The 112,468-nt window shown below is 68.9% G+C and carries 101 protein-coding genes, 1 tRNA gene and 1 pseudogene (1 of these 103 cut by a window edge); 48 read left to right on the plus strand and 55 right to left on the minus strand.

The genetic code is table 11. The features are described 5' to 3' along the window. Positions 1–122: 122 nt before the first annotated feature. The 4 genes from ACE3T2_RS13345 to ACE3T2_RS13360 all read right to left on the minus strand — a co-directional run bounded on the left by ACE3T2_RS13345 (position 123) and on the right by ACE3T2_RS13360 (position 5,659). Entirely contained in the window at positions 123–1,328 is a 1,206-nt protein-coding gene (locus ACE3T2_RS13345; RefSeq protein WP_374658128.1) for a TonB-dependent receptor, read from the minus strand. A gap of 176 nt (positions 1,329–1,504) precedes the next feature. Then, complete coding sequence (locus ACE3T2_RS13350; RefSeq protein ID WP_374658130.1) at positions 1,505–2,503, minus strand: helix-turn-helix transcriptional regulator; 999 nt, start codon at positions 2,501–2,503, stop codon at positions 1,505–1,507. Positions 2,504–2,626: 123 nt separating this feature from the next. Then, positions 2,627–4,075 (minus strand): alpha-L-fucosidase, encoded by a 1,449-nt coding sequence (locus ACE3T2_RS13355; protein WP_374658132.1) that lies wholly within the window; start codon positions 4,073–4,075, stop codon positions 2,627–2,629. Between the two features lie 96 nt (positions 4,076–4,171). Beyond that, complete coding sequence (locus ACE3T2_RS13360) at positions 4,172–5,659, minus strand: flavin-containing monooxygenase (RefSeq protein ID WP_374658134.1); 1,488 nt, start codon at positions 5,657–5,659, stop codon at positions 4,172–4,174. A 130-nt stretch (positions 5,660–5,789) separates the two neighbouring features. Here ACE3T2_RS13360 and ACE3T2_RS13365 point away from each other — a divergent pair, with 130 nt between their 5' ends. Then, positions 5,790–7,049 carry an NAD(P)/FAD-dependent oxidoreductase gene (locus ACE3T2_RS13365; protein WP_374658136.1) on the plus strand — a complete coding sequence of 420 codons (1,260 nt, stop codon included), beginning with the start codon at positions 5,790–5,792 and terminating at the stop codon, positions 7,047–7,049. On the opposite strand, the gene ACE3T2_RS13370 is transcribed toward ACE3T2_RS13365, so the two are convergent. From ACE3T2_RS13370 to ACE3T2_RS13380, 3 genes are all read right to left on the minus strand, one after another. Next, entirely contained in the window at positions 7,046–8,449 is a 1,404-nt protein-coding gene (locus ACE3T2_RS13370) for an efflux transporter outer membrane subunit (RefSeq protein WP_374658138.1), read from the minus strand. The two genes, ACE3T2_RS13365 and ACE3T2_RS13370, sit on opposite strands and share 4 nt — an antisense overlap. Then, positions 8,446–11,619 carry an efflux RND transporter permease subunit gene (locus ACE3T2_RS13375; protein ID WP_374658140.1) on the minus strand — a complete coding sequence of 1,058 codons (3,174 nt, stop codon included), beginning with the start codon at positions 11,617–11,619 and terminating at the stop codon, positions 8,446–8,448. Before ACE3T2_RS13375 ends, ACE3T2_RS13370 begins: the two co-directional genes overlap by 4 nt. A gap of 174 nt (positions 11,620–11,793) precedes the next feature. After that, positions 11,794–12,981, minus strand: coding sequence for an efflux RND transporter periplasmic adaptor subunit (locus tag ACE3T2_RS13380; RefSeq protein ID WP_374658142.1), 1,188 nt, complete (start codon positions 12,979–12,981; stop codon positions 11,794–11,796). A gap of 150 nt (positions 12,982–13,131) precedes the next feature. On the opposite strand from ACE3T2_RS13380, the gene ACE3T2_RS13385 reads away from it, so the two are divergent. Further along, positions 13,132–13,740, plus strand: a complete 609-nt coding sequence (locus ACE3T2_RS13385; RefSeq protein WP_374658144.1) for a TetR/AcrR family transcriptional regulator — start codon at positions 13,132–13,134, stop codon at positions 13,738–13,740. 60 nt (positions 13,741–13,800) lie between these two features. Here the strand turns inward: ACE3T2_RS13385 and ACE3T2_RS13390 are convergent, their stop codons facing one another. Then, positions 13,801–14,043: a hypothetical protein gene (locus tag ACE3T2_RS13390; protein ID WP_374658146.1), complete on the minus strand. Its 243-nt coding sequence runs from the start codon at positions 14,041–14,043 to the stop codon at positions 13,801–13,803. A 331-nt stretch (positions 14,044–14,374) separates the two neighbouring features. Between ACE3T2_RS13390 and ppc the strand changes: the two genes are divergently transcribed. The 7 genes from ppc (at position 14,375) to kdpC (ending at position 22,677) form a co-directional block, all read left to right on the plus strand. Next, positions 14,375–17,077 (plus strand): phosphoenolpyruvate carboxylase, encoded by a 2,703-nt coding sequence (gene ppc / locus ACE3T2_RS13395; protein ID WP_374658148.1) that lies wholly within the window; start codon positions 14,375–14,377, stop codon positions 17,075–17,077. 74 nt (positions 17,078–17,151) lie between these two features. Then, positions 17,152–17,505 (plus strand): DUF1428 domain-containing protein, encoded by a 354-nt coding sequence (locus ACE3T2_RS13400; RefSeq protein ID WP_374658150.1) that lies wholly within the window; start codon positions 17,152–17,154, stop codon positions 17,503–17,505. Positions 17,506–17,566: 61 nt separating this feature from the next. Next, the gene (locus ACE3T2_RS13405; protein ID WP_374658152.1) at positions 17,567–17,914 is read left to right on the plus strand and encodes a PRC-barrel domain-containing protein; all 348 of its coding nucleotides are present in this window, start codon (positions 17,567–17,569) and stop codon (positions 17,912–17,914) included. Positions 17,915–18,081: 167 nt separating this feature from the next. After that, positions 18,082–18,189, plus strand: a complete 108-nt coding sequence (locus ACE3T2_RS13410; RefSeq protein WP_374658154.1) for a potassium-transporting ATPase subunit F — start codon at positions 18,082–18,084, stop codon at positions 18,187–18,189. A 12-nt stretch (positions 18,190–18,201) separates the two neighbouring features. After that, a complete protein-coding gene (gene kdpA / locus ACE3T2_RS13415) occupies positions 18,202–19,908 on the plus strand; it encodes a potassium-transporting ATPase subunit KdpA (RefSeq protein ID WP_374658156.1) in 1,707 nt (568 codons plus the stop codon). An 18-nt stretch (positions 19,909–19,926) separates the two neighbouring features. Then, the gene (kdpB, locus tag ACE3T2_RS13420) at positions 19,927–21,996 is read left to right on the plus strand and encodes a potassium-transporting ATPase subunit KdpB (RefSeq protein WP_374658158.1); all 2,070 of its coding nucleotides are present in this window, start codon (positions 19,927–19,929) and stop codon (positions 21,994–21,996) included. Between the two features lie 93 nt (positions 21,997–22,089). Next, complete coding sequence (gene kdpC / locus ACE3T2_RS13425) at positions 22,090–22,677, plus strand: potassium-transporting ATPase subunit KdpC (RefSeq protein ID WP_374658160.1); 588 nt, start codon at positions 22,090–22,092, stop codon at positions 22,675–22,677. On the opposite strand, the gene ACE3T2_RS13430 is transcribed toward kdpC, so the two are convergent. Then, on the minus strand, positions 22,672–22,986 hold the full coding sequence (locus ACE3T2_RS13430) for a DUF6506 family protein (protein WP_374658162.1): 315 nt from the start codon (positions 22,984–22,986) through the stop codon (positions 22,672–22,674). The two genes, kdpC and ACE3T2_RS13430, sit on opposite strands and share 6 nt — an antisense overlap. 105 nt (positions 22,987–23,091) lie before the next feature. Here ACE3T2_RS13430 and ACE3T2_RS13435 point away from each other — a divergent pair, with 105 nt between their 5' ends. From ACE3T2_RS13435 to ACE3T2_RS13445, 3 genes are all read left to right on the plus strand, one after another. Next, on the plus strand, positions 23,092–23,985 hold the full coding sequence (locus ACE3T2_RS13435; RefSeq protein WP_374658164.1) for a LysR family transcriptional regulator: 894 nt from the start codon (positions 23,092–23,094) through the stop codon (positions 23,983–23,985). Beyond that, positions 23,982–26,657: a DUF4118 domain-containing protein gene (locus ACE3T2_RS13440; protein WP_374658166.1), complete on the plus strand. Its 2,676-nt coding sequence runs from the start codon at positions 23,982–23,984 to the stop codon at positions 26,655–26,657. The genes ACE3T2_RS13435 and ACE3T2_RS13440 overlap by 4 nt, the downstream gene beginning before the upstream one ends. A gap of 81 nt (positions 26,658–26,738) precedes the next feature. Next, entirely contained in the window at positions 26,739–27,422 is a 684-nt protein-coding gene (locus ACE3T2_RS13445) for a response regulator (protein ID WP_374658168.1), read from the plus strand. Here ACE3T2_RS13445 and ACE3T2_RS13450 read toward each other — a convergent pair. Then, positions 27,404–27,745 (minus strand): hypothetical protein, encoded by a 342-nt coding sequence (locus ACE3T2_RS13450; RefSeq protein WP_374658170.1) that lies wholly within the window; start codon positions 27,743–27,745, stop codon positions 27,404–27,406. The genes ACE3T2_RS13445 and ACE3T2_RS13450 overlap by 19 nt on opposite strands. Positions 27,746–28,009: 264 nt before the next feature. Here ACE3T2_RS13450 and ACE3T2_RS13455 point away from each other — a divergent pair, with 264 nt between their 5' ends. The 4 genes from ACE3T2_RS13455 to ACE3T2_RS13470 are packed head-to-tail and all read left to right on the plus strand — an operon-like array spanning position 28,010 to position 31,503. Beyond that, complete coding sequence (locus ACE3T2_RS13455; RefSeq protein ID WP_374658172.1) at positions 28,010–29,131, plus strand: ABC transporter permease; 1,122 nt, start codon at positions 28,010–28,012, stop codon at positions 29,129–29,131. 1 nt (position 29,132) lies between these two features. Beyond that, the gene (locus ACE3T2_RS13460) at positions 29,133–29,945 is read left to right on the plus strand and encodes an ABC transporter ATP-binding protein (protein WP_374658174.1); all 813 of its coding nucleotides are present in this window, start codon (positions 29,133–29,135) and stop codon (positions 29,943–29,945) included. After that, a complete protein-coding gene (locus tag ACE3T2_RS13465; protein ID WP_374658176.1) occupies positions 29,945–30,883 on the plus strand; it encodes an MlaD family protein in 939 nt (312 codons plus the stop codon). The genes ACE3T2_RS13460 and ACE3T2_RS13465 overlap by 1 nt, the downstream gene beginning before the upstream one ends. Then, positions 30,880–31,503: an ABC-type transport auxiliary lipoprotein family protein gene (locus ACE3T2_RS13470; protein ID WP_374658178.1), complete on the plus strand. Its 624-nt coding sequence runs from the start codon at positions 30,880–30,882 to the stop codon at positions 31,501–31,503. Before ACE3T2_RS13465 ends, ACE3T2_RS13470 begins: the two co-directional genes overlap by 4 nt. On the opposite strand, the gene folD is transcribed toward ACE3T2_RS13470, so the two are convergent. Continuing rightward, entirely contained in the window at positions 31,504–32,397 is an 894-nt protein-coding gene (gene folD, locus ACE3T2_RS13475) for a bifunctional methylenetetrahydrofolate dehydrogenase/methenyltetrahydrofolate cyclohydrolase FolD (protein ID WP_374658180.1), read from the minus strand. It abuts the gene before it with no gap. 74 nt (positions 32,398–32,471) lie between these two features. Here folD and ACE3T2_RS13480 point away from each other — a divergent pair, with 74 nt between their 5' ends. Further along, on the plus strand, positions 32,472–32,909 hold the full coding sequence (locus ACE3T2_RS13480) for a low affinity iron permease family protein (protein ID WP_374658182.1): 438 nt from the start codon (positions 32,472–32,474) through the stop codon (positions 32,907–32,909). On the opposite strand, the gene ACE3T2_RS13485 is transcribed toward ACE3T2_RS13480, so the two are convergent. From ACE3T2_RS13485 to ACE3T2_RS13495, 3 genes are all read right to left on the minus strand, one after another. Then, positions 32,906–33,355: an NUDIX domain-containing protein gene (locus tag ACE3T2_RS13485; RefSeq protein ID WP_374658184.1), complete on the minus strand. Its 450-nt coding sequence runs from the start codon at positions 33,353–33,355 to the stop codon at positions 32,906–32,908. The genes ACE3T2_RS13480 and ACE3T2_RS13485 overlap by 4 nt on opposite strands. A 4-nt stretch (positions 33,356–33,359) precedes the next feature. Beyond that, positions 33,360–34,262 carry a S1/P1 Nuclease gene (locus tag ACE3T2_RS13490; RefSeq protein WP_374658186.1) on the minus strand — a complete coding sequence of 301 codons (903 nt, stop codon included), beginning with the start codon at positions 34,260–34,262 and terminating at the stop codon, positions 33,360–33,362. A gap of 109 nt (positions 34,263–34,371) precedes the next feature. Further along, positions 34,372–34,953 (minus strand): glutathione S-transferase family protein, encoded by a 582-nt coding sequence (locus tag ACE3T2_RS13495; RefSeq protein ID WP_374658188.1) that lies wholly within the window; start codon positions 34,951–34,953, stop codon positions 34,372–34,374. A gap of 169 nt (positions 34,954–35,122) precedes the next feature. On the opposite strand from ACE3T2_RS13495, the gene ACE3T2_RS13500 reads away from it, so the two are divergent. From ACE3T2_RS13500 to ACE3T2_RS13510, 3 genes are all read left to right on the plus strand, one after another. Continuing rightward, positions 35,123–35,608, plus strand: a complete 486-nt coding sequence (locus ACE3T2_RS13500) for a 3D domain-containing protein (protein WP_374658190.1) — start codon at positions 35,123–35,125, stop codon at positions 35,606–35,608. An 86-nt stretch (positions 35,609–35,694) separates the two neighbouring features. Then, the gene (locus tag ACE3T2_RS13505) at positions 35,695–36,207 is read left to right on the plus strand and encodes an AAA family ATPase (protein WP_374658192.1); all 513 of its coding nucleotides are present in this window, start codon (positions 35,695–35,697) and stop codon (positions 36,205–36,207) included. A 113-nt stretch (positions 36,208–36,320) separates the two neighbouring features. Further along, a complete protein-coding gene (locus ACE3T2_RS13510) occupies positions 36,321–37,712 on the plus strand; it encodes a sensor histidine kinase (protein ID WP_374658194.1) in 1,392 nt (463 codons plus the stop codon). A gap of 37 nt (positions 37,713–37,749) precedes the next feature. Here the strand turns inward: ACE3T2_RS13510 and ACE3T2_RS13515 are convergent. The 7 genes and pseudogenes from ACE3T2_RS13515 to cobA all read right to left on the minus strand — a co-directional run. Continuing rightward, positions 37,750–37,851, minus strand: a pseudogene (locus ACE3T2_RS13515) (PEPxxWA-CTERM sorting domain-containing protein); the annotation flags it as partial. A gap of 568 nt (positions 37,852–38,419) precedes the next feature. Then, on the minus strand, positions 38,420–39,241 hold the full coding sequence (locus ACE3T2_RS13520; protein ID WP_374658196.1) for a ferredoxin--NADP reductase: 822 nt from the start codon (positions 39,239–39,241) through the stop codon (positions 38,420–38,422). A gap of 45 nt (positions 39,242–39,286) precedes the next feature. Further along, entirely contained in the window at positions 39,287–40,024 is a 738-nt protein-coding gene (locus ACE3T2_RS13525) for a phosphoadenylyl-sulfate reductase (protein WP_374658198.1), read from the minus strand. 6 nt (positions 40,025–40,030) lie between these two features. After that, positions 40,031–40,528 carry a DUF934 domain-containing protein gene (locus ACE3T2_RS13530; RefSeq protein WP_374658200.1) on the minus strand — a complete coding sequence of 166 codons (498 nt, stop codon included), beginning with the start codon at positions 40,526–40,528 and terminating at the stop codon, positions 40,031–40,033. After that, complete coding sequence (locus ACE3T2_RS13535; RefSeq protein WP_374658202.1) at positions 40,512–42,167, minus strand: nitrite/sulfite reductase; 1,656 nt, start codon at positions 42,165–42,167, stop codon at positions 40,512–40,514. The genes ACE3T2_RS13530 and ACE3T2_RS13535 overlap by 17 nt, the downstream gene beginning before the upstream one ends. Before the next feature lie 14 nt (positions 42,168–42,181). After that, positions 42,182–42,538, minus strand: coding sequence for a DUF2849 domain-containing protein (locus ACE3T2_RS13540; RefSeq protein WP_374658204.1), 357 nt, complete (start codon positions 42,536–42,538; stop codon positions 42,182–42,184). Further along, entirely contained in the window at positions 42,535–43,380 is an 846-nt protein-coding gene (cobA, locus tag ACE3T2_RS13545) for a uroporphyrinogen-III C-methyltransferase (protein WP_374658206.1), read from the minus strand. The genes ACE3T2_RS13540 and cobA overlap by 4 nt, the downstream gene beginning before the upstream one ends. Before the next feature lie 177 nt (positions 43,381–43,557). On the opposite strand from cobA, the gene gcvA reads away from it, so the two are divergent. Beyond that, positions 43,558–44,514, plus strand: a complete 957-nt coding sequence (gene gcvA, locus ACE3T2_RS13550) for a transcriptional regulator GcvA (protein WP_374658208.1) — start codon at positions 43,558–43,560, stop codon at positions 44,512–44,514. 12 nt (positions 44,515–44,526) lie between these two features. Next, positions 44,527–44,859: a chorismate mutase gene (locus ACE3T2_RS13555; RefSeq protein WP_374658210.1), complete on the plus strand. Its 333-nt coding sequence runs from the start codon at positions 44,527–44,529 to the stop codon at positions 44,857–44,859. Here ACE3T2_RS13555 and ACE3T2_RS13560 read toward each other — a convergent pair. Continuing rightward, the gene (locus ACE3T2_RS13560) at positions 44,832–45,182 is read right to left on the minus strand and encodes an Hpt domain-containing protein (RefSeq protein WP_374658212.1); all 351 of its coding nucleotides are present in this window, start codon (positions 45,180–45,182) and stop codon (positions 44,832–44,834) included. The genes ACE3T2_RS13555 and ACE3T2_RS13560 overlap by 28 nt on opposite strands. Positions 45,183–45,275: 93 nt before the next feature. Here ACE3T2_RS13560 and ACE3T2_RS13565 point away from each other — a divergent pair. The 8 genes from ACE3T2_RS13565 (at position 45,276) to ACE3T2_RS13600 (ending at position 53,033) form a co-directional block, all read left to right on the plus strand. Continuing rightward, positions 45,276–45,351 (plus strand) — tRNA-Lys (locus ACE3T2_RS13565). 232 nt (positions 45,352–45,583) lie between these two features. Next, complete coding sequence (locus ACE3T2_RS13570; protein ID WP_374658214.1) at positions 45,584–46,579, plus strand: NAD(P)H-dependent flavin oxidoreductase; 996 nt, start codon at positions 45,584–45,586, stop codon at positions 46,577–46,579. Between the two features lie 96 nt (positions 46,580–46,675). Then, positions 46,676–47,347, plus strand: coding sequence for a trans-aconitate 2-methyltransferase (locus ACE3T2_RS13575; protein WP_374658216.1), 672 nt, complete (start codon positions 46,676–46,678; stop codon positions 47,345–47,347). Further along, on the plus strand, positions 47,344–47,871 hold the full coding sequence (locus ACE3T2_RS13580) for an RNA polymerase sigma factor (protein ID WP_374658218.1): 528 nt from the start codon (positions 47,344–47,346) through the stop codon (positions 47,869–47,871). Before ACE3T2_RS13575 ends, ACE3T2_RS13580 begins: the two co-directional genes overlap by 4 nt. Before the next feature lie 97 nt (positions 47,872–47,968). Then, positions 47,969–48,919, plus strand: coding sequence for a FecR domain-containing protein (locus ACE3T2_RS13585; protein WP_374658220.1), 951 nt, complete (start codon positions 47,969–47,971; stop codon positions 48,917–48,919). Positions 48,920–48,950: 31 nt separating this feature from the next. Beyond that, positions 48,951–51,335 carry a TonB-dependent receptor domain-containing protein gene (locus tag ACE3T2_RS13590; RefSeq protein WP_374658222.1) on the plus strand — a complete coding sequence of 795 codons (2,385 nt, stop codon included), beginning with the start codon at positions 48,951–48,953 and terminating at the stop codon, positions 51,333–51,335. Between the two features lie 92 nt (positions 51,336–51,427). Further along, the gene (locus ACE3T2_RS13595) at positions 51,428–52,246 is read left to right on the plus strand and encodes a glycosyltransferase family 2 protein (protein ID WP_374658224.1); all 819 of its coding nucleotides are present in this window, start codon (positions 51,428–51,430) and stop codon (positions 52,244–52,246) included. Between the two features lie 4 nt (positions 52,247–52,250). Further along, positions 52,251–53,033 carry a polysaccharide deacetylase gene (locus tag ACE3T2_RS13600; RefSeq protein WP_374658226.1) on the plus strand — a complete coding sequence of 261 codons (783 nt, stop codon included), beginning with the start codon at positions 52,251–52,253 and terminating at the stop codon, positions 53,031–53,033. A gap of 11 nt (positions 53,034–53,044) precedes the next feature. On the opposite strand, the gene ACE3T2_RS13605 is transcribed toward ACE3T2_RS13600, so the two are convergent. Next, on the minus strand, positions 53,045–55,321 hold the full coding sequence (locus tag ACE3T2_RS13605) for an NADP-dependent malic enzyme (RefSeq protein WP_374658228.1): 2,277 nt from the start codon (positions 55,319–55,321) through the stop codon (positions 53,045–53,047). 135 nt (positions 55,322–55,456) lie between these two features. Further along, entirely contained in the window at positions 55,457–56,536 is a 1,080-nt protein-coding gene (locus ACE3T2_RS13610) for an HPP family protein (RefSeq protein ID WP_374658230.1), read from the minus strand. Positions 56,537–56,686: 150 nt separating this feature from the next. On the opposite strand from ACE3T2_RS13610, the gene ACE3T2_RS13615 reads away from it, so the two are divergent. After that, positions 56,687–57,028 carry a PilZ domain-containing protein gene (locus ACE3T2_RS13615; RefSeq protein ID WP_374658232.1) on the plus strand — a complete coding sequence of 114 codons (342 nt, stop codon included), beginning with the start codon at positions 56,687–56,689 and terminating at the stop codon, positions 57,026–57,028. Here ACE3T2_RS13615 and ACE3T2_RS13620 read toward each other — a convergent pair. Further along, positions 57,025–57,285, minus strand: coding sequence for a DUF1272 domain-containing protein (locus tag ACE3T2_RS13620; protein ID WP_374658234.1), 261 nt, complete (start codon positions 57,283–57,285; stop codon positions 57,025–57,027). The genes ACE3T2_RS13615 and ACE3T2_RS13620 overlap by 4 nt on opposite strands. A 170-nt stretch (positions 57,286–57,455) precedes the next feature. Here ACE3T2_RS13620 and ACE3T2_RS13625 point away from each other — a divergent pair, with 170 nt between their 5' ends. Next, positions 57,456–58,130, plus strand: a complete 675-nt coding sequence (locus tag ACE3T2_RS13625) for a PEPxxWA-CTERM sorting domain-containing protein (RefSeq protein ID WP_374658236.1) — start codon at positions 57,456–57,458, stop codon at positions 58,128–58,130. A 60-nt stretch (positions 58,131–58,190) separates the two neighbouring features. Here the strand turns inward: ACE3T2_RS13625 and ACE3T2_RS13630 are convergent, their stop codons facing one another. The 3 genes from ACE3T2_RS13630 to ACE3T2_RS13640 all read right to left on the minus strand — a co-directional run bounded on the left by ACE3T2_RS13630 (position 58,191) and on the right by ACE3T2_RS13640 (position 61,677). Continuing rightward, positions 58,191–58,391 (minus strand): hypothetical protein, encoded by a 201-nt coding sequence (locus ACE3T2_RS13630; RefSeq protein WP_374658238.1) that lies wholly within the window; start codon positions 58,389–58,391, stop codon positions 58,191–58,193. Between the two features lie 98 nt (positions 58,392–58,489). Then, a complete protein-coding gene (locus ACE3T2_RS13635; RefSeq protein WP_374658240.1) occupies positions 58,490–61,009 on the minus strand; it encodes an ABC transporter permease in 2,520 nt (839 codons plus the stop codon). Continuing rightward, complete coding sequence (locus tag ACE3T2_RS13640) at positions 61,009–61,677, minus strand: ABC transporter ATP-binding protein (RefSeq protein ID WP_374658242.1); 669 nt, start codon at positions 61,675–61,677, stop codon at positions 61,009–61,011. Before ACE3T2_RS13640 ends, ACE3T2_RS13635 begins: the two co-directional genes overlap by 1 nt. 54 nt (positions 61,678–61,731) lie before the next feature. On the opposite strand from ACE3T2_RS13640, the gene ACE3T2_RS13645 reads away from it, so the two are divergent. Next, complete coding sequence (locus ACE3T2_RS13645; protein ID WP_374658244.1) at positions 61,732–62,370, plus strand: arylesterase; 639 nt, start codon at positions 61,732–61,734, stop codon at positions 62,368–62,370. 7 nt (positions 62,371–62,377) lie between these two features. Here ACE3T2_RS13645 and ACE3T2_RS13650 read toward each other — a convergent pair whose 3' ends face one another. Genes ACE3T2_RS13650 through ACE3T2_RS13660 form a run of 3 tightly spaced genes read right to left on the minus strand, consistent with a single transcriptional unit; the run spans position 62,378 to position 64,110 of the window. Continuing rightward, positions 62,378–63,190, minus strand: coding sequence for a GIN domain-containing protein (locus tag ACE3T2_RS13650; RefSeq protein WP_374658246.1), 813 nt, complete (start codon positions 63,188–63,190; stop codon positions 62,378–62,380). 15 nt (positions 63,191–63,205) lie between these two features. Then, positions 63,206–63,787: a DUF1700 domain-containing protein gene (locus tag ACE3T2_RS13655; protein ID WP_374658248.1), complete on the minus strand. Its 582-nt coding sequence runs from the start codon at positions 63,785–63,787 to the stop codon at positions 63,206–63,208. Then, the gene (locus ACE3T2_RS13660; RefSeq protein WP_374658250.1) at positions 63,784–64,110 is read right to left on the minus strand and encodes a PadR family transcriptional regulator; all 327 of its coding nucleotides are present in this window, start codon (positions 64,108–64,110) and stop codon (positions 63,784–63,786) included. Before ACE3T2_RS13660 ends, ACE3T2_RS13655 begins: the two co-directional genes overlap by 4 nt. Positions 64,111–64,267: 157 nt before the next feature. Between ACE3T2_RS13660 and ACE3T2_RS13665 the strand changes: the two genes are divergently transcribed. After that, entirely contained in the window at positions 64,268–65,080 is an 813-nt protein-coding gene (locus tag ACE3T2_RS13665; RefSeq protein WP_374658252.1) for a peptidylprolyl isomerase, read from the plus strand. A gap of 89 nt (positions 65,081–65,169) precedes the next feature. Continuing rightward, positions 65,170–65,802 (plus strand): LysE family translocator, encoded by a 633-nt coding sequence (locus tag ACE3T2_RS13670; RefSeq protein WP_374658254.1) that lies wholly within the window; start codon positions 65,170–65,172, stop codon positions 65,800–65,802. A gap of 4 nt (positions 65,803–65,806) precedes the next feature. Here ACE3T2_RS13670 and ACE3T2_RS13675 read toward each other — a convergent pair whose 3' ends face one another. Both ACE3T2_RS13675 and ACE3T2_RS13680 read right to left on the minus strand, forming a co-directional pair. Further along, positions 65,807–66,358 (minus strand): MFS transporter, encoded by a 552-nt coding sequence (locus tag ACE3T2_RS13675; protein ID WP_374658256.1) that lies wholly within the window; start codon positions 66,356–66,358, stop codon positions 65,807–65,809. Further along, a complete protein-coding gene (locus ACE3T2_RS13680; RefSeq protein ID WP_374658258.1) occupies positions 66,328–67,032 on the minus strand; it encodes an MFS transporter in 705 nt (234 codons plus the stop codon). Before ACE3T2_RS13680 ends, ACE3T2_RS13675 begins: the two co-directional genes overlap by 31 nt. 111 nt (positions 67,033–67,143) lie before the next feature. Here ACE3T2_RS13680 and ACE3T2_RS13685 point away from each other — a divergent pair, with 111 nt between their 5' ends. Then, positions 67,144–67,737, plus strand: a complete 594-nt coding sequence (locus ACE3T2_RS13685; RefSeq protein ID WP_374658260.1) for a TetR/AcrR family transcriptional regulator — start codon at positions 67,144–67,146, stop codon at positions 67,735–67,737. On the opposite strand, the gene ACE3T2_RS13690 is transcribed toward ACE3T2_RS13685, so the two are convergent. After that, complete coding sequence (locus ACE3T2_RS13690) at positions 67,734–69,833, minus strand: winged helix-turn-helix domain-containing protein (RefSeq protein ID WP_374658262.1); 2,100 nt, start codon at positions 69,831–69,833, stop codon at positions 67,734–67,736. The genes ACE3T2_RS13685 and ACE3T2_RS13690 overlap by 4 nt on opposite strands. 104 nt (positions 69,834–69,937) lie before the next feature. Between ACE3T2_RS13690 and ACE3T2_RS13695 the strand changes: the two genes are divergently transcribed. Next, positions 69,938–71,839: a TonB-dependent receptor domain-containing protein gene (locus tag ACE3T2_RS13695; RefSeq protein WP_374658264.1), complete on the plus strand. Its 1,902-nt coding sequence runs from the start codon at positions 69,938–69,940 to the stop codon at positions 71,837–71,839. Here the strand turns inward: ACE3T2_RS13695 and ACE3T2_RS13700 are convergent. After that, the gene (locus ACE3T2_RS13700) at positions 71,823–73,469 is read right to left on the minus strand and encodes an amidohydrolase (protein ID WP_374658266.1); all 1,647 of its coding nucleotides are present in this window, start codon (positions 73,467–73,469) and stop codon (positions 71,823–71,825) included. The two genes, ACE3T2_RS13695 and ACE3T2_RS13700, sit on opposite strands and share 17 nt — an antisense overlap. Positions 73,470–73,585: 116 nt before the next feature. On the opposite strand from ACE3T2_RS13700, the gene ACE3T2_RS13705 reads away from it, so the two are divergent. Genes ACE3T2_RS13705 through ACE3T2_RS13715 form a run of 3 tightly spaced genes read left to right on the plus strand, consistent with a single transcriptional unit; the run spans position 73,586 to position 77,029 of the window. Continuing rightward, positions 73,586–75,304, plus strand: a complete 1,719-nt coding sequence (locus tag ACE3T2_RS13705; RefSeq protein WP_374658268.1) for a hypothetical protein — start codon at positions 73,586–73,588, stop codon at positions 75,302–75,304. Between the two features lie 58 nt (positions 75,305–75,362). Continuing rightward, on the plus strand, positions 75,363–76,007 hold the full coding sequence (locus ACE3T2_RS13710; RefSeq protein WP_374658270.1) for a DUF47 domain-containing protein: 645 nt from the start codon (positions 75,363–75,365) through the stop codon (positions 76,005–76,007). Positions 76,008–76,012: 5 nt separating this feature from the next. Beyond that, on the plus strand, positions 76,013–77,029 hold the full coding sequence (locus tag ACE3T2_RS13715) for an anion permease (protein WP_374658272.1): 1,017 nt from the start codon (positions 76,013–76,015) through the stop codon (positions 77,027–77,029). 10 nt (positions 77,030–77,039) lie between these two features. On the opposite strand, the gene ACE3T2_RS13720 is transcribed toward ACE3T2_RS13715, so the two are convergent. The 5 genes from ACE3T2_RS13720 to ACE3T2_RS13740 all read right to left on the minus strand — a co-directional run bounded on the left by ACE3T2_RS13720 (position 77,040) and on the right by ACE3T2_RS13740 (position 86,942). Beyond that, entirely contained in the window at positions 77,040–78,161 is a 1,122-nt protein-coding gene (locus tag ACE3T2_RS13720; RefSeq protein WP_374658274.1) for a dipeptidase, read from the minus strand. Continuing rightward, positions 78,158–79,447: an amidohydrolase family protein gene (locus tag ACE3T2_RS13725; RefSeq protein ID WP_374658276.1), complete on the minus strand. Its 1,290-nt coding sequence runs from the start codon at positions 79,445–79,447 to the stop codon at positions 78,158–78,160. The genes ACE3T2_RS13720 and ACE3T2_RS13725 overlap by 4 nt, the downstream gene beginning before the upstream one ends. An 87-nt stretch (positions 79,448–79,534) precedes the next feature. Beyond that, entirely contained in the window at positions 79,535–80,986 is a 1,452-nt protein-coding gene (locus tag ACE3T2_RS13730; RefSeq protein WP_374658278.1) for a glutamate synthase subunit beta, read from the minus strand. Positions 80,987–81,010: 24 nt separating this feature from the next. Then, on the minus strand, positions 81,011–85,654 hold the full coding sequence (gene gltB, locus ACE3T2_RS13735) for a glutamate synthase large subunit (protein WP_374658280.1): 4,644 nt from the start codon (positions 85,652–85,654) through the stop codon (positions 81,011–81,013). A gap of 142 nt (positions 85,655–85,796) precedes the next feature. Further along, positions 85,797–86,942 carry an L-lactate dehydrogenase gene (locus ACE3T2_RS13740; protein WP_374658282.1) on the minus strand — a complete coding sequence of 382 codons (1,146 nt, stop codon included), beginning with the start codon at positions 86,940–86,942 and terminating at the stop codon, positions 85,797–85,799. 67 nt (positions 86,943–87,009) lie between these two features. On the opposite strand from ACE3T2_RS13740, the gene ACE3T2_RS13745 reads away from it, so the two are divergent. Continuing rightward, positions 87,010–87,381, plus strand: coding sequence for a DUF423 domain-containing protein (locus ACE3T2_RS13745; RefSeq protein ID WP_374658284.1), 372 nt, complete (start codon positions 87,010–87,012; stop codon positions 87,379–87,381). Here the strand turns inward: ACE3T2_RS13745 and ACE3T2_RS13750 are convergent. After that, positions 87,372–88,577: a multidrug effflux MFS transporter gene (locus ACE3T2_RS13750; RefSeq protein WP_374658286.1), complete on the minus strand. Its 1,206-nt coding sequence runs from the start codon at positions 88,575–88,577 to the stop codon at positions 87,372–87,374. The genes ACE3T2_RS13745 and ACE3T2_RS13750 overlap by 10 nt on opposite strands. Positions 88,578–88,680: 103 nt before the next feature. Between ACE3T2_RS13750 and ACE3T2_RS13755 the strand changes: the two genes are divergently transcribed. From ACE3T2_RS13755 to ACE3T2_RS13765, 3 genes are read left to right on the plus strand one after another with little or no spacing between them, the layout of a single operon-like run. Then, positions 88,681–89,661: an alpha/beta fold hydrolase gene (locus tag ACE3T2_RS13755; RefSeq protein ID WP_374658288.1), complete on the plus strand. Its 981-nt coding sequence runs from the start codon at positions 88,681–88,683 to the stop codon at positions 89,659–89,661. A 10-nt stretch (positions 89,662–89,671) separates the two neighbouring features. Then, on the plus strand, positions 89,672–90,664 hold the full coding sequence (gene pip / locus ACE3T2_RS13760) for a prolyl aminopeptidase (RefSeq protein ID WP_374658290.1): 993 nt from the start codon (positions 89,672–89,674) through the stop codon (positions 90,662–90,664). Between the two features lie 5 nt (positions 90,665–90,669). Further along, entirely contained in the window at positions 90,670–91,209 is a 540-nt protein-coding gene (locus ACE3T2_RS13765; RefSeq protein ID WP_374658292.1) for an AAA family ATPase, read from the plus strand. A gap of 6 nt (positions 91,210–91,215) precedes the next feature. Here the strand turns inward: ACE3T2_RS13765 and rodA are convergent, their stop codons facing one another. The 6 genes from rodA to ACE3T2_RS13795 all read right to left on the minus strand — a co-directional run bounded on the left by rodA (position 91,216) and on the right by ACE3T2_RS13795 (position 98,829). Beyond that, entirely contained in the window at positions 91,216–92,370 is a 1,155-nt protein-coding gene (gene rodA, locus ACE3T2_RS13770) for a rod shape-determining protein RodA (protein WP_374658293.1), read from the minus strand. Continuing rightward, entirely contained in the window at positions 92,367–94,382 is a 2,016-nt protein-coding gene (gene mrdA, locus ACE3T2_RS13775) for a penicillin-binding protein 2 (RefSeq protein WP_374658294.1), read from the minus strand. The genes rodA and mrdA overlap by 4 nt, the downstream gene beginning before the upstream one ends. Before the next feature lie 12 nt (positions 94,383–94,394). Continuing rightward, positions 94,395–94,904, minus strand: coding sequence for a hypothetical protein (locus ACE3T2_RS13780; RefSeq protein WP_374658295.1), 510 nt, complete (start codon positions 94,902–94,904; stop codon positions 94,395–94,397). Next, on the minus strand, positions 94,905–96,071 hold the full coding sequence (gene mreC, locus ACE3T2_RS13785) for a rod shape-determining protein MreC (RefSeq protein ID WP_374658297.1): 1,167 nt from the start codon (positions 96,069–96,071) through the stop codon (positions 94,905–94,907). It lies immediately after the preceding gene. A 63-nt stretch (positions 96,072–96,134) separates the two neighbouring features. After that, complete coding sequence (locus ACE3T2_RS13790; protein WP_374658299.1) at positions 96,135–97,178, minus strand: rod shape-determining protein; 1,044 nt, start codon at positions 97,176–97,178, stop codon at positions 96,135–96,137. Positions 97,179–97,410: 232 nt separating this feature from the next. Beyond that, positions 97,411–98,829, minus strand: coding sequence for a sensor histidine kinase (locus ACE3T2_RS13795; protein WP_374658301.1), 1,419 nt, complete (start codon positions 98,827–98,829; stop codon positions 97,411–97,413). 171 nt (positions 98,830–99,000) lie between these two features. Here ACE3T2_RS13795 and ACE3T2_RS13800 point away from each other — a divergent pair, with 171 nt between their 5' ends. From ACE3T2_RS13800 to ACE3T2_RS13810, 3 genes are all read left to right on the plus strand, one after another. Further along, on the plus strand, positions 99,001–100,524 hold the full coding sequence (locus ACE3T2_RS13800) for an ABC-F family ATP-binding cassette domain-containing protein (protein WP_374658304.1): 1,524 nt from the start codon (positions 99,001–99,003) through the stop codon (positions 100,522–100,524). 224 nt (positions 100,525–100,748) lie between these two features. Further along, the gene (locus ACE3T2_RS13805; RefSeq protein WP_374658306.1) at positions 100,749–102,632 is read left to right on the plus strand and encodes a methyl-accepting chemotaxis protein; all 1,884 of its coding nucleotides are present in this window, start codon (positions 100,749–100,751) and stop codon (positions 102,630–102,632) included. 113 nt (positions 102,633–102,745) lie between these two features. Further along, positions 102,746–103,099, plus strand: a complete 354-nt coding sequence (locus tag ACE3T2_RS13810) for a hypothetical protein (RefSeq protein WP_374658308.1) — start codon at positions 102,746–102,748, stop codon at positions 103,097–103,099. 6 nt (positions 103,100–103,105) lie between these two features. Here ACE3T2_RS13810 and modA read toward each other — a convergent pair whose 3' ends face one another. The 8 genes from modA to ACE3T2_RS13850 all read right to left on the minus strand — a co-directional run bounded on the left by modA (position 103,106) and on the right by ACE3T2_RS13850 (position 111,490). Further along, complete coding sequence (gene modA / locus ACE3T2_RS13815) at positions 103,106–103,867, minus strand: molybdate ABC transporter substrate-binding protein (protein WP_374658310.1); 762 nt, start codon at positions 103,865–103,867, stop codon at positions 103,106–103,108. Between the two features lie 14 nt (positions 103,868–103,881). Then, positions 103,882–104,382: a molybdopterin-dependent oxidoreductase gene (locus ACE3T2_RS13820; protein ID WP_374658312.1), complete on the minus strand. Its 501-nt coding sequence runs from the start codon at positions 104,380–104,382 to the stop codon at positions 103,882–103,884. Between the two features lie 8 nt (positions 104,383–104,390). After that, a complete protein-coding gene (locus ACE3T2_RS13825) occupies positions 104,391–105,179 on the minus strand; it encodes a TOBE domain-containing protein (protein ID WP_374658314.1) in 789 nt (262 codons plus the stop codon). Between the two features lie 4 nt (positions 105,180–105,183). Beyond that, entirely contained in the window at positions 105,184–107,211 is a 2,028-nt protein-coding gene (locus ACE3T2_RS13830; RefSeq protein WP_374658315.1) for a TonB-dependent receptor plug domain-containing protein, read from the minus strand. A gap of 73 nt (positions 107,212–107,284) precedes the next feature. Then, positions 107,285–108,163, minus strand: coding sequence for an EamA/RhaT family transporter (locus ACE3T2_RS13835; RefSeq protein WP_374658317.1), 879 nt, complete (start codon positions 108,161–108,163; stop codon positions 107,285–107,287). Between the two features lie 36 nt (positions 108,164–108,199). Then, a complete protein-coding gene (locus ACE3T2_RS13840) occupies positions 108,200–109,777 on the minus strand; it encodes a 2-isopropylmalate synthase (RefSeq protein ID WP_374658319.1) in 1,578 nt (525 codons plus the stop codon). Positions 109,778–110,097: 320 nt separating this feature from the next. Further along, on the minus strand, positions 110,098–110,829 hold the full coding sequence (locus ACE3T2_RS13845) for a TVP38/TMEM64 family protein (protein ID WP_374658321.1): 732 nt from the start codon (positions 110,827–110,829) through the stop codon (positions 110,098–110,100). 37 nt (positions 110,830–110,866) lie between these two features. Further along, complete coding sequence (locus ACE3T2_RS13850; protein WP_374658323.1) at positions 110,867–111,490, minus strand: hypothetical protein; 624 nt, start codon at positions 111,488–111,490, stop codon at positions 110,867–110,869. Positions 111,491–111,576: 86 nt separating this feature from the next. On the opposite strand from ACE3T2_RS13850, the gene ACE3T2_RS13855 reads away from it, so the two are divergent. Then, positions 111,577–112,468, plus strand: partial view of a TetR family transcriptional regulator gene (locus tag ACE3T2_RS13855; protein WP_374658325.1) — the 5' portion only. The gene runs 392 nt beyond the window's last position; the window shows 892 of its 1,284 coding nt (coding positions 1–892); the start codon lies at positions 111,577–111,579; its stop codon lies off the right edge, out of view.

The following is a 112,468-nucleotide window of genomic DNA, read 5'->3' on the forward strand; positions in this document are numbered from 1 at the left end:
TTGGGGAAGTGCGGCCGTAGCCGCTCCATCTGCTCGTCCGTCAGCCAATACAGGTCGCTCATATCCAATCTCCTTGCAGAGCCTGAATCAGATCGAGCGCATCACATCAATGGGTCCTGAGCCTAGGGATTGTCCTTCGGCGCGCCGAAGTCGGCCGAATTGACGCCCATGGCGGCGTCGAAGCCCGGCACCGGCACGGTGTTCAGGTAGTAGATGTCCTTCTTGTCGGTATAGGCGCCGACGACCCAGCTCAGCGGTCCGTCGCCTTGCGAGGCCAGGCGGATTTCCTGGGCGAAGAAGGTGCTTTCGGTGGTGTCGACCAGCGGGCTCGGCTTCACCGGGAACAGGGCCAGCAGCCCGTCCAGCGAGCGCTTGTTGACCGTCTTGCGGTCGAAGTACGAGGTCGACGAGACCAGGTTCGCAAAGCCCAGGTCGTAGTTCATGGTCAGGTTGTAGATGTCGAGGTCATCGACATAGCCATCGGACGAGACGTAGTCGCGGCCAAGGCCAGGCACGCGCTCGAGGTCCTCGGGACGGCCGCCGTCCTTGTAGTGGTGCTTGAAGTAGGTCAGGTCGGCGGTGAAGTCCTCGGTGACCTGGAAGCGAGCTTCGATCCGGCCGCCGACGGCCAGGCCGTCATTGACGTCCTTCTCGCCGGTCGCGACGTTGTCGATGTAGCCCGGGGTCTTGGTGTAGTAGCCCGAGGCTCGGACGGCGACGCGGTCGGTCACGACCGGCACGTTGACCAGACCCTTCAGCGAATAGCCGTTGCCGCCTTCGCTGACGGTCGAGACGCCGGCGTCGATCTTGCCTTCGAAGGTGTTCAGCTGCGGGCGATGAGTGATCATCCGCACGGTGCCGGTCATCGAGCCGGCGCCGTACAGCGTGCCCTGCGGGCCGCGCAGGACTTCGACGCGCTCCAGGTCGAACAGCGCCAGTTCCGGGTTCAGGGCGCCCATCGAGATCGGGATTTCGTCGATGTAGATGCCGACGGTTTCCTGATTCTGGGTGTCGTTGTCGTTGCCCCCGCCGTTGGTGATCCCGCGGATCGACAGGCGCGTGCGGCCCGGTCCGTTCTGGTAGGCGGTAAGGCTGGGCACCGAGCCCAGCAGGTTGGTGTAGCTTTCGGCGCCGAGCTTCTGCATCGCCTGCTCGCCGACGACGTTGATGCTCATCGGAACGTCCATGACGGACTCGGTGCGCTTACGGGCGGTGACGACCAGTTCGTCGACGACGCTTTCCTGCGCGAAGGACGGCGCGGCGGTCAGAGCCGTCGCCGAAATCAGAACCGACGCGGCCAGCAGGCGCGTCTTGTTGCTCATAGCCATGGATATGTCCCCTCCCGGTGGCGCACGCCCCGCGCTCCAGACGCAAGGCGTGAGATTCGTGAGCCGGAACATAGGGGCGCGGCGCGCGCCAGAATGATGCGCCAAGCACTCATTCTGATGCGCCATGCAGCCAGTCGAGTTCCGTCACAACCTGAAATACGCGCCGGCGCGCGGCGCTACCGGCGAAGATAGGCCTTGGGCAGGCTGTTGAAGCGTCGGCGGAAGGCGGCGGTGAAGTTCGTCGCGTGCTCGTAGCCCACCGATTCGGCGACCTCGGCGATGGTCATTGAGCCGTCGCGCAGCAGCTCCAGCGCCCGTTCCATGCGGCGCGCTTGGCAGAAGTCGAAGACGGTCGAGCCGAACATCTCCTTGAAGCCGACCTGGAGCTTGGTGCGGTTGACGCCGACGCGGCGGGCCAAAAGCTCGATACTGGGCGGGTCGGCGAACTCCTCGACCAGGATTTCGCGCGCCTCGTACAGGCTGTCGCGCTCGCTGCGACGAAGGGGCGGAGCGACCTGCACCCCGCGATCGTCGCCATCCACTGCGTCGACCAGGAGGCAAAGCATCTCCATGACCTTGGCCTCGAGGTAACGCTGGCGCAGAGCGCCCTTGAACGAGGCGCCGACGATGTCGCGCACCGCGCCCTGCATCCCCTGGTTCAGGCGCATCCCGATATGATGGAACCCCTGCCCCGGCCGGTCGAGGTCGCGCAACAGCCGTGGCAGCTCGCCGGTCTCCAGGCCCATGATCCGCGCGAGGTTGCCGGCGTGAAAATGCAGGGTCAGCGAGGCCAGTCGCTCGCGGCCATGGATATGCAGGTCGTAGTCACGGCCGGCCGGCAGGCTCAGAACCGAGGCGTAACCCTTCTCGACCCGCACCGCATTGGGGCCGGCGTCATGCAGGCCGATGCCGCCGGCGACCACGAAGCGCAGCGAAACGAGGTCCTCCGGCACCCGGATCGGCAGGGTGTAGTGTTCGTCGTAGCTGCTGTCGGCCACGCAGACGAGAAGGTGGTCGTAGAGGCGCACGACGTCCCAATAGCCGGCTCCATGCTGCACCGGCAGGCGCGCGGACGCGGGCTCGCGCCGCGGCGCGCGCGGCGGGCCGGCCACATGGCCGTTGAACCCGTCATAGATGTCGCGAACATCGGCACGCGACGACAGAAGGTCGTTCATCCACACCCCGAGGCCGAACTCAGCGTCGGCTCAGGCGGAACCTGTCGCAGCGACACGCAATTGTCACGAAGCCGACGCCGGGCCGGCGCGGATTTCCGCACCCCTGTCACATAGGAAGCGCGCTTAGCCCGCCCCCTCGACCACGACGACGGGGGCGAAGGTTCCTTCCTGCGGCGCGGCGAATCCCAGACGCGCGCCGTCACCCATCGGCTGAAGTTCCACCGGCGCGCCATCGGCGAGGCGCCGGGCGCGCCCTTCCAGGCGCACGCCCGGCAGATCGAAGGCCGTCCCCGGGCTCCCCAGCGGGATGACATAAAGGTCGCCCGCCTTGGCCGTGAAGCGGACCGCCGTCCCGTCCGCCGCCACAGCGTCGGACCTTCGCCAGGGCCGCGCGCCATAGATCGCCGCGCCGTTGGCCCTCAGCCAGGCGCCCATCTGCGCCAGCCGCCGCAGCTGCGGCTCGGGGACCTGGGCGTCGCCGCCGCGCGGGCCGATATTGAGCAGCAGGTTGCCGCCCTTGGAGACGCAGTCGATCAGTTCGCCCAACAGGTGTTCGGCGCTTTCATAGTCGGCCTCGGTGTCGTTGCGGTTGAAGCCAAAGGAATGGCTCATGCCGCGCGTCGCCTCCCATTTGCGGTCCTGAACGCTGTCGAAGCGGACATATTCGGGCGTCCGAAAGTCGCAATGCGGCACCGGCGGCGGCACCACGCCGTCCGCGCCGCCGCTGTGGGCGGCCTTCTTCTCTATTTGGGCGTCCAGGATCCGGCGGGGCAGCTTATACCGAAGCAGCCTGGCGGAGAGGGTCGGGGTCTTCCAGCGATCGTTGACGACGCCGTCGGGAATGGCTGCGTAGTAGTCGGCGAACAGCGAGAACAGCTCGCGCTCGCTTCCCGGCCACGAGATGTCGTTCCACAGCACAGCCGGCTCGTAGCGCTCGATCAGCTCGCGCGCTTGGGCGGCCGCATAGGCAGGATAGCCGCCACCGGGGACCGAGCCGACGAAATCCATCAATGTGCGCAACGGCTCGGGATTGAAGCTCCAGTCGATGCCGCCGGAATAATAGACGCCGAACCGCAGCCCCTGTCGGCGGACCGCGGCGGCCAGTTCGCCGACCACGTCGCGCTGGGTAGCCCAGCCCTCGCGATGCGGGTTGGCGACCTTGGACGGCCACAGGCAGTAGCCATCATGGTGCTTGGTCACCAGCACCACGTACCGGGCGCCCGACGCGGCGATCGCCTCGGCCCAGGCGTCGGGGTCCCATTGGGCGAGGCCCGCCAGGAACGGCTCGCGGAAATCCGCGTAGGGCGCGCCGCCATAGGTCTCCTGATGGAACTTCGCCGAGGGCGTGTCTGGGGACTTGATCGCGTTCTCGTACCACTCCGTATAGGGCGAAAGCGCCACCGCGCGCCGGTAGTCGGTCTTGAAGATATCGGAGATCTTGCCGACGCGGGGCGCGAAGGCCGGGATCGAGAACAGCCCCCAATGGATGAAGACGCCGAATTTGGCGTCGTCGTACCAGGCCGGCAGGGTCCGCCCAATGAACGCGGCGGCGTCCGCCTCCGATCGCGCCATGGCGCCCTCCCCTCCGCTAAAGACGGAACGCCCGCCGGTGACCAGCGGCGCCGCGCCATCAGACGAGCAACGGCGGAGCTTGGCAACCCTGGCGGATCAGGCCGCCAGGTCTCGGGACGCCGCCACCGGCTCGGGCTTGGAGAACTGCATCACGCCGTCTTCCACCGAGCCGAAACGCAACGCCATCATGTCGAGGGCGTAGTTCTGATGCAGCTTCCAGGGCTTCTTCGTTCCCTGCTTGGGGAATTGCGCGATGCCGCGCTGGACGTAGCCGGACGAGAAGTCGAGCCAGGGCGCAGTCTCCACGGTCGGGTCGGCCCTGGGCGTGGCGATCGGGCGGCCGGTGCGCTCCATGTGATTCAGCAGGCGGCAGACATACTCGCACGTCAGGTCGCACTTCAGCGTCCAGGAGGCGTTGGTGTAACCGAAGGCCGAGGCCAGGTTCGGCACGCCGCTGTACATCATCCCCTTGTAGCTCATCGTGTCGGCCATATTCACCCGCTGGCCGTCGACCAGGACCTCGAGCCCGCTGAGCAATTGCATCTTCAGCCCCGTGGCGGTGACGACGACATCCGCCGCCAGTTCCTGGCCGGACTTCAGCTTCACGCCGGTCTCGGTGAACGTCTCGATGTGGTCGGTGACGACGGAAGCCGAACCCTGCTTGATCGCGTCGAACAGGTCGGCGTCCGGCACCAGGCACAACCGCTGGTCCCAGGGATTGTAGCGCGGCGTGAAATGGGTCGCGACGTCGTAGTCCGGGCCCAGGTGCTCGCGCACCATTCCGATGATCCGCTCCTTGGTCTTCTGGGGCTTCTTGCGCGCCAGGTTGAAGAACAGCATGCCGAACAACACGTTGCGCCAGCGGGTTATCCCATAGGCGAGCTTGGCCGGCAGCTTGGCCCGGAGCCAGTTGGCGGCGGCGTCCTCGGCCGGCCGCGAGACGACATAGGTCGGCGAACGCTGCAGCATGGTCACGTGGCCGGCGGTCTTGGCCATTTCGGGAACCAGGGTCACGGCTGTCGCCCCGCTGCCGATCACCACGACCTTCTTGCCCGAATAATCAAGGTCTTCCGGCCACTTCTGCGGATGAACGATGCGGCCCGTGAACCGATCGGTTCCGGCGAACTCCGGCGTATAGCCCTCGGCGTAATCGTAATAGCCGCTGCACATGAAAAGGAAATTGCAGGTCAGGCGCACGACCTGCCGGTCGGGGCCGACCTCGGCGTCGACGGTCCAGCGGGCGTCGGCGGAGGACCACGAGGCCCGCTTCACTTGGTGGCCGAAGCGGATATGCCGGTCGATGCCATTCTCCACCGCAGTGTCGCGAACGTATTTAAGGATCGAAGGGCCGTCGGCGATCGCCTTGGCCTCGCGCCACGGCTTGAAGGCGTAGCCGAGCGTATACATGTCGCTGTCCGAGCGGATACCGGGATAGCGGAACAGGTCCCAGGTGCCGCCGATCGCATCGCGGCCTTCCAGGATCGCATAGGTCTTGCGCGGACAGTCGGCCTGTAGGTGGTAGGCCGCGCCGATCCCCGACAGGCCAGCCCCCACGATCAGAACGTCGAAATGTTCGGTGGCCAAGTTTCCATCCTCAAAGGCGTAAAACAATTGGCACGCATGATGCGCCGTTCGCTGTCTTTCGCCAACAGCGCCTTGCCATGACCACGATTGCTCCCTCCAGATGGAGCCGGTGTGAGCGGGAGACGCAGGCGTGACAGAGTCCAGGCATCCCCGCGTCGTCATCGTCGGCGGCGGGTTCGGCGGCCTGGAAGCGGCCCGGACCCTGACCAAGGCGCCGGTGGAGATCACTCTGATCGACCAGCGCAATTATCATCTGTTCCAACCCTTGCTGTACCAAGTGGCGACGGCGGCCTTGTCGCCGTCGGAGATCGCCTGGCCGCTGCGCCACGTTCTGACCCGACAGGCGAACGTGCGGGTGGTGATGACCCGGGCGCAAACTGTGGACCTGGAAACACGCCGGGTCGTCACAGCCGACGGCGACTTTCCCTACGACTATCTGATCATCGCCACCGGTGCGGCCCATTCCTATTTCGGCAAGCCTCAATGGGAGGACGCCGCGCCGGGCCTGAAGAGCCTGGAGGACGCGACCGAATTGCGCCGCCGGGTGCTGTCGGCCTTCGAGCGGGCGGAGACGGCGCCGCCCTCGGAGCGCCCTGCCCTGTTGACATTCGTGATCGTCGGAGGCGGCGCGACCGGCGTCGAGATGGCCGGCGCCGTCGCTGAACTGGCCCGCGACGCGCTCAGCCGCGACTTCCGCCAGATCAACCCAGGCCAGGCCCGCGTGCTGCTGGTCGAAGCTGGCCCACGGGTGCTGCCAGTGCTGGCCGAGGATCTGTCAGCCTATGCCGCCAAGGCATTGAATGACATCGGTGTCGAGGTTCTGACCGGAACCATGGTCACCAGCCTGGACGATCAGGGGGTCGATCTCGGCGTGACCCGCGTTCCGTCGCGCACCGTGATCTGGGCAGCGGGGGTGGCGGCCTCGCCATTGGCGGCGAACCTGGCCGGCGAGCATGACCGCGCCGGACGGGCCAAGGTCGCGCCCGACCTCTCGCTGCCCGGCCACCCCGAGGTGTTCGTGGTCGGCGACGCCGCCGCCATCGCCGTCGACGGCAAGCCGGTTCCGGGCATCGCGCCGGCCGCCAAGCAGGCCGGCAAGCATGCCGCTCGTCAAATCGCCGCGCGCCTGGCCGGCGCCGCGGGCGCCGAGCCCTTCCGCTACGCTCACGCCGGCGACCTAGCTACCATCGGCCGCCACGCCGCGGTGGTGCAGATCGGCAAGACTCGGCTGACCGGCTTCATCGGCTGGGCGTTCTGGGGCGTAGCCCACGTCTACTTCCTGATCGGCCTGCGTAACCGCATCGCGGTGGCGTTCGACTGGCTGTGGAGCTGGCTGACCCGCCAGAGGAACATTCGGCTGATCGTCCAGCATCGCGGGCAGGATAACTAGCCGCCCGCCGGCCATCCGCCGCCAAGTGCTTTGTAGACAGCCGCCACGTCGGTGTTGACGCCGGTCTCGGCCACGCTGACCGCGTCCTCGGCCGCCAGCAAGGTGCGTTCGGCGTCGAGCAGCACCAGAAAGTCGACGACGCCCTCGCGGTATCGCAGCCGCGCCAGTTCCGCCGCCCGTCGCGAGGCCGCCGCCTGATCGTTCAGGCTGCGCAGCTGAGCCTGACGCTGGGCGTAGCGGACCAAGGCGTTCTCGACGTCCTCCAGCGCCCGCAATACGGTCTGGTCATAGACCGCCAGGCTGGCGTCGTTGCGGGCTTGGGCGGCCTTCAGCCGCGCTCGCGCGCCGCCGATGTCCAGGCCTGGCCAACTGACCGTAGGGCTCACCGACCACGCGTTGCTCGCCGCCTCGCCCAGCGACGAGAGATCCCCCGCCAGGAAGCCTATGAAGCCGTTGACCCGTACTCGCGGGAAGAGATCGGCCGTCGCCACCCCGACCTTGGCGGTCTGGGCCGCCAGCCGCCGCTCGGCGGCCTGCACGTCCGGCCGCCGTCGCAGCAGATCGGCCGCCTCGCCGATCGGGAGGGCCTTGGCGAACGGCGCGGTGCGCGCGCGCTGCGCCGCCAACAGATCGTCCAGGGCGCCCGGCCGCTCGCCGACCAGCACCGCCAGCCGATAGCCCGCGGCCCGCTCGGCGGCGACGAAGGTCGGGATAGTCGCCTCGGTGGCCTTCAACCGCGCCTTGGCGCTTTCGATGTCGATGGGATCGGCCCCGCCGACATCGAACCGCGCCTGGGTGATGCGCACCGTTTCACGTTGGGTCTCCAGATTGCGGCGGGCTACGTCCAGCCGCGCCTGGGCGCCCCTCAGTTCGAAGTAGTTGCGAGCGACCTCGGCGGCGACGGTGACCTGAGCATCGCGGAGGTCGGCGCGAGCGGCGCCGACCTCCGCCCCAGCCGCCTCGCCTCCTCGACGAACCCGGCCGAAGAGATCGAGCTCCCAGGCGGCGTCGAAGCCGGCGCTGTAGGTCTCGCTCTCGACGCGGGCGCCGCCTGAACCGGGTTGTTGCTGCTTGGCCTGGGTCGAGGCGCCGGCGGCCGTGACGCGCGGCAGTTGATCGAGCCGCGCATCGGTTAAGATGGCGCGGGCCTCCGCCACACGCGCCAGCGCGATCTTCAGGTCAAGATTGGATGAAAGCGACCGCGCAACCAGCTGATCCATAACGGGATCCTCAAATTGCCGCCACCAGTCCGCCTCCGGGCCGGCGGCGGCGAAGACGGCGGGATCGGCGTTGTGGAAAACGGCCGGCGGGGTCTGCGGCGTCTTGTAGTCCGGTCCCACTGCGCAGGCGCTAAGCGCGAGCGCGAAGAGGGCCGGAACGGTCAGTCTTAGGACGTTCAAGAGCGGGCCTCCTCGATGGCGCTCTGGCTTGCCGCCGCCCGGGTGCGGCCCGTGAAGCGGCGGATCAGCAGGTAGAAGACCGGCGTCAGCAGCAGACCGAAGAAGGTCACGCCCAGCATGCCGGCGAACACGGCCACTCCCATTGCGTGACGCATCTCGGCGCCGGCGCCATGGGCGAACACCAGGGGCGCGACCCCCATGATGAAGGCCAGCGAGGTCATCAGGATCGGACGCAGCCGCAGGCGGCAGGCCTCCAGCACCGCATGCCAGGTCGAGTCGCCGTGGGCCTCACGGTCGCGCGCAAATTCGACGATCAGGATGGCGTTCTTACAGGCCAGGCCCACCAGCACGATCAGCCCGATCTGGGTGAAGATGTTGTTGTCCCCTCCGGTGACGAACACCCCGAACAGGGCCGACAGCAGGGTCATGGGCACGATCAGGATAACCACCAGGGGCAGGCTCCAGCTCTCGTACTGGGCGGCCAGCACCAGGAAGGCCAGCAGCACACAGAGCGGGAAGACCAGGACCGCGGTGTTGCCCGCTAGGATCTGCTGGTAGGTCAGGTCGGTCCACTCATAGCCCATGCCGTTGGGAAGCTGGGCCTTGACCAGGTCCTCCATCGCCTTCTCGGCCTGGCCGGTGGAGAAGCCTGGCGCGGGGCCGCCGTTGATCTCCGCCGAGAGATAGCCGTTGTAGTGGGCCACCCGGTCTGGACCGGTTGTCTGCTTCAGGGTCACGAAAGCCCCAAGCGGCACCATCTGGCCGGCGGCGTTGCGGGTCTGCAGGCGCAGGACGTCGTCGGGCTCCAGCCGATGATCCTGCTCGGCCTGGACGTCGACCTCGTAGGTTCGGCCGAACCGGTTGAAGTCGTTCACATAGACCGAGCCAAGATAGACCTGCATGGTCTCGAACAGGTCCGTGAGCGACACCCCCTGAGCGCGGGCCTTTTCGCGGTCGATGTCGGCGTCGACCTGAGGCACGCTGATCTGGAAGCTGGAGAACGAGCCGGTCAGGGACGGCTCCTTGCTGGCCTTGGCCACCATGGCCTGGGTCTGGTTGTAGAGTTCCTCGGCGCCCAGGCCTGCCCGGTCCTCGATCTGGATCTTGAACCCGCCGATCTGGCCCATGCCCATGATCGGCGGCGGGGGGAAGACCGCCACGGAGCCGTCCTCGATGGCCGCGAACTTGGCGTTGAGGTGCTGGGCCAGGGCGTTGGCCGAGAGATCCTTGGACTTGCGCTTGTCGAAGGGGTCGAGGGTGATGAACACCGCCCCGGCGTTGGGGCTGTTGACCAAGCCGTTGATGGAGAGGCCCGGGAAGGCCACGGCGCTCTCCACTCCCGGGGTCTTCAGGGCGATGTCGCTGATCTGGCGGATCACCGCCTCGGTGCGGTCCAGCGAAGCCGCGTCGGGCAGTTGCGCGGCGGCCACCAGGTACTGCTTGTCCTGGGCGGGGATGAAGCCCGTGGGGGTGCGAATGAAGCCGATCACCGTCAGCGCGATCAGCACGCCATAGACCGCCATGGCCACGGTCGACTTGCCGAGGATCTTCGACACCCCACGGACGTAGCCCTCCGACGAGCGGGCGAAGAAGCGGTTGAACGGCGTGAACAGCCAGCCCAGCGCCCGATCGATAAGTTTCTGGAACCGGTCCTTCTCCGCCCCGTGGGGCTTCAGCAGGACGGCGGCCAGCGCCGGAGACAGTGTCAGCGAGTTGAAGGCCGAGATGATGGTGGAGATGGCGATGGTCAGGGCGAACTGCCGGTAGAACTGGCCGGTCAGGCCGCTGATGAAGGCAGTGGGCACGAAGACCGCGCAGAGCACCAAGGCCGTTGAGACGATGGGTCCCGTCACCTCCGTCATGGCCTTGCGAGCGGCCTCGAGCGGGGGCAGGCCCGCCTCGATGTTCCGCTCCACGTTTTCCACAACCACGATGGCGTCGTCGACCACCACCCCGATGGCCAGAACCAGGCCGAAGAGCGTCAAAGTGTTGAGGCCGAAGCCCAGCATCAGCATCACGGCGAAGGTGCCGATCAGCGACACCGGCACGGCGATCAGCGGGATCACCGAGGCGCGCCAGCTCTGCAGGAACAGCACAACCACGATGACCACCAGCAGGATGGCCTCCACCAGGGTGTGGGTCACCGCGTCGATGGAGCCGCGGACGAACACCGTGGGGTCGTAGACGATCCGGTACTCGACCCCTTGCGGGAAGTCCTTGGAGAGCTCCGCCATGGTGGCGCGAACGTTCTGCGAGATGTTGAGAGCGTTGGCGCCGGGCCGGGCGTAGATCGGCAGGGCGACAGCTTGCTGGTTGTCGAGCAGCGAGCGTAGCGCATAGCTGGAGGAGCCCAGCTCCACCCGGGCCACGTCGCCCAGGCGGGTGATCTCGCCGCCCTCCCCGGTCTTGATGATGATGTTGCGGAAGTCGTCCTCGTCGGTCAGGCGGCCCTGGGCGTTGATGGCCAGCTGGAAATCGGCCCGGCCGGGCGCCGGCGGAGCGCCGAGCTGGCCAGCGGCCACCTGGACATTCTGCTCGCGGATCGCCCGCAGCACATCGCCGGCGGTGAGCGAGCGGGACGCCACCTTCTCCGGATCCAGCCAGACGCGCATGGCGTAGGGCCCCGAGCCAAACATCGGCACGTCCCCCACCCCGTCGATCCGGGCCAGGTTGTCCTTGATCCGAAGCTGCGCGTAGTTCGACAGGTAGAGCATGTCGTAACGCTTGTCGGGAGAGATCAGGTGCACGACCATGGTCAGGTCGGGCGTGGCCTTGTTGGTCACCACCCCGGCCCGCTGCACCTCGGCCGGCAGCTTGGGCAGCACCTGGGCCACGCGGTTCTGGACCTGGACCTGAGCCTTGTCGATGTCGGTTCCCAGCTTGAAGGTGATCGTCAGGGTCATGACCCCGTCGGCCGTCGACTGGGACGACTGGTAGAGCATTCCCTCCACCCCGTTCAGAGCCTGTTCCAGCGGCGAAGCCACGGTCTCGGCGATGACGGTCGGGTTGGCGCCTGGGAAAGCGGCGCGCACCACCACAGTCGGCGGCACGACCTCGGGGTATTCGCTGATCGGCAAGCGCGGCAGGGCGATAAGGCCCGCCACGAAGATGATGATGGACAGGACCGCGGCGAACCGCGGCCGGTCCACGAAGAACCGTGAGACGTTCATGAGTGGGTTCCTTGGCGGCTCTGCGACCGCTGCATTGGGCGTGCGCCATCGCCAGCTTCCCCGGCGGGGGAAGCCGCAGGCCACGGAGGCCTGCCCCTCTCGCCGCCGCGAGAGATGGCTTCGAAGCCGGCGCGAGCGGGCGGAACCCGCGCCGGGGAAAGTCGCCGCCGCCGGCTATTCGACGCGGGTCGACGTGGTGATCGCGGCGGTCTGGAGTTGCGGGACCTCGACCTGAGCCAGAGCGTGGGTCGGCAGCTTGAAGGCGATCCGGGTCGGGGCGACGGTCTGACCGGGTTTCACCTTCTGGCCGCCGCCGACGATCACCACTTCGCCGGGCTTCAGGCCGGTGCGGACGATGCGCAGGTCGCCGACCTTCGGCCCCAGGGTGACGGTCCGATACTGGGCGACGTTCTTGGGGTCCACCACCAGTACGAAACGCTTGCCGAGATCGGCGCCGATCGCCCGGTCCGGGATCAGCCCGACGGTCTGGGCGTCCTCGCTGACCAGGCGGATCCGAGCGAACAGGCCCGCGGTGAAACGGCCGTCCGGGTTGGTGAACAGCGCCCGGCCGTTGATGGTGCCGGATCCGGCGTCCATGGCGTTGTCAACGAAGACCAGCTTGCCTTCGTGGGGATAGCCGTCCTCGGTCATGAGGCCCATGAAGACCGGCGAGGGCCGACCGCGGGCGCCCTGCGCATACTTCAAGAAGGTTTGTTCGTCGGTGTTGAAAGAGGCGTAGACCGGATTTTCACTCACCACCGTAGTCAGGAGGTCGGCGCTGGTGACCAGGTTGCCCGCCGTGACGATGGCCCGCGACACCCGCCCGTCGATCGGCGAGGTCACGCGGGTGAACTCCAGGTTCAACTTGGCGGCGCTGAGGGCGGCGGAGGCGGCTTCGAGCACGGCGTGGGCCGCCTTTTCTTCCGAGATCAAGCGCTCGTACTCGCTGCGCGCCAGGGCGTTCTGCTCGACCAGCCGCTCGCCGCGCTGGCGGTTGGCGATGGCCAGCTCGAGCTTGGCGCGGCCGGAATCGGTTTCGGCGGCCAAGCGGTTCACCTCGGCTTGGAACGGCCGCGGATCGATCTGGAACAGCACCTGCCCCTTGTTGACGCGGGCGCCCTCTTGGAAGCGGGCGCTGTCGACATAGCCGCTGACGCGCGACTTGATCTGCACCTGCTCCACCGGCTCCAGCCGTCCGGTGAATTCATCCCATTGACGCAGGGATTTGAAGACGGCCGGCGCGGCGGAAACCTGCGGCGGCGGCGGATCGTTGGAGGCTTGCTGGGCCTGTGCGCCGCAGCCGGCGACGGCGAGCGCCAGGGCCATGACGGAGCCGATGGAGATGAAGGACTTCACGGACATGGGATGCATCCGGCCAAACTGTCGCGGCGGCCCGCGCTTGACGCGTCGGGCGGTCGATGATTTAGGGAGAATGTGACGATACCGGTCGGTATCAACGTGAGGCATAGATACCGACCGGTCACTCTCGCGTCAATGCAAGGAAAAATGAAAATGTCGGGGAGAGAAACTGCGCCGGAGGCCGTTGCGGAAACGCCACGCCGTCCGGCCCGCGACCGGATCTTCGAAACCGCGCGCGACATGTTCTATCGTCGCGGCATCCGCGCGGTCGGCGTCGAGTCGATCGCGGCCGAGGCCGGCGCGACCAAGATGAGCCTCTATCGGAACTTCCCGTCCAAGGACGAACTGGTGGCCGAGGTGCTGCGCGAGCAGTCGCGCGAGGGCTGGGAATGGTGGGACGAGGTGATCGCCCAGTTCGACACCCCGCGCGCCAAGCTGGAAGGTCTGTTCGAGGCGTTCGCCCGGAAGTCTGAAGACATGGAGGAGTACGGCTGCGCGCTTTGCAACGCCGCGGTCGAACTGCATGAGCCCGACCACCCCGCTTTCCTGGTGGCCAAGGAGCACAAGCTGGAGACCCGCCGTCGCCTGATCGAGCTGGCCCGGGAGGCCGGCGCCAAGGACGACGACTTGGGCGACGGGCTGCTGTTGCTTCTGGAGGGCTCGTACATGGCCCGCGTCACCCTGGCCAACGAGGGTCCGGCGCGCATGCTGCCGCGGGCCGCCCGCGCGCTGATCCGCGAGCACCTGGACCACGGGGGCTGAACGGAAAAGGCCCGCTCGCAAGCGAGCGGGCCTCCCGGCGCAGACGGCTGTCGGGGGTCTTTAAGCCGCCCACGCCTGAAGGCGACGCCGCGAGCGGATCATCGCCCCGGCGCCGCAAAAGCCGACGATCATCATCGCCCACGACGCCAGCTCGGCGGGGCCGTCATCGGACGCGGTCGCCGCGGCCATCGGTTCACCACCGCTTGCGATCGCAGCCCGGCCGGTCGCGGCCGAGCCGTTCGTCATGACACTGAACGCCAGAACCGCGCCGAAGAAGACTGTGGATAGTCTAGCCTTGCTCATCTGGACCTCCTCGCCTTCCAACTCGATGCGAGGCCAGTAGCCTTAACGGCCGGCCGATCCAAACTCCGCAGATCAATCTTTTCTCTAGTTTACATTCCGACACCTACCTCTCGCCCGCTGGTTGTCTTTCCCGGGGCGAATCTTTTCCGAATGTCACATGGAGGGGGCAATCGTCACCGCCGCTGACGTCTGGCCTCCAACCCACGACTGGGCCGCACAAAAAACGATCACCGGTACGCCAGCACGCAAACTGACCGGCGACGGCGCGCGTGAGTGGCTGTAGAGAACCCCCCGCGTCGAGGATGACGTGACGACAAGCGGAAAAGCGCGCGTGGCGGACAGAGCGGAAAAGTCGCCGCCCTCGGAACTGAGGGCCAGGGTTCGGTTGCTGGGACGGGTGCTTGGGGATGTGATCAAATCCCAGGATGGCGAAGCCCTGTTCGATCGCATCGAAGACATCCGCAAGACCTCCGTGGCGTTCCATCGCGACGGCGGCGCGTCCAATGCTGCGCTGCTAGAGGAACGGCTGCGCAGCCTGGACCTAGCCGAAACGGTCCGCTTCGCGCACTCGTTCGCCTGCTTCCTGCAGATCACCAACATCGCCGAGGACTACGTCCAGCGCCTCAAGGCCGCGCCGGACGACGCGCGCCCCGACACCCTGGCCGGCAGCGTCCGCGCCCTGGCCGCCGAGGGCGTCGACCGCGACGCCGTGGCGAAGATGTTGCAACGCGCGGCCATCGCCCCCGTGATCACCGCCCACCCGACCGAGGTGCGCCGCAAGAGCGTGCTGGACCGCGCCGGCGCCATCGCCGCGGCCCTCTCGGCCTGGGAATCGGCGCTGAGTGAAGCGGCTCGCGAAGACCGGGAGGTCGAGCTGCTGCGTGAGGTCGCCATCTTCTGGCGCACCCGGCTGCTACGCGGCGTACGGCTGGGCGTCGTCGATGAAATCGAGACCGCCGTCTCCTACTTCGAGCGTAGCTTCCTCTCGGAGCTTCCTAAGCTTTATGCGCGCTGGTCGCGACAGCTGGGCGCCAATCTGCCCAGCTTCCTGCGCATCGGTTCGTGGGTCGGCGGCGATCGCGACGGCAACCCGTTCGTCACCGACGTCGTCCAGCGACAGGCGTTCGCGCGCCAGTCTCAGGCCGCGTTGCAGAACTATCTCGACCGCATTCATGCGCTCGGCGCGGAGCTCTCGATCTCCAGCAGCCTGGCCTCGGTCAGCCCGCAGCTCCAGGCCCTGGCCGACCACGGCGGCGACGCGTCGGCCCAACGTCTGGACGAGCCTTATCGCCGGGCCCTTCGCGGCGTCTACGCCCGCCTGGCCGCCACCTATCCGCTGTTGACCGGCGAAGCCCCGCCGCGCCCCTCGCCGCTCACCGCCGAGCCCTACCCCGACGCCCTGGCGCTGAAGGCTGACCTGCAGGTGATCCTCGACTCGCTGATCGAGAACCACGGCGAGACCTTCCGCGTCGGCGCCCTGCCCGAACTGATCCGTGCGGTGGACTGCTTCGAGTTCCACCTGGCCACGCTGGACCTGCGCCAGAATTCGGCCGTCCACGCCCGCACCATCGCCGAACTGATGGCCGCGGCCGGGGTCTGCTGGGACTACCAGGCGCTGGACGAGGCGGCCCGCTGCGAGCTGCTGCTCTCCGAACTGGCCCACGGCCGGCTGCTCTATTCGCCCTATGCCGAGTACAGCGAAGAAACCCGGCGCGAGTACGCGGTCCTGGCCCAGGCCGCCCGATCACGCGCGCTCTACGGGCCGCACGCCATTCGCGCCTACATCGTCTCGAACACCACCTCGGTCTCGGACCTGCTCGAGGTCTACATCCTGTTGAAGGAAGTGGGGCTGTTTCACCCGGGCGAGACGCCGCGCACCGAGGTGTTCGCCGAGCCGCTGTTCGAGACCATCGGCGATCTGCGCGCCGCGCCCGACACCATGCGGGCCTATCTTTCGCTGCCGCTGGTCCGCGCCCTGCTGGATGAAGGCCGGCTGCAGGAGGTGATGATCGGCTATTCCGACTCCAACAAGGACGGCAGCTACCTGACCTCGACCTGGGAGTTGCACCAGGCGAGCCGCGCCCTGCTGGCGGCCACCGACGAGATGGGCCTGCGCCTGCAGCTGTTCCACGGCCGGGGCGGCACCGTCGGCCGGGGCGGCGGCTCCAGCTACGACGCGCTGCTGGCCCAGCCGGAAGGCACGGTTCGCGGGCGCATCCGCATCACCGAACAGGGCGAGGTCGTCGCCAACAAGTACGCCGACCCGCAACTGGCCGACCAGAGCCTGGAGACCATCACCGCCGGCGTCGTGCTTGCCTCCCTGCGCAAGCCGTCGGCGGAACGGCTGGGCGAGAAGCACGCGCCGATCCTCGACAAGCTCTCCCAGGCCTCGATGGAGGCCTATCGCAGTCTGGTCTACGAAACTCCTGGTTTCGTAGACTATTTCTACGCCGCGACCCCGCTCACCGAAATCGTCGAGCTGAACATCGGCAGCCGCCCGGCCTCGCGCCAGCCGACCCGCAGCATCGAGGGCCTGCGGGCGATCCCGTGGGTGTTCTCCTGGTCGCAGTCGCGGACCATGCTGCCCGGTTGGTACGGCTTCGGCTCGGCGGTCGCCGCCTCAGGCGCTTCGCTCAGCGAACTGAACGAGCTGCACGAAGCCTGGCCTTTCTTCGCCACCACGCTCTCGAACATGGAAATGGTGCTGGCCAAGAGCGACATGCACATCGCCCGCCGCTACGCCGGCCTGGTCGAGGACAAGGCGCTGGCCAGTTCGATCTTCGAGCGCATCGAGGCAGAGTGGACGCGCACGGTTGAAGCGCTGCTGGCGATCAGCGGCCAGACCGCCCTGCTGGACCGCAATCCGGAGCTGTCCGAGGCGCTGCGCACCCGCCTGCCCTACATCGATCCGCTGAACCACCTCCAGATCGAGCTGATCCGTCGCCGTCGGGCGGGAGACGCGGCCGAGGCGGTGCGCGAGGGCATCCACCTGACGATCAACGGCGTGGCTGCGGGCTTGCGTAACAGCGGCTGACTAAATTTCGGCCTCGCTGTCGGATCGGAACGGCTTCTGACGTCCTTTGGGTCTGATCACCGAAGGAGGATGCGATGGCGTATGTCGACGGCTTTGTCCTGGCCGTGCCGAAAGACCGGCTGGAGGACTACAAGGCCATGGCCCGTCTGGGCGGCACGGTCTGGAAGGAGCACGGGGCGCTGGCCTATGTCGAGACCATCGGCGAGGACACGCCCTATGGTGAGCTGACCTCGTTTCCGCGCGCCGTCCAGGCCAAGGACGACGAGATCGTGATCTTCTCGTGGATCGTCTACCCGTCGCGGGAACGTCGTGACGAGATCAACGCCAAGGTCATGGCCGACCCGCGCCTGGACAGCGACCCGTCGAACATGCCGTTCGACGCCAAGCGCATGATCTTCGGCGGCTTCGAGACGTTTCTCGAACTCTGAGGCCTGCCTGCGGATCGAACGGCCAAGCTGGGCGTTCCACCGCGGCAAGCGGGAGGAACCCATGAGTCTCGACAGCCTGATGATCCGCAGCGCCAACCTGCTGGGCGCGCCTTTGAAGGACGCCGCCGGCAAGAAGATCGGCGTCATCCGCGAGGTGTTCTTCGAGCGCGACACCGGCCAGGCGCGGTTCGTGGTGCTGGAGTTCGGGGGCCTGTTCGGGTCGAGCGGCAAGTTCCACCCGATCCCTTGGCGCGCCCTGCGTTACGACGAAGCCTCCGACAGCTACCAGACGGACCTGGCCAAGGACCTGCTGAAGAACAGTCCGGCCTACGACCGCGACCAGCTCTCCGACACCGCCTATAGCTGGAGCGAGCAGGCCGAGCGCTACTTCCGCACCGACCCGGTCTGATCTTTACGACTCCCTTATGCGCCGCCCCCCAGTCCCGTCTCGAAACCTGACGGCGTGCGGCGCGATCCTCCAGACCTGACCGCACAGGATCTGGAGAATAAACTTGGCGGACCTGATCTTCCTCGCGTTGGGGGCGGGCGCGTTCGCGCTCTTCGCCGCCTTCGCGCATGCCCTGCGGCGGATCTGACATGGCTGTCGATCTGCTCTGGGCCGCCGGCGCCATCGCCATAGGCGCCTACATGCTGGCCGCGCTGCTGCGGCCGGACCGCTTCTGACGGAACCTTCAAATGACTTGGCAAGGATGGGCGGAGATCGCCCTGACGCTGGCCGCAGCCGTCGCGCTCGGCTGGCCGCTTGGCGTCTACATGTCCCGCGTCTGGAACGGGGAGCGGACCTGGCTGGATCCGGTCATGCGCCCGCTCGAGCGGGGCTTCTACGCCGCCTGTGGGGTCGATCCGAACCGCAGCCAGGGCTGGTTCTCCTACGCGGCCGCCCTGCTGGCCTTCAACGCCACGGGTTTTTTGCTGGTCTACGCGATCCTGCGCCTGCAGGGCGGCCTGCCGCTGAACCCGCAGGGTTTCGACGGAGTCTCGCCGCACCTGGCCTTCAACACCGCGGTCAGCTTCGTCACCAATACGAACTGGCAGTCCTACGGCGGCGAAACGACCATGTCGCAGTTCAGCCAGATGGCCGCCCTGACGGTGCAGAACTTCGTCTCGGCCGCCACCGGCGCAGCGGTGGCGGCAGCCCTGGCCCGCGCCTTCCTCGCCCATCGCGGCGATGGCGTCGGCAACTTTTGGGCCGATCTGGTGCGCACCACCCTCTATGTGCTGCTGCCCTGCGCCCTGGTCCTCGCCGTGACTCTGGTCGCGCTGGGCGTGCCTCAGACCCTGGTCGCCTCGGCCCAGGCCACCACGCTCGAGGGCGGGGAGCAGAAGATCTCGCTCTTCGCCGTAGCCAGCCAGTTGGCCATCAAGCAGCTCGGCATCAACGGCGGCGGGATTTTCAACGTCAATTCGGCCCACCCGCTGGAGAACCCGACCCCGCTGACCAACTTCCTGACCGCGGTGTCGATCAACGTGCTCGGCTGGGCCGCCTTCTTCGCCTTCGGCCGCACGGCCAAGGCCGGCAAGGACGTCCGCGCCCTGGTGCTGGCGGCCGCGGTGCTGCTTAGCGCGGGCGCCGCAGGGATCTATGCGGCCGAGACGCAAAGCCCGCCGGCCCTGGTCGCGGCCCACGTCGACGCCAGCCAGAACATGGAGGGCAAGGAGGTCCGCTTCGGCGCGGCCGCCTCCGCCGCCTGGACGGCCCAGACCACCGGCGCCTCCAACGGCTCGGTCAACAGCATGATCGGCAGCTACATGCCGCTCGGCGGCGGGATCGCGATGTTCCTGATGATGCTGGGCGAGATCCTGCCGGGCGGCATCGGCTCGGGCGTCGCGGTCATGGTGGTCATGGCCCTGCTGGCGGTGTTCGTCGCCGGCCTGATGGTCGGGCGCACGCCCGAGTACCTGGGCAAGAAGGTCGAGGCCAAGGAGATCAAGCTGGCCATGCTGGCCCTGCTGGTCATCCCGTTCTCGATGCTGGGCTTCTCGGGCGTGGCAGCCGTCTTCCCGGAGGCGCTGAAGGGCCTGCTCAACCGCGGCCCGCACGGCCTGTCCGAGATCCTCTACGCCTACGTCTCTACCACCGCCAACAACGGCTCGGCCTTCGCCGGCCTGACCGCCAACGCCCCCTGGTGGAATACGACGCTGGGCCTGGCCATGCTGATGGGCCGGTTCGTCCCGATCGTCGCGGTCCTGGCCATCGCCGGCGGCCTGGTCGGCAAACCCAAGCTTGCCCCGACGGTCGGCGCCATGCCCACCCATACCGGCCAGTTCGTCGCCCTGCTGATCGGCATCATCCTCATCCTGGGCGGCCTGCAGTTCTTCCCGGCCCTCGCCCTCGGCCCGATCGTCGAGCATTTCCAGATGCTCGCCGGCGTCAGCCGCTAATCGCTCAAGGCGTCTGAAATGACCGCTTCCTATGCTCCGCAAGGCGAAGGCCGCCGCAAGGCCTCGACCCTGGCGACCAGCCTCTCCCCCGCCATGCTCGGCCGCGCCGCCCGCGATGCGATGGTCAAGCTCGACCCGCGCAAGCTGACCGGCAACCCGGTGATCTTCGCCACCTGGATCGTCGCCCTGCTGGCGACCGTCTCGGCCGGCGCCGAGATCGCCCGCGGCGGCGACTTCGGCTTCGAGGTTCAGATCGCCCTATGGCTATGGGCGACCGTGCTCTTCGCCAACCTGGCCGAGAGCGTCGCCGAGGGCCGCGGCAAGGCGGCCGCAGACTCCCTGCGCGCCGCCCGCGTGACCACCAAGGCCAAGCTGATCATCGACCCCGCGACCGGCACGATCCTCCCCACCCCGGCCCATAAGCTCGGTGTCGGCGAGGTGGTGCTGGTCGAAGCCGGCGACGTGATCCCCGCCGACGGCGAGATCATAGAAGGCGTCGCCTCGGTCAACGAGGCCGCCATCACCGGCGAATCCGCCCCGGTGATCCGCGAGAGCGGCGGCGACCGCTCGGCCGTCACCGGCGGCACCACCGTCGTCTCCGACTGGATCAAGGTGCGCATCACGTCCGAGGCCGGCCAGACCTTCCTCGACCGGATGATCGCCATGGTCGAGGGCGCCGACCGCCGCAAGACGCCCAACGAGATCGCGCTCGCCGTCCTGCTGGCTGGCCTGACGCTGGTGTTCCTGATCGCCGTCGTCACCCTGCTGGGCCTGGGCAAGTACTCCGGCGTCGCGCTGCCGCCGATGGTGCTGGGGGCCCTCTTCATCACCCTGATCCCGACGACTATCGGCGGCCTGCTCTCGGCCGTCGGCATCGCCGGCATGGACCGCCTGCTGAAGGTCAACGTGCTGGCGACTTCGGGCCGGGCCGTGGAGGCCGCCGGCGACGTCGACACCCTGCTGCTCGACAAGACCGGCACCATCACCTTCGGCAACCGCATGGCCACCGAGGTCATCGCCGCCCCCGGCGTGCGCGAGGACGCGGCCCTGCGCGCCACCCTCATGGCTTCGCTGGGCGACGAGACGCCGGAAGGCCGCTCCATCGTCGACCTGATCCGCGCGCAGGGCGTCGAGGCCGAAGCCCCCGAGGGCGGGGTCATCATCCCGTTCAGCGCTGTGACCCGCCAGTCCGGGCTGGACGTCGGCGGCCGCTCGTGGCGCAAGGGCGCGGTCGACGCGATGATCCGCAGCCTGGACCTGGCCCCGCACCAGGTCCCGCCCGAGTTGACCGCGGCCGTCGACCGCATCGCCCGCTCGGGCGGCACGCCGCTGGCGGTCAGCGAGGACGGCGCCCTGGTCGGCGTCATCCACCTGAAGGACGTCGTGAAGCCCAATGTGAAGGAGCGGTTCGCCGACCTGCGCCGCATGGGTCTGCGCACGGTGATGATCACCGGCGACAACCCGGTCACCGCCGCGGCCATCGCCTCCGAGGCTGGGGTCGACGACTTTCTCGCCGAGGCCACCCCCGAGGACAAGCTGCGGCTGATCCGCGAGGAACAGGCCAAGGGCCGGCTGGTGGCCATGTGCGGCGACGGCGCCAACGACGCGCCCGCCCTCGCCCAATCCGACGTCGGCGTGGCCATGCAGACCGGCGCCCAGGCCGCCCGCGAGGCCGGCAACATGGTCGACCTGGACTCAGACCCGACCAAGGTCATCGAGATCGTCGAGGTCGGGAAGCAGATGCTGATCACCCGCGGCGCCCTGACCACCTTTTCGATCGCCAACGACGTGGCCAAATACTTCGCGATCATACCGGCCATGTTCGTCGCCGGCCTGCCCGCCCTCGGCGCGCTGAACGTCATGGGCCTCTCCAGCCCGGAGAGCGCCATCCTGTCGGCGGTGATCTTCAACGCCCTGATCATCGTGGCGCTCATCCCGCTGGCCTTGCGGGGCGTCCGCTACCAGGCCATCGGCGCCGGCAAGCTGCTGTCGCGCAACCTGCTGATCTACGGCCTGGGCGGCCTGGTCGCGCCGTTCGTGGGCATCAAGCTGATCGACCTCGCGATCTCCGGCCTGGGGCTCGCCTGATGCTGCTGCGTGAAGCCCTCGTCTCGCTCGGCCTCGTCGCCATCCTCTTCGCCTGCGCCTTCCTTGGCCAGGCCATCTAGGACCTCGAAAGCCATGCTTTCTCTCATCCGCCCCGCCGTCGTCTCGATGGCCCTGTTCACCCTCCTGCTGGGGCTGGCCTATCCCCTCGGCGTCACCGGCGTCGCGCAGGCGGCCTTCTCCCGTCAGGCGGACGGCAGTCTCGTCGCCCAGAATGGCAAGGTGGTTGGGTCGCAGTTGGTCGGCCAGGCCTTCGCCCGCCCCCAATATCTCCACCCGCGCCCCTCGGCGGCCGGGGCGAACGGTTACGACGCCTCGGCCTCCTCCGGCTCGAACCTCGGCCCCCTCAACGAGGATTTGGCCAAGCGGGTCAAGGAGAGCGCCGACGCCCTCCGCGCAGAGGGCGTCGGCGGAACCATCCCCGCCGATGCGGTGACCGCTTCCGGTTCCGGCCTCGACCCGCACATCTCGCCGCAATACGCCGACCTCCAGGCGGAGCGTATCGCCAAGGCCCGCGGCGTCGATCCGGGCCAGATCCGGGCCCTGATCGCCGCCCATGTCGAGGGCCGCACCTTCGGCGTCCTCGGCCAGCCGCGGGTCAACGTGCTGATGACCAACCTGGCGCTCGACGCGCGCTATCCGCTGGCCAAGGCCGGCTCATGACACGGGCGCCGGACTGAACAGCGCATGCATCTGATCGAGGCATTCGGGCCCATAGCCGACGGCGCCGACCGGCACGGCGCCGTCGATCGCCTCGATGACGCGCGCCGTCCAGGTCGGCCCGAAGCCGCCACACAGCTCGATGAGCTGCACGCCCTCGGCGACCAGGCCTCGCGCCGCCTCGACGACATGTTCGGGCTGCCCGACGCCGCAAGTGATCATAAGGAAGTCGGGGCTTTCCATCCGCATGACGTTCTGGCGTCCGCAGAGGCCTGCGCCAACCACGATGAAGCCGAACCGGGAAAGGGCCATGGGAATTCTCCTGTCACGCCCCCGAGGGATCGGAAGCATCCTGGAGTGCTTGTCCCGCACAATTTCAGTCCCATCCAACACCATATTGGAATAGATTGCGTCCCAATGGGTCTCAATCTGTCGCTGCAGCAGCTCCGCTACTTCACGGCCGTCGCCCGGCGCCAGCATATCGGCGCGGCCGCGCGCGACCTGAACATGACGCAGTCGCCGCTCAGCCGGCAGATCGCCGCCATCGAGGCCGAGCTCGGCTCACCCCTCTTCCTGCGCGTCGGCCGGCGCGTGCGCCTGCTGCCGGCCGGCCAGGCCCTGCTGGAGGAGGCCGAGCGCCTGTTAAGCGCCTTCGAGCGCTTCGAGGGCAAGGCCCGCGCCATCGCGTCCGGTGACGGCGGCGTGCTGCGCATCGGCTATGTCGCCGCGGCCCTGCACGCCGCGCCCCTGCCCGAGGCCCTGGCCCACATCGCCGCGGCCGCGCCTGATCTTGAGATCCGCCTGAGGCCCATGCGCTCCCACGAGCAGTTCCAGGCGCTGGAGGCGGCCGCGATCGACGTCGCGATCGCCCATGGCCCGCCGCCCGAGGGCCTGGCCCATGGCCATCGCTTCCATGTCGAGCCCTTCCGCCTGATCGGGCCGGCCGTGTGGCTGGAGGTCGCGGCCGAGCGATGGGACAGCCTGTCGGAGCGGCCGTTCATCGGCCTGCCTGCCGACGCCTTTCCGCTGGCCCGCGCCGTCCTGGCTGCGGGATGCGAGCGCGCAGGCTTCCGCATGCAGGTGCGGCACGAGGCCGAGGACGTGCTCGCTGCCTTGGCCATGGCCCGCGCGGGCCTCGGCCTCGCCATCGTCCAGGAAAGCCTGGCCGGCGGCGTCGCGTCCGTGGCCCTGCCGGCCAGCTTCGAGCCGCGCGTCGAGCTTTGGGCCGCCGCACGCCAGGACGGCGGCGCGGCGGGCCGGCGCCTGCTGAACGCGCTGATCGCGCCGACGGACAAGGACGCCGCGCCATGAACCCCGACGAACCGCGCCGTCCCGATCCAGACGCCCTGCTCGCGGCCACCCAGTCCGGTCGCGGCCGGCTGAAGGTGTTCCTCGGCATGTCGCCGGGGGTAGGCAAGACGTTCGAGATGCTCCGCGCCGCTCGCCGCCGCAAGGCGGAGGGCGGCGACGTCGTGGTCGGCGTGGTCGAGACCCATGGCCGGCGCGAAACCCAGGCCTTGCTGCGCGGGCTGGAGGTCATGGCTCGCAAGCCCATCGACTATCGCGACCGCACGCTGCTGGAATTCGACCTCGACACAGCCCTCGCGCGCAGGCCCGCCCTGCTGCTGGTCGACGAATACGCCCATTCCAACGCCCCGGGCTCGCGCCACTCCAAGCGCTGGCAAGACGTCGAGGAGTTGCTGGCGGCGGGGATCGACGTCTGGACCACCCTCAACGTCCAGCATCTGGAGAGCCTGCGCGAGGTGGTCTGGAAGATCACCGGCGTGCGCCAGCGCGAGACCGTGCCCGACAGCGCCCTCTCCCGCGCCGACGAAATCGAGCTTATCGACATCACCCCCTCCGAGCTGCGCGAGCGCATGGCCGAGGGCAAGGTCTATGTCGGGGACACCGCGCGCCTCGCCGCCGAGCGCTTCTTCAAGCCCGAGAACCTGACCGCCTTGCGTGAGCTGGCGCTGCGCCGCGCCGCCCAGACCGTGGACGACCAGTTGATGGGAGCCATGAAGCGCGCCGGCGTCGAGGGCCCCTGGGCGGCGGGCGAGCGGATTCTGGTGCTGGTGGCGCCCGACGCCTCGGCCGGCGCCCTGGTGCGGACCGGGCGACGGCTGTCGGACATGATGATGGACGCGCCATGGACCGTCGCCCATGTCGAGCGTCCGAACGCCCCGGCCGCGCCCGCGGCGGGCCAGGCGCGGCTGAACGAGGCGCTGAAACTGGCGGAACAGCTCGGCGGCGCCACGGTGGTGCTGACCGGCGACGATCTGGTCGAAAGCGTGCTCGACTTCGCCCGCCGCAACAATGTCACCCAGATCGTGGTCGGCAAGTCGGCCAGGCCTCGGCGGAACCCCTTGCGCCGCTCTCTCATCCGCGCGCTCCTGGACGAAGCCCGAGGGGCGGCGCTGCATGTGGTGACCGAGGAAGCCGAGGCCGATCCCCCCGCGCCGAGACGCCGGGCTTCGCTCGCGTCGTGGCCCTGGACCGGCCACCTGGGCGCGATCGGCCTGGTGGTCGTCGCCGCCCTGCTCGCCAACTTCACCTTCAGCATCGCCGAGACCGCGAACCTGGCGATGATCTTCATGCTGAGCGTGCTGGTCAGCGGCCTTGCCTTCGGCCTCTGGCCCGCGCTCACCGCTGCGGCGCTCAGCGCCTTCATCTACAACTTCTTCTTCCTGGAGCCGCGCCTGACGGTGCGCATCGGTCATCCGGCCGACGTGCTGACCTTCGCGGTCTTCTTCGCTGTCGCCGTCACCACCGGCTGGCTTACCGGCCGCATCCGCGATCAGTCGCGGGCGGTCTCGCAGCGAGCCTCGGCGGTCTCGGCCCTGCTGGCCGCGAGCCGCCGGCTCTCCTCCGCCGCCAAGCAGGATACGGCCGCCCAGGCCCTGGCCGAACAACTCGCCGCCGCAACCAACGGCGCGGCCGTGGTGCTGACGCCCGAGCGAGAGGACATCGTGCTGACCGCCGCCTCCCCGCCCCTGGAGGCGCTGGCCGCGGCCGACATCGCCGCCGCCCGCTGGGCCTGGGAGCGCGGCGAGCCGGCCGGAGCCGGCACCGGCACCCTGCCCAACGCCGCCTGGACTTTCCGGCCGCTGCAAGGGGTGAAGGCTCGCGCCGGCGTCGCCGGGGTCGAGCCCAAGGCCCTGGCCGTCGAGGATTCCGAGCGCTTCGTCGCCGCCCTGCTCGACCAGGGCGCCTTGGCGCTGGAGCGCGCGGAGTTCGCCGCCCAAGCCGCCGACGCCGAGGCTTTGCGTCGCACAGACCGCCTGCGCGGCGCCCTGCTCAACTCGGTCAGCCACGACCTGCGCACGCCGCTGTCGACGGTGCTCGGCTCGGTCACCACCCTGATCGACTACGGCAAGTCTCTGAAGCCGGCCGTTCAGCGCGACCTGCTGCAGTCCATCCGTGAGGAGGCCGAGCGGCTGAACCGCTACGTCGGCGACCTGTTGGACATGACCCGCATCGAGGGCGGCGCCCTGGTCACCCGGCGCGAATGGGTCGATATCCGCGACGTGCTGCGCGCGGCGGTCGAACGCGTGAAGCGCCGGCTGGACAGCCGCACCGTGACACGCGACTTCCCGGCCCAGCTGTCCATGGTCAAGGCCGATCCCTCGCTGCTGGAGCAGGCTCTGGTGAACATCCTCGAGAACGCGGTCGCCTACAGCCCCGACGGCACGGCCATCGAAGTCGCCGCCTATGAGGATCGCGGCAACGTGGTGATTTCCATCGAAGACGAGGGCCGCGGCATCCCCACCGAGGAGTTGGAGCGCGTGTTCGAGAAGTTTCGGCGGATGGAGGAAGCCACCGACCGCGGCAAGGGAGCCGGCCTGGGCCTGGCAATCTCCAAGGGCTTCGTCGAGGCCATGGGCGGGCGCATCGCCGCCGCTAGCCCGATCCACGACGGTCGCGGCACCCGTATCCTGATCAGCCTGCCCAAGGAAACGCCCATGCCTGGACACATGCTGTGACCCTGCTTCGCCAAGGCTTCGCAGGGCGGGCGCTGCTTGCTGGAGGACTTGTCCTCCCAGCTCCGCCAGGAGCGTAGGAGGATGAGCAAGCCCCGTATCCTGGTCATCGACGACGAGCCGCAGATCCACCGGTTCCTGCAACCGGCGCTGGAGGCGGCGGGCTACGAGCCAATCCGCGCCGAGACCGCCGCCGATGGCCTGAAGGAGATCGCTCGCAGGGCGCCCGACGCCGTAGTGCTCGACCTCGGCCTGCCCGACTTCGACGGCAAGGAGGCCATCGCCAAGGCGCGCGCCTTCTACGATGGGCCGATCATCGTGCTGTCGGCGCGCGACAAGGAGACCGAGAAGATCGACACCCTCGACCTCGGCGCCGACGATTACGTTGAAAAGCCGTTCGGGGTCGGCGAACTGCTCGCGCGGCTGCGCGTGGCGCTGCGCCACACGCTGCGCACGCGCGGCGCAGAGCCGCTCGTGCAAGCCGGCGACCTGACCATCGACCTCGTGAAGCGGCTGGTCACCCGCAGCGGCCAGCCAATCCGGCTGTCGCCCAAGGAGTACGACTTGCTGGCCCAGCTGGTGGAAGGCGGCGGGAAGGTCGTAACGCACCGCCAGCTGCTGACGGCGGTCTGGGGCCCGGCCCACGTGGAGGACGTACAGTACCTTCGGGTCTTCATCGCCCAGCTCCGCCAGAAGGTGGAGCCGGACGCCTCCGCACCGAGCCTGATCGTGACCGAGCCCGGGGTCGGCTATCGCTGGCTGGGGTGAGGCCGCGCCTCGCGGTTCATCGGCGGCTGGTGTTCTTCGATGACGTCTTCCTGTTCGGCCACACGCACGGCGCTGCGGACGTTCAGACGCGTCAGCACGTCGGCGTCCTCGCCATAAACGTCGCGCGCCTGCGCAAGCTGGTCGCGCCAGGCCAGCCGAGCCAGGCTGTCGGTCTCGCCGGCATAGAGGATGTTCACGCCCTTACCTGCCGGCTTGCAGATGATGTAGTTGGCGCCGGCAGGCGGCAGGATCCGATCCTCCTCGAGCGCCTGATAACGGTAGAGATTTCCGGACTTGCCGACGATTTCGATCTGACGGGCCAACGCACGCTCCCGACTGGGTTGGTAGACGTTCCGAAGGCGGACAAGCCGCGCTCGCGCCCCCTGTAAGGCCCGCGACTTGGGCGAAAAGGAGGCCGCAATGTGCGACCAGACATCATCTTGCCTTCATCGGCGAATGGCGCCGCAAAATCTCGGAACAACCTTCGCCATAAGGCGTTAGGCGTCTTGCGACCGCTCTGCTAGGTTGTCGGTCGAGGCGTTTCGAGTCACGCGAACGCCGTCAGTTTGAGGCATCGACGCGAGTACATGGATCGTCCCGCCGACTTCAGCCTGGAAGAGACGCCCGAGGGCCGCACCGCGGTCTTGTCGGGCGACTGGACGGCGACGGCGACCGAGGCCGGCGACATCGCCCGGCGCCTGGTCGACGCCGGGGCGGGGGGCGGCCTGGGCAATGTCGACCTGACGGGCGTACGACGGATGGACACCGCCGGCGCCTACGCCGTGTTGCTGGCGATGGGCGAGCGCACCGGCGAAGAGCACATCAAGGCCCGCGCCGAGACGCGGCGCCTGCTCGAACTGGTCAAGACCGCCGCAGACCAGAAGCAGACCAAACGCCGAGAGCCGCGCGGCTTCTACGAGCTGATGATCCGCATCGGCCGCGGCGTGTTCGACCTGGGCGCCGAAATCTTCGAGACCATGGTGTTCGTGGGCCACCTGCTGGTGGTCATCGGGCGCACCATCGCCAATCCCACCCGCATCCGCTGGGCGGCTTGTACCTCGCTGGCCGAGCGCGCCGGCCTGGACGCCATTCCGATTGTGACCATCACCTCGTTCTTTATCGGGGCGGTCGTCGGCCTGCTGGGCGCCAACATGCTTCGCCAATTCGGGGCCGAGGTGTTCGCCGTCGAACTGATCGGCATCGCGGTCCTGCGCGAGTTCAACATCCTGATCACTGCGATCCTGCTGGCGGGCCGCTCGGCCTCGGCCTTCGCCGCGGAGATCGGATCGATGAAGATGAACCAGGAAATCGACGCCATGAAGGTCATGGGCGTCGATCCGTTCGAGGCCCTGGTCTTCCCGCGCTTTGCCGCCCTGCTGACGATCATTCCGCTGCTGACCTTCGTGGCCACCTTGGCCGGGCTGATCGGCGGCATGCTGGTGACCTGGACCGTGCTCGATCTCGGCCCAGCCTTCTTCCTTCAGCGCATCCTCGACAACGTCGGCGCGACGCACTTCTGGATCGGGCTGTCCAAGGCGCCGGTGATGGCCGCGGTCGTCGCCGGCATCGGCTGCCGCCAGGGCATGGAGGTCGGGGGCGACGTCGAATCGCTGGGTCGCCGCGTCACCTCCGCCGTGGTGCAGGCGATCTTCGCGATCATCCTGATCGATGCGGCCTTCGCGCTGCTCTACATGAAGATGGGGATCTAGGATGAGCGACGTCTCCGCCGCCGACGATCCCGACACGCCCGCCATCGAGGTGCGGGGTCTGAGGTCCCAGTTCGGCGATCACGTGGTGCACGAGAACCTGGACCTGGACGTCCGCCGCGGCGAGGTCCTGGGCGTCGTTGGCGGCTCGGGCACAGGCAAGTCGGTGCTGCTGAACACCATCATCGGCCTCCGCCGGCCAGACGCCGGTTCGGTCAAGGTCCTCGGCCAGGACACTCAGCGCACCTCACGCCGCCGCTGGTCGCAGATCGAGCGGTCGTGGGGCGTGCTGTTCCAGCAAGGCGCGCTGTTCTCGAACCTGACTGTGCGCGAGAACGTCGCCACGCCGATGTACGAGCACACCAAGCTGCCACGCCGCGCGATCGAGGAACTGGCCGATCTCAAGATCGCCCTGGTCGGTCTGCGTCCCGGCGCCGGCGACCTGAAGCCGGCAGAGTTGTCCGGCGGCATGCGAAAGCGCGCGGGTCTGGCGCGGGCGCTCGCGCTCGACCCCCAACTGCTGTTTCTGGACGAGCCCACCGCAGGTCTCGACCCGATCGGCGCCGGAGCCTTCGACGAACTGATCCGCGACCTGTCGGACAGTCTCGATCTGACCGTCTTCATGATCACGCACGACCTGGACACGCTCTACACCATCACCGACCGCGTGGCGGTGCTGGCCGACAAGCACGTGATCGAAACCGCGCCCGTCCAAGAGCTCGAACGCTCCGAGCACCCCTGGATCCGCGAATATTTCCTAGGCCCGCGCGGCCGCGCCGCGGCCAAGGCCGCCAAGAAAGCCGGGATCACCGCCTGATGGAAAAAGACGCCAACTACGCCCTGGTGGGCTTCTCGACCCTGCTGCTCGTCACCGGCCTCATCATCTTCTCGGTCTGGCTGGCGCGCCTGCAGTTCGCACAGGAGTACGACCAGTACGACATCATTTTCCAGGGCCCGGTGCGCGGCCTCAGCCAGGGCGGCGAAGTGCATTTCAACGGCATCAAGGTCGGCGAGGTCAGCAAGATCCAGCTCGATCCCGACGATCCGAACCGGGTCATCGCCCGTGCACGTGTCACCTCCGACGTGCCGATCCGCGTCGACTCCTACGCCACCCTGGAACCTCAGGGCATCACCGGGGTGAACTACGTCCAGATCACCGCCGGCACCCCGAACAAGCAGTTGCTGAAGGACACCGTCGGTCCCGGCAAGATCCCCAAGCTGAAGACTCAGCGCAGCACCCTCTCCGACCTGCTGGAGGGGGGTGGCACGGTGCTGACGCGCACGGTCGAGGCGCTGGACCGCGTGAACCGCGTGCTGTCCGACCAGAACATCAAGACCGTCAGCGCCGCCATCGCAGACGCCCAGTCGGTCACCGCCGAGTTGCGCGATCGCAAGGCGCTGATCGGCGACGCCCAGAAGGCGTTGCAGAGCATCGACCAGGCCGCGGCCCAGATCGCCGAGTTGAGCAAGACCAGCCAGAACCTCGTCGACACCGATGGCCGCCGCACGCTCAAGAACCTGGCCGACGCCTCAGAGCAGGCCCAGGCGGCGGCGAAGGACGTGCGGGTCATCGTCGGGCGACTTGACGAACCGACCCGCGAGTTCGCCTCCAGCGGGCTGCCGCAGCTGACCGCGGCCGTGCAATCGCTGCAACAGACGGCCGAGTCGCTCGACCGCCTGATCCGCGACGTCGAATCCAATCCCCGCGGGCTGGTGGGCAAGGCCCCGGCCGAAGAGATCAAGGTCAAGCCATGAACGCCCTTCCCCGCTCCCTGAAGCTCCTGGCCGTCGGCGCCCTGGCCCTCTCGCTCAGCGCCTGCATCACGGTGTTTCCCAAGGACAAACCGGCCCAGCTCTATCGCTTCGACGGCGTTGCGACCGCGGCCGAGACGGGCGCGGCGGCGAATGCGCAGTTCGGCGTGGCGCGAGCCGGCGGCGGCTTCGTGCAGGCCGCTTCCGGCGACCGGCTGCTGACGATGACCGGTTCGCGGGCGGCCTATATCGCCGACAGCCGCTGGGTCTCGCCGGCGCAGGTGCTGTTCAACGAGGCCCTTGCCCGCGCGTTCGACGGCAACACCGGGCCCGCGCGGCTGCTCGGCCGCGGCGAGGTCGGCAAGGCTGACTACACTCTGCGGGTCGACGTAACGCGGTTCGAGACCGTATATGACCACGGCAAGGGGGCGCCCAACGTCGTGGTCGACCTGCGCGTGACCCTGACCAGCGCCGACCGCAGCGTCACCACCAGCCGCCAGTTCAACGCCGAGGTCCGCGCGGGCGGCAACCGCGTTTCCTCGATCGTCGCGGCCTATGACGCGGCCGTGGGCAAGGCGCTGGGCGAGTTGGTCGCCTGGACCAACAACCGGGGCGCGGCCTGATCAGGCGATCCCAGCGATCCGCTTGGCGGCGGTGACCGTATTCTGCAGCAGGCAGGCGACGGTCATCAGCCCAACCCCGCCCGGCACCGGGGTGATGGCGCCGGCGACCGCCAAGGCCTCCTTGTAGGCCACGTCGCCGACCAGCTTGGTCTTGCCCTGGGCGGCCTTCACCGGATCGCTGAACGGCACACGGTTGATGCCGACATCGATCACCGTCGCGCCCGGCTTGATCCAGTCCGCCTTGATCATCTGCGGCCGACCGACGGCGGCGACCAGGATGTCGGCCTCGCGGCAGACCGCCGGCAGGTCCTTCGTGCGCGAATGGGCGATGGTGACCGTGCAGTCGGCGGCCAGCAGCAGCTGGGCCACCGGCTTGCCGACCAGGACCGAGCGACCGACCACGACCGCCCGCTTGCCCGAAAGGTCGCCCGGCGTCTGGCGCAGCATGATCATGCATCCGAGCGGCGTGCACGGGATCAGGGCCGGCAGGCCCTGGGCCAGGCGACCGGCGTTGACCACGTGCAGGCCGTCGACATCCTTGGCCGGATCGATGGTCTCGATGACCGCTTTTTCGTCCAGTCCCTTAGGCAGCGGCAACTGCACCAGGATGCCGTGGATCTTCGGATCCTCGTTCAGCTGGCGGACCACGGCCAGCAGTTCGTTCTGGGTCGTCTCGGCCGGCAGCCGGTGGGTGACCGAATGCATGCCCGCCGCCAGCGAATGCTCGCCCTTGGATCGGACATAGACCTGGCTGGCCGGGTCCTCGCCCACCAGCACCACCGCCAGGCCCGGTTGGAGGCCGTGCTTGGCCTTGAGTTCGGCGACCTCCGCCGCCACCTCGGCGCGCAGGCGCTCGGCCGTGACCTTGCCGTCGATGATCTGGGCCTGGGACATGGGCTCTCCTGTCGGAACTGGCCCCGCCACTACTCGTTCAGCCTGCGCCGCGCAATGCGGCCGGGAGCCCTTCGATGAGCAGTTTCACCCAGACTTTCACCAAGTTTGCGACCGCGATCGCGCGCTGGACGGGGCGGCCCATGGTCTTCGTCGCCTGCTGCGCGCTGGTGATCGTCTGGGCCGCATCGGGACCGCTGTTCGGATTTTCCGACACCTGGCAGCTGGTGATCAACACCTCGACCACCATCATCACCTTCCTGATGGTGTTCCTGATCCAGAACACCCAGAACCGCGACAACAACGCGCTGCACGCCAAGCTGGACGAGCTGATCCGCGTGTCGAAGGCGCATAACTCCTTCATCGGCATAGAGAATCTGGCCGACAAGGAGCTGGAGAAGATCCTCGCCAAGCTGGACGAGCAGTCGGCGCAGCTGCGCGAGGCGAGCGGGCGGCAGCCGACGCGGACCTCGACGAGGCGGCGCAAGAGCCCGGCCCGGCGCAAGAGCGCCTAGCTGCGCAGCCAGGCGGCGAGCGCCCACGCCTGGGAGTCATGGCGCAGGATCTTCAACGCCTCGTGCGGGTCCAGCCACACCAGCGTGTGGTCGTCCTCGACCTTCAGCGCAGGGTCTTCCGCAATCAGATCAAGGACATGGAAGCTGCCTCGGTTGTTCCAAGGCACGCCCTCGGACCCGATGAAGAACTGGTCGGCGAGGGTCAGCGCCGCGCGCACCGCGACCTTCAGGCCGGTCTCCTCGGCGAACTCGCGGACCACCGCGACCTCGGGCGTCTCGCCTTCGTCGATCCCGCCTCCCGGCAGGTCGAAATAGGCCGGAGCGTCAGGTTTTACGATCCGAACCACAGCAACCTGCCCGTCGCGGACCAGCACTCCGAAGGCCGCGGGGCGATCTCGATAGGCCTTGTCGGCCCGCCGCTCGCCGAACTGAGGGACAGCCCGCATCACCCTAGTCCTTGCCGTACAAGGAATCGTAAGGATCGACCTTGCCGGCCAGCACGTCCTCGACCTTGAGGACCGGCCAGCCGACGGTGGCCGTAGCGCTGACACGCCAGGACGCGACGACGAGGTCCCGCAGCTCCGAAGCGCCGACCGCCAGGCGGTCCGTGGCGAGGGCCACGCCGCGCGGATCGCCGTTCCGGATGCCGCCCGCCTTTTCCAACTCGTAGAACGGGACGACGAAAGTGCTTGTTTTCAGGAGATATTCCGTCGTCCGCCGCTCCAGGGACAAGTCCTGGACGTTCAGCGGCGACATGGCTTTCGTCACATCGGCAGGTTTCACGTTGTCGAAGACGAACTCGCTCTCAAACGGGCTGTGAACCTTGGCCGTCGTGTAGCCGTTCGGGTTCGGGTAATCACCCCATCCGTTGTAGTGCACGGTCACGTGCAGCGGCTGGGCGCCGTCGCCCACGAAGTGGGACAGCTCGCCGATGGTCCGCAGGATCTGGGCCTGGCGCCGGGCGATGTCCTGGGCGTACCAGGCCTTGCGCTTGGCGTTGCGCTCGTGGGCGCGGGCGTACACCAGCACGCGCCAGTAAGCGAAGTCCTTGGTCAGTTGCTGACGGCGGTCGATGATCGAATAGGGCAGATAGCCGGCCTTCCAACTGTCCAGCCCTGCGGCCTGCAGCGCCTTCTCGTAGTCGGCGCGGGTAGCCGGCAGCGGCAGGAAGGGCGGCCCCCCCAGCAGCTTGCCCTCGTCGTCGAGGTCCAGGAAGTGACCGGCGTCGCGGTTATGGTCGTGGACCTTGCCCGAACCCTTGGAGCGGTCTTCCTCGCGCGACAGCTCGCCCACGTCGCGCACGGCGGCCGGGTTGCGCAGAAAGGCCGGAATCTCGGACGGCAGCGCAGCCATGGCGGCCTCGCCTACGATCCGATGCCCTGAAGATCCCCAGGCAAGCGCCTGGGTCGGGAGAACGAGCGAGAGAGCGGCGACGAGCAGGCGAGCTTTCATGGCGCCCGGTTTAGGCGATCTTGAGCGCGGCCTCTACCCGCTTCACCCAGGCGGCCGTCCGCGGATAGCGCCCCAGGTCGAAGCCGCCCTCGTGGGCCATGCGGGTGTAGGCCACCAGGGCGACGTCCGCGAGGGTCGCGGTCTCGCCGACAAGGAAGGCGGAACCGGCCAGCCCGTCCTCCAGGCGCTGCAAGGCCGCGTTCCCGCGTTCGACCAAGCGGGGCTCGAGGTCGGCGACCGCCTTGCCCATGTAGCGGACATGGAAGCGGGCGACGGCGACATAGGGCTCGTGACTGTACTGCTCCCAGAACATCCATTCGAGCATGCGAGCGCGGTCGTAGGCGTCGGCCGGGATCAGATCCGAGCCCTCGGCCAAGTGCAGAATGATCGCGTTGGACTGGGCGAGCGGGCGACCGTCCTCGAGCACCACGAGCGGCACCTGGCCCGCCGGATTCATCGCCAGGAACTCAGGCGTCCGCGACTCGCCCTTAAGGATATCGGTCTCGATCCAGCTGTAGGCGCGGCCCAGATGCTCAGCCACCCACTTGACCTTGAGGCAATTGCCCGAGATCGAATCCCCATAGACGCGCATCGCCCAATCCCCTTGTCTGCAAGGGGTTGATAGCCGTTCAGAAAGGTTCCCGGAAGCGGTCGTGTCCAATTGCCGCTGCCATGGAAGGTTCACGAGGGGTTGATCCGGCGTCCTGAGTCCGGGTAGGAAAGCCGCCGCTGCCAAGATCAACGACGAAGGAGCCGCCGTCATGCGACGTCGCCTCGCCGCCCTTGCCGCCCTTCCCCTCATGTTCGGGCTGACTCAAAGCGCGCAAGCCGCGCCCGCGAAAGATCCGATCGGCGACCTGATCGTCTCGGCCCTGACCGGCGCCCTGCCCGGCACGCCCGAATTCAACATGAAGGCCACCCTGTACCATGCCGGCGCCAAGGGCGTTGGCGCCCTGGACTCGCTGGGCTGCAAGGTCGTGGCCATGCGCACCGTCGCAGTCGACACCGCCGTCGTCCCGCGCCGCACCAAGCTGTTCATCAAGGAGACTGTCGGCCTGCCGATGCCCGACGGCGGCACGCATGACGGCTACTGGTACGCCACCGACACCGGCGGCGCGATCAAGGGCCAGAAGATCGACCTGTTCACGGGCCATGGCTCGTCCTCGATGAAGCCCCTCCTGGCGCTCAACCTCGCCAAGCTGACCGTCGCCAAGGCCGGCGAGTTCAAGGGCTGCCCGCCGAGCTAGGCGCTCGGCCGAACCGATTTCCCCAAGCCTGCCCTGCCCCGCCGCGGTGATCGCGGCGGCGTGAACTCCCATGGCTTGAGGACCGCATGACCATAGACAAACCCAACTTCTTCCTGCTGACCGGCGGCCCCGGCGTCGGCAAGACGACCCTGATCGAGGAACTGCGCCGGCGCGGCGAGCGCGTGGTCGAGGAGACCCATCGCCGGATCATCCGCGAGGGACGCGCGAAAAGCGGCAGCGCGGAGCTGGGCGTTCTGGCCGCGCAGGAGGACATCGCCCGGTTCGAGGCGATGAAGGACGTGCAGACGCGGGTCTTTTTCGACCGCGGCGTCATCGACAGCGTGACCCGACAGGCGCCGGCCTGGATGTGGGCGGCCGCGCGCCGGCTTCGTTACAACAAGCTGGTGTTCGTGCCCCCGCCCTGGCGGAAAATCTACGCCCAGGACGCCGAGCGCCGGCAGACTTTCGAGGACTGCCTGGCGGTCCATGACGCCATTCAAACCCTGCTGCAAAAGTTGGACTACCGGCCGGTGGAGCTGCCGTGCGCAACGGCGAGCGAGCGCGCCGACTTCGTGCTGGCCGCCGTCGACAAGGCCTGAATTTGTCGCACCGCCCCTGGGTTGTGCCCGACCGCCAGCGTGAGTCATATGGCGGCAGGATTTGGCAGCGGCGGGCGCCGGGCGTGGTCGGCGAGGTGGGAACGGCTCTGCAGATGTCTTCGCTGTCGGCGGTGCTGACGGCGTTGAAGCAGGCGCCGCTGGGCATTGCGATCTTCGACCGAGACATGCGCTATCTGGCGGCCTCGGCCCGGTTTCTGACCGAGCAGGGCCTGCCGGGCGACACCCCGCTGGTCGGACGACTGCACTATGACGTCTTCCCCGAGGTCCCCGACCATTGGCGCGCCATCCATGCACGTGCGTTGCGCGACGGGGCCGAGCAGAGCCACGACGCCGACCCCTATGTGCGGCCCGACGGGCGGCGCGAATGGGTGCGCTGGTCGCTGCGGCCCTGGCGGGCCGACGACGGCGAGATCGGCGGCCTGGTGCTCTACACCGAGTACGTGACCCCCAGCGTCGAGGCCCGCGCCCGCCTGGAAGCGGCCGAGGCCCGCTATCGCGCCGTATTTGACCAGGCCGCCATGGGCGTGGCCCGCGTCTCGCCCGACGGCCGCTTCCTCGAGGTCAATGACCGCTTCTGCGCGATGATGCGCTACGACCGCGACGAGTTGCGCGGCCTGACCTTTCAGCAGATCACCCATCCCGACGACCTGGAGACCAACATCGCCTACTCCCAGGCGCTGCTGGCCGGCGAGATCGAGACCTACTCAGTCGAGAAGCGCTATGTGACCAAACATGGCCAGGCGCTGTGGAACCACCTGACCGTTTCGCTCGTGCGCGACGGGAACGGCGCGCCCGACTATTTCGTGTCGATCGTCGACGACATCAGCGCCCGCAAGCGGGCGGAGGCCGAGCAGCAGCACTATCAGGGGCAGCTGCGCCTGTTGATCAACGAGTTGAACCATCGGGTGAAGAACACCCTGGCCACGGTGCAGTCGATGGCCTCGCAAACCCTGCGCGGGGGCGCCGATCCGGCGCTGATGTACGAAAAGCTGGAGGCTCGGCTGCTGGGCCTGTCGCAGGTGCACGACGTGTTGACCCGCGAGCGCTGGCATGGCGCGGACCTGCAGGAGGTGGCCGAGCGGGCGTTGCGCCCCTTCGATGCGACTGTCGGAAAGGTGCGGGTCGCGGGTCCCACCGTCTGGCTGCCGCCAGGCCCCGCCCTGTCGATGGCGCTGATCTTCCACGAGCTGGCGACCAATGCGGTGAAGTACGGCGCCCTGTCCACCGCCACCGGCCAGGTGGACCTGTCCTGGGCGTTGGACCCTCATGGCAAGGACTGGACGCTGACCTGGGCCGAGACCGGCGGCCCGCCGGTGACGCGCCCAACCCGCAAGGGTTTCGGATCACGTCTGATCGAGCGCGGTTTGCGCGGCGAGCTGCAGGGAACCGCGACCATGACCTACGATCCGGGGGGCCTGACCTGGATCATGCAGGCGCAGCTCCCGCCGCGTGGAGAGCCGGTCGCCTTGTTCGACGAACCGTGACCTCCGCCGGCTGGACGACGGAGGTCGGTGGTCACTATCAGGCCGTCACGAGGGCGCGGCGGCGGGCGTTGCTGCGGACCATCGAGCCGACGCCGCCGAAGCCGATGATCATCATCGCCCAGGTGGCCGGTTCCGGCACGCCGCCGACGTCGCGGACGTACCAGGTTTCGTTGGAGGACCCGTCCGGCGCGCTGGAAACGTAGCCGCTCACGCCATCGCCGAAGTCGATGTGGGTGAAAGAGCTGTTCCAGTACTGGACCGACTGCACGGTCTGGCCGTTCACCACGAAGGCCGAGGCGTCAGGGCGGTTGGCCAGTTCCTGCGCGGTGGCGTAGCGCCAGCCCTTGTGCAGTTCCGGGCCGTAGAGGATGTTGGCGCCGTACCAGGTCGGCGATGCGACCGGCGAGGCCCAGGTCCAGTCGAGCTTGCCGACGGTGATATAGGTGTCGGACGGCAGGTCGTTGAGATTGACGGCGGCCGAGGCCGAGCCGGCCGAAACGGCCAGAGCGAACGTGATGGCGCCAGCGCCGAGCAGCTTCTTGAACATGTGGACCCCCTAGCCCTCAAAAATGTCTGGGGAGTCCGAGCAAGACCGGGGCCGCAAAAAAGCGCGCCGGACCCCAGCCCGACGCGCCGATTTGGGCCGAAACGGCGCAAGCCGTTCCGGAAACGTCACATAACGGCACAGGGGCGCTGGCCCCTGCCCATCAGGTCTCGACGAAGGCGCGTTCGAGAACGTAGTCGCCGGGACTGGCCAGGGAGCCTTCTTCGTAGCCGCGGCTTTCCAGCAGCGCCTTGAGGTCCGCCAGCACCGAGGGACCGCCGCAAAGCATCAGGCGATCGACCGCGGGATCCAGCGGCGGCAGGCCGAGGTCCTCGAAGATCTTGCCCGAGGCGATCAGGTCGGTGATGCGGCCCCGGGTCTTGAACTCCTCGCGGGTCACGGTCGGGTAATAGCGCAGCTTGCCCCCGATCACCTCGGAGAGAATCTCGTCGTTCGCCAGCTCGTGCTCGAAGAGATCGCGGTAGTTGAGGTCGGCGACATTGCGCACCGTATGGGTGACGATCACCTCTTCGAAGCGGTCGTAGACCTCTGGGTCGCGGGCCAGGCTAAGCCAGGGCGCCAGGCCAGTGCCGGTGCCGAGCATGTAGAGCCGCTTGCCGGGCTTCAGGCCGTCCAGTACCAGGGTCCCGGTGGGCTTGCGGCCGATCAGCACCTGGTCGCCCACCTGAATCTTCTGCAGGCGCGAGGTCAGCGGACCGTCCTGGACCTTGATCGAGTAGAACTCGAGCTCGTCGTGCCAGGCCGGCGAAGCGATCGAGTAGGCGCGCACCAGCGGCTTGCCGTCGACCTCCAGCCCGACCATCACGAACTGGCCGCTGGTGAAGCGCAGGCCGGGGTCGCGAGTGGTGCGGAACGAGAACAACTCGTCCGTCCAGTGCTGAACCCAGGTCACGGTCTCGTAGTAGAAGGCTCCAGCCTTCTTCGCCGGAGCGGCCGGCGCGGCCGGTGCGGTTACATCAGTCATGAGCCGTCTCTAGCTGAGAATGGTTCGCATGTCAGCAGGCGGCGACTAGATGTCGCCGCCGACATTGGCGACAGCGCCCGGAGCGCGCGCGACGTGGATGCCGCATTCGGTCTTGTCCTGGCCCGCCCAGCGGCCGGCGCGGACGTCCTCGCCCTCCTCGACCGGCTTGGTGCAGGGCCAGCAGCCGATCGACGGAAAGCCCTGGGCGACCAGCGGATGGGCCGGCAGGTCGTGCTCGGCCATATAGGCGTCGAGTTCGGCCTTGCCCCAGTTGGCGAGCGGATTGAACTTCACCTGGCCGTCGGCCTGTTCGACCACCGGCAGGGACAGACGGTCACCGCCGTGAAAGCGCTTGCGGCCGGTGATCCAGCCGTCGAATTCGGCGAGCGCGCGATCCAACGGCACGACCTTGCGCACTTCGCAGCACGCGTCGGTGTCGGTCTGCCAGAGCTTGGCGTTCGGATCGGCCACGGCCAGATCGTTGTAGAGGGGACGCAGATCGCGAACGTCGGTCAGGCCGAGCCGAGAGGCCAGGTTTTTCCGATAGTCGAGCGTCTGGCCGAACAGCATTCCGGTGTCGAGGAACAGCACCGGGATGTCGGGCTTCAACTGCGAGGCCAGGTGCAGCAGCACCGCCGATTCCGCCCCGAAGGACGAGACCAGGGCCAACTTGTCGCCAAAGGCCTCGATCGCCGATTCCAGCACCGTCGCGGGATGCGCGTGTCGCAGTTCCGCATCCAGCCGGGCCGCCAGGGACGGACGCTCGATCTGATCGAAGGCCATGACGGGCTACTCCCTTTCCACGAAGGCCGGGGTCCGGCGGTCGGCGGCGCGCTGATAGACGTGGCGATGGCGGCGGGCTGAAGCGCCCCATTGCTCGGGCGTCGAGCCGTCGGCCGGTTCGAAGGCGTCAAAGCCGACCCGGACCATGAAGCCGGCCTGTTCGCGCAGCACGTCGCCGACGGCGCGGACCTCGCCCTTGAAGCCGTAGCGGTCACGCAGCAGGCGCGCGACGGTATAGGCCCGTCCATCGTTGAACTTCGGGAAGGCCACGGCGACCACGGCGATGCGCGGCAGGTCGTAGGCCAGGACCTCGACCTCTTCGGCCGGCTCCAGGCGCACGCCGACGGCGCGGCCCTCGGACAGCAGGCGCTCGCCCTCGTTCTGGAAGCGGGTCAGCGAGATGATCAGGTCGCCGCGTACCAGGTCGTCGTCGTCGCCGACATAGGTGAACGGGTCCTCGGCCAGCGAGAACACTTCGTCCTTCAGCTTAATTCGCGTCGGCATAGACGGCCTCCTTGAACGGGGCGACCCCGGTGCGGCGGAAGGTGTCGAGAAAACGCTCCTGCCCCTGGCGCTCGCGCAGATAGACGTCGACCAGGGTGTCGATGGCCGGAGCCACGCGGTTCGCCGGCAAGGCCGGGCCGAGCATGGCGCCGACCGCCGCGTCCTCCGCCCCCGAGCCGCCAAGGGTGAGCTGGTAGAACTCCTCGCCCTTCTTATCGACGCCGAGGATGCCGATGTGGCCGACATGGTGGTGGCCGCAGGCGTTGATGCAGCCGCTGATCTTGATCTTCAGCTCGCCGATCAGCTCGGCGCGCTCCTGGTCGGCGAAAGTGCGGGCGATGTCCTGGGCGATCGGAATGGCGCGGGCGTTGGCCAGGGCGCAATAGTCCAGCCCCGGGCAGGCGATGATGTCGCTGATCAGGTTGATGTTCGGCGTGCCGAGCCCGGCCGCATCGAGCGCAGCGTAGAGCGCAGGCAGGTCATCCAGCTTCACGTGCGGCAGGATCAGGTTCTGCTCATGCGTCGCGCGGATGTCGCCCTGGCCGTAGCGTTCGGCCAGGTCAGCGATCACGTCCATCTGGTCGGAAGTCACGTCGCCGGGCGTCTCGCCGATCGCCTTCAGCGAGATCTCGACGATGGTGTAGCCGGCGCGCTTGTGGGCGCGCAGGTTGTTGCGCGCGAAGCGGGCGAAGGCGCGGTCGGCGGCCTTGGCGGCCTCGAACGCTTCGGACCGAGCCGGCAGAGCCTCGAAGGCCACCGGGGCGAAGGCGCCGCGGATGCGGGCGATCTCGCTGTCGGGCAGGTCGCCGTCCGGACCGATCTTGCCCCACTCCTCCTCGACCTGGCGCGCGAACTCTTCGGCGCCGAGGGCGGAGACCAGGATCTTGATGCGGGCCTTGAACTTGTTGTCGCGACGGCCGTGGCGGTTGTAGACGCGCAGGATCGCCTCGAGATACGAGAACAACCGGTCGACCGGCAGGAACTCGCGGATCGTCGGGCCGACGAAGGGCGTGCGGCCCAGGCCGCCGCCGACGATCACCTCGAAGCCCAGGGTTCCGTCGCGGCCGCGCCGCAGCATCAGGCCGATGTCGTGCACCTTGGCGGCGGTGCGGTCCTTGGCCGACGCGGTGATGGCGATCTTGAACTTGCGCGGCAGGAACGAGAATTCCGGGTGCAGGCTGGACCACTGGCGGATCGCCTCGGACCAGACGCGCGGATCGTCGATCTCCTCGGCCGTGGCGCCGGCATAGGGGTCGGCGGTGGTGTTGCGGATGCAGTTGCCGCTGGTCTGGATGGCGTGCATGTCCACCGCGGCCAGCTCGTCCAGGATGTCGGGCGCGTCGGCCAGCCTGATCCAGTGGAACTGCAGGTTGGTGCGGGTGGTGAAGTGACCGTAGCCCTTGTCGTACTTGCGCCCGATCTGCGCCAGCGCGCGCAGCTGGGTCGGGTTCATCGAGCCGTAGGGCACCGCGATCCGCAGCATGTAGGCGTGCAGTTGCAGATAGAGACCGTTCATCAGCCGGATCGGCTTGAACTGGTCCTCGGTGATCTCGCCGGCCATGCGGCGGGCGACCTGTTCGCGGAACTCCTGGGCGCGGTCGGCCATGAATTCCTTGTCGAGGGTGTCGTACTGATACATGGCCCCTCGGTCTCCTAGCGCTTGATCAGTTTCACGCGGCCGCTGGAGCGGGCCGCGCCGGACGCTTGCTGAAGCGCGACGATCGCCGCCCCGCCCTCGGCCTGCTTGCCGTGGTGCAGATGATTGGTCGGGCCCAGCGCGCGCAGGCGCTCGCGGTAGCTGAGCGGGGCCCAGAGGTCCTCGCTCTCGACCAGGTCGATCAGATAGGGATCGACGACCACCGTCTGCTGGGTCTTGGCGTGAGCTTCGGCCGCCTCGGCCAGGGCCGGGTCGTCGAAATGCTGGGCGTCGGCGAAGCGTTCGACCCATCGCCCGTCTTTCCAGAAGACGGCCTCGCCGTCGCTGAGGCGGTTCGCGGTGAGGGCTTTCATCGGCGCAGCTCGAGCTTGGGTTCAGTCAGGACGGCGGGAGCCGCCTCCTCGGTCGGGAGGGCGAGCGCCATGGCCTCGCCCACGATCAGCAGGGCCGGGCCGGCGACCTGTTCGGTCGCGGCCGGCAGCCCGGCCAGGGTGGTCAGCACGCGACGCTCGTCGGCGCGGCTGGCGTTCTCGACGACCAGCGCCGGGGTCGAGCCCGCACGGCCCGCGCCGATCAGCCGCCCGGCGATTCCGGCGGCCGTGGAGACGCCCATGTAGATCACGACCGTCTGGTTGGCCTTGGCCAGGCTCTCCCAGTCGAGGTCCGGCTCCGAACCAGACGCCGCATGGCCCGTGACGAAAGTGACCGCCTGGGCCGAGCCGCGATGGGTCAGCGGCGCGCCGGCGTTGGCGCCGGCCGCGAGCGCGGCGGTGACGCCGGGCACGACGTGGCAATCGACGCCCGCCTCGCGGCAGGCTTCCAGCTCCTCGCCGCCGCGGCCGAAGATGAAGGGATCGCCGCCCTTGAGACGCACGACGTTGAGGCCTTCCTGGGCGAAGGCCACGAGCATGCGGTTGATCTCGACCTGGGCGTAGGAATGGCGCGACTTGCGCTTTGCCACGCTGATGCGGCGGGCGGCGGCGGGGGCGAGATCGAGAATCTCGTCCGAGACCAGGCCGTCGTGGACCACCACGTCGGCGCCCTGCAGCGCCTTCAGCGCCTTGATCGTCAGCAGATCGGGATCGCCAGGACCGGCGCCCACCAGCCAGACCGCGCCTTCGCGGCGCTCGCCCCGCGCGCCGCCCAGGACGACGAGACGTCTCGCCGGCTCATTTTTGGGCTTGCGGTTGCGCATCGTCTTTAGCTTCTCTAAACGCCGACTTTGAAACTCAGAGCGGGACGGGCTTTCACCCGCCCCGCCAGATTGTCCGCCGACGAAAAGGGCCGATACCTCGGCGGACGGTTGCAAACTGGTCCTCGAACGGCCAATTCGCAACCCAAGGACTTCTGCCGGGGGTGTCAGGAAATCTCGATGGAGCGCAACTCGGAACGCCGCCGCTTGCCCCCCCTCAACGCCTTGCGGGCGTTCGAGGCGGCCGCTCGGCACCTGAATTTTTCTAGGGCTGCGGATGAGCTGTCGGTGACCCCGGGCGCGGTCAGCCAGCAGATCCAGAACCTCGAGGACTATGTCGGGGCGGCGCTGTTCAAGCGCACGCCCAAGGGCCTCTTGCTGACCGACGCGGCCCAGACCGCCCTGCCCGCCCTGCGCGAGGCCTTCGACCGACTCGCCGAAGCCGCTTCGATGCTGACCGCGGCGGTGGACGGCCGGCGGCTGACCCTGACGGCGGCGCCCTCGTTCGCAGCCAAGTGGCTGGTGCCGCGGCTGGGCCGGTTCGAGGAACTGCACCCGCAGGTCGACGTGTGGCTGTCGGCCGGCCTGGAGCTGGTCGACCTGACCGCAGGCGAGGTGGACGTGGCGATCCGCTACGGCGCCGGCCGCTATCCGGGCCTGGAGGTCCGCCGGCTGATCGGCGAAACGGTGATCCCGGTGCTGTCGCCGGACCTGGCGGCGACAACGCCGCTGAACGAACCCGCAGACCTAGCCAACCACATCCTGCTGCACGACGGATCGCCAGAGCCGGACGACTCCTGCCCCGATTGGACCATGTGGCTGGCCGCCCGCGGCCTGCGCGGGATCGACGGCGCGCGCGGCCCGCGGTTCAACCAGTCGAGCCTGGTGATCGAGGCGGCGGTCAACGGCCGCGGCGTGGCCCTGGCCAAGCGTACGCTCGCCCAGGCCGACCTGGACGCCGGCCGGCTGGTCACCCCGCTCCAGATCGCGACGGCGGTGGATTTCGCCTATTACGTGGTCCATCCGAAGGCCAAGGGTCGCCTGCCCCAGGTCAAGGCGTTCATCAACTGGATCGCCGCCGAGGCCGAAGCGCACGAAGCGGCGCTGAGAGCGCTGGACAACGGGGCCGGGATTTAGTCCTAAGCGGCCATGAAAATCGTTGTAGACGAACGGCCCCTGCCGGCCGACTGCGAGACCATGCTCGACGTCCGCAAGGGCGTGGACGCCCTGGACCGCGCCCTGGTGCTGATGCTGGCCGAGCGCCAGCGCTACATGGACGCCGCGGCGCGCATCAAGTCAGAGCGCCACACCGTGCTGGACAAGGCGCGGATCGAGGATGTGGTGACAAAAGTGAAGGCGGCGGCCCGCGACGCGGGCCTTTCCGAAGAGATCGCCGAACCCGTCTGGCGCACCCTGATCGACCGGTGCATCGCCTACGAGTTCGGCGTCTGGGATCAGCTGCGCGGCGTGCGCAACGACTGAAGCGCCCGCTCGTGGGCGTAGGCGGCGACATCCGCCAGCGCCGCATCGAGGGCATCGAGGACGGCGTTCAGCCCGCCGGGGCCCTCAGCCTCGGCGAGGGCGCACGCGTCCCCGAGCTGAAAGGCGCCGATTCCCCGCGCTGCGCCCTTGATGGTGTGCACCGCGTCGCGCCAGCCGTCGCCCGCCGGATCCAGCAGATTCGACCAGATCGCCGCCTGCTCGCGGAACAGGCCCAGCACCTCGTCGATCACCTCCCCGTCGCCTGCGGTGAAGCTCTCAAGATATTGAAAATCAACAGCTCCGGTGAGGTCCCGCCTCGCCATGAAAATTCCCCCAAACAGCCCCTTGCATTCAGTCAGGCTTCGCGTATGTTCCGCGCCCTTGCCGCCGGGCAACGCAACGCACGGCGGCGAGACGGGTGTATAGCTCAGTTGGTAGAGCAGCTGACTCTTAATCAGCGGGTCCAAGGTTCGAATCCTTGTACACCCACCATTCTTTCCGCGATCGCTGACGCGGCGACCTGATCCGAGACAATCGAGACACGGCACGTCCCGCCCCGGGGAGCGCACGCGTTCGTCGTATCGAGTGGCGCGCGCCCTTCGCCGCACGCCAGGCCGGCCCTGACCGCCTGTTCTCCCAGAAACCCCTTCCGACGGATGGCGCGCAGGCCGTTCGCGGTCGATAGTGGCCGCCAACCAAGATCGAATTTGGAAGAGGGAACATTATGAAGACGCGCATTACCGAGTTGCTCGGCGTCGAGCATCCGATCGTCCAGGGCGGCATGCACTTCGTCGGCCTGGCGCCGCTGGCCGGGGCGGTGTCCGAGGCCGGGGGCCTGGGGATCATCACCGCCCTGACCACCGGCTCGCCCGAGGCGCTGGCGCGCGAGATCGCCAAGTGCAAGGAGATCACCTCCAAGCCGTTCGGGGTGAACCTGACCTTCCTGCCCTCGGTCACGCCGCCGGACTATCCGGGCTATGTGCGCGCGATCATCGAAGGCGGGGTGAAGATCGTCGAGACCGCGGGAAACAATCCCTCGCAGGTGCTGCCGGTGCTGAAGGAGCACGGGATCAAGGTGATCCACAAATGCACCTCGGTCCGTCACGCCCTGAAGGCTGAAGCCATCGGCTGCGATGCAGTCAGCGTCGACGGCTTCGAGTGCGGCGGCCACCCGGGCGAGGACGACGTCCCGAACATGATCCTGCTGCCGCGCGCCGCCGACGAACTGAAAATCCCGATGCTGGCCTCGGGCGGGATGGCGGACGGCCGCTCGCTGGTCGCGGCTATGGCCCTGGGCGCGGACGGGATGAACATGGGCACCCGCTTCCTGGCGACCAAGGAGGCCCCGGTGCACGAGAACGTCAAACAGGCCCTGCTGGCGGCGAGCGAGCTCGACACGCGCCTGGTGATGCGCCCGCTGCGCAACACCGAGCGGGTGCTGACCAACCCGGCGGTGGAGCGGCTGCTGGAGACCGAGCGGCGACTGGGCGCGGCGACGACCTTCGCCGACATCGCCGCCGAGGTGGCCGGGGTGTATCCGCGGGTGATGGTCGACGGCGAGGTCGAGGCCGGCGCCTGGTCGTGCGGCATGGTCGCGGGCCTGATCCACGACATCCCGACGGTGCGCGAGCTGATCGAGCGGACCATGAGCCAGGCCGAGAGCCTGATCCGCCAGCGCCTGGCCGGAGCGCTGGGCGCGCCGGTGGCGGAACCCGCCTGACGGGCCGCGGCCGCGCCAGCCAGGCGCGGCCGCACGCCTGTCGTTGCGATCGCGCGCGAACAGGGCAAATCATGGCCGTTCATCTGTGGAACCCCCATGGCGTACCTGCGTCTCCGTCGCATTCTGGAACTCGCCGTCCTCGATCGCCCCGGCCTGCAATGGCTGCTGGCCGGGCGCGGAGGCGAGGCCGAGCGCCGGGCGCCGGCCGACTACTGGGAAGGCCTGCATAGCCAGGGCGCCTATTCCAACCTGATGGACGATCGGCGGCGCGACCACCTGCGCCTGCTGGCGGCCATGGTCGCCGAGCGCGCGCCGCAAGGGCGAGTGCTCGAGATCGGCTGCGGCCAGGGCGCGTTCTACGAGACCCTGCGCAGCCACCGGCCGGGCCGTTACGTCGGGGTCGACATCGCGCCCTCGGCGGTCGACCAGGCCAGAACCCGGTTCGCAGAAGACATCGCCGCCGGCCATGCGACCTTCGAGGTCGGCGATGGCGCGGCCATGGGCCTGGAGGGCGGCTACGACGCCGTCGTGTTCGCCGACAGCATCGAATATCTCGGCTCCATGGACGAGGTGCTGGCGCGCTTTACGCCGCTGCTGGCGCCCGGCGGCTTCCTCTGCGCGACCCAGTGGCTGGCGCCTCATCCGATCCGGCTGTGGAACCGGGACCTGAAGCCGCGGCTGGAGCTGCTGGACGAGGCGCTTGTCTGCGCCCCCTGGGGCGGCGCCTGGCAGGTTTGGGCCGGGCGGCCAAAGGGCGCGCCGCCGTGAATGCGCCGACCGAGCCGCGTTCGCCGCTGGTCGCGGCCTATCTGGAGCGCCGCGAGAACCTGGTTCGCTTCTTCGCCGCGCGCACAGGGTCGCGGCAGGCGGCCGAGGACCTGACCCAAGAGCTCTACCTTAAATTGGCCGATGCGGAGAGCGCGGACGTCCAGAACCCGCTGGCCCTGCTCTATCGGATTGCTGTGAACCTCATGCTGGACCGCGCTCGCAGCGCGGCGCGCAGCGGCGCGCGCGAGGCTAGCTGGCGCCAGGCCAACCACGCGCAGGTGCAGGGCGAAGACATCGCCGACATCCCGCCCGCCGACGAGGCGGCCGCCTCGCGCGAGCGGCTGCGACGCTTGGTCAGGGCCGTCGAGGACCTGCCGCCGCAGATGGGAAAAGCCTTTCGGCTGCACAAGCTTGACGGTTTGACCCATGCCGAGACGGCGCGCGCCATGGGCGTGTCGGTCAAGCGCGTCGAGAAGCATGTCAGCGCCGCCCTGAAGGCCCTGGTCAAGAAGCTGGGTCCATGATGGGCGGCGAAATTTTTCACGAAATTCGGGGGAGAGCCCCCGCCCACGACGTCTTGTTGTTGAGCGGGGATGGACTGGCCACGTCAGGGGAGCGGGAATGACGGGCGCGGAACGGAGGTTGGACGAGGCAGGGGATTGGCTCGTCCGGCTGCAATCGGAAGTCGTGAGCGAGGCGGACGCCCTGGCGTTCGACGCCTGGCTGTCGGCCTCGCCGGACAACGCACAGGCCTATGACACCGTGCTGAAGCTGTCACACGAGGTCGAGGCGAACCGGCTGGCGCTGAAGATCGCCCTGCCCCGCCCCGAGGCGGCGCGCTCGCGGCGCTGGGTGCTGTGGGGCGGCGGACTGGCGGCCGGGGCGATCACCGCGTCAGCGGCGACCATGATGCTGCTGCCGGCGGCGGCGCAGAGCTACGCGACCGGCCAGGGCGAGCGGCGCAAGGTGACCTTGGCCGACGGCTCCATCCTGGAGATGAACGGCGCGACGCGCCTGGAAGTCCGGTTCGCCGGCCGCGAGCGTCGGGTCGAACTTGCGTCGGGCGAGGCGTCGTTCGACGTCGCGCACGATGCGCGCCGCCCGTTCGTGGTGGCCGTCGGCGACCGCGCGGTGCGGGTGCTGGGCACACGCTTCAACGTCAGGCGCCGCAGCGGCCGGCTGAGCGTGGCGGTGGCGCGCGGCCTGGTCGAGGTGGCCGCCGGCGGCGGCCCGGCGCGGCGCTATCGGCTGCATCCCGGCCAGCGCCTGGATGCGACCGAGGGCGCCGCGGACGCGCAGATCGTGACCGGCGTGGCCGAAGACGCCTTTGGCTGGCGCGAGGGACGGCTGATCTATCGAGACGCGACGCTGGCCGAAGTGGTCGAGGACCTGAACGCCCAATTCGCACGTCCGACCCGTATCGACGACCCGGACCTGGCCGCGGTGAAGCTGTCCGGGGTACTGGTGCTCGACGATCAGCGCGCGGTGATCAATCGCCTTTCGCTCCTGACGCCGATCGAGGTTATAGAGGCGCCCTCGGGGGTGTTGCTGAGGCGCGCCCAGCAACGGTAGGGGACGCCAGATCCATCGCCGACGACCACTGGTGGCCGCGCTTGGCGGCGTCGGCCTGGTGGTCGGCGCGTGGCCGGCGCACGCCGCTTCGGCGTCGACGCATTATGAGATCGCCGCCAAGCCGCTTCCTGAAGCCCTGATCGACCTTGCCCTGCAGGCCCACGTCTCGCTGCTGGGCGTCGAGGCCTGCGCGGGCGTCCAGGCCCGGCCTCTGAAGGGCCGATACAGCCTGGAGGAAGCGCTGAATCGGCTTCTGGCCGGCGCCCCGTGCGCCTATCGCGTCGTCGATGCGCGCACAGTCGCCCTCGGTCCGGCCCGGCCTGCCCCTGTGGCCAGCGCCTCTCGCGCGCCCCCGGGCCGGGCGCCCGTCCGCGGGCCGGAAGTGGCCGAGTTGGTGGTTCACGCCAGCAAGCGCGACACCCCGCTCAGCGGACTGTCGGCCCCGGCCAGCGTCATGCCCCGGCAGCGGATCGAGGCGATCGGCGCCAGCGACGTGGGCGGCACCACCGGACAGCTGGCCGGACTGCACATGACCAACCTTGGCCCGGGGCGCGACAAGCTTCTGGTGCGCGGGCTGTCGGACGGCGCCTTCACCGGCCGCGCGCGCTCGACCGTGGCCACCTATCTCGACGACGTGCCGATCAACTACAGCGCCCCTCACCCGGACCTGCGCTTCGTCGACATCGAGCAGATCGAGGTCGTGCGCGGCCCGCAAGGGTCGCTGTACGGCGCGGGCGCCCTTAGCGGCGTCTATCGCATCGTCACCAACAAGCCCGACCTCACGTACGCCGGCGGCGCGTTGGCGGCCAGCAGCGCGACGACCAAGGGCGGTTCGCCCAGCTATGCGATCGACGGATGGTGGAACGCGCCGCTGGTCAGCGACCGGCTGGCGGTGCGCGTCGTCGCCTATCACGAGCAGATGGGCGGCTATCTGGACGATGTGAACATGCGCCGCTCGAACGTCGACCGGACCAGCCGCAGCGGCGCACGGCTGGCGGTGCGCGCGCAGCTGAGCGACAATTTCCGCGCCGACCTGTCGATGACCGGCCAGCGGCTGGACACCAACGACACGCAGTACACGACGCCGATCCTGGGCCCCGCGCGCCGCGCCAACCGCGTGCGCGAGGCGCACGACAACGACTTCTTCCAGACCGCCCTGACGCTGGAGGGCGAGGTCGGCGGCATGCGCCTGCACTCCTCGACCGGCTATGTGCGGCACAACTTCGCCAGCCAGTACGACGCCTCGTCCGCGCTCGACCTGTTCAGCGCCAACGGCTTCGACCTGGGCGTCTATTCCGAGGACGCGCGCGTCGACCTGCTGGTGCAGGACATTTCGGTCAGCGTCGCCAACCCCACAGGACTGTCCTGGCTGCTGGGCGCCTATGGCGCCCGTTCGCGCGAAAGCACGCCGTCCGAACTGCGGGTCCGCCGCGGCGCCGTCGTGGTTCCGGTCTACCAGGAAGAGCGGCGCGACCGGCTGCGCGAGGCCGCGCTGTATGGCGAAGCAACCCTGGCCCTCGCCAGCGGCTGGAGCATGTCGCTCGGCGCACGAGCCTTCGACACCTGGATCGACACCGAGGCCCAGATCGAGCTGCGCGCGCCCGCCCAGGGCCGTGCGATGTCGGCGCGGTCGCATACGTCGGGGATCTCGCCCAAGCTGTCGGTGCAGTACGTGTTCCCGTCGGGCGATCTGGTCTACGCCCTGATGTCCGAGGGCTATCGCGCCGCCGGGGTCAATTCGAGCGGGCTGACAGCCCCGCCGCCCACCCGGGCGCGATACGCCGCCGATCACCTGCGCAACTACGAAATCGGCGGCAAATTCAAATTCCTGGACGGCCGGCTGCAGGTGAGCGGCGCAGCGTTCTACGACCTCTGGACCGACATCCAGACCGACCGCTACCTGTCGTCGGGCCTTGCCTATACGACGAATGCGGGGGACGCGCGGATCGTCGGCATCGAAGCCGAGCTGGCCTATGACTGGGAGTTCGGCCTGTCGCTGAGAGCCAATGGCGCGCTGTCGGCCTCCGAGCTCACCCGCGCCAGCCGCGACTTCGGCGACTCCCTGGCGCGGCGGCTGCCCGGCGTGCCCGAGCTGTCGGGCGGAGTGCTCGCGCTCTATCATCGGCCGCTGACCGACGGGCTGGAGCTGCAGCTCACCGGCGAGGCCAGCTATGTCGGGCCCTCGCGTCTGTCGTTCGATTCCAAGCTGTCGCCTCCGATGGGCGACTATGTCCGCAGCCGCATGGCGGCGGACCTGGTGGCCGAACGCTGGCGGGCCGGCGTCTTCGTATCGAACCTCGCGGATTCGGCCGGCGACACCTTCGCCTACGGCAATCCGTTCAGCTTCGGCCAGGTGCGCCAGGCCACGCCTCAGCGGCCCCGCACCGTGGGGGCGCGCCTGACTGTCGCATTCTGATCCACGCGACGGGGGGGCCGCAACAAGCGGCGCCGTCCTACCTCAAGCGGGCGGACCCTTTTCGCGCGCCTGCGACTCGAGGAGAGGCACGGATGCGGCTGTCCGCACTGGTTTGCGCGCACAACGAGGAAGCCCGGTTGGGCGAATGCCTGCGGGCCCTCACCTTCTGCGACGAGATCGTGGTGGTCGCCGACCGCTGCACCGACCGCACGCAGGAGATCGCGCGCCACGCCGGCGCGGTGGTGATCGACGGCATCTTTCCTCTGGAAAGCCAGCGCAAGGCGGCCGGCGTCGAGGCGTGTACGGGCGACTGGATCTTCGAGGTGGACGCCGACGAGATCGTAGGCGCGGACCTCGCCTCCGAAATCCGCGCCACCATCGAAGGCGGCCCGGCCGGCGACTATTTCCAGGTGCCGGTCGACAACTATGTCGGCCCCACCCTTGTGCGACACGGCTGGGGCGGGTCGTTCGGCACCTCCAGCGTCGCGCGCCTCTACCGTCCGCGCAGCAAGCGCTGGAAGCCGCAACGCGTGCATCCGGGCGTGACCTTCGACGGCCAGTTCGCCGGGTCGCTGCGCGGCGCCATCCGCCACAAGGTGGACGACGACATCGCCGACATGGTGCAGCGCCTGAACCGGTACACCGACCTGCGCGCCCAGGACCTGGCGGACGCCGGCAAGCCGGGCGGGCTATGGGACAACGTGTTCCGCGGCTTCCGCCGGTTCTACAAGTGCTACTTCACCCGCAAGGGCCGCTCGGAAGGCGACCTTGGCTTCCTGATCGCCCTCATGGCCGGGCTCTATCCGGTGCTGTCGCATCTGAAGGCCAAGGAGATCCTGGCCCAGCGCGCCATCGCGCCGAAGGACGAAGCCGCCCCCGCCTCTGACGTGGTCGGGCTGCGGGCGCACTGATCCCTTGCTTCGACCGCGCCTACCCAGCAGCGGCCTGGCGCTGATACGCCTGCGCCTGGAACTTGCGCGCTGGCGCAGGGCTGGGCGGCGCGCGCAGTTCTGGTGGCGCGACGACGACGTGCGCTGGCGCACGCCGCACCTGGAGCGGCTGCTGCAGATCGCGGAGAAGCACCACGCGCCCCTGACCCTGGCGGCGATCCCCGATCCGGCCAATTTCGAGCTGCAAGGCTGCCTGGAACGTGCGCCGGTCGAGCTGGTGCAGCACGGGGTCGACCATCAGAACCGACGGCAGGGTCCGGCCGCGGGCGAGTTTCCGCACGACTGGCCGCTGGAGCGGCTGATCAAGGAGATCACCACCAGCCGCGTGCACCTGCCGCCCCGCGCCCTGCCGATCTTCGTGCCGCCGTGGAACGACATTCATCCGCAGTTGCCGGCGGCGCTGGCGGCTTGCGGTTTCACCGGCTGGTCGGCCTGGCCCGGCGCGGTTCCGACCGAGGACGGGCCCCCGCGGATCGACGCACACATCGACCTGCTCCGCTGGCGCGGCGGCGCGCGCTTCCGCGGCTCCGGCAAGATGCTGACGACCATCCGTCAGGCCCTGGCCGAGCGCCGCCGGCAGGAAGGCTGGGCGCGGCCGGTCGGTCTGCTGACCCATCACCTGGACCACGACGAGCCGGCCTGGGCCTTCCTCGACGGCCTGCTGGGGGAGCTGCGAACCCATCCGGCGGTGGAATGGCGGCCGCTGAGCGCGCTGCTGGCGAGCCGCGGCGGGCACGCCCGGGCCTAGAGTATCTGGCCCTAGGCCTTGCCGGCGGCGGCGACGGCCTGGCTGGCCACGAGGGCGGTCATGTTGACCACGCCGCGGGCGGTCGCCGTCGGGCTGAGCACATGCAGAGGCTTGGAGAGGCCCAGCAGCAACGGTCCGACCTCGATGCCCTCGGTCACCGCGCTGACCAGGGTGAGCGCGATGTTCGCCGCGTCCAGCGACGGGGCAATCAGCAGGTTGGCGTCGCCGCCGAACGAGCCGCCCGAGATATAGCGCGCACGCACAACCTCGGAGAGCGCCGCATCGCCGTGCATCTCCCCGTCCACGGCCAGGCCCGGGTCCAGTTCCCGCACGATGGCCAAGGCCTGGCGCATCTTGCGCGCCGACGGCGAGTTGGACGAGCCGAAGCTGGAATGAGACAGCAGCGCCACCTTGGGCGTGATGCCGAAGCCGCGCACCGCCTCGGCCGCCAGGATGGTCGATTCCGCGATCTGCTCGGCCGTCGGGTCGACGTTGACGTGGGTGTCGCAGAAGAACAGCGCGCCCTTGGGCATGATCACCCCCGAGAGCGCCGAGATACGCGAGACGCCTGGCCGCGCCGGGATCACCGGGGTGGCGTAGGTGAAGTGCCGCCACCAGTCGCCGCCGCCGCCGACCAAGGCCCCGTCCACCACGCCGCGGCGCAGCAGCATGGCCGCCGTGACGGTCGGGCGGGTGACGACGCGGCGGTTCGCCGCCGCCGGGGGCACGCCGCGACGCTCGACCACGGCGCGGTACTCCGCGGAGATGTCCTCGACCGATGGATCGACATCGGGATCGAAGATCTCGATGTCGCGATCCGGGGTCAGTCGCAGGCCCATCTCGCGGACCTTGGCCTCGATGGTCTCGCGGTGGCCGATCAGCACCGGGCGGGCCAGCCCCTCGTCGACCACGGTCTGAACCCCGCGCAGGACGCGCTCGTCCTCGCCCTCGGCGTAGGCGATGCGGCGCTTGCAGTCGCGGGCCTGGGCGAAGACCGGCCGCATGAGCTGGCCGGAGCGATAGACATAGCCTTCCAGCTCGCGGCGATAGGCGTCGAAGTCGGCGATCGGGCGGCGGGCGACGCCGGAGTCCATCGCCGCCTTGGCCACCGCCGGCGCGATCTCGAGGATCAGCCGCGGGTCGAAGGGCTTGGGGATCACGTAGTCGCGGCCGAACAGCGGCACGTGGCCGGCATAGGCGCTGGCCACCACGTCGCTGACCTCGGCGCGGGCCAGCTCGGCGATCGCCTCGGCCGCCGCCTTCTTCATGTCCTCGTTGATCTCGGTGGCGCCGACATCGAGGGCGCCGCGGAAGATGAACGGGAAGCAGAGGACATTGTTGACCTGGTTCGGATAGTCCGAGCGGCCCGTGGCGACGATGGCGTCCGGCCGGTTGGCCATGACCAGTTCCGGCAGAATCTCGGGCTCGGGATTGGCCAGCGCCATGATGAGGGGGCTCTTGCCCAGCAGCGGCAGCCATTCAGGCTTCAACACCCGCGGCGCCGAGAGGCCGAGGAAGATGTCGGCCCCGACCAGCACGTCCGGCAATGTCCGCGCGTCGGTCTTGCGGGCATAGCGCGCCAGTTCGGGCGTCAGGCCCTCGCGGTCCTGGTGCACGACGCCGTTGATGTCGGTCAGGGTCACGTTGTCGGCCGGCAGCCCCATGCTGACCAGCAGGTCGACGCAGGCCAGCGCGGCCGCCCCCGCCCCCGAGGTGACCAGCTTCACCTCGGAAAGGCTCTTGCCCTGGATGGTCAGGGCGTTGCGCACCGCGGCGGCGCAGACGATCGCCGTGCCGTGCTGATCGTCGTGAAACACCGGAATGTTCATCCGCTGGCGCAGGGCCCGCTCGATGTAGAAGCACTCCGGCGCCTTGATGTCCTCGAGGTTGATGCCGCCGAAGGTCGGCTCCAGCGCGGCGACGACCTCGACGAAGTGGTCTGGATTGGCGGAGGAGACTTCGAGGTCGAAGACGTCGATCCCGGCGAATTTCTTGAAGAGGACCGCCTTGCCCTCCATCACCGGCTTGGAGGCCAGCGGCCCGATATTGCCAAGGCCGAGGACAGCGGTGCCGTCGGTGATCACCGCCACCAGGTTGCCGCGCGCGGTGACCCGCTCGGCCCACGCCGGATCATCGACGATCGCCTCGCAGGCGGCGGCCACGCCCGGCGAATAGGCCAGGGCCAGGTCGCGCTGGGTGGCCATCGGCTTGGTGGGCTCGACGCTCAGCTTTCCGGGCCGCCCCATCTGGTGATAGGCGAGCGCTGCGCGTTTCAGGGCGTCATCCAAGGCCGGGTCCTTCCATAGTCACTCAAGGGCGCTGGGCGGGCGCGATCCCGCACAGGCTCTCGATACGACGGGGTGGAACACCGATTCTAGCCCGCAGGCGCCGAAAAGCGGGCCTCCAGCGCGACTTATCGCCGATCAGGCGGCTTTCCGGTCCGAGACGACCGCCTCGACGACGTGCGCACGGTAAAGGACGGCCAGCAGGTCTGTCTGGGTGATGATGCCCTGGATGACGCCGCTCGCGTCGACGACGAGCGCTTCGTGCGCCGCTCCGCCGGACAAGATCGGCAGCAGAGCCTCGATCGGCGTGCTCTCGCGCACCTTGTGCACGAACGGGTCGAGCGCCGCCTCCACGGCGCGATGACCCGCCGTCAGCAACTCGGCCCTTCGCACCATGCCGACGACGCGCCGTTCGGAATCAATCACAGGCGCGGTGCGCATGTCGTGCGACTGCAGGAAGGCGAAGGCGCTTTCGGCGCTCTGGTCGACATTCACCGTGACCACGTCGCGCGACATGATGTCGGCGCAGAAGATCACCGAGTGCAGACGTCGGTGGGCCTGGAGCTCCACCTCGCGGAACAGGGCGTCGAGATCGTCGCGGCTGACGTCCAGCAGCTCGCCGTACTGGGCCAGGGCGCGGTCGAGATCGACCGGCGCATAGCCTGCGCCCGCCCCAGGGGTCGGCGCAGGCGCCTTGTGCGGATAGCTCCGGCCCATGGCGCGGTTCAGGCCGATCCCGGCCAGGACCAGGAGGATCGAGCACAGCGCCACCGGAACCAGGACGAAGCCGAATCCCAGCCCGACGACGGCCGGCCCGCCGATCACGGCCGTCAGGGCGGTCGCGCCGCCGGGCGGGTGCAGGCAACCGGTCAAGGCCATGGCCGCGATGGCCAGGGCGACCGCGATCGCCGCCGCGGCGAACGGCTCGGGAATCAGGGCCGCGCAGGCCACGCCGATCACCGCCGAAAGAGCGTTGCCGCCGACCACCGCCCGCGGCTGCGCCAGCGGACTGGCGGGCGCAGCGAACACCAGCACCGCCGAGGCGCCGATGGGACCGACGAGCAGCGGCCCTAGCGCGAGGTCGCCGCCCCCGATGAACCGGGCGATCAGGCCGGTGAGCGCCAGTCCGGCCAGTGCGCCAAGGCCGGCGCGCGCTGCGTCGCTGAGGCGGAAGGCCGGCGTTCCGGAGCCGACGAGGTCGAACAGTCTGGCGATCATGGGCGCGTCTTATGGACAAGACCGCGCTGATTTTCGCCCCCGAAACTCTGTTCCGCGCCTCAGAAAATCAGCCGTCGCGAACACCGCCGCGACCGCGCGCCGCACCCACGGTTAAGCCTGGAGAAAGCCTTTTGGCCAAAGATCGCCCCCGTGAGCGAACCTAACTACATCGACCGTCGAGAGCATCCGCGCGAGCCTACCAACCTGCGCGCGCGCGTCTTCTATGGCCAGGGCATGGCTCACTGGGCCGACTGCACCATCGTCGACCTCAGCAAGGGCGGCGCGCGGCTGCAGATTTCGTCGATCTATCCCCTGCCCTCCCGCTTCGTGCTGCTGCAGCTGCTGGGCGGCATGGTCTACGACGTGCGCGTCCGCTGGCGGCGCGGCGACATGACCGGCGTCTCGTTCGACGCCCAGACCCAGATCGAGACCAGCCAGGAAGAGCGCCTGGCCATTGTCCACAAGGCCTGGAGCGCGCTGAAGGCGGCCTAGGCGGCGTTGCGCTTTCCGGCGCAGGCCGCGTTCTCGCTCAGCACCCGCTGGTCGGACGGCGGGAAACGTCCCAGCACGGCCTCAGGCCGGATCGGCCTCGGCGCGAAATTGCCGCCGCAGTTGGGGCAGGCGCCGCCCAGCACCCCGTCGACGCAATCCGCGCAGAAGGTGCATTCGAACGAGCAGATCATCGCCTCGGCGGCATCCGGCGGCAGGTCACGGTCACAGCATTCGCAGTTCGGCTTGAGCAGCAGCATGAGATCCTCCGGTCGGCGGCAGCCTAACCGTCACCGGCTCGCGCGCGGAACGACATAATTCCCTCGAAAAGCGACAATAGCTCGCGCAGGTGGCGCCGGTCTTGCGGCGCGTCCCTCACAGGTTGTCAAAACGGGACGCATGGCGCGGACCGCCAAACGTGGGGCTGAACATGAACTTCAAGGGCTTTGTCGCCGCGCTCGTCGCCGGCCTTTCGCTGACCACCGCCGCTCATGCCGGCGTCACGGTCCACAACAACGACTTCCTGGGCGCGACCGCGAACCAGAACGGCTTCGAGGCGATCAATTCCACCCTCTACCCGGGCTGGAAGGGCTACACCGAAGGCGGGATCAAGGTTCAGTACGTCGGCGCCCAGCTCGCCACCCTGACCACCCTGAAGCCGGTCGGCGATCACAGCTGGACGCCGCTGGGCGGCGCGTTCGGCTACACCAGCATCAGCCTGGCGAACGGCGGCGATTTCGACGCCGTCGAGTTCCTGGCCGGCACCAGCGCCTGGATCGGCGGCTCGCGACTGCAATACCAGCTGTTCCACGACGGGGTCATGGTGTTCAGCGGCGTCACCGGCTCGCTCGGCAACATCAACTCGACCCTGAAGACCTTCGGTTTCTCGGGCACGGACGGCCAGCTGTTCGACGAGCTGCGCGTGCAGAATCTGTTCGGCAAGACGTTCGACAACGCCGGCTTCGACCAGCTCGTGCTGGACAACATCACCATCAACGCGGTTTCCAGCGCCGTGCCGGAACCGACCACCTGGGCGATGATGATCATCGGCTTCGGCGTCGTGGGCGCGATGGCGCGCCGCCGCCAGGCGCTGGCGTTCGCCTGATCCACCCGACTTGTTGAGGCGACTTGGCCGCCCGGTTCGCCGGGCGGCTTCCTTTTCGCCCTAAGCGTCCAGGGTCCGGCCGCTATGGGCGACGTGGAAGTCGCCGCTGACCGATAGCACGATCCAGTCGCCGGAATGGGCGATGGTCCAGCCTTCGGGCGTGCAGACCTGGACCGCGCCGGCCTCGGTCATGGCGTGGGCGTCGTCGCCCAGCCAGGCCCAAAGCTTGTTCCAGCTACGGGAATCGTGGGGCGGAGGCACCCGGAGCGCGGCGCCATGATCGAAAGCGGGATTGGAACGGGCGGACCTCATGGGTCGGAGTACGCCGCTGCGTCGGTCACCAGATTCTTAAAGCCCGATCATTCCGCGCGAAGTGATGCGGCCGGCCGTCTGGCCAGCGCGTGGAGCGAGGCGGCGAGTCCGCCGAGCCCGGCCAGCAGGGCCGCGCCGAACACCAACAAGGCGACGCCGGACCAGTCCACCGCCCACTCCGCCTTGAAGACCTTGGTCACCACCGGCCAGGCCGCCACGGCGCCCAGAGCCACACCCGCGCTGCCCGCGATCAAACCGACTGCGCCGTATTCCAGCACGTAGGCGCCCAGCACCTGAAGGCGCGTCGCCCCCAGCACCTTGAGGATCGACGCCTCCCGCACCCGGGCCTGGGCGCGGGCGGCGATGGCGCCGGTCAACACCAGCAGCCCGGCAAGCGCAGCGACCGCCGCCGCGCCTCGGACCGCCAGGACCAGCCGCTCGAACAGGCCGGTCGCGGCCTCCAGCTGCTCGCGCACGGAGATGACGTTCACCTCCGGGAACTCGGCGCCCAAGGCCCTGGTCACGCGAGCCTCCTGTTCCCGGCCGGTCTTGGCGATGGCGACATGGCGCAACTCCGCGCCCTCCAGCGCTGCGGGTGTGAGGATCAGCGGGAAACTGGCCCCGAAGCCGCCCATCTCGACCTTGCGGAGCACGGCGATCTTCGCCTCGATTTCGCGGCCCAGGACCGACAGCGTCACCCGATCGCCGACCTTCAGGCCGCCCGCGCGGGCGGCGTCGACTTCCATGGCGAGCAACGGCGGGCCTGCATAGTCCGCCGGCCACCAGCGCCCCTCCACGATATCGGGATTCTTGGGCTCCGGGCCGATGGCCGAGATCGAGATGTCGTTGTCGTAGGCCCAGCGCTCGCGCTCGTCGATCGCCTTGCGGTCGACCGGCTTGCCGTTCAGGCGGATGATCCGGCCCGTCAGGAAGGGCGCGCGCAGATAGTTGTCCGCGGTGAGGCGCGCCCCGAAGGCTGCGGCCACCGTGCGGTCGAAACGGGCGACCTCCGCGCCCGGGATCTCGGTGAAGACCAGGGCCGGCGCGCTTTTGGGCGCGACCTCGGCGACCTGACGCAGCAGGCTCGACTGGATCAGCACCACGGCGGCCAGCAGACCGACTCCCAGGCCGATGGCGGGCGCGGCGGTGCGCGCCGCCGAGCGGGGCCCGGCCAGATTCGCCAGGCCCATCCGCACCGCCCCGCGAGCGTGAGTCCGCAGGCGCCCCGCCGCCCAGGCGGCCAGCCGCCCCATCCCCCACAGAAGGGCGAAGGACAGCGCCACCCCCGCGATCATCAATCCCGCCGCCAATGGCGTGGGCGCGGTCAGCACCGCCAGGGCGGCGAGGACCAGGCCCGAGAGGACCGCCCCGATCGTCTCCACGCCAAGCGTAAGCCGACCGCTGGTCTCGCGCCGGAACAGGCTGGCCGGCGGTGTCGCGCGCGCCCGCGCCAGGGGGATCAGCGAGAAGGCCGCGGCCGACAGCAGCCCGAAGGCGGCGGCGCGCAGCAGCGGTTCGGGATAGACTGCGAACAGCGCCGGGACCGGCAGGTCGTCGGGGATCAGCCCCGCCAGTACGAAGGGCGCGGCGGCCCCAAGCGCGACGCCCATGGCGACGCCCGTGGCGGCGAGCACGCCGATCTGCGCCAGGTAGAGATTGCGCACCAGGACGCTGTCTGTGCCCAGGGCCTTGAGCACTGCAATGGACGGCTTGCGCTCCTCCAGGAAGGCGCTGACGGCGCCGAACACCCCAAGCCCTCCGGCGACCAGCGAGGCCAGGCCGATGAAACCGAGGAAGTACTCCAGTTGATCGATCATCCAGCTGACGCCGGGCGTGGCGTCGTTGCGGTCGCGCATCCGCACGCTGCGCTCCTTGAAAGTCTTGCGCAGCGCCTTGCGCGCCTCGGCGGGCGCGGCGTCGCCCGGCAGGGCGATGCGGGCGGTCTCCATGAACGGCAGGCCCGGCTGCAGGAAGCCGCCCTGCTCCACCGCCTCGCGGCGCACCAGGACGCGCGGGCCGAGGGCGAAGCCGCGCGATAGCCGATCCGGCTCCTGGACCAGCACCCCGCCGATCACCACCGGCAATTCGCCGACCAGGATGCGGTCGCCGACCTTCAAGCCCAGACGGTCCAGCAGCACGCGCTCCACCGCCGCGCCGGCTACGCCGTCGGACGCCGGTGCGATGGCGTCGGCGAAGGACCTTCCGCCTTCCAGCGTCACCTGGCCGGCCAGGGGATAGGCGGCCGAAACCCCGCGTAGCTCGACCAGGCGCCGCTCGCCCGAGCGCGCTTGGGCCATGGCCCGGGTGCTGACCGCCCAGGCCACGCGCCCGGTCTTTTCCAGGGCTGCGCGCTCGGCGGGGGTGAAGCGCCGCTGCTCGACCGTGACGGCGAGGTCGCCGCCGAGAATCTCGCGCGCCTGGGCCGCCAGACCATGGCGAAAGGCCTCGGCCGTGGAGCCCGCCGCGGCGATGGCTGCAACGCCCAGCGCCAGGCAGGCCAGGAAGATGCGAAAGCCGCGCACGCCCGAGCGCAGCTCGCGGATCGCAAAGCGCAGGGATAGCGGCATCAGGCGCGCCCGTCGCTCAGCCGCACCTGGCGATCGGCCCGGTCGGCCAGGACCGGATCGTGTGTCACCAGGACCATGGCGGCCCCTTCTTCCGCCACCAGGCCGAAAAGCAGGTCGGCGACCTTGGCCGCATTGGCGGCGTCGAGATTGCCGGTCGGTTCGTCGGCGAACAGCAGGGTCGGGCGCGGCGCCAGGGCGCGGGCCAGGGCCACGCGCTGTTGCTCGCCGCCGGAAAGCTGATGCGGATAGTGCCGCAGGCGCTCGGATAGCCCGACCCGATCCAGCCATCCGCTCGCGATCTTCTCGGCGCCCTCCACGCGGGCGATCTCCAAGGGTGCGGCGACGTTTTCCAGCGCGGTCATGTTGGGCAGCAGGTGAAAGGCCTGGAAGACCAGCGACACCCGCCCGCGGCGCAGGCGCGCGCGGCCGTCCTCGTCGAGGCGCGACAGATCCTGCCCCAACAGCTCGACCGACCCTCCGGTCGGCTGCTCCAGGCCGGCCGCCACGGCGATCAGGCTGGACTTGCCCGAGCCGGAGGGGCCGGTGATCGCCACCCGCTCGCGCGGCGCCACGGAAAAGCTCAGGTCCTTGAGGATTTCTACCGGCCCGGCCGCCGAAGGCAGCGTCAGCGAGATGTTGCGCACGGCGAGCGGCGGGACGTCGGACAAGGCGGCCTCTGGGTGATTGAGCTTCTTGGGCTAGGACTTAGATAGGACGGCAGAATGCCCAAGACATCCATCCTCTCGCCCACACGCCGCGCAATGATCGGCGGAGCCCTGGCGACATGGCCCGTGCCCGTCCTGGCGCAGCGCGCCCCTGTCATCACCCTGCTGGGCGATTCGATCACTGCCGGCTTCGGACTGCCGGCAAGCGCCGCCCTGCCCGCGCAGCTTCAGGCCGAGTTGCGGCGGCTGGGATCGAAGGCGTTGATCCGCGGCGCCGGAGTTTCGGGCGACACCACCGCCGGCGGATTGGCCCGCGTGGACTTCAGCGTCCAGCGCGACACCGACCTCTGCCTGGTGGCGCTCGGCGGCAACGACCTGCTGCAGGGGCTCGATCCCAAGCGCACCCAGGCCAACCTCGAAAAAATCGTCGCCCGGCTGAAGGCGCGGAATATCTCGGTGGTGCTGGCCGGGCTGCAGCCGCCGCCGGTGATCGGCCGCGCCTACGCCCAGGAATTCCGCGCCGTCTTCCAGACCGTCGCGAAGACCCAGCGTGTGGCGCTCTATCCGAACCTGCTGGCCGGCGTCGCGCAGGTCCCATCGCTGAATCAGAGCGACGGCTTCCACCCGAACGCGAGGGGCGTGACAGTGATCGCCAAGGCCCTGGCGCCGGTGCTGGTCAAGGCCCTCAAGGCCTAGCGAAAGCCTAGGTGTCGCGCGCGTTCCGCGGCTCTCGGCGGGCCGGCGCCTCGGTTCCCGCCGCGGTCGCGCCGTCCTCGAAGGTCACGGCGCCCGCGCCGGCGACGTCGGTGTCCAGGTGTTTGGGCCGGGTGGTCAGCTTCACCGAGGCCGAACCCGAGACCTCCAGGTGGGCGGCGTCGCGCGGGGCGATGGTCGCCTCGGCCGTGCCCGAGACGTCGGCGTCGGCGCTGTCGGCCGAAAGCCGACTGAGATCGGCCTCGCTCGAGCCGGACAGTTCGAGGGCGAGCGCCTTGGTCTGTCCCTCGACGGACACCTCCGATGAGCCGCTGGCGGCGATCTCTAGGCGATCCTGGCGGAAGCTGCGGACCTCCAGCCGATTGTCGCCGCCGACCTCGAAACGGGTGATCCCGGGGGCGGTCATGACGATGCGCAGGCGGTCGTCGTCGTCCAGCGGACCATCAAGCGTCAACTTGCCGCCGGCCAGCTTCACGCGCTCGACGATTTCGCGCGGACCGCTGATCGTCAGCTTGGCGTCGGTTCCTTGGGTGTACTCGATGACCGCCGGCAGCTCGAACACGGCGCGGGACGAGCCGTCCCAGGCCATTTCGCGGGTTGCGCTGGCCCCGACGTCGGGGATTGCGACGCGGGCCGGCGAGTCGTCGCGGTCGCGGCGGTGATGGCCGCGGTCGTGGTCGAAGATGAACCACTCCCAATTGCGGGCGGCGAGTTCGGGGCCGCCGAGGGCGGCGGCGCCGGCCAGGGCCACGACGCCGGCCAGGAAGCCGGCGACGGCAATGAGAACAAGGACGCGGATCATGATGGGGCTCCTTGCTCAGGACTGCGTTTGCACGGGTTGCGGTTCGATCGCCGGCTTCAGCAGCCGGTAGTGCAGGCGTCCGTACCAGACCAGCGCGTTGACCATGCCGATGACGATGATCGTCAGGATCGCTCCGGCCGAGGAGGCCAGGGCCATCATCCCGACGCCCGCCAGCAGGGCCGCGGCCGGACCGCCCGGCGGATCGAAGAACGGACCCGCGGCGAAGACCACGCCGCCGGCGACAAAGACGCCGATGGCGGCGACGATGAAACCGAAGATGGTCCCGCCCACCGCCATCAGGATCGGCAGCAGGATCAGCACGTCGATGGCGCCGAGGCCGAGCACCGCGAAGATCGCGCCGGCGGCCGAGGTCGGGTTGCGGGTCTCTTCCCACTTCTTCAGGCCGATCTCGGCGCGCAGTTCGCGGGCCAGGCGGGCCGGGTCGCCCAGGGCGGCGGCGACCTCGTCCTCCGTGCGGCCTGCGGCCGCGCCCTCGGCGAAGTGGGTTTCGTAGTCGGCGACCGCCTCGTTGACGGCCTGGGCCGGCAGGCCCGACAGCCCCAGCCTCAGGCGATCGATAAAGGCCTGGCGGTTCATCGCGCGTCTCCCAGGATGCTCTCGACAGCGCGGGAAAACGCAGCCCATTCAGCCTTTTGCGCGACGAAGCTCGCCTTCCCGGCATCGGTCAGCTTGTAGTACTTGCGCGGCGGTCCGGACGAGCTCTCGACCAGATAGGTCTCGACCAGTCCGTCGCTCTGCATCCGCCGCATCAGCGGATAGATCGTGCCTTCCCCCATATCGATCCCTTCGGCCAGCCGGCTCGCGATCTCGTAGGCGTAGCTGTCATGCGAGGAGAGCAGCGCGAGCACGCAGAGCTCGAGCACCCCCTTCTTCAATTGGACCTGCACTGTTTCCGCCACGAGCGAACCTCCAGTTATGACTACCGTGTATCGCACGGTAGTGTTCGTCACAAGGTAGCTTGCATTACATCTTAGTAAGCCTTGCGCTCCGCGGAACGGCGGTCTTTTTCGGCAAGCTCGGCTGGCGGTGAGCGGCAGGTTCTCCGATAGTCCTTCCATGATCCGCACGCTCGCCCTCGCCGCCGCCGCAACCCTGCTCGCCGCCCTCCCCGCCCAGGCCGCCGACTGGCGCCGGCTCGACCCGGACAACACCCTGGTGATCGACACCAGCAAGGGCCGGATCGTCGTCGAGATGCGCCCGGACTTTGCGCCCAAGGCGGTGGAGCGGGTGAAGCTGCTGGCGCGCGAAGGCGTCTATGACGGCCTGCTGTTCCACCGGGTGATCGAGAACTTCGTCGACCAGACCGGCAATCCCGACAACAAGGGCGGCGGCTCCAGCCATCCGAACCTGGCGCCGGAATTCACCTTCCGCCTGAAAAGCCTGGACCACGCCAAGATCGCGGTCCGCGCCAGCGACGGGATTGCCGGCTTCATCGGCGCGACGCCCTTCGCCGCCGCCTCGGACCACGAGGCTCAGCGCGACGCGGCCCTGGGACGGCGCGCCTGGGGCGCCTATTGCCCCGGCGTCGTGGGCATGGGACGCAACGCCGCCGAGGACAGCGCCAATTCCGAGATCTTCTTCATGCGCGCGGCGGCCCGGCGGCTGGACCGCGCCTACACCGTGTTCGGCACGACGGTCGTCGGCCAGGACGTCGTGCTGGCGGTCGCCGTCGGCGTGCCCCCGGCCAACCCCGACAAGATGATCAAGGTCCGCGTCGCCGCCGACATGCCGGCGGCCGAACAGCCGAAGGTCGAGGTGATGGACGAGACGGGCCCGGCTTTCGCGGCCCTGGTCGACAAGGCGCGCAAGGCCAAGGGCGCGGACTTCAGCATCTGCGACGTAACCGTACCGTCCCGCCCGGCGCGCTAGTTGCGGTTTTCTCCAGACCGTTGCTGAAAACTCAAGCGACCACGCCCCCGCCCGGCGCTAAGCACGCTCCATAACGGAGGAGCGTGCGCATGGTGGCGTGGACGGACTGGGCGGCGTTCGGACTGATCGCCCTGGGCATGGCGCTGACGCCGGGCCCCAACATGATCTACCTGATCTCCCGCTCGATCTCGCAGGGCAAGCGCGCGGGCCTGGTCTCGCTGGCCGGGGTGGCGCTGGGCTTCATCTTCTACATGTTGTCGGCGGTCGTCGGCCTGACCGCCCTCGTCATGGCCATTCCGCTGGCCTACGACGCCCTGCGCATCGGCGGGGCGATGTACCTGGCCTGGCTGGCCTGGAAGGCGCTCAAGCCCGGCGCGGGCTCGCCGTTCGAGGTGCGGGCGCTGGAGCCGCATTCCGATCCTAAACTGTTCGCCATGGGCCTGTTCACCAACCTGCTGAACCCGAAGGCGGCCGTTCTCTACCTCTCCCTGCTGCCGCAGTTCATGCATCCGGAGCGCGGCGGCATGCTGTTCCAGGGCCTGACCCTCGGCGCCGCCCAGATCGCCGCCAGCGTGGCGGTGAACGGGGTGATGATCCTGGCGGCTGGGTCGGTCGCCGGCTTCCTGGCGACCCGCCCCACCTGGGCCCTGGTCCAGCGCTGGCTGATGGGTACGGTGCTGGGCGGGCTCGCCCTCCGCATGGCGCTCGACTCGCGGCGCTGAGGCCTCAGGCCGCGGCGATGGCCTGGCCCTGGCGGCGGATCATGATCGAGGCGACGGCGGCGATGACCGCAGCGAAGCCGGCGATGACGAAGGCTTCGAGATAGCGCCCTTGGGCTGCACGGACGACGCCCGCGCCGATGGCCGCCGTCGCCGCGCCCGCCTGGTGGCCGGCGGCGATCCAGCCGAACACGATCGGCCCGTCGCGGTCCCCGAAGGCCTCGGTCGCCAGCTTCACGGTCGGAGGCACCGTGGCGATCCAGTCCAGGCCGTAGAACACCGCGAATATCCCCAGCGAGACGATGGAGAAGTCGGTGAACGGAAGGACCATCAGCGAGAGCCCCCGCAGGCCGTAATAGACGAACAGCAGCTTGCGCGGGTCGTAGCGGTCGGTCAGCCAGCCCGAGGCCGTGGTGCCGATCAGGTCGAAGATCCCCATCACCGCCAGCAGGGTCGCCGCCCGCGTCTCGGGCAGGCCCTGGTCGGCGCAGAGGGCGATCATGTGCACGCCCACGAGGCCGTTGGTGGTCAGGCCGCAGACGAAGAAGCCGGCGAACAACAGCCAGAAGGTGCGGGTGCGAGCGGCGCGAAACAGGGCTCCGAAAGCGCCGCGCAGAGCGCCGGCGGCCGGAACCGGCGGCGGGGCGGCGTAGTCGTGCGCGCGCCATAGGGCTTCTGGCCGATGGCCGCCGGGGCTTCGGGCAGCAGCAGCCAGACCAGCGGCGCCAGGACGGCCATCACGCCGGCGATCGCCAACACCACCGGCCGCCAACCGCCGGCCTCGGCCAGGGCGGCCATGCCGGGCAGGAAGATCAGCGAGCCGGTCGCCGCCGAAGCGCTGAGCAGGCCCATCATCAGCCCGCGCCGGGCCACGAACCAGCGGTTCACCACCGTCGCGCCCAGCACCATGGCCACCGCCCCCGACCCTACGCCGCTGACCACGCCCCAGGTCGCCACATAGTGCCAGGGCTGCGTCATCAGCGATGAGGCGGCGGTGGAGAGCCCCATCAGCACCAGGGCCAGGGTCACCGTGCGCCGCACCCCGAACGACTGCATCAGCGCCGCCGCGAACGGGCCGGTGAGACCGTAAAGGAAGATGCCGACCGCGGCGGCCATCGAGATCGTGGCGCGGTCCCAGTGGAAGGCCCGCTCCAGCGGCAGCATCAGCACCCCGGGCGCCGAGCGCAGTCCGGCGGCGGCCATCAGCGATACGAAGACGGCCCCCACGGCCACGAACGCATACTTCTGGCCAAACGGGCGACCTTGGGCTAGCATGATGTTACTGACCTGTAAGTTTCACCACATACATACGTACCGGTCAGTTACATCGTCAAGCCGAGATCCATGAGCGACCCGAAAATCTCCGAAGCCACTCCCCTCCGCGCTGCGGACAAGATCCGCGAAACGGCGCGTGAACTCTTTTACCGCGAAGGCATCCGCGCGGTCGGGGTGGACGAGATCGTCGCCAAGGCCGGCGTGACCAAACCCAGCCTCTACCGAACCTACAAGTCCAAGGACGAGCTCGCTGCCGCGGTGCTGCGCGAAGGCGCCGACCGCTTCTGGGTGCTGTTCGACGCCGCCGTGGCCGAGCATCCAGGCGATCCTCGCGCCCAAATCCTCGCCTATCTGGCGGGCCTCTCCCAACGCGCGGGCAAGGAGGACTATCGCGGCTGTCCCCTGACCAATGCGGCGGTCGAGTATCCCGAGGCCGGGCATCCGGCCCGCGTCGAAGCCCAGCAGCACAAGGCCGAGCTGCGCGAACGCCTTCAGGGCATGGCCCAGGCCATGGGCGCGCGCGCCCCCAAGGCGCTGGCCGATGGCCTGCTGCTGCTGATCGAAGGCGCGTTCCTGACCAGCCAGCTTTTCGACGACGACCGCCCGACCACCGAGGTCGCCCGCGCCGCCGACGCCCTGATCGGGGCCTACCTCGCAGACTAGACCGTCTTCAGGTCGATGAGGCCGAGGTCGATCTGGTAGTCGAGGTCCTGGGCGACCAGCACGCGGCCGTCGGCGCTGGCGCCGATGGACCCGGCCGAGTCGGGTACGTCGGCCCACTTGCGCCCGCCGCCGCCCCAGGGATGGAACCAGACGGACGGGATCGGGTCGCGACGGCCGCGCAGAACGAAGACACCTTCGTTGCTGACCGCCCACTCGTCGTTGCCGATCAGGCGGGCGTCGGAGCTGGGCCCGGAGCCGAATACCGGCTCCACGCGCTCGGCGCCGGCGTGCAGGCCGTAGAAGCGGCCGTCTGGCGTGCGGCGGATATTGCTCCAGCCCTCGCCGCCGGGGACCGGCGCCGGCGCGGCCTGTCCGTCGACCGCCAGCTGCATGAGCCGGTAGCCGCGGCCTGTCCGCTCGACATAGAGCACGCTGCGACCGTCCGGCATGAAGGCCGGGGTCAGCTTGTCGCGCCCGTCGCTGGTCAGCGGCCGCAACCGCCCGCCGTCGCGGTCGACGATATAGACCTCGGAGCGGCGTCCCTTGACCGCCACGAAGATGATCCGTGCGCCGTCCGGCGACCAGGCTGGGGCAGTTACATAGCTGGCGATCAGCGAGGTCAGGCGGGTGGCGACGCCATCCGGCCGGGTCACCCACATCTCGGACGAGCCGCTGCGGCTGGAGACGTAGGCTACGGCCCCGTCGGCCGCGCCGGCCGGGTCCCAGTCCCAATTGGTCGCGTCGGTCACCGGCGTGAAGGCGCCTGAGGGCTGGACCGCCGCGATGATCGAACGCCCTTGCGGAATCTCGACCGCGAGGTGGTTGTCGCGGTCCGACGACATTCGGCTGAAGCTGACCTGGCCGAGGCCCAGGCTGATCTGGCGCGAGGGACCGTCGATGCGGGTGTCGACGGTCCAGAGCCCGAACTCTCCACCCCGGTTAGACGAATAGAAGATATGGCGGCTGTCGGCCGACCAGACATAGCCGTTGGCCTTCCAGCCGTCGGTGGTCAAGGCGCGCTCGCGCCCGGTGCGCAGGTCCAGCAGGAAGAGATCGTCGGCGCCGTGCATCAGGCTGCGGCGGAACACGACCTGGTGGCCATCGGGCGAGACCATCGGATCGGCGTCGCCCAGGGTGTCGGCGCTGGGCGAGGTCAGGTCGCGAGCCACGCCCGTCTCGATGTCCAGGGCGCGAATGCGCAAGACGTCGGCCGCGCTCGGCCGGTCGCCGAACACCAGGGTCCGCTCGTCGATCCAGCTGAGGCGCGTATAGGGCGAGGTCTGGCAGCGGCCGACCACGCGTTCCGGGCCGCGCGGCACCGGCACGATCACCAGGCTGCACGGCCCCTCCGGATAGGTCCGCACGAAGGCCACGCGGTCGCCGCGTGGCGACCAGGCCGCGCTGTGGTCGTCGGCCGGATCGCTGGTCAGGCGCACGGGCGTGCCGTCGCGCACGCCGCGCAGATAGAGGTCGCGCCGCTGGGTCTTGTCGCCGCGCTGGGCGTAGACGATCTGGTCGCCAGCCGGTGACAGGGCCGGATGGGTCTCCAGGCCACGGTCCGAGGTCAGGGGGCGATAGGCGGCGGTCGTCCAGTTCACCCGGTGCGGCAGCGCCGCCAGCAGGCCGCCGACGGCGCCCGTGGCGACCACGGCGCCGGCGCCGAGGAACATCATCGAGCGGCGCGACAGCGGCGAGGACGGCGCGGCGACGTCGTTGGCGGGGGGAGCGGTCAGCGGCGGCGCGGACGAAGCCTCACCGAGCTGGAGGCGGTAGCCGACGGTGGCGATGGTGTCGACGCGGATGGCGGGGTCGGCGGCCAACGCCTTGCGCAGCTGGGCCACGCAGCGGTTCAGCGCCCCCTCGGTGACGATGCGCCCGCCCCAGCAGAGATCGATCAGTTCGTCGCGGCTGACCGGCTGGCCGCGCGAGCGATGCAAAGCAACCAGCACCTTCATCACGCGCGGCTCGAGCGCGGTCACCTGCCCGCCGTGCTCGACCTCGAGCGCAGCCGGACGCACGAGGGTCGCCGCCAGCTTGAACGGCCGTTCCCGCGCCAAGTTGAGTTCCGGCCACTGGATGGCCACGTGTTCGTTCATCGCGAAACCATCACGAATAAATCACGCCCGCAGCCACGTTTCCCCGGCGGGAGTTTCCGACAAACGCCCCGACCTGAACAGCCCAGTTCTACGGGGTTACAAGAATGCAATCTTTCACCCGCCCGCTCGCCCTCGCCCTCCTCTGCGCAGGCCCGGCCGCAGCGCAGGACAGCGCCGTGAAATCGGCGGCCGATGCGTTCGGCGAGCGCGTCGGCATCGAGCAGCTCGGCCTCTACAGCGAGAGCGAGGTCCGCGGCTTCGACCTGCAGTCCAGCGGCGCCTATAGGATCGACGACGCCTATTTCGTCCGCGCCTCTCCCCTCAACGATCCGGCTCTCACAGGCGTCGGCGTCCGGGTGGGGGTCAATGCGGCGCGGCTCGCCTATCCCGCCCCGTCGGGCGTTGTGAATTACCGCCTGCGCGAGCCCACCCCGCAGAACAGCCTGCGGGTCGGCGCCGGCTTCCGCGACTTCGGCACCCAGGTGGTCGAGACCTACGGCTCGTGGAAGAGCCCGGGCGGAGAGGCCTTCGTCACCGGCGGCGCGGTGGCGCGGCCCTATGTGCGCTGGGCCATGGGCACCAGTGGCCGAGCCATCGACCTGGGCGGCGTGGCCGGCTGGAGCCCGATCGAAAACCACCGCATCCGCGCCTTCGCCAGCTACTACAGCCGCACCTATGACGGCGACTATGGCGTGCTGGCCGCAGACGGCGCCCTGCCCCCGCCCGTGCGCCGGCTGCACCAGTATTCGCCCGACTGGGCCCGGGTGCGGGCCAAGAACATCAATCTAGGCGTCCTTTACGACGGCGAGATCGCCGGCTGGTCGCTGGACGCCTCGGCGTTCCGCTCGATCTACGACGTGGAGAGCGCCGACTTCACCGTCATGAGCGTCAAGACCAACGGCGAGGCCACCGCCACCGTCTATCGCAACGCCCCCCGCACCAACGTCTCGGATTCGTTCGAGGGACGGGTCAGCCGGGTGTTCGGCGAAGGCGCCGTGCGACACCTGGCCAGCGCCTCGGTCCGCGTCCGGCGCAGCACGGTCGAGCTCTCGAGCAGCCTGGCGATCCCGGTCGGCGGCTTCAACCTGGCGGGCGAGACACCCTTCGTCGCCGAGCGTCCCTGGAGCGGGACGCGCGGCGAGGACCGGGTCGACCAGCTGACCACCAGCCTCGGCTACGGCCTGCTCTGGGACGACCGGTTGCAGCTGCGGCTGGGCGCGCACCGCACCCGCTACGAAAAGGAGGTCGCCGCCCCGAATGGCGCGTTCAATCGCCGCGAAGAGGAAACCACCCTCTACAACGCCTCGCTGGTCTGGAGCCTGACGCCGAAGGCCAGCCTGTTCGCCAGCTGGGTGACCGGCCTGGAGGAGACCGGAACCGCGCCGCAGTCGGCCACCAACGCCAACGACGTCCTCGCGCCCGTGGAAGCCGAGCAGAAGGAGATCGGCGTTCGCTACGGGCTTACCGACCGCCTGACATTGATCGGCGCGGTGTTCGAGGTCTCGAAGCCGACGGTGGGCTTCCGCGCCGACGGCTCCTTCGGTCTGGTCGGCGAGGTGGCGCACAAGGGCGTGGAAGCCTCGCTGGCCGGCAAGCTGGACGACCGCACCGACATCGTCCTGGGCGCGGTCGTCTTCCGGCCGGAAGTCAGCGGCGAACTGGTCGAGGCCGGCGTGATCGGCGATCGCGCGGTCGGGGTGTCCGACTTCGTCGCCAACGGCAGCATCGAGCGCGAGATCGGCCGCGGCTGGTCGATGGACGCCCAGGTGAACTATTCCAGCGCCCGTTGGGCCGACATGCGCAACACGGTCAAGTCGCCGGCCCTTACGACGGTGTCGCTAGGCGCGCGGCGTCGGTTCGAGATCGCCGGCCGTCAGGCTCAGTTCCGCATCCTGGGTTCGAATCTGACCGATGAGCGGGGCTATCGCGCCTCGCAGTCCACCTTCCTGTGGCCGATCGAACCGCGCTCGGTGCGCGCGACTCTGAGCCTCACTTTCGGGGGCTGACCTCGTAGACCACCTTGCCGGCGACGATGGTCATGACCGCGTGCGCCCGGGCGATCTGCTCGAAAGGTGCGGTCATCAGGTCGACCGAGAAGACCGAGATGTCGGCTGGCCTCCCCACGGCCAGCTTGCCGAGTTCCTCCTCTCGGGACACGGCGAAGGCGGGGCCGCTGGTCAGCATGGCCAGGGCCTCGCCTCGACTGACCGCTTCCTCCGGATGCCAATCGGCGCCCGACTTCCCCAACAGGTCGTGGCGATAGGCCGCGGCGTAGAACTCGACCAGGGGATCGCCCTTTTCCACCGGCGCGTCCGAGCCGCCGGCGACCGCCGCGCCGGTCTTCAGCAGGCTTTCCCAGGCATAGGCGCCTTTGAGCCGCTCGGGGCCCAGACGCGCGGGCGCGAAATAGAGATCGCCGATGGCGTGCGAGGGCTGCATCGAGGCGATCACCCCGAGCTGGGCGAAGCGCGGCAGATCGTCGGGCGACAGGATCTGAGCGTGCTCCACCCGCCAGCGAGCCGCCTTCAGGGCGGAGGCATCGGCCCCGAACGCCTGCTGATAGGCGTCGAGCACCAGGCGATCGCCGCGGTCGCCGATGGCGTGGATAGCGATCTGGGCGCCGGACGCCCTCGCCCGCGCCAAGGCCTGGGCGATGGTCTGCGGCGGGGTGACGATCAGGCCGGTCCCCTCGGCGTCCGCATAGGGAGCGAGCAAGGCCGCGCCGCGCGAGCCGAGCGCGCCGTCCATGTACATCTTCACCCCGCGCACCCCGACCATGCCCGCGGCGTCGCGGCTGGGCCCCGTGGCCAGCACCTCGCCCCCCTCGGCCAGCGACATGTAGTTCTCGATGCGGATCGGCAGGCGGCCCTGCCGGGCCAGGGCCTCCTCGGTCGCCACCTCCTCGCGGCTGGCGCCCATGTTGTGCAGGCCGGTCCAGCCGCGCGCGGCGTAGACCTCCGCCCCGCGCCGCACCGCCTCGGCCCGGGCGGCCGCGGTGGGCGGCGGGACCTTGGCGCGGACCAGGGCCATGGCGTTGTCGACCAGCATGCCGCTCGGCGCGCCGTCCGGTCCTTTCAGGATCTGGCCGCCCTCGGGCGCAGCGGTCGCGGCGGTGACGCCGGCCAGGGCCAGCATGGCCGAATTGGCGACCAGGGCGTGGCCGTCCGCGCGGGTCAGCACCACGGGCCGATCGGGCACGGCGCGATCAAGGTCGGCTCGCGTCGGGAACCGCTTCTCGGGCCAGTGCGTCTCGATCCAGCCGCGGCCCGAGAGCACGTCCTGCCCGGGATGGGCGCCGTTCCAGGCCTTCAGCCGCGCCACCAGCTCCTCGACCGAGGCCACGCCCTCCAGGTTCAGCGTCATCTCGCGAAAGCCGACGCCCGAGAGGTGAGCGTGGGCGTCGATGAAGCCCGGATAGGCCGCCGCGCCCTTCAGGTCGATCTCGCGCGCGCCTGGCGCGGCCTTGCGCGCCTGGTCCAGCGCCCCGGCGAAGGCGACCTTGCCGCCCTTGACCGCGAGCGCCTCGACCTTGGCCTCGCCGGTATAGATCGGCCCGCCGCGGAGCAGCAGATCCTGGGCGTCGGCGCCCGACGCCGCCAGAAGGGCGGCCAGGGCCAGTCCGATGGTCGCGCGCATGTCGTCCCTCCCGATTCACCGCATCCATTGATCGGCGATCTTCTCCCGAGAGGCTACTAGTCAGCCGACCGGCGAGCCGCCACAGTGCCGCTTACCTGAGTCTGGGGAGCCGCCGCATGGGGCTGGGCGCGCGCGCCATCTTCAGCCTGCTGGCCCTGGTCGCGGCCGGCACGGCCCTGTTCTACGCCGACCGGGTGTTCTTCGACCTGCCGGTCTATGTGGCCGCCGAGGCCGGCCATCTGATCAGCGCGCTCTATCGCCCGGCCCTCGACGCACGGCCTGAACTGTTTCCAGACCTCGCCCAGCGGCGCGAGCCGGCCTTCGACCTGATCGTCCGCGCGGTGACCTACGTCACCCAGAACCTGGTCCAATGGCTGCGGGTCGGCGGCGGCCTTGCCTATCTGGCCGGGCTGGCCTGCGTGTTCCTGAGCGTGCGGCGCAGCCTGGACAGGCGACACGCCCTGGCCTTCGCCCTGCTGGCCTTGGCCTACCCTTACTACCGCTTCGCCTTCGCGGTCCTGCCGGCGGGATGGACGGCAGGGCTGATCGGGCTCTCGGTGCTGGCGACGGCGAGAATCTACTTCTCGCGTCCAGTCGCGCACGCCGCGGCGGTCGGCGTGATCGCCGGCGGGCTGGCCATGATGGGGCCCCACGGCCTGCCGCTCGGCGCGGCGTTCCTGCTGCTGGCCGTGGCGGATCTGCTGCTGGGGCGGCGCGATGCGAAGATTTTCGTCGGCCGCGTCGTCGTCTTCTCCGTCGCCCTGCTGGCGACCGCCAATCTGGTGCAGCTGGCCGCCAACCAACCGCTCGACGCGCCGTTCAGCGGCTTCCTCGATCCGCGCTACCTCAAGCTCGCCGGCGGCCTGGGTCCGCAGGCCGCGACCGCCGGCGGCCGCGCGCTGGTCGTCATGACCACAGCGGCGCTGATGCTGGCCGGCGTTCCGGCGCTCACCGGGCTGCTGCGGATCGAACTGCGCTGGCGCTGGACGCGCAAGCGCGGCCGCTTCCACCTCGAGCCGCTCGAAGCCGCCTTCCTGCTGCTGGCCCTCACCCTGGTCGGGACGCTGGCGGCGGTGACGTTGCTGGCCATGGCCGATGGCGCGGACGCGGCCCGGGTCTGGGGCCGGCAGTTCGAGTTCTTCGCCCCGATGCTGTGGCTGGCGGCCGCGCCTTTCCTCGGCGAGTTCGAGCGCGGTGGCGGCCGCTGGTGGCGGCTGGCCATGATGCTGACCACCCTGATCGGACTGGGCGGTTTCACGGCCTGCATACTGACCGGCGCCCAGGCTCGGGCCTGGGACGCCGCGGCGCTGAACGCCTTTGCGCGCGAGCCCGACGCGGTCCTGCCGATCGCGGTGGCGATCGTTGCTCTGGCGGCTGGCGCGATCCTCGCGCCGCGTTGGCGGCTGTCCATTGTCTGGATCGCCTGCTTCGTCGCGCTGGGCGTGGCCTCCAGCGCGGTCGACGCCTGGCAGCGCGATCGCGAGACGCCGTCGCGCAACGCCCTGGCGACCGAGACCGCGGCGGCCGACGCGCTGGTCTCGGGCCGGCAGGGCGCGGTGGGGGTGGTCGCCGCCGATCCTGCGCGGGCCAAGCTCATCTATTGGCGGCTGCGGGCCAGGCCCCATGTCGTCGTCGCCGGGGCTCCCAGCGCGGGCCAGCTCGCGTCTTGCGACACCGTCGTGGCGCACAAGCTCGACCGCCTCGGGCCCGGCTGGCGCGTCCTGCTTCGCGGCCGCGAGATCACCGTCTTTGCCCGCGACGGCGCGACCACGCCCCCGCTGCGCCCACAGGCCGCGGGCGGCGGGGGCCTTCTGTCCGAGCCCGGAAGCGGCTAATAGCGCGCAGGAGCATCCGGCGCCGCGGTTGCGACATCACAGACTACGGACGGATTCGATGCTGAGCTGGTTCCAGGCGATGATGCCGAAGGAATTGAAATTCTTCGATCTTTTCAGCGCCCACGCCACGACCCTGGTCGAGGGCGCGACCGCCCTGCGCGAGGTCATGCAAGGGGGCGACGGCGTTCCGGCCGCCTGCGCCCGAGTCGTCGCCCACGAAGACGCGGCCGACGCCATCACCCGCGACGTGCTGCTGAACGTCCGCCGGACCTTCATCACTCCCTTCGACCGCAGCGACATCCAGGACTTGATCACCTCGCTGGACGACGCCATCGACCAGATGCACAAGACGGTGAAAGTCATCACTTTGTTCGAACTGCGGGAGTTCGAAGACCCGATGCGCGAGATGGCCGACATCATCGTCGAGGCCGCCGTGCTGACCCGCGAGGCGGTGGGCCTGATGCCCAACATGCGCCAGAACGTCGGCCGCCTGAACCAGCTGACCGAGCAGATCACCCACATCGAAGACCGCTCTGACGCGATCTACGACGCCGGGCGCAAGGCGCTGTTCCTGGCGCATCGCGACGGCAACCCGATGGCGTTCGTGGTCGGCGTCGACGTCTACAGCCACCTGGAGAAGGTGATGGACCGGTTCGAGGACGTCGCGAACCGCATCAGCGGCATCGTGATCGAACAGGTCTAGCCCCCGTGGACCTCCTCGCCGGCTTTGGCCCGCTGCTGATCTTCCTGATCGTCGTCGCACTGGCCTTCGACTTCCTCAACGGCCTGCACGACGCGGCCAACTCCATCGCCACCATTGTGGCGACGCGGGTGCTGCCGCCGTTCGCCGCGGTGGCCTGGGCCGCGTTCTTCAATTTCATCGCCTTCCTGTTCTTCGGCCTGCACGTCGCCAAGACGGTGGGCGCGGGCCTGGTGATGCCCGACCTGATCAGCGACGGGTTGATCTTCGCCGCCCTGGTCGGCGCCATCGGCTGGAACCTGCTGACCTGGTGGATGGCGATCCCCTCGTCCTCGTCGCACGCCCTGATCGGCGGGCTGGTGGGCGCGGGCGTGGCGAAGGCCGGCATGGGCGCGATCATGTGGGGCGGCCTCAACAAGACCCTCATCGCCATCGTGCTGTCGCCGGCGACCGGTTTCGCCCTGGCCCTCGTGCTGGTGCTGATTGTCTCGTGGCTGTTCGTGCGCTTCACGCCCTTTGCGGTCGACGGGGTGTTCCGCAAACTGCAATTCGTCTCAGCCTCGCTCTACTCGCTCGGCCACGGCGGCAACGACGCCCAAAAGACCATGGGCATCATCGCCGCCCTGTTGATCGCCCACGGCATGGGTCCTGCCGACGGCGAATTCCACGTTCCATTGTGGGTGGTGCTGTCCTGCCAGGCGGCCATGGGTCTGGGCACTCTGTTCGGCGGCTGGCGCATCGTGCACACCATGGGCTCGCGCATCACCCGCCTGACGCCGATGCAGGGCTTCTGCGCCGAAACCGGCGGGGCGATCACGCTGTTCATGGCCACCACCCTGGGCGTGCCGGTCTCGACCACCCAGACCATCACGGGCGCGATCGTCGGCGTGGGGGCGGCCAGGCGCGTCTCGGCCGTACGCTGGGGCGTGGCCAAGGAGATCGTCACCGCCTGGGTCGTCACCCTGCCCGCCGCAGCCCTGATCGGCGCCCTCGCCTACTGGGGCGCCGGCCGGTTCATGGGCTGACCCTGAGGCGTCAGCCCCAGATTCGCTGGGCGTAGGCCACGAAGTTCAGGCCTAGCACCTTTTCGATCACCCGCGGCTTGTGGCCTCGGGCTTCCAGCAGGCGCGCCAGCTTGCGGAACTGGTCGGGGCCGCGCAGGTCCAGCACGAAGGGATAGGTATCGGCCCGCTCACCCTTGGCGGCGATGCCGGCGGCGACGCGCTGACGGTTCTCCTCGGCCAGGGCGGTCTTGTAGGCTTCCATGTCGTCGATGGCCGCGGCCGAACCGTCGGTGCCGATCCCGACGTGATCCTCGCCGCAGACCTTCAGGGCGTGCTCGATGTGCGCGACCACGTCGGCCGCGCTCGCATGGCTGGTCGGGTTCAGGAACGGCATGAAGTAGATGCCGACGAAGCCGCCCTTTTCGGCGACCCCGCGCAGTTCGGCGTCGGTCTTGTTACGCGGCATATCGGTCAGGGCGCGGCAGCCGGTATGGTTGATCGAGATCGGCGCCTTGGACGCGGCGATGGCGTCGAGACAGGTCCGCTCGCCCGAGTGCGAGAGATCGACCATCAGACGGGCCGCGTTCAGCTTGTCGACGACCCTGCGGCCGGCCTCGGTCAGGCCGCGGTTCTCGGGCGCCATGGACCCGTCGCCCAGCAGGTTCGCCGGGTTGTAGGTCAACTGCACGATCCGCACGCCGCGCCTGGCGAACTCATCCACCCGCTCCAGGTGCTCACCGATCTGCACGGCGTTCTGGAAGCCATAGATCACGCCGACCTTGCCGGCCGCCTTCGCCGCGGCGATGTCGGAGGCCTTGCGCACCAGGGTCAGGTCCTTGGCGTTGGCGGCGATCAGCCGGTCCCAGGCGTCCAGGGTCTCAAGCGTATAGCTGTAGGGGTCCTGCGGCCCGGCCACATAGCCGAGCGTGACATTGACCGCGGTCATGCCGGCGGCCTTGGCGTCGCCGATCCCGCGCGCGTCGACATCCAGCACCAGGGTGTCGGCGGCCGGCCCGGCTTCGCGCCCGATCTGCAGATTGGGGTTGGAAAGCCCGCCCAGCGCGTTGACGACGATAGGCGCGTCCTTGGCGGCGGCAGGGCCCGCGACCGCGAGAGCGGCGGTTCCGGCGAGGATCTGGCGGCGGTCGATCATGGGTCCATGCTCCGGGCGGCGAGGTCCGCCTTGGGGTCGAAGTCCGTGCGGGGGAAAGCCTTCCCTCGCTTGACGGTGAGGGTGAGCGTGCGCAGGGCGCGGATATCCTTGGAAGGATCCTTGTCGGTGAACACGAGGTTGGCCAGCTTGCCGGCTTCGATCGTCCCGAAATCCGGATCCTTGCGCACCGCCAGGGCGCCGTTGCGGGTCGCCGCGACCAGCGCCTGCATTGGCGTGAAGCCCGCCTTGCCGACCAGCAGTTCCAGTTCCTCGTAGAGCGCCGGGAACGGCGCGTCGGGCGCCGAGAAGCCGTCAGTGCCCGCCGAGATGGTGACGCCCGCCTTCAGGGCCTGGTTCGTCAAGCGCGCGGCGAGATCCAGCGAGCAGTAGCTGCGCGGGCTGCCCTTCATCTGCTCATAGATGCGGACGGTGGCGTCGAGGATGACGCCGTCAGCCTTCATCTTGGCCAGCAGCGGCGCGATCTTCGGGTTCACGTCCTTGCCGAACCTGTCTTCCTGAACGGCGGCGCGGTTGTGGTACTGGCCGGGGATCTGGTCCGAAGCCTCATAGGCCAGCATGCAGACGTGGCTCACGGCGTCGGCGCCGGCGTCCAGCACCTGGCCCGGCGTGGCGGGGAAGACGGCGGCGTGCGCCCAGACCGGCATTCCCTGGCGATGCGCCTCCTTGGTGATCCGCGCGACCTCCTCGCCCGGTAGGTTTGCGTAGATCTTGATGGCCGATGCGCCGATGCCCCGCGCCTGGGCGACGGCGAGCGCGATGTCCGTTTCGGGCCGGATCGCCTGCATCCAAGAAACCTCGCCGCCCTTGGCCCCCAGCGAGGCGGCCTGGACGCGCTTGTCCTCGAAGAACGAAGGGCCCGCCATCAGGGCGACGTAGTAGATGTCTGGTCCCGGAATCTCGGCGATCCGCGAGGCGCGCGACAGGTCGGCGACATTGCGCATGTCGTCGGCCATGTCCCGGATCGAGGTGACGCCGCTGTAGAGGTCGCGCTTCATCTGCGCCTCGGCGAACCGGCGGTTCGGCGGCGTGGCCAGATGCTCGTGGCTGTCGGTCAGGCCCGGCAGGACGAAGCGGCCGCTCATGTCGACGACCTGAGTGTCCGGCGCCAGCTTGAAGGCGACCTCGCCCTCCTTCCAGACCCGCTCGATGCGCTCACCACGAACCAGGATCGACATGCCGGGCTTGGGCGCAGCGCCGGTCCCGTCGATCAGGGTGGCGTTCCTGTAGACCGTCGCCGGCTCGGCGCCGGCCGTCCCGGCGGACATGAAAAGGGCGGCGGAGGCGGCCGCGAGGAATGCTCTAAACATCCCTCGACACTAGACCGCGTCCGCCGCCCTGCTCAACGTGAAGCTTCAGCGAGGAAGCTTGCTGGTCCCCATCAGGTAGGCGTCAATCGCCTGGGCGCACTGGCGGCCCTCGCGGATCGCCCAGACCACCAGCGACTGGCCGCGCCGCATGTCGCCGCACGAGAAGATGTTCGGCGTGCTGGTCTGATAGTCGACCACGTTCGCCTTCACGTTGCCGCGCGGGTCGAGCTCGGCGCCCGATTGCTCGACGAACTCGTTGTGGCGCGGGCCGACGAAGCCCATGGCCAGCAGCACAAGGTCGGCCTTCAGGGTGAATTCGCTGCCTGCGACTTCCTGGAGCGTCTGACGACCGTCGGCGCCGGCCACCCATTCGACGCGCACGCACTCGACCGCTTCGACCTTGCCGTTCGAGCCGATGAAGCGCTTGGTCTGGACAGCGAAGTCGCGCTCGCAGCCCTCTTCGTGGCTGGACGAGGTACGCAGCTTCAGCGGCCAGTCGGGCCAGGTCAGCTGCTTGTTCTCGCGCACCGGCGGCTGGGGCATGATTTCCAGCTGGGTCACCGAGACCGCGCCATGGCGGTTCGAGGTGCCGATGCAGTCGCTGCCGGTGTCGCCGCCGCCGATCACCACCACGTGCTTGCCGGTCGCCGAGATGCCGCCGTTGGGCGCCGCGCGCAGTTCGTCGTCGCCGGCGTTTCGCTTGTTCTGTTGGGTCAGGAAGTCCATGGCGAAATGGACGCCGGCCAGCTCGCGGCCCGGGATCGGCAGATCGCGTGGATCTTCGGCCCCGCCAGCCATAACCAGCACGTCGTAATCGTCCAGCAGGCGTTGCACCGAGACCGTCTTGCCGACCTCGAAGCCGGTGCGGAAGATCACGCCCTCGCCCTCCATCTGCGCGACCCGGCGGTCGATCAGATGCTTCTCCATCTTGAAGTCCGGGATGCCATAGCGCAGCAGGCCGCCGATCCGGTCGCTCTTCTCGAACACAGTCGGAGCGTGACCGGCGCGGGCCAGCTGCTGGGCGCAGGCCAAGCCCGCCGGGCCCGAGCCGACGACCGCGACGCGCTTGCCGGTGCCGCGTGGCGACATCTGCGGCTTGATCCAACCTTCCTGCCAACCACGGTCGACGATCTCGCACTCGATCGTCTTGATAGCGACCGGGGTATCGATGATGTTCAGGGTGCAGGACGCCTCGCAGGGCGCGGGGCAGACGCGGCCCGTGAACTCCGGGAAGTTGTTGGTCGACTGCAGGTTCTCCAGCGCCGTCTTCCACTGGTCGCGATAGACCAGATTGTTGAAGTCCGGGATCTGGTTGTTGACCGGGCAGCCCTGGTGACAGAACGGAATGCCGCAGTCCATGCAGCGCGAAGCCTGCTTGGCGACGTCCGCCGCCGGCATGGCGTGGACGAACTCCTTGTAGTTCTTCACGCGCTCCTGCGGCGCCTCGTAAGTGCGTTCCTGGCGCTCGAACTCGAGGAAGCCGGTGACCTTACCCATAATCTTGTCCTCCGACTCTGAGCTCTATTCCGCCGCGACGGCCGCGGCCGCCTGGCGTTCGGCCGCCATGTCCTGAAGGGCGCGGCGGTAATCCTTGGGCATGACCTTTACGAACGAGCCCAGCACCTGGTCCCAGTTCTCGAGGATCTCGCGGGCGCGAGCCGAGCCGGTGTACAGGTGATGGCGTTCGACCAGGATGCGCAGGCGTTCGGCGTCGAAACGCAGCATGTCGCCCATGCCGTTGTTCTCGACCGACAACGACTTCTGGCTAGGACGGAAAGGCTCGTCTTCGCGGGTGGTCGGCGCCGCCGGCTCGACCTTCTCCAGGTCGACCATGGACTTGTTGCAGAGGTCGGCGAAGCGGCCGGCCGGATCGTAGACATAAGCCACGCCGCCCGACATGCCGGCCGCGAAGTTGCGCCCGGTGTCGCCCAGCACGACGACGACGCCGCCGGTCATGTATTCGCAGCCGTGGTCGCCTACGCCCTCGACCACCGCGACCGCGCCGGAGTTGCGCACGGCGAACCGTTCCCCCGCCACCCCATGGAAATAGGCCTCGCCGGCGATGGCGCCGTAGAGGACGGTGTTGCCGACGATGATGTTCTTGGTGGGATCGCGCCGCGCCTCGGCCGGCTGGCGGACCACCACGCGGCCGCCCGACAGGCCCTTGCCGACATAGTCGTTGCCGTCGCCGGTCAGTTCGAGCGAGACGCCGCGGGCGGTGAAGGCGCCGAAGCTCTGGCCCGCCTGGCCGCGGAACTTGATGGCGATGGTGTCTTCCGGCAGGCCGGCATGGCCGTAGCGCTTGGCCACCTCGCCCGACAGCATGGCGCCGGCGGTGCGGTTGATGTTCTTGATCTCGTACTCGAGCAGCACCGGCTCACCCTTCTCCAGCGCAGGAGCCGCGTCGGCGATCAGGGTGTTGTCCAACGCCTTGCCCAGGCCATGGTCCTGGCGGTCCATGTTCCAGAGGCCCTTCGCGCCCTGGGCCGGAGCTGCGTAGAGCAGCTTGGAGAGATCGACGCCCGCCGCCTTCCAGTGATCGACGGCGTCGCGCGCGTCGAGCCGATCGACGCGGCCCACCATCTCGTTGACCGTCCGGAAGCCGAGCGAGGCCATGATCTCGCGCAGTTCCTCGGCCACGAAGAAGAAGTAGTTGATCACGTGCTCCGGCTGGCCGGTGAAGCGGGCGCGCAGCACCGGGTCCTGGGTCGCCACGCCCACCGGGCAGGTGTTCAGGTGGCACTTGCGCATCATGATGCAGCCGGCCGCGATCAGCGGCGCGGTGGCGAAGCCGAACTCGTCGGCGCCCAGCAAGGCGGCGATGGCGACGTCGCGGCCCGTGCGCAGGCCCCCGTCCGCCTGGACCGCCACGCGGGTGCGCAGGCCGTTCAGCAGCAGGGTCTGCTGGGTCTCGGCCAGGCCGATTTCCCACGGCGACCCGGCGTGGGTCAGCGAGGTCAGCGGCGAGGCGCCGGTGCCCCCTTCGAAGCCCGAGATGGTGATGTGGTCGGCCCGGGCCTTGGCCACGCCCGCGGCCACGGTGCCGACGCCCACTTCCGAGACCAGCTTCACCGAGATGCGGGCGCGCTGGTTCACGTTCTTCAGGTCGTGGATCAGCTGGGCCAGATCCTCGATCGAATAGATGTCGTGGTGTGGCGGCGGGCTGATCAGGCCGACGCCCGGCGTCGAGTGACGGACGCGGGCGATGTTCTTGTCGACCTTGTGGCCGGGCAGCTGGCCGCCCTCGCCGGGCTTGGCGCCCTGGGCCATCTTGATCTGGATGTCGTCGGCGTTGACCAGGTACTCGGCAGTGACGCCGAACCGGCCAGAAGCCACCTGCTTGATGGCAGAGCGCATGGAATCGCCGTTGGCCATCGGCTTGAAGCGGTCGGATTCCTCCCCGCCCTCGCCGGTGTTGGACCGGCCGCCGATGCGGTTCATGGCGATCGCCAGGGTGGTGTGAGCCTCGCGGCTGATCGAGCCGAAGCTCATGGCGCCGGTGGCGAAGCGCTTGACGATCTCGCTGGCCGGCTCGACCTCGTCGATCGGCACGGGCGTTTCGTTGAAGTTGAAGCGCATCAGGCCGCGGATGGTCAGCAGGCGCTCGGACTGCTCGTTGATCGAGTCCGCAAAGCCCCGGTATTCGTCCGAGCGGCCGCCCCGGACGGCGTGCTGCAGCTTGGAAACGCTTTCCGGCGTCCAGGCGTGGCTCTCCCCGCGCAGACGGAAGGCATACTGACCGCCGACGTCCAGCATGGTGGCGTAGATCGGATTGTCGCCGTAGGCGTCGCGGTGACGTCGCACCGACTCCTCGGCGATCTGGGCGATGCCGATGCCTTCGATGGTGGTCGCAGTGCCGGTGAAGTACTTCTCGATCAGCTCCGACGACAGGCCGACGCCGTCGAAGATCTGCGCCCCGCAATAGGACTGGTAGGTCGAGATGCCCATCTTGGACATGACCTTCAGGATGCCCTTGCCGATGGCCTTGATGTAGTTCTTGCGGACCTCATAGGCCGAGAGCGCGATGCCCTGGCGCTGGCGCAGGTTCTCCAACGTCTCGAAGGCCAGGTAGGGGTTCACCGCCTCGGCGCCATAGCCGGCCAGGACGCAGAAGTGGTGCACTTCACGCGCTTCGCCGGTCTCGATCACCAGGCCGGTCTGCATGCGCAGGCCCTGGCGGATCAGGTGATGATGCACGGCTGCGGTGGCCAAGGCGGCCGGGATCGGAATGCGGTCGGAGCCGACGCGGCGGTCCGACAGGATCAGGATGTTCTTGTCGGCCAGGACGTTGTCGGTCGCCTCGCGGCAGACGCGCTCGATCGCGCGCTCGAGGCCCGCCGCGCCCTCCTCCGCCGCCCAGGTGATGTCGAGGGTGGCGGTGCGGAACGAGCCGTCCAGCAGTTCGCTGATCGAGCGGATCTTGCTGAGGTCCTCGTTGGTGAGGATCGGCTGGGACACTTCCAGGCGCTTGTGCGTCCCGGCCTGGCGGCCGAGCAGGTTCGGCCGCGGCCCGATCATCGAGACCAGGCTCATGACCAGCTCTTCGCGGATCGGGTCGATCGGCGGGTTGGTGACCTGGGCGAAGTTCTGCTTGAAATAGTCGTAGAGCAGCTTCGAGCGCTTGGAGAGCACGGCGATGGGCGTATCGGCGCCCATGGAGCCGATCGGGTCCTCGCCGGAGGCGGCCATCGGCTCCAGGAAGAACTGCTCGTCCTCCTGGGTGTAGCCGAAGGCCTGCTGGCGATCGAGCAGCTGGCCCGCGTCGTTCGACAGCGCCTCGTTGAAGGCGATCTCGGGCAGCTCTTCCAGCTTGAACTGGGTGCTCTTCAGCCACTCCTCGTAGGGTTCGGCCTCGGACAGGGAGCGCTTGATCTCCTCGTCCTCGATGATGCGGCCTTCCTCCATGTCGATCAGCAGCATCTTGCCGGGCTGGAGACGCCACTTGCGGACGATCCGCTCCTCCGGAACGGTCAGCACGCCGACTTCAGAGGCCATGATCACATGGTCCTGGTCGGTGATGATGAAGCGCGCCGGGCGCAGGCCGTTGCGGTCCAGGGTCGCGCCGATCTGGCGTCCATCGGTGAAGGCCACAGCCGCCGGCCCGTCCCACGGCTCCATCAGGGCGGCGTGGTACTCGTAGAAAGCCTTGCGCTTGGCGTCCATCAGCGGATTGCCGGCCCACGCCTCCGGGATCAGCATCATCACCGCATGGGCCAGCGGATAGCCGCCGGCGACCAGCAGCTCGAGCGCGTTGTCGAGGCAGGCGGTGTCGGATTGGCCGTGCGGGATCAGCGGCCACATCTTGTTGAGGTCCGGCCCCAGCAGATCGCTTTCCAGCGTGCGCCGGCGGGCGTTCATCCAGTTCACGTTGCCGCGGACGGTGTTGATCTCGCCGTTGTGGGCGATGAACCGGTAGGGGTGCGCCAGCTTCCAGGAGGGGAAGGTGTTGGTCGAGAACCGCTGGTGCACCAGCGCCAGGGCGCTCTCGCACAGTTCGTTCTGAAGATCCTCGTAGAACGAGCCGACCTGATCGGCCAGCAGCAGGCCCTTGTAGACGATGGTCCGCGTCGAGAACGACGGCAGATAGAGCTGGGTCAGGCCCGGCAGGTTCTTTTTCACCGCCAGCTCGGCCAGCGGATTCTGGAGCTGCTTGCGGACGGTCAGCAGCTTGCGCTCGAACGCGTCCTGGTCCTTCACGTTCGGGCCGCGGCCGACGATGGCCTGGCGGATCACCGGCATCTCGGCCAGCACCGCCTCGCCCAAGCCCTTGGTGTTCACCGGCACGTCGCGCCAGGCGATGAAGGTCTGGCCTTCCACCTTCATGAAGTGCTCGAACTGAGCGACGGCCACTTCGCGCGCGGCCTCGTCGCGCGGCATGAAGCACATGGCCACGGCGTATTCGCCCGGCGGCGGCAGATCGACGCCGTTCTTGCCGGCCCAGTCACGCAGCAGGCCGTCCGGAATCTGAATCAGAATCCCCGCGCCGTCGCCGACCAGCGGGTCGGCGCCGACCGCGCCGCGGTGATCCAGATTGATCAGGATCTCCAGGCCCGAGGTCACCACTTCGTGCGATTTGCGGCCTTTGATGTTGGCCACGAAGCCAACACCGCACGCATCATGCTCGTTGCGCGGGTCATAAAGACCTTGCCGTTCGGGAGCTCCCATCGGGACACCTCGCTCTCAAATCACACAGGCACGCGCCAAGACCGGTTTCGCTGACCGGTGTTGTCGCGCAAATCGGCGGGCATTTACCCGGCAAGATCAGCCCTTGTCGATGGGCCGAAACGACGAAAAGAGAAAAGTTTTTCTAAGTTGCGACGTCTAGTAGCAGCTTATCGGCGCGTTCGACCGAGGAGCATCCGGTCAGCACCATCGCCGTCGAGAGCTCCGAACGCATGGTTCCCAGCATTTTCTCGATCATCGGCTGGCCGCCGGCGCCCAGGGCGTAGGCCCAGGCGCGGCCGACGAAGCAGGCCTTGGCCCCCAGCGACAGGGCCTTCAGCACATCCAGTCCCGAGCGGACGCCGCCGTCCATGAATACCTCCAGTTCGCCGCCGACCGCGTCGACCACCGCCGGCAGGGCCGAGATCGAAGAGCGCACACCGTCCAGTTGGCGGCCGCCGTGGTTGGAGACGACGATTCCCTGCGCCCCGGCGCGGACCGCGTCCTTGGCGTCCTCCGGGTCCAGCACGCCCTTGATCACGATCGGGCCGTCCCAGACCTGGCGCACGAAGTCGAGATCGGCCCAGGTCACCGAGCGGTCGAAGTTGCGGCCGATCCACGAGAGGAAGTCGTTGACCCGCCGCCCCTCGGTCACCGCGCTCTGGACGTTGCCGAGGGTATGGGGCTTGCCGTTCATGTAGACGTCCCATGACCACTCCGGGTGCGTCACCCCCTGCCAGGCGGTGTTCAACGCCCCCGACAGCGCCGTGGCCCCCGTGAATCCCGAGCGCACGTCGCGATAGCGCGCACCCGGCAGCGGCAGGTCGACCGTAAACACCAGCACGGGGCAGCCCGCCGCCTTGGCGCGCTCCAATAGAGCGCGCATGTAGCCGCGGTCCTTCAGCATGTAGAGCTGGAACCAGGGCGCGACGCCGGTGGCCGCGACCTCCTCGATAGAACAGACGCTGACGGTGGAAAGGCAAAAGGGCACGCCGACCTCGGCGGCCGCCCGCGCAGCCTGGGTCTCGCCGCGGCGGGCGTACATGCCGGCCATGCCGACGGGCGACAGGCCCAGCGGCATGCTCATCTTCTGGCCGAATACGTCGACCGAGAGATCGAGGTTGGTCATGTCGCGCATGACCCGCTGACGAAGGGCGATGGCCTCGAGGTCGGCCACGTTCCGCCGCAGGGTGACCTCGGCGTAGGACCCGCCGTCTATATATTCGAAGAACATCGGCGGCAGGCGGCGGCGCGCAAGTTCCCGATAGTCCGCGACCGATGCGGGTTTCATGTCAGCCCTCCCCTGCAGCTTGCCTCATTGGTAGCGGCGCAGCGCGCGAGCCGCTAGGCAGAGAGACATGAGCAAACTTCGCCCCTGGATGTTCGCGGCCGCCGTCGGCGGCTTCCTGGCCGTCGGCTTCGGCGCCTTCGCCGCCCACGGCCTGGGCGATCCGAAGGCCAAGGAATGGATGCACACGGGCGCGACCTACGCCTTCATGCATGTGATGGCCGTGTTCGCCGCCGCCTTTCTGGCCAGTCGGGGCTCACGCCGCGCGCGGATCGCCCCGCCGTTATTCCTGGCGGGCGTCGTGCTGTTCTCTGGCTCCCTCTTCGCCATGGCGCTGGGCGCGCCGCGCTGGTTCGGGGCGATCACGCCGATCGGCGGGCTGCTGTTCCTGGTCGGCTGGGCGGTCCTGGCCTGGGCCAGCCTGGAGCCAGGTCAGGACTGAGCCGGCTGCGGCGGGGCCAGCCAGCGCAGGCAGGCCACCGCTCCGGCCATGGCCAGCGTCATGACGATCGCCATCGGCCGTGGGGTTCCGTCGGCCAGCAGGCCGGTCAGGCTGGAGGCCAGCGCCCCGATCCCGAAGGCGAGTCCGCCGGTCAGGGCGGAGATCGAACCGGCCCGCCGAGGATCGACGTTCAGCGCCCCGGCCATGATGTTCCCCTGCATGAGGCCGTAGCTGGCGAGCAGCAGGAACAGCAGCGGCAGCACGCTCCAGCGCTCGCCGAGCCCGCTCACAGCCGCCGCGGTCAGGGCCAAGCCGGCGGCCAGCGAGGCCAGGCCCGACCAGGTCAGCACCTGATCGGGGGTGAAGCGGCGCAGCAGCGTGCGATTCACCTGGCTGGCGGCGATGACGCCCAGCGAATTGATCCCGAACACCCAGCCGAAATGTTCCGGCGCGATGCCGTAGGTCCCGATCAGCAGCTCGGGCGAAGCCGAGATGTAGGTGAACAGCGTCGCGGCCCCCAGCGCGCCGGCCAGGCCGTACCCGATCAGCCGCGGCATACGCAGCAGGGCGGCGTAGGCCTGGAGCGGCGTTTCCGACGCAGCCTGGGCGGCGGCTTCGTCGGTGCGCGTTTCCTGCAGCCACAGCAGGGTGGCGAGCGAGCAGGCGACGCCAAAGCCGGTCAACACCCAGAAGTTCAGCCGCCAGCCGCCCAGATGCAGCAGGACCCCGCCCAGCAGCGGCGCCAGAATCGGCGCCAGGCCCATGATCAGGGTCAGCAGCGACAGCACCCGCGCCGTCTCGGTGTGGTTGAAGCGGTCGCGCACGATGGCTCGCGCCACCACCCCGCCTGCGCAGCCCCCCAGCGCCTGCACGAAGCGCGCGGCGATCAGCATCTGGCCCGAGGTCGCCAGGGCGCAGAGCACCGAGGCGGCCACATAGATCGCGCACCCCACCAGGATCGGTCCGCGCCGTCCGAACCTGTCCGAGGCCGGCCCGTAGAAGAACTGCCCGACCGCCATGCCGCCGAAGAACGCCGCCACCGTCGCCTGTGTCTGGGCCGCGCTGGCTCCAAGACCCACCCCGATGGCCGGCAGGCTGGGCAGGTACATGTCGATGGACATGGGGGCGAAGGCGGTCAGCGCCGCCAGCAGGATCACGAGGCCCCAGGGCGTGCGGTCGGCAGAATAGTTGGTCATGCAACTGTCTCTAGACGCCTAATCCGACAAGATCGCAACCGTCGCTTGCCTTCCGCGCAAGGAACCCTGGCAATCTGCCGCGCAAACTTTGGAGGAAGCCCGCATGCCGACCGCCCTCGAGCGCCAGATGCCGCCCGTCAAGCACGCGGCCGTCAACGGGATCGACATGGCCTATTACGAAGTCGGCCCCCGCGAAGGCGTTCCGATCGTCTTCTGCCACGGCTTCCCGGAACTGGCCTTTTCCTGGCGCCATCAGCTCAAGGCCTGCGAGGCGGCCGGCCGCTGGGCCATCGCACCGGACCAGCGCGGCTATGGCCTGACCTCCCGCCCCGACGCCGTCACCGACTACGACATGGAGCACCTGACCGGCGACTTGGTCGGCCTCCTGGACCACCTTGGCGTCGACAAGGCGGTGTTCGTCGGCCACGACTGGGGCGGGATCGTCGTGTGGCAGTTGCCGCTCATGCATCCCGACCGCGTGGCCGGGATCGTCGGACTGAACACCCCCTTCATGCGCAGGGCCCCGCTCGATCCCATCGAGGGCATGCGCAAGGTGTTCGGCGAGGACATGTACATCGTCTGGTTCCAGAAGCCGGAGATCGCCGACGCCGCCCTGGCCGCCGATGTCGACAAGACCATGCGTTTCTTCATGCGCCGCCCAGCCGCCATCCAGCAGGTGGCCGCTCCGACCGGCGGCTCGACCTTCGCCTTCGGCGACGCCCTGAAGGCCTGGGACAAGTCCGACACCGCCAACCAGTTGCTGACCCCCGAAGAACTGGCCGCCTTCGTCGAGACCTTCCAGGCCAGCGGCTTCACCGGCGGGATCAACTGGTACCGGAACTTCACCCGCAACTGGGAGCGCTCGGCGGGCTTCCCGACCCGGATCGACGGCATTCCCTGCCTGATGATCATGGCCGAGAAGGACGTGGTGCTTTCGCCCGCCATGGCCGAGGGCATGGAAGAGGTCATCTCCGACCTGGAAAAGGTGCTGGTGAAGGACTCCGGCCATTGGACCCAGCAGGAGAAGCCCGAAGAGGTGAACCACCTCATCCTGGACTGGATGGACCGCCGCTTCCCGAAGTAGACTTGGCGGGATGGAACGCACCACCCCGCCCCTCACCGTCTCGAGCGCCGCGCACCGCAAGGGCCTGTATCCGGACAACGAGCCCTATGCCTACGGCTGGCTGCCGACCGGCGGCCCGCACGAGATCTTCTACGAGGAGTGCGGAAATCCGGACGGCAAGCCCTGCGTCATCCTGCACGGCGGCCCGGGCGGGGCGATCAACCCGACCATGCGGCGGTTCTTCAACCCGGCCAAATGGCGGATGGCGCTGTTCGACCAGCGCGGCTGCGGCAAATCGCGGCCGAACGCCAGCCTGGAAGACAACACGACCTGGTCGCTGATCGAGGACATCGAGCGGCTGCGCATCCATCTGGGCGTCGAAAAGTGGACCGTGTTCGGCGGCTCGTGGGGATCGACCCTGGCGCTCGCCTACGCCATCACCCACCCGCATCGCGTCGAGGCCCTGGTCCTGCGCGGCATCTTCCTGCTGACCCAGCGCGAGCTGCGCTGGTTCTATCAGGACGGCGCCTCGTTCCTGTTCCCCGACGCCTGGGCGCGGTTCTGCGCCCCGATCCCCCCGGACGAGCGCGGCGACATGATGGCCGCCTATCACAAGCGCCTGACCCACCCGGACCGCCGGGTCCAGGCCGAGGCGGCGGCCGCCTGGAGCCAGTGGGAAGGCGACACCATCTCGATCCGTGGCCCCGAGGCGCGGCCCTCGAAGTTCAACGAGATCGACTTCGCCATCGCCTTCGCCCGGATCGAGTGCCATTTCTTCGTCAACGGCGGCTTCTTCAAGGAAGACGGCTGGATCCTGAACAACATCGACAAGCTGCGCGGCATTCCGGGCTGGATCGTCCAGGGCCGGTTCGACGTGGTGACGCCGATGGAGAGCGCCTGGCGGCTGAAGAACGCCTGGCCGGAAGCCAATTTCGACATCGTCTGGGACGCGGGCCATGCCTCGACCGAGCCCGGCATTGTCGACGGGCTGGTCCGCGCGACGGACCACGCCCTGAAGCTCTAGCGGCCATGGCCGGCGCCCGTTCGGTGACGATCGCCGACGCGCTGGTCTCGCTGCGCCCCATGCCCGGCCTGGCGGTGCTGATGTGCGGCCTGGCGGGCAGCGGCAAGACGACCTTCGCCATGCAGTTGGAAACCGTCGGCTTTCGCCGCCTCTCGATCGACGAAGAGATATGGCGGCGCTACGGCCGCTATGGCCTCGACTATCCGCCCGAGCAGTACGGCGCTCACGTCGAGGCCGCGCGCGCCCTGCTGCGGACGCAGCTGATCGAAGAGCTGCGCGGCGGTCAGGCGGTGGTGGTCGATTCCAGCTTCTGGAGCCGCGCCCACCGCGACGACTTCAAAGCCGCGGTCGAGGGCGCCGGGGGGATCTGGCGGCTGGTCTATCTGAAGGCCGACGAGGCGCTGCTGCGCGAGCGGCTGGCGGCGCGGCGCGAGCGGTTCGACGCCAACGCCGCCGTGCCGATCGACGAGGCGGCCCTGGCGCGGTTCCTGGCCAGCTTCGAGACCCCGCGCGGCGAAGGCGAGACCACCGTCCGCGTCGCCTGAGCGACGCTACATGAAGGCGCCCTTGCCGCTGGTGACTTCCGAATAGCGGTGGACGCGCACGCCCTGCACCAGGCCGAAGCCGATCATCACCGTCACCATGACGGTGCCGCCATAGGACAGCAGCGGCATCGGCACGCCGACCACCGGCGCTAGGCCCATGACCATGCCGCCATTGATCAGCACATAGAGGGCGAAGGTCGCGGTCGTGCCCGCCGCCGAGAGCCGGCCGAAGTGCGAGTGCGCCAGGGCCGCGGTCCGCAGCGCCATGAAGATCACCGCGCCGTACAGGAACAAAACCGAGAAACAGCCTAGGAAACCGAACTCCTCGGCCAGGGTCGCGAAGATGAAGTCGGTCTGCTTCTCGGGCAGGAAGTTCAGCTGACTCTGGGAGCCCAGGCCGTACCCTTTCCCGAAGAAGCCGCCCGAGCCCAAGGCGATCTTGGACTGCAGGATATGGTAGCCCGAGCCGGACGGGTCGCTCTCCGGGTCCAGGAAGGTGAGCACGCGCTTGCGCTGGTAGTCATGCAGCACGAACATCACGATCGGCGGCACCGCCGCCACGAACGCCGCAAGGCCTGCGAAGATCACCCGCCAGGACAGACCCGCCAGCACCACGATCGCCGCCCCGGTCATGGCGATCAGCATTGCAGTGCCCAGATCGGGCTGGTGCATGACCAGGATGACCGGCGCCCCGATCATCGCCGCCGGCACGAGCAGCCACCAGGAGAACCGCGCGGCGTCGGCCGAGACCCCGTGATAGAACCGCGCCAGCGCCAGCACGATGCCGAGCTTCATGATCTCCGACGGCTGAAAGCTGAATGGCCCGAGCGCGAGCCAGCGCTGCGCGCCCATGCGAACGTCGCCTATGGCTTCCACCGCGATCAGCAGCAAAAGGCCGATCCCGTAGATCGGATAGGCCAGGGTGAACCAGACCCGCAGATCGATCATCGCCAGGCCGATCATCAGCACCAGACAGAGCGCAAAGCGCGTCAGGTGCTTGGCCGCCCACGGCTCCCACGAGGAGCCGGCGATGGAGAACATCATCAGGGCGCCGGCCCCGGCGATCAGGCAGAGCGCCAGGCAGAACAGCCAGTCGATCTCGCCCAGCTTGACGATGAGCCGGTCACGTTCCCCCGGCCGTGTGAGCGCGCTGACGGTCATACGCCGCCTCCCGTCGGGGTCGGTATTGGAGCAGCCGGCGACGGTGCGGCGGCCGGCGGCGGCGGAGTGATGGTCGGGGCTTCCGGCGCGACGCCCTCGGCTTCCATCGGCTCCGGCGCCTCAGGCATCGGCATCGGCTTTTCGATGCGCGAGCGCAGTTGCGGGTCCTTCAGCAAGGCCACGCGCATCACTTCGCGCGCACGCGGCGCGCCGGCGGTGGCGCCGCCCAGACCGCCGTGCTCGACGATGACCGCCACCGCGTAGCGCGGGTCGTCGACCGGCGCGAAGGCGACAAACAGGTTGTGGTCCTTCAGCCGCCAGGTGACCCCGGCGCTGCTGCGCGGGCCCTTGTCGAAGCTGCGCACCTGCGCGGTACCGGTCTTGCCGGCCATCTGAATGTCGCCGAGGCCCAGCTGGCTCTGGCGATAAGCGGTGCCGCCCGTGTCGTTGGCCACGGCGATCATGCCGCCGCGGACGTAATCGAGGTGTTCCTTGCTGAACGGCAGGTCAGGGACGTCGTCGCCGTGCTGCAGCTCCACGCCGCCCACCGACTTGATGAGCCGCGGGTTCAGCGCCTTCTTGCCGTTGGCCAGCCGCGCCGTCATCACCGCCAGCTGCAGGCAGTTCACCGCCAGATACCCCTGGCCGATGCCGTAGCTGACCGAGTCGCCCGGCTGCCAGACCGGCTCGCGCTTGACCGCCTTGCGCTTCCACTCCCGTGAGCCGACGACGCCCTTCTTCTGGCCTGGAATGCCGATGTCGAAGATCGTGCCGAAGCCCATGGCGTGGGCCGCCGCCGCGATCGGGTCCGGGCCGATCTTCAGGGCGGTCTGGTAGAAATAGATGTCGCACGAGTTCTTGATCGCCTCGTGCATGTTCTGGGAGCCGTGACCGCCGTGTTTCCAGCAGCGCCAGGTGCGCCCGCCCCAGTACCAGCCGCCGCTGCAATGGACGCGCACTTCCGGGTCGATGCCGGCCTGGAGCGCAGCAAGGCCCACGGTGGGCTTGAAGGTCGAGCCTGGCGGATAGGTGCCGGTCATCACCTTGTCGAGCAGCGGCTTGCGCTCGTACTGGGCCAGCGCCCGGTACTCCGGACCCGACAGGCCGCGCACGAAGCGGTTGGCGTCGAAGCTGGGCGCAGAAGCCATGCAGAGCAGATCGCCGGTGCGGCAGTCCATCATCACGATGGCCCCGCTCTCGTCGCCCATCACCTCCAGCGCTCGGTTCTGGATATCGACGTCGAGGGTCAGTTCGATCCGCTTGCCGGGAGTGGCGGGGATGTCCCCCGCCTCGTCCTGGCGCACCTCGCGGCCGTTGGCGTCGACCTCGACCTTGCGCGCGCCGGGCTTGCCGCGGAGCTCCAGATCCAGAGCCTTTTCAACGCCCTGGCGGCCGATTCGGAAGCCCGGATGCAGCAGGATGGGGTCGGAGTTCGGCCCCGTCGGCGTCAGGTCCTCCTTGTTGACCTTGGCCACGTAGCCGATGACGTGCGCGAACGCCCCCCCGTGCGGATAGACCCGCACCTCGCCCATGTCGGCGGTGACGCCAGGCAGTTCCGGCGCGCGGATATTGATCGCCGAAAATTCCTCCCAGCTCATGTCCTCGGCGACCGAAACCGGGACGCGCTTGGGGGTCTGTTTGATGTCACGCAGCAGGCGGGCCTGGCGCGCCTCGTCCAGCGGCACGAAGGTCGCCAGGGTCTTCAGAGTGCCGGCGACGTCGCTCTGGTCCTCGCGCGAGACCAGCAGCCGGAAGTTCGGACGGTTCGAGGCCAGGATCGCCCCATTTCGGTCGACGATCAGGCCGCGCGGCGGCGGCACCAGGCGGAAGTTGAACTGGTTGGAGGCCGAGAGTTTCTCGTAGCGCTGGGTCTCGATGATCTGAAGGTGCGCCAGGCGCGCGGTCAGGGCGGCCAGGCCCAGGCCGGCGAACCCACCCATGAGGAACATCCGGCGGTGGAAGACCCCCTGCCGTTCATTGACCTCGGAGAAGAAGATCGACGGCTCGGCCATCGCTCCGGAACCCTATCGGAAACGCACGTCTGCATCCTCGAACCGGTCGATCAGCAGGTGTGCGAATGGAAACAATATGACGGTGGCCAGGAATTGCCATGCCACGGAGATCGGGTTGGCGCCCGCATGCGCCCCCAGCATCGTGAAAAGATAGGCGCTGCCCATGGCAAGGCCCGTGGCCGCCGCGTACCAGGCCCACATCACCGGAAAACTCTGGCCCGCCATCATGCTGCGCCCGACCAGGGCCGCTCCATAGACCAGCAGCAGGGCCACCGCCCATAGGCCCATCGGCGCGCCCCAGACGATGTCGAGGAACAGGCCCATGGCCAGTACGCTCAGAGGCCCCAGGATCGACGGCCGGATGATCGCCCAGGCAAAGGCCGGGACCATCGGGAAGATCGGCTCGGGCAGGCTTAGGCCGAACGGCCGGAACGGCAGTGAGAACAGCACCGTCAGGATGAGGCACTGGGCGAGTGGAACTCCGATCCAGCGCCACGGGGCCAGAGGGCGCGCGCCGGCCATCTAGAACGGAACCTCGGGCGCGGGCGGCTGGGGCTGTTGCGCCGGCGCGGGCGTAGGCTTGGGGGCAGCCGGGCGCGGCGTAGCGGGCTTGGGTGCGGCCGGCTTGGGCGCGGAGGCGGCGGCGCTCCGAGGCGGCGTGCCGACGGTTCCCGCAGCCGGAGGACGCGCGGCTGGCGTCGCGCCGGCCGTGGGGCCCCGGAGGCCGGCGGCCGGGGCGCTGGATGCAGCGGCCGGCGGGGTTGCGGCGGTCACGCCGACGACCGCAGGCTTGGCGGGCGGCGGCACCGTCATGCGGTTCAACTCGGCCGCGGCGGCGGCGCTGAGCTGCGAGAAATCCTGGAACAGCATTACCTGAACGAAGTCGACCGGGGCGGCGTCGGAGGCCAGCACGGCGCGCCAGCGGCCATCGAGCCCCTTCGCGGCGATGCCGACCGGCAGGCCGCGCGGGAGCACCCCGCCGTCACCGGACGTGACGATGCGATCCCCCTGCTTCACGGGGTCCTGGCCGCGCAGGTACTCAAGGCGCGGATTGGGCCCGCCGTCCCCGGCCAGGATCGCGCGCGCGTTGGTGCGGTCGATCATCACCGGCGTGCGCGAGGCGATGTCGGTGAGCAGCAGGACGCGGCTGGCGCCGTCGGTAACGCCGATAATCCGGCCCACGAGGCCGTTCTCGCTCATCACCGGATTGCCTTCACGGATGCCCTTTTCCTTACCGGCGTTAGCCAGACGCGTGTTGGAGAAGGGCCCCCTGCCCTCGCTGACCGTGCGAGCGGCGACCATCGGGATCGGCGGATCGGTCTTCAGACCCAGCAGGGCCTTGTAGCGGTCGTTGGTGTCGCGCAGCGCCAGGGCGGCGATCTGCCACTGGCGGGCCTCTTGCAGCTCTTCCTTCAGCCGGCGGTTCTCCGAGACGGCGAAGAAGTAGCTGCGCACTCCGTCCACTCCGTCGCTCAGCCAGCGGCCGGGCGTGGCCAGCACGCCGGTCACAGGCGCGGCGATGGCGTCGCCGACCTTGCGCGAGGCGCCGTAGGCTTCGGTCTGGAAGGTTTCGCGCCGATCGGACAGCAGCAGCACCAGCGCGGCCACGAGGGCCACGATCAAGGCTACGCCGGCCGTCCAGGCCAGCGGCACCTTCAGTTCGCCCAAGGGGTTGTCGCGCAGCGCCACCGAACCTGCTCACCCTGAAGACGCGGCCCGGAGAATCACTCCCGAGCCGCGACTCGCGGAATTCTACGCCAGGGTGGACTCCAGGACGCCCTTCATCCACTTCGGATGTTCGAGCACCTTGCCGCAACCGTGCGCGACGCAGCTCAGCGGGTCGTCGGCGACGGTCACCGGCAGGCCGGTGTGATCGCGGATCTCGGCGTCCAGGCCGCGCAGCAGCGCGCCGCCGCCGGTCAGCATGATGCCCTTGTCGGCGATATCCGAGGCCAGCTCGGGCGGAGTCGCTTCCAGCGCCATCTTCACGGCGTCAACAATCTGGCCGACCGGCTCAGCCAGCGAATCCGAGGCTTGCTTCTCGCTGATGCGCACTTCGCGCGGCACGCCCTGCATCAGGTCGCGGCCCTTGACCTCGATCGACAGGCCCTCGCCGTCGGCCGGCGCGCGGGCGGTGCCGATTTCCTTCTTGATGCGCTCGGCGGTGGTTTCACCGATCAGCAGATTATGATTGCGGCGCATGTAGCTGATAATCGCCTCGTCCATCTTGTCGCCGCCGACGCGGACCGAACGCGAATAGACGATGCCCGAAAGGGAGAGGACCGCCACTTCGGTGGTGCCGCCGCCGATGTCGACCACCATCGAGCCGGTCGGCTCATGGATCGGCAGGCCGGCCCCTATGGCGGCGGCCATCGGCTCGTCGATCAGGCCCACGCGGCGACCGCCGGCGTTCAGGCAGCTGTCGTTGATGGCCCGGCGCTCCACGGCGGTGGCGCCCGACGGCACGCACACGATCACCTTCGGGTTCACGAACCCCTTGCGGTTGTGAACCTTGCGGATGAAGTGCTTGATCATCTCCTCGGCGACTTCGAAGTCGGCGATGACGCCGTCGCGCATCGGGCGGATGGCTTCCATGTGACCCGGCGTGCGGCCCAGCATCTGCTTGGCCTCGATGCCGACGGCGTGGACGACCTTGCGCCCGCCGACGTTACGCAGGGCGACGACGGACGGCTCGTTCAGAACGATGCCCTTGCCCTTCATGTAGATGAGCGTGTTGGCGGTGCCGAGATCGATGGCGATGTCGTTCGAGATAGCGCCGAAGAGGGACGAGATCATGCAGGGCCCTGGGGGGTGGGGAGCGGAATTGGGGGTATGCGAAGCCCAGGCTGCCGACGCTTCGTTTCGAATCTCGAAACGTCAGGCGGCGTCAGCCTCCGCTTGCAGGACAGATGGTCCGTGTGCCCTGCCAATCGGTTGATTTCAAGGCTTAATGATAGGTCTGTGGTTTCCCGTCGCACACATGTGCGCCCAGCCTTGCGCATGGACGCCCGGGCGAGCGCGGAAGAGGTCAACCGCTTGTCGGAATCGGGGCGGAAATGCGGCAGAACAGCCCCGCTTCGCCGAACTCGAACCGGACCGAACCGCCCAGTTCGCGCTCGACTGCGCGGCGCACGAAACGCAGGCCGAAGCCGCACCGGTCCGGATCGCCGGCCGGAGGGCCGCCACGTTCGCACCACTCCAACGCCAGCTCGCCGGCGGCGTGCGTCCACTCCACCACGACCTTGCCCCCGGTGGAGGACAGGGCCCCGTATTTCGCCGCGTTGGTCGCCAGTTCGTGGAGCACCATGGCCAGTGTGACGGAGGCCCGGGTCGACAACTGCACCGATGGGCCGGCGGCGAAGGCGCGCTCGGCCCCGAACACGGCGATCACGCCGGCGACGACGTCCTGCAGGTCCGCCGCCTCCCAATGACGCTCGGCGAGTCGATTGTGAGCGCTCGACAGAGCCATCAGCCGGGCTTCGAAAGCCTGGAGCATGCCGGCGACGTCCCCATCGGCCCGAAAGCTGTGGGCGGCCAGAGACTGGACGGTGGCCAGGGTGTTCTTCACCCGATGGTTCAGCTCGTCCAGCAGCGTCTTGTGCAGGTCCTCGGCGCGTTTGCGCTCGCTGATGTCGACCAGCATGTTGATCGCGCCGACCAGGCTTCCGTCCGCGTCGAACAGCGGTGTCGGATAGGCCAGAAAGGCGCCGCGGCGACCGTCGGGCCGCTCGAAGATCGCCTCCGCGCCCAGTATCTGTCGCCGCTCGGCGATGGCCTGGGCCATCGGGCAGAGGTCGAGCGCCATGGGCTCGCCGCCGGTCGAATAAAGCTTGTGAAAGCCGCACCAGCGATCCTCGCCCAACCTCGGCTCGCGGCCCCACAGCGCCGCGGCCGCGGGGTTGAAGGTCATGATCCGCCCCTCAGGATCGGTCTGGTACATGGCGATGGGCAAGGTTTCGAGGATCCGCCGGGCCCAGCCCTGGCGCGAGCGCAACATGTCGCGGGTCCGCCGGAACTCCGTGACGTCCTGCAGACAGTTCACCGCCCCGATGACCAGACCGCCCTCGTCGCGCAGCGGTTCGGCGTTGCAGAGTACATGCACGCGCCGGCCATCGGGGTGGACGATCACCACCTCGCGATCCTTGACCGGCGCGCCGGTCGCCAGGGCCTCAGCCACGGGCGACTGTTGGGCGGTCATCGGCGAGCCGTCGGCATGGAAGGCGCGGTCGAACGGAACCTGACCGCCATCCGCGGGCGGTTCGGCGCCCCAGAGCTCCACGGCCCGTCGATTGCAATGCACGACGCCGCCGCGGCGGTCGCAGACATAGACGCCTACCGGCAGCCGCTCGGACAGGCCCTCCCAGGACCGGACCGCGCGCCTCAGCGCATCGGACCTCAGCTCCATCAGCGGCGCGTCATCCACGGCCGCACCGCGCGCATATGGCATGCCTACTCATTCGGGGCCTCAAATCAGGAAACCCGCCCAATTGTTCCGTCGAGTCGGCGACATTGACGACTCCGCTGTCGCCGATACGACGACTGTCGCCCTTCTGCTACAGCGCCGGAGCATCCGGCCCCCTAAATTGCCGAGCTTTCCGAAAGTTCGCCGAGCTTCCTCATGTCCGCCCGCCAAGCCGTCCTCGGCGTCGAAAACGCCAGCTTCTTCTATGGAACCCAGCGGGTTTTCGAGGGCGTCAGCTTCCAGCTCGACGAGGCGCGCACCGCGCTGGTCGGTGAGAACGGCGCCGGCAAGTCGACCCTGCTGAAGTGCTTGCTGGGCGAACTCGACCTGATGGAGGGCCAGATCGTGCGCTCGCGGGGGCTCAAGATCGGCTACGTGCCTCAGGAGACGCCGCCCGACCTCGCCCCCTTAACCGTCCGCGAGGCGCTGGAGCGCGCCCTTCCCGTCGCCGATGGGTCCGAAGATTGGAAGGTCGACGTCCTTCTCGACGAGATCGGCGTCTCCTACGAGACGGCACAGCAGCTGTTCGGCGCCCTCAGCGGCGGCTGGCAGCGGCTGCTGCTCATCGCGGCGGCGGCCCGGCTGTCCGAGCCGGACCTTCTGATCCTGGACGAGCCGACCAACCACCTGGACCTCTCCAACATCAACACTTTGGAGCGCTGGCTGGAGAGCGAGCGACTGCCGATGTTGATCGTCAGCCACGACCGCGAGTTTCTTCAGCGCACCACCACTCGCACGTTGTTCCTGCGTTCGGACGGCGCCCACAGCTTCAAGGTCCCGTTCGTGGAGGCGCGCGAGGCCCTGCTCCAGCGCGACGCCGCCGACGCGGCGCGACGCCAGCTGGAAAGCAAGGAAATCGAGCGCCTGCAGAAGGTCGCCGCCCGCTACCGTGTCTGGGGCGTCAAGAACGACAAGTTCCACAAGCGCGCCAAGGCGACAGAGAAGCGGATCGAGCGCATCGAGGCCGACCGCACCAGCGCCTATTCCGCCCGCGAGCGGCGACTGGAGCTGCACGATGGTGAAATGGACGCCAAGGTGGCGCTGCGTCTGCAGGGCCTGGAGGTCGCCACGCCCGACGCCGCGCGGCGCCTGTTCACGATCGAGCGGTTCGGGGTCGGCATGGGCGACCGCGTCGCACTGCTCGGGATCAACGGCAGCGGCAAGTCTACCTTGCTCTCATTGCTGGCCGACGCTTTCGACCCGGCCGTGCGCCATTATGACGGCGCCGCACCGATCCGCTTCAACCCACAGGCGCGACTGGCCTACTTCGACCAGCGCATGGCCGACCTGCCGCTGCGCGCCAGCCTGCTCGACTATGTATCGAGCGCCGAGGGCGCTACCGACCGCGACGCCAACGCGCTGCTGGCCAAGGCCGGCTTTGCCTATATGCGCATCAAGGGCCCCATCGCCGACCTCAGCCACGGCGAGCGCGCCCGCCTGGTCTTCCTGCGGATGAAGCTGACGCGGCCGAACCTCTATCTTCTGGACGAACCGACCAACCACCTCGACATCGAGGGCCAGGAGGACCTGGAGGCCCAGCTCGACGCGTCCGACAGCGCTTGCGTCTTCGTCTCGCACGACCGCTACTTCACCCGCAGCGTCGCCAATCGCTTCGTCGAGATTCGCAAGGGCAGGCTGGTAGAGATCGACGACCCCGAGCCGTTCTTCGCGGCGCAGTAGGCCCATACCGCCCGCTCAAGTATAAAGCGCCCGCTCCAGATCCATAAGAAGCATTCGCGCGCCATCAGCGGTTGAGATGACGCGACATCTTACATCTACCAGCAGTAATATTTAGGATTTCGCACTTCGTTAACCCTGACCGCCCCAGCTAAGCGTGGAATACCGGGGCACATAAACCAAAAGGTTGTGAAATATACTTCCACAACCAATACAGGGATAGACGGATGCGTTTGACGATCAAGGCCCGCTTGCTGGCCTGTCTTGGCGTCCTGGCGGCAGGAATGCTGGCGATCGGCCTATGCGGCTGGCTGGCCTCCGACAGCGCCAGCCGCAGCATGCACTCGATCATCGTCGATCGGCTTGAACCGATGCAGCGACTGAAGGCGGTAAGCGACCTCTATGCCGTCAACATCGTCGACACGGCCCACAAGGCGCGCGCCGGCAGCCTGAGCCACGCACAGGCCCTCCAGAGCGTCGCCGCCGCCCGCGCCTCGGTCGACGAGAACTGGGCCGCCTACAAGGCGACGGCCATGACTGCCGAGGAAGACGCCCTGGCCTCCAAGGTGGCCGAGGGCATGCCCAAGGCCAACGCCGCCGTCGCCAAACTGGAGAGCGTACTGAAGTCCGGCGACGCCGCCGCGCTGCAGGCCTTCGTGGAGGGCGAGCTCTACCCCGCCATCGACCCGGTGACGGCCAATGTCGGCGCCCTGGTCGACCTGCAGACCCGCGTCGCACGTGAGGACGGCGCCAAGGCCGGCAAGACGCACACCTTCTTCATGGTGATCATGGCGCTCATCGCCTTGGCCGCCGCAGGCTTGACCGCCTTCGCCTGCTTCATCGTCACCAGCAAGGTCTCCACTCCGCTTCAGGCCATGACCGCCGCCATGCGGCGGTTGGCGGGCGGGGACAACGAGATCCAGATCCCCGCCGCCGGCCGCCAGGACGAACTGGGCGAGATGGCCGGCGCGGTCGCCGTCTTCCGCGACGCGGCCATCGCCAAGATCAAGGCCGACGCCGAAATCGTCGAAGCCAAGGCGCGCGCCGAGCGCGACCGCCAAGCCGCCAGCGAGGCGGCCATCGCCGGCGAACAGGGCCTGGTGGTCCGCTCCTTCGGCGCGGCCCTGGAGAAGCTGGCCGACGGCGACCTGACCTACCGCGTCAAGGACGACCTGCCGATGCAGTACGAAAAGCTGCGCAACGACTTCAACGGCGCCATGAGCAAGCTGCAGGAAACCATGGTCGTGATCGTCGGCAACGCCGACGGCATCAAGAACGGCAGCCGCGAGATCACCACCGCCTCCGACGATCTGGCGCGTCGCACCGAGCAGCAGGCCGCGGGCCTGGAGGAGACCGCCGCCGCGCTCGAAGAGCTGACCGCAACCGTCAAGAAGACCGCCGAGGGCGCCAACGACGCCCACCGGGTGGTCGCCGCAGCCAAGGTCGACGCTGAAGGCGGCGGAGAGGTGGTCAATCGCGCCATCGCCGCCATGAGCGAGATCGAGGCCTCGTCCAAGCAGATCACCCAGATCATCACGGTGATCGACGAGATCGCGTTCCAGACCAACCTCCTGGCCCTGAACGCCGGGGTGGAAGCGGCCCGGGCCGGCGACGCCGGCAAGGGCTTTGCGGTCGTCGCTTCGGAAGTGCGGGCCCTGGCTCAGCGGTCGGCCGAAGCGGCCAAGGAAATCGAGGCGCTGATCACCGCCTCCACCGGCCAGGTGAACAGCGGCGCGAACCTGGTCGCCCAGACCGGCCAGGCGCTGGAGCGGATCGTCGGCCAGGTCGCCCACATCAACCGCGTGGTCGCCGAGATCGCCGCCAGCGCCCAGGAACAGGCCACGGGTCTCAACCAGATCAACGTGGCCGTAAACCAGATGGACCAGGCGACGCAGCAGAACGCCGCAATGGTCGAGGAAAGCACCGCCGCCAGCCACGCCCTGGCGCGGGAAGCCGAGACCCTGGCCGGGCTCATGGCCCAGTTCAAGGTCGGGGCGGCGGCGGTTCCGCCGGCGAGAAGCAGCAATCCGGTGCACGCGGCCCAGGCGCGGCTCGGGCGGGCCGTCCGCGGCTCGGCCGCCGCCAAGGTCGACGACTGGCAGGAGTTCTGACCGCCGGCTCCACCGACATTCGACAAACCCCGGTCCTCGCGGCCGGGGTTTTTCTTTTTGAAGGCGAACGGCTCAGCTCGCATGGCGCGCCCGAAGCGCGCTAGGAGCGGTGCATGCAGAACATCCTCACCTGGGCCGGGCGCATCGCCCTCCTCGCCGTCCTGCTGGTGTGCCTGCAGGGCGCGCTCGACCCGCTGTACGACGCCGCCAGATGGGCGCCGCCGCACGACGCGGTGATGCACGTCATCTACGGCTACCTGCTCACCGTGCTCTCGATCCTCGCCCTGCCCAAGGTGAAGCCCTGGGCCATCGGCGGGGTCTTCATCGCCCTCGGCGTCGGGCTCGAGACCGCCCAGGCCATGGGTTGGGTGTCGGGCACATTCCAGCTAAAGGATCTTGCCGCCAATCTGGGCGGCGTGATCGCCGCCCTCGCCCCGATGTCCCTGGCCAAGCGCAAGGCGCGGTAGGCCTCTTCAGCGCCGCGGCAGAACCTTGAAGCCGTACTTCTGAAAGATCGCCGCTGCCGCAGGGCTGCTCATATAGGTCAGGAATTTCACCGCATCGGGGTTCTTCGAGGCGGCGACGACGGCGGCCGGATAGACGATCCTCGGATGGGTCGCGTCGGGGAACAGACCGACGATCCGCACCCTGGGCTCCACCTTGGCGTCGGTGTCGTAGACGATCCCCAGGGGGCTCTCGCCGCGCGCCACGTACTGCAGCGCCGTGCGCACGTTCTCAGCCTGGGCGAGCTTGCCAGAGACCCCGTCCCAGACCCCTAGCGCCGTCAGCGAGGCCTTGGCGTACTTGCCGGCCGGCACATCGGGTCCGGCCAGGGCCAAACGCCCGGAGCCCAAGGCCTTGGCCAGGGGCATGCCCTTGCCGATCCGGATCGCCGTCCTGGAGTCGGCGGGAGCGATCAGCGCCAGCCGGTTGGTCAGCAGATCGCGCCGGCTGGCCGCCACGATCAGCTTGCGCTCGGCCAGATAGCTCATCCAATCGCTGTCGGCCGAGACGTAGACGTCGGCCGGCGCGCCCTGCTCGATCTGCCGCGCGATAGCGGACGAGGCCGCGTAGGAGAAGCGAGCCTCTCCCCCGGTCTTGGCGTAGGCCGCGCCGACCTCGTCGAGCGCGTTCTTCAGCGATGCGGCGGCGAAGACGGTGACCGTCTCGGCGCGGGCCGCCCCGCTCATCAGGGCGGCGGCGGCCAGGGCCGCGATCCAGCGGAGGAGCTTCATGTCCCGTGTCTCCACTAGTGATGGGCCGCAGCGGCGGCTTTGGCGTTGGAAAGGCGGATGACTTCGATCTTCTCGACCATGCGGGCCGAGCGGGCGGGCCGCAGATCGTCCGAGACCACGATCCGGAAGGGCCCGTCCTCAGCCTTCAGCGGGGCGCCGTCGGCGCGGTCGGCCAGGATCACCTTGCCGGCGCGGGTGGCGGGATCGGTCTCGGCCAGGCCCAGCACGACCTGATAGCCGTCCTTGGCGGTGATGCGGATGACGGTGGCCAATTCGGGGCCGTGGACGGCCTTGCCCTGGGCAGCGCCAACCTTGGCGACGATGTCGCCCAGCGGCACGCCGTCGAAGGTCGAGGTCTTGCCGTGCTGGGTCGCCGTGACCGAGACATGCGGGAGGGCCGCCAGATCCGCGGCGCTGAGGGTCGCGGCCTGGCCGTCGGGGCCGTGCAGGGCGATGCTCTGGGCCAGGGCCGGCCCGGCCAGCGTCGTGAGGACGGCGGCGAGAACGAACTTCATCTGAACTCCTACTCCACGGCGAGGATGACGTGCGGCGCCTTGACCAGGGCGGTGGCCGGTTCGCCGACCGCCAGCCCCATGGCCACGGCGCTTTCCTTGGTGATGGTCGCGGTCAGGGTCTTGCCGCCGGCCAGCGACAGGAGGATCTCGCTGGAGACGGCTCCGTCCTCGCGCGTCAGCACTGTCCCGGCGAGCTGGTTGCGGGCCGAGGTGACCAACCCCTCCCCCTTGGCCAGGACCACGAAGCTCGACTTGATCAGGGCCACGGCCGGCTTGCCGACCGCCAGATCCAGGTCGGCGACGCTCTGGCGGGTGACGACGGCGACGATGTCGACGCCATCGGCCACCTTCAGGGCCACCTCGGTGTTGACCGCGCCGTCGGTGATGGCGCTCACCACCCCGCGCAGGGCGTTGCGTGCGCTCGTCTTCATGCCCAGGCTCCAGAAGAGGTCGCCGATTTCGCCGTCCAGCCGCGCCTGTAGCCGCGCCAAGGTGTCGCCCAGCTCGGCCTCGACCTTCCGGAAGGCCTCGATCACCGCGTGGCCGCGGGCGGTCACCGCCGCAACGCCGCCCGAGCGGCCGCCCGGCTGGGCCTCGACCAGCGGGGCGTCGAACAGGTTGTTCAGCGCCTGGACCCCGTCCCACGCGCCCTTGTAGCTGAGGCCCAGTTGCCTGGCCGCCGCGCTGATCGAGCCGAGCTCGGCCACCGCCTTCAGCAGCGCGATGCGCTCGGCCCCGACCCGGCTCGCGCCGCGCCGCAGGAAGAAGGCCGCGTCCAGGTGACCGTCGGCGCTCATGCGATCAAAGCCTCATTCGAAGGTCGACGAAGAAGCTGCGCCCCTCCTCCGGGAAGCCGTCGACCAGCTGGTGGTCCTTGTCCAGCAGGTTACGCCCGCCGACGATCACGTCGACCTTGTCGGTCACCGCCCACGCGAGCGAGAGGTTGGCCAGCAGGTAGTCGCCGGTCCTGTAGTAGCGCGGCGGGTTGATCAGCGAACTGGAGGTTACGGTCCAGCGCTTGCTGGCCGCCTCGACGCTGGGCGTGACACGGATCGTATCGGCCACCCTCCAGTCGACATAGGCGAACAGCTTATGGTCCGGAACGCCGCTCGGCCGGAAGGCCGCATTGGTCGGGTCCTTCAGCTCGCGGTGGATATAGCTATAGGCGCCGCCCAGCCGCACGCGGTCGGTCAGGCCGGCGGTGAACGACAGCTCCCCGCCGTAGTACTCGCCGTCGCCCGCGTTCTTGGTCTGGTTGACCGTGCCGAAGGGCGGCCCCAGCGCCACCGGGATCTGGATCAGGGCGTCCTGGATGTCGCTATAGAACAGCGCGCCCGAGAGCTCGAGGCGGTTCAGCCGGGTCTGGCCGCCCACCTCGAAGCTGGTCGCCCGCTCGGCCTTCAGGTTCGGATTGGGCGTCGCCGCGCCGAACCGCGAACTGAAGCGCTCGAACAGGGTCGGGAAGCGCGAGCGCGAGGAGACGCTGGCGTGCAGGGCGCTGGCGTCCGACAACCGCCAGAGGGCCGCTGCCTGCCAGTTCCAGGCGTCGTCGTCGGTCAGCGGGTAGTAGACGAACTGGCCGGAATTGAAATCCTCGGCCCGGATCAGACGGCGCCAGTCGTACGAGGCGCCGAACACCAGGTCGAGATTGCCCCCCGCCTTGAATGTGTTCTCGACCGCGAACGAGCCGGTGGCCTCGGTCGTGGTCTGGCGTGGCTCGATCAGGGCCGGGGCGAAGGTCTGCTGCCACTCGACGTGACGGTCTTTCCGGTAGTAGGCGGCGACCTTCAGCGTGTTGGCCGAGCCGATGTCCACGCCCAGCTCGACATTGCCGCCGAAGGCCTCGTCCTCGTAGGGCGAGCGGAAGGCGCGCCCCAAGGTCTGGCTGTTCTGGCGGGCGTTGTCGTAGGCGAAGAGGCCGTTCTCGAAAGTGTTTCGATAGAGCCGGGTGCGCAGATAGGCGCCTTCGGCGATCTTCGTGTGCGACAGGAAGGCCAGGCTCTCGATGTTCCAGTAGGGCCAGTCCCAGAACCGGGTGCTGGCCGTGTCGCTCACGTGATAGGGCGCGTTCTTGCGGCCCTCCTGGCGGATGTAGTTCAGCGAGTACTCGTCGGTGTCGTTGGGCGTCAAGCCGGCCTTGAGGTTGATCCGCCAGTCCTCGGTGTCCGAGTGCTCGCGCTCGCCGCCGTTTTCCAGGGCCGTCGGCTTGAAGTCGTCCGACAGGCGGAAGTGGTCACGCTCGGAGCGCGCGCCGCTGAGCTGGAGGTAGACCCTGTCCCGCCGCGTACCGATCAGGCCCGAGATGGTGTGGCCGCTGAGGGCTCCGGCGCTGTCGATGGCGGCGTTCACCCGGATCTCGCCATCCAGGGCGCTGGTCGGCTTTCGGGTGACGAGGTTGATGGCCCCGCCCAGGCCGCCGGGGCCGTCCAGCACCGAGACATAGCCTTTGGAGACTTGGATCTGCGAGAGATCGGCGGTCAGGAAGCGGGCGAAGTCGATCCGGTTGTCGGCCGGCAGGAAGACCCGCACGCCGTCGATGGACAGCGTCGTCTGGAAGCGGTCGAAGCCGCGCACAAAGACCAGCCGCTCGTTGCGCGAGCCGCCGGAATTGCCGGCCGCCGCGCCCGGCACGAGGTCGAGGGCGCGGTCCACGCTGGACTTGTCGAACCTGCGCAGGTCCTCGGCCCCAACGACGCTGCCGCCGATCAACTCGCCGCCGCGGGCGCGGGCGGTCACTTGCAGTTCGCCTAAGGTATAGGCGTCGTCCGCCGACTGGGCGTGGGCGGCCATCGGGGCGGCGATGGCGAGGAGGAAGGCCAGACGTCGCAAGTGAGGACCCACGTCGTTATAAAGGTACACTTCATAACGCGACTCTTCCGGCCTCGCCAAGGCGCAGTTGCGCCTAACCCAGCGCGGTGACCACCACGCCACACGCGGTCACCGCCCCGCCGATCATCTGGCGCAGCGTCATCCTCTCCTTGAAGAGCCGTCGGCCCGCCGCCGCGGCGATGGGCGCCTCGACAACCCCGACCGCGCGCACCGCGCCGGCCGGCGCCATGGCCAGCGCAGCGAACCAACAGGCCGAGGCCGCCGCGCCGCAGAAGCCCGCACCCAGCGACTGACGCCAGGAGGCGGCCACTGCCCGCAGCGCCGCCGGCCGCGTCGCCGCCAGGAAGGCTCCGAGCCCCAGCGACTGCAGCGCCTGGGCCACGCAGACAGAGGCCGTCGCCGCATAGATCGGGTGCGCCGGCTCCAGCGCCACGCCCGCTTGGCGATAGGCGTTGAGCGTCACGCCGAAAGCGAGCCCTGAAGCCAGGCCGAACAACGCGCCCAGGCGGGTGGCCTTGTCCATCTCGGCCTTGGGCCAGGAGAGCACGGCCAGGCCGAGGGTGGTCGCCGCCACGCCGGCCCAGGCCTGGGCGCTCAGGGCGTCGCCGACCAGCACGCCCATCAGCGCGCCGAGCGGCAGGGACGACTGCTGCATGAAAGTCGCCACCGCAAAGCCCGAACGACGCATGGCCACCAGCAGGGCCGCGGTCGCCGCGACCTGTCCGGCTGCGCCGGCGGCGACCGCGATCGCAAAACGCGACGACAGGTGCGGCGCGGCGTCCGGCGTCAGCAGAGCGACGACGCTGAAGATGAGCAGGGCGAACGGCAGGCCGAACAGGAAGCGCACGAGCGTGGCGCCCCAAGGCCCGGCGTCGCCCACGAGGCCGCGTTGCAGCGCATTGCGCGCCACCTGCAGCGGCGCGGCCGCCGCCGTCAGAATGATCCAGAGCATGTGAAAGCTCGCTTCCCCGCCGAGACGGGGCTGCGATCAGAAACCGCTGGCGATCGCGTCGGGCGCGCTCTTCTCCTTGCGGGCGAAGAGGTTGTTCAGGGCGTTCACATAGGCCTTGGCCGAGGCGGTGAGGGTGTCGGTGTCGGCGGCCTGGCCGGTGGCGATGCGGCCGTCCTCCTCCAGACGCACGGAGACCTGGGCCTGGGCGTCGGTGCCCTCGGTCACCGCGTGCACTTGGAACAGGCGCAGGATAGCCGTGTGCGGCACCACCTCATGGATGGCGTTGAACACCGCATCGACGGGGCCGTCGCCGGTCGCTGTGGCGGTGCGCTCCTCGCCGTCGACCGTGACGGTCAGGGTGGCCTCCTGCGGGCCGTCGGTCCCGGCGATCACGCGCAGGTGGCTGACCTGGATGCGGTCGGCGCCCGAAGCCAGAGCGTCGTCGACCAGGGCGATGATGTCGTCGTCGAAGACGTGCTTCTTCTTGTCGGCCAGGTCCTTGAAGCGCTGGAAGGCTTCGTTCAGGGCGTTCTGGCCCAGTTCGTAGCCCAGTTCCTTCAGCTTCTCGCGGAAGCCGGCGCGGCCGGCGTGCTTGCCCATGACCAGGTTGGACGCGCCCTGCCCGACCGTCTCCGGGCTCATGATCTCGTAGGTCCCGCGGTCCTTCAGCATCCCGTCCTGGTGGATCCCGCTCTCGTGGGCGAAGGCGTTCTTGCCGACGATGGCCTTGTTGAACTGCACCGGGAAGCCGGTGATGGCCGAGACATAGCGGCTGGCGCGGGTGATGTGCTGGGTCTCGACGCCCGTATGGAAGGGCAGCGCGTCGCCGCGGACCTTCAGGGCCATGACCACTTCTTCCAGCGCCGCGTTGCCGGCGCGCTCGCCGATGCCGTTGATGGCGACCTCGACCTGGCGGGCCCCGCCCTGGACGCCGGCCAGGCTGTTGGCGACGGCCAGGCCCAGGTCGTTGTGGCAATGGGTCGAGAAGATCACCGTGTCGGCGCCCGGCACGTTCTCGATCAGATCGCGGAAAATATCAGCGTATTCCGATGGATAGGTGTAGCCGACGGTGTCGGGAATGTTGATTGTCTTGGCGCCCGCCTTGATCGCCGCCTCGACGCAGCGACGCAGGAACTCCTGCTCGGTGCGGGTGGCGTCCTGGGCCGACCACTCGACGTCGCCGCACAGGTTGCGCGCGTGGCCGACCGACTTGGTGATCATCTCCAGGATGTCTTCCTGGCTGGCCTTCAGGATGTGGTCGCGGTGGCTGGGGCTGGTCGACAGGAAGGTATGGATGCGGCCGCGCTTGGCCGGGCGGATCGCCTCGGCGCAGCGCTCGATGTCGACCATGCCGGCGCGGGCCAGGCCGCAGATCGTGCTTTCGGTGACGATCTTCGAGATTTCGCGGACGGCCTCGAAGTCTCCGTTCGAGGCGATCGGGAAACCGGCCTCGATGACATCGACCCGCATGTCCTCGAGGATCTTCGACAACTCCAGCTTTTCTTCCAGCGACATGGACGCGCCGGGCGATTGCTCGCCGTCGCGCATGGTGGTGTCGAAGACGATGACGCGATCACGAGAATCGCGGGCGGAAGCGGCGGGAAATTGGGTCATGTTGCGAACTCTTTTCGCGGGCGTTCTGGGGGCGGGCTTTGGGTTTGAAGAGCCCCTGAGCGCCCCGCCGCGACGTCGCGCAGCCTAAAGGGTCGCCCAGGGGCGGCTAAGCCCCAGGCCAAGAAGCAGTTGGCAGGTTTGCTTCATACGCATGCGCCGCTGTGTACAGAAACCTGCCCAACCCCGCAAGACTCTTGCGCATATCGGCGGAATTTGACGCCAACGCGCAAGAACCTTTCAAAAACCATCGGCGCCCCCCGGGAAAACCGGACCTATCGGCAGGTTTTCGACGGAAGATTCCACAAACCGTCCGGCAGAGCTCAGTCGTCGTCCTTCAGCGGCCCGCTGATGGCGTCCTCGCGGGTCTTCAGCCAGCGCCGCGCGAACCAGCCGATGGCGATCCAGGCGACGACGATCAGGGCCAGCCAGATCAGGTGGGCGCCGCCCTCCCCCTTCAGGACCTGGACGATCGAATTGCCGGCGAAGGCGGTCAGGACGATCTTCGGGACGATGCCGATGGCGGTGCCGAGGAAGAAGTCGCGCACCCGCATCGGAGTGACGCCGGCGGCCATGTTGACGACGATGAACGGCGCGGAAGGCACCAGCCGCACGATCAGGCTGGCCAGGAAACCGTTGCGGCCGACCAGGTCCATGAACCGCCGCACGCCCGGGCTCGACAGGATCTGCAGGCTGCGGGCTCCGGCCACGCGGCCGATGTAGAAGCCGACCAGGGACGAGACCATGGTGCCGATCCAACTGTAGGCGAAGCCGGTCCAGGCCCCGAAGGCCACCACCGCCGCGGCGATCAGCACGAACTGCGGCACCCCGACGAAGGCCAGGACCGCGAAGGCCGCCACCGCCACCGGCAGGGCCCACGGCCCGTTCGAGGCCATGCCCAACCAGCGCTCGACGGTCGCCTCGCCATCGAAACCCAGCACCTGGGCCCCGAACAGGAACACGATCCCCACCCCGCCGAACAGCACGAAGGACACGGCCAGCGTGCGCCAGGCCTTGGCGTCCATTTCGGTGAGGAAGCGGATGATGCGGCGCATGGCCCCTCCCGTCGCCTGTTCGCGCGCGGGGGTCAAGTTACGGCGCCAGAACGCCTGCCAGCACGTCGCGGCACGCCGGACGGCTGAAGAGCCGATAGCGCGACAGATGCGGAAGGCCGACGAGCCGGCCTCCATGATAGTCGCACATCCTTATCCTCGCCGAACCCCAGCCCGAGTTCAGACTCCGGACATCGCCACCATCGAGCATGTCCCGCATCGCCTCGAAGACGACGCCGCTGATCGTGACGACGAGGCGCGGTCGCCGTGACGCTAGAAGTTCAGACCACAGATCCCGCCCGAACGCGACCGCCCCGGCCCGATCCCTGAGCGAGCGCCAAGACCGCGACCGAAAGGGAACCATATATCCGGCGAGGACCTCGTCCGGGGCAACGCCGATCATGCGGAACAGGCATTGCACCTGCCGCTGCAACGGCGCGAGCTCGTCATCATAGCCCGGCCACCTCTCGACGACGTAGATCGACCCCTCTTCGCAAGAGAGCCGGTCAGGCTCCGCAGCCGCCCCGCCGGGATTCAGTGTTAGGAACGCTACATCTGCGGTCTTGAGCGTGGCCCACCGCCCGCCAAGCAGACGCCAGCCCAGGCCATCGCCCCGTGCGTTGTACGCTTCGGCGATCAAGCGTTCGACATGATCTGCGTCCATGGCCCCTCCGAGACTGGATTTAAGTCACCGATGGAGCAGAAGCGCCAGCTTGCCTCCTCCCCTTGCCGCAGGCCATTGAAGGCGCCATGACCCACGCGCTGGCGATGCGAGCTTCGGGAGGCGGCGGGCGGGACGGCGCGCGCGCCCAGGCCATCGAGGCGGCGTTCGCGATCATCGGCGAGCGGGGCCTGGCCGGGCTGTCCATGCGCGACCTCGCCCAGGCGATCGGCAAGAGCACCACGGTCATCGTCAACCTGTTCCACACCAAGGCCGGGCTGCTGAGCGCGGTCGCCCAGGCGGCGATGGCGGCCGACGCGACTTTCCATGAGCGGTTCTTCGCCGAGACGGCCGGCGTTCCGCTGGACCACGTCACCCTGCGCGGAGTGGCGGCGCGCTATGTAACCCTGCGCGCCGCGCGTCAGGCGACGTTCGCGCGGGTGTGGCAGGAATTCGTGACGGACGCCGAGGCGATCGCGGCCGCGCGTGAGGAGCTGCGCGCGTGGGCGCGGATGCGGGCGCAGGCCTGGTCGGGGCTGCTGAGCCGCGCCGAGGGGCTGGCGAGCCTGGCCCCGGTGTTTGTCCAGTACCTGGTGATGGAGGAGTTCTACGCCGGCGCCCTGGCCGAACGGCTCGACTACGACCTCTTGCTGCGCGAGACGCTGGAGGGGCTGATCGCCCGCGCCCTGGGCGCCGCGCCGCTGCCGACTCCGGTGTTGGACTGGGTGGTCGAGGGCCTGACCCCGCCGCAGCCGCCAGGCAGGCGGTTCGAGCCCGGGTCCATGCCCATGCGCCTGCTCGACATCGCCGCCGACCTGATCATGGCCGGCGGCGTCGGGGCGGTGAGCAACCGGGCGGTGACCCAGGCGGCCGGCGCCTCGGTCTCGACCATCCTCTATCACTTCGGGGACATGCGCTCGTTCCTGGCCCAGGCGATCTGGCACAGCGTGTTCCGCCAGATCCCGGCCTATCTCGACTGGC

It is taken from the genome of Phenylobacterium sp. (assembly GCF_041919955.1).
Lineage (GTDB): Bacteria > Pseudomonadota > Alphaproteobacteria > Caulobacterales > Caulobacteraceae > Phenylobacterium.

Excerpts from the sequence above, each read along its gene's own strand:
- ACE3T2_RS13345 (WP_374658128.1), bottom strand. The coding sequence starts at position 1,328 with ATGGCTATGAGCAACAAGACGCGCCTGCTGGCCGCGTCGGTTCTGATT.
- ACE3T2_RS13350 (WP_374658130.1), bottom strand. The coding sequence starts at position 2,503 with ATGAACGACCTTCTGTCGTCGCGTGCCGATGTTCGCGACATCTATGAC.
- ACE3T2_RS13355 (WP_374658132.1), bottom strand. The coding sequence starts at position 4,075 with ATGGCGCGATCGGAGGCGGACGCCGCCGCGTTCATTGGGCGGACCCTG.
- ACE3T2_RS13375 (WP_374658140.1), bottom strand. The coding sequence starts at position 11,619 with ATGAACGTCTCACGGTTCTTCGTGGACCGGCCGCGGTTCGCCGCGGTC.
- ACE3T2_RS13380 (WP_374658142.1), bottom strand. The coding sequence starts at position 12,981 with ATGTCCGTGAAGTCCTTCATCTCCATCGGCTCCGTCATGGCCCTGGCG.
- ACE3T2_RS13385 (WP_374658144.1), top strand. The coding sequence starts at position 13,132 with ATGTCGGGGAGAGAAACTGCGCCGGAGGCCGTTGCGGAAACGCCACGC.
- ACE3T2_RS13390 (WP_374658146.1), bottom strand. The coding sequence starts at position 14,043 with ATGAGCAAGGCTAGACTATCCACAGTCTTCTTCGGCGCGGTTCTGGCG.
- ACE3T2_RS13400 (WP_374658150.1), top strand. The coding sequence starts at position 17,152 with ATGGCGTATGTCGACGGCTTTGTCCTGGCCGTGCCGAAAGACCGGCTG.
- ACE3T2_RS13405 (WP_374658152.1), top strand. The coding sequence starts at position 17,567 with ATGAGTCTCGACAGCCTGATGATCCGCAGCGCCAACCTGCTGGGCGCG.
- ACE3T2_RS13410 (WP_374658154.1), top strand. The coding sequence starts at position 18,082 with ATGCCCTGCGGCGGATCTGACATGGCTGTCGATCTGCTCTGGGCCGCC.
- kdpA (WP_374658156.1), top strand. The coding sequence starts at position 18,202 with ATGACTTGGCAAGGATGGGCGGAGATCGCCCTGACGCTGGCCGCAGCC.
- kdpB (WP_374658158.1), top strand. The coding sequence starts at position 19,927 with ATGACCGCTTCCTATGCTCCGCAAGGCGAAGGCCGCCGCAAGGCCTCG.
- kdpC (WP_374658160.1), top strand. The coding sequence starts at position 22,090 with ATGCTTTCTCTCATCCGCCCCGCCGTCGTCTCGATGGCCCTGTTCACC.
- ACE3T2_RS13430 (WP_374658162.1), bottom strand. The coding sequence starts at position 22,986 with ATGGCCCTTTCCCGGTTCGGCTTCATCGTGGTTGGCGCAGGCCTCTGC.
- ACE3T2_RS13435 (WP_374658164.1), top strand. The coding sequence starts at position 23,092 with ATGGGTCTCAATCTGTCGCTGCAGCAGCTCCGCTACTTCACGGCCGTC.
- ACE3T2_RS13440 (WP_374658166.1), top strand. The coding sequence starts at position 23,982 with ATGAACCCCGACGAACCGCGCCGTCCCGATCCAGACGCCCTGCTCGCG.
- ACE3T2_RS13445 (WP_374658168.1), top strand. The coding sequence starts at position 26,739 with ATGAGCAAGCCCCGTATCCTGGTCATCGACGACGAGCCGCAGATCCAC.
- ACE3T2_RS13455 (WP_374658172.1), top strand. The coding sequence starts at position 28,010 with ATGGATCGTCCCGCCGACTTCAGCCTGGAAGAGACGCCCGAGGGCCGC.
- ACE3T2_RS13460 (WP_374658174.1), top strand. The coding sequence starts at position 29,133 with ATGAGCGACGTCTCCGCCGCCGACGATCCCGACACGCCCGCCATCGAG.
- ACE3T2_RS13465 (WP_374658176.1), top strand. The coding sequence starts at position 29,945 with ATGGAAAAAGACGCCAACTACGCCCTGGTGGGCTTCTCGACCCTGCTG.
- ACE3T2_RS13470 (WP_374658178.1), top strand. The coding sequence starts at position 30,880 with ATGAACGCCCTTCCCCGCTCCCTGAAGCTCCTGGCCGTCGGCGCCCTG.
- folD (WP_374658180.1), bottom strand. The coding sequence starts at position 32,397 with ATGTCCCAGGCCCAGATCATCGACGGCAAGGTCACGGCCGAGCGCCTG.
- ACE3T2_RS13480 (WP_374658182.1), top strand. The coding sequence starts at position 32,472 with ATGAGCAGTTTCACCCAGACTTTCACCAAGTTTGCGACCGCGATCGCG.
- ACE3T2_RS13485 (WP_374658184.1), bottom strand. The coding sequence starts at position 33,355 with ATGCGGGCTGTCCCTCAGTTCGGCGAGCGGCGGGCCGACAAGGCCTAT.
- ACE3T2_RS13490 (WP_374658186.1), bottom strand. The coding sequence starts at position 34,262 with ATGGCTGCGCTGCCGTCCGAGATTCCGGCCTTTCTGCGCAACCCGGCC.
- ACE3T2_RS13495 (WP_374658188.1), bottom strand. The coding sequence starts at position 34,953 with ATGCGCGTCTATGGGGATTCGATCTCGGGCAATTGCCTCAAGGTCAAG.
- ACE3T2_RS13500 (WP_374658190.1), top strand. The coding sequence starts at position 35,123 with ATGCGACGTCGCCTCGCCGCCCTTGCCGCCCTTCCCCTCATGTTCGGG.
- ACE3T2_RS13505 (WP_374658192.1), top strand. The coding sequence starts at position 35,695 with ATGACCATAGACAAACCCAACTTCTTCCTGCTGACCGGCGGCCCCGGC.
- ACE3T2_RS13510 (WP_374658194.1), top strand. The coding sequence starts at position 36,321 with ATGTCTTCGCTGTCGGCGGTGCTGACGGCGTTGAAGCAGGCGCCGCTG.
- ACE3T2_RS13520 (WP_374658196.1), bottom strand. The coding sequence starts at position 39,241 with ATGACTGATGTAACCGCACCGGCCGCGCCGGCCGCTCCGGCGAAGAAG.
- ACE3T2_RS13525 (WP_374658198.1), bottom strand. The coding sequence starts at position 40,024 with ATGGCCTTCGATCAGATCGAGCGTCCGTCCCTGGCGGCCCGGCTGGAT.
- ACE3T2_RS13530 (WP_374658200.1), bottom strand. The coding sequence starts at position 40,528 with ATGCCGACGCGAATTAAGCTGAAGGACGAAGTGTTCTCGCTGGCCGAG.
- ACE3T2_RS13535 (WP_374658202.1), bottom strand. The coding sequence starts at position 42,167 with ATGTATCAGTACGACACCCTCGACAAGGAATTCATGGCCGACCGCGCC.
- ACE3T2_RS13540 (WP_374658204.1), bottom strand. The coding sequence starts at position 42,538 with ATGAAAGCCCTCACCGCGAACCGCCTCAGCGACGGCGAGGCCGTCTTC.
- cobA (WP_374658206.1), bottom strand. The coding sequence starts at position 43,380 with ATGCGCAACCGCAAGCCCAAAAATGAGCCGGCGAGACGTCTCGTCGTC.
- gcvA (WP_374658208.1), top strand. The coding sequence starts at position 43,558 with ATGGAGCGCAACTCGGAACGCCGCCGCTTGCCCCCCCTCAACGCCTTG.
- ACE3T2_RS13555 (WP_374658210.1), top strand. The coding sequence starts at position 44,527 with ATGAAAATCGTTGTAGACGAACGGCCCCTGCCGGCCGACTGCGAGACC.
- ACE3T2_RS13560 (WP_374658212.1), bottom strand. The coding sequence starts at position 45,182 with ATGGCGAGGCGGGACCTCACCGGAGCTGTTGATTTTCAATATCTTGAG.
- ACE3T2_RS13570 (WP_374658214.1), top strand. The coding sequence starts at position 45,584 with ATGAAGACGCGCATTACCGAGTTGCTCGGCGTCGAGCATCCGATCGTC.
- ACE3T2_RS13575 (WP_374658216.1), top strand. The coding sequence starts at position 46,676 with ATGGCGTACCTGCGTCTCCGTCGCATTCTGGAACTCGCCGTCCTCGAT.
- ACE3T2_RS13585 (WP_374658220.1), top strand. The coding sequence starts at position 47,969 with ATGACGGGCGCGGAACGGAGGTTGGACGAGGCAGGGGATTGGCTCGTC.
- ACE3T2_RS13595 (WP_374658224.1), top strand. The coding sequence starts at position 51,428 with ATGCGGCTGTCCGCACTGGTTTGCGCGCACAACGAGGAAGCCCGGTTG.
- ACE3T2_RS13610 (WP_374658230.1), bottom strand. The coding sequence starts at position 56,536 with ATGATCGCCAGACTGTTCGACCTCGTCGGCTCCGGAACGCCGGCCTTC.
- ACE3T2_RS13620 (WP_374658234.1), bottom strand. The coding sequence starts at position 57,285 with ATGCTGCTGCTCAAGCCGAACTGCGAATGCTGTGACCGTGACCTGCCG.
- ACE3T2_RS13625 (WP_374658236.1), top strand. The coding sequence starts at position 57,456 with ATGAACTTCAAGGGCTTTGTCGCCGCGCTCGTCGCCGGCCTTTCGCTG.
- ACE3T2_RS13635 (WP_374658240.1), bottom strand. The coding sequence starts at position 61,009 with ATGCCGCTATCCCTGCGCTTTGCGATCCGCGAGCTGCGCTCGGGCGTG.
- ACE3T2_RS13645 (WP_374658244.1), top strand. The coding sequence starts at position 61,732 with ATGCCCAAGACATCCATCCTCTCGCCCACACGCCGCGCAATGATCGGC.
- ACE3T2_RS13650 (WP_374658246.1), bottom strand. The coding sequence starts at position 63,190 with ATGATCCGCGTCCTTGTTCTCATTGCCGTCGCCGGCTTCCTGGCCGGC.
- ACE3T2_RS13655 (WP_374658248.1), bottom strand. The coding sequence starts at position 63,787 with ATGAACCGCCAGGCCTTTATCGATCGCCTGAGGCTGGGGCTGTCGGGC.
- ACE3T2_RS13665 (WP_374658252.1), top strand. The coding sequence starts at position 64,268 with ATGATCCGCACGCTCGCCCTCGCCGCCGCCGCAACCCTGCTCGCCGCC.
- ACE3T2_RS13670 (WP_374658254.1), top strand. The coding sequence starts at position 65,170 with ATGGTGGCGTGGACGGACTGGGCGGCGTTCGGACTGATCGCCCTGGGC.
- ACE3T2_RS13685 (WP_374658260.1), top strand. The coding sequence starts at position 67,144 with ATGAGCGACCCGAAAATCTCCGAAGCCACTCCCCTCCGCGCTGCGGAC.
- ACE3T2_RS13690 (WP_374658262.1), bottom strand. The coding sequence starts at position 69,833 with ATGAACGAACACGTGGCCATCCAGTGGCCGGAACTCAACTTGGCGCGG.
- ACE3T2_RS13695 (WP_374658264.1), top strand. The coding sequence starts at position 69,938 with ATGCAATCTTTCACCCGCCCGCTCGCCCTCGCCCTCCTCTGCGCAGGC.
- ACE3T2_RS13700 (WP_374658266.1), bottom strand. The coding sequence starts at position 73,469 with ATGCGCGCGACCATCGGACTGGCCCTGGCCGCCCTTCTGGCGGCGTCG.
- ACE3T2_RS13705 (WP_374658268.1), top strand. The coding sequence starts at position 73,586 with ATGGGGCTGGGCGCGCGCGCCATCTTCAGCCTGCTGGCCCTGGTCGCG.
- ACE3T2_RS13710 (WP_374658270.1), top strand. The coding sequence starts at position 75,363 with ATGCTGAGCTGGTTCCAGGCGATGATGCCGAAGGAATTGAAATTCTTC.
- ACE3T2_RS13720 (WP_374658274.1), bottom strand. The coding sequence starts at position 78,161 with ATGATCGACCGCCGCCAGATCCTCGCCGGAACCGCCGCTCTCGCGGTC.
- ACE3T2_RS13725 (WP_374658276.1), bottom strand. The coding sequence starts at position 79,447 with ATGTCCGCCGGGACGGCCGGCGCCGAGCCGGCGACGGTCTACAGGAAC.
- ACE3T2_RS13730 (WP_374658278.1), bottom strand. The coding sequence starts at position 80,986 with ATGGGTAAGGTCACCGGCTTCCTCGAGTTCGAGCGCCAGGAACGCACT.
- gltB (WP_374658280.1), bottom strand. The coding sequence starts at position 85,654 with ATGGGAGCTCCCGAACGGCAAGGTCTTTATGACCCGCGCAACGAGCAT.
- ACE3T2_RS13740 (WP_374658282.1), bottom strand. The coding sequence starts at position 86,942 with ATGAAACCCGCATCGGTCGCGGACTATCGGGAACTTGCGCGCCGCCGC.
- ACE3T2_RS13745 (WP_374658284.1), top strand. The coding sequence starts at position 87,010 with ATGAGCAAACTTCGCCCCTGGATGTTCGCGGCCGCCGTCGGCGGCTTC.
- ACE3T2_RS13750 (WP_374658286.1), bottom strand. The coding sequence starts at position 88,577 with ATGACCAACTATTCTGCCGACCGCACGCCCTGGGGCCTCGTGATCCTG.
- ACE3T2_RS13755 (WP_374658288.1), top strand. The coding sequence starts at position 88,681 with ATGCCGACCGCCCTCGAGCGCCAGATGCCGCCCGTCAAGCACGCGGCC.
- pip (WP_374658290.1), top strand. The coding sequence starts at position 89,672 with ATGGAACGCACCACCCCGCCCCTCACCGTCTCGAGCGCCGCGCACCGC.
- ACE3T2_RS13765 (WP_374658292.1), top strand. The coding sequence starts at position 90,670 with ATGGCCGGCGCCCGTTCGGTGACGATCGCCGACGCGCTGGTCTCGCTG.
- rodA (WP_374658293.1), bottom strand. The coding sequence starts at position 92,370 with ATGACCGTCAGCGCGCTCACACGGCCGGGGGAACGTGACCGGCTCATC.
- mrdA (WP_374658294.1), bottom strand. The coding sequence starts at position 94,382 with ATGGCCGAGCCGTCGATCTTCTTCTCCGAGGTCAATGAACGGCAGGGG.
- ACE3T2_RS13780 (WP_374658295.1), bottom strand. The coding sequence starts at position 94,904 with ATGGCCGGCGCGCGCCCTCTGGCCCCGTGGCGCTGGATCGGAGTTCCA.
- ACE3T2_RS13790 (WP_374658299.1), bottom strand. The coding sequence starts at position 97,178 with ATGATCTCGTCCCTCTTCGGCGCTATCTCGAACGACATCGCCATCGAT.
- ACE3T2_RS13795 (WP_374658301.1), bottom strand. The coding sequence starts at position 98,829 with ATGCCATATGCGCGCGGTGCGGCCGTGGATGACGCGCCGCTGATGGAG.
- ACE3T2_RS13800 (WP_374658304.1), top strand. The coding sequence starts at position 99,001 with ATGTCCGCCCGCCAAGCCGTCCTCGGCGTCGAAAACGCCAGCTTCTTC.
- ACE3T2_RS13805 (WP_374658306.1), top strand. The coding sequence starts at position 100,749 with ATGCGTTTGACGATCAAGGCCCGCTTGCTGGCCTGTCTTGGCGTCCTG.
- ACE3T2_RS13810 (WP_374658308.1), top strand. The coding sequence starts at position 102,746 with ATGCAGAACATCCTCACCTGGGCCGGGCGCATCGCCCTCCTCGCCGTC.
- modA (WP_374658310.1), bottom strand. The coding sequence starts at position 103,867 with ATGAAGCTCCTCCGCTGGATCGCGGCCCTGGCCGCCGCCGCCCTGATG.
- ACE3T2_RS13820 (WP_374658312.1), bottom strand. The coding sequence starts at position 104,382 with ATGAAGTTCGTTCTCGCCGCCGTCCTCACGACGCTGGCCGGGCCGGCC.
- ACE3T2_RS13825 (WP_374658314.1), bottom strand. The coding sequence starts at position 105,179 with ATGAGCGCCGACGGTCACCTGGACGCGGCCTTCTTCCTGCGGCGCGGC.
- ACE3T2_RS13835 (WP_374658317.1), bottom strand. The coding sequence starts at position 108,163 with ATGCTCTGGATCATTCTGACGGCGGCGGCCGCGCCGCTGCAGGTGGCG.
- ACE3T2_RS13840 (WP_374658319.1), bottom strand. The coding sequence starts at position 109,777 with ATGACCCAATTTCCCGCCGCTTCCGCCCGCGATTCTCGTGATCGCGTC.
- ACE3T2_RS13845 (WP_374658321.1), bottom strand. The coding sequence starts at position 110,829 with ATGCGCCGCATCATCCGCTTCCTCACCGAAATGGACGCCAAGGCCTGG.
- ACE3T2_RS13850 (WP_374658323.1), bottom strand. The coding sequence starts at position 111,490 with ATGGACGCAGATCATGTCGAACGCTTGATCGCCGAAGCGTACAACGCA.